We start from the raw sequence: 115,343 nt of genomic DNA, 5'->3' as shown, positions 1-115,343 counted from the left end.
TGCCCCAGCGGAGCCCCGAGTCGGGTCCGAAGAACGGTGCGCCGACCGATTGGGGGAGGCGGGCGTCGCGGGTGGTGGCGGGCTGGAGAAGGCGGATCCCGTCGACCTCGCCGATGGTCGCGGCGTAGAGGCGGGCGATGTCGTGGGCGGTGCCGACGATGTTCGCGGCGGGGTTCTCGAAGCCGAGGAGGTCGGGGGTGTTCGCGGAGGCGAAGAGGTTGAGGCCGTCGATGGCTCCGTTCATCCCCATGACGCGCGCCAGCATGTCCAGGTCCGGGGTTTTCCACGGCGGTGCGGCAGTGTCGGGGAGGGGCTGCTCCTGCAGCGCGAAGTCCGGGTCGGTGTCGGGGTCGGTCCCGAAGGTGAGTCCGAGGCCGAGGGGGCCGGCGATGTGCTGGTGGAGCCAGTCCGCGGGGCGCAGTCCGGTGGTGCGGCGGAGGACTTCGCCGGCGAGCCAGCCGAAGGTGAGCGCGTGGTACGAGTGTGCGGTCCCAGGCTCCCAGAGCGGGTTCTGCCGGGCGAGGGCTTCGGTGACCGGGTGCCACGCGCGCAGGTCCTCCACGGTGAGGGGTTCGTCGGGGGCGATGAGTCCGGCGCGGTGAGCGAGGAGCTGCCGGACGGTCAGTGCGCTCTTGCCGCGGTCGGCGAACTCCGGCCAGTAGGTGGCGACGGGTTCATCGAGGGTGAGATGGCCGGCTTCGACGGCCATGAGCAGGCAGATGGTGGTGACGCCTTTGCTGACGGAGAAGAGGATGCTGCGGGTGTCGGCGGTCCAGGGTCCGTGGCGGAAGGCGCCGGCGTGGAGGTCGACGACGGGGACGCCGTGGAGGTAGACGGTGCAGGCGGCGCCGGTGTCGCCGCGTTCGGTGAAGTTCTGCGTGAACGCGTCGGCGACGCGCTGGAATCCGGGTTCGACGTGTCCGTGGATGGGGGGGGCGGGAGTGCTCATGGGTGGTGTGGAGGCCTTCTGGGTGGAGGTGGTCAGGACGCCGAGGATGCGGTGGCGGCGGTGATGTCGATGCTCTCGGTCTCGTGGTGGAACTCGTTGATGAGGCGTCCGCTGCGCACCCCCCACCAGCCGACGGCGATCCCGGCGGCGGCGAGGACGGAGAGGGCGATCAGGAAGCCGTTGATCGAGTTCGCGAGAAGGACCGGGACGGGGGCCAGGAGCAGTGCGGGCACTATGCGGGCGATGGCGAAGATGACGCCTTGGCCGGTGGAGCGGAGCATGGTCGGGAACGCTTCGTTCACCCAGACGCGGAAGATGGGCTCTCCGCAGAAGACGGTGCCCATGCCGGAGACGAGCACCGTGGTGACGAGCGTGGCCAGGTTCATCCCGAGGATGACGGGAATGAGGTACGCCGCGACGTAGAGGATTCCCCCGAGGATGAAGAAGGTGAGGCGGAAGCGGGTGTCGACCACTCGCATGAAGATGACCTGCACGATGATCGCGAGCGGCACGAGGAACAGCACGAACACGGAGAATTCGGACACGGGCGTGCCGGTGAAGTTCGCTCCGATGTAGGCCGCGTAGGAGCCGAAGAGCGTGATCGGGATGCTCACCATCGTGAAGAAGCCGACGAGGATCAGGAACGGGAAGCGCAGCGGGGGCGTGATCAGATCCCGCAGCTTCGACCGGTCAGCGCGCACGGTGTGCACGCCCTGCGTCTGTTCCAGGCGGGCAGCGCGCCAGCTGGTGGACTCGGGGATGGTGAGCCGCAGCGCGAGCACGATGACCGCGACGACGGCGATGAGGCCGAAGATGGCCTGCGCGGCGAAGATCCCGGTCCCGCCGGTGAGGGTGGCGACGAGGACGACGGCGCCGATGCCGACTCCGGCGAGGAGGTTGGACATCACGAGGATCTTGCCGCGGTTCTGATCTGTCGCCGCTTCGGCGATGGTCGCGAGGGAGACGGGGATATCGGCGCCGATCGCTACGCCGAGGACACCCAGCCCCAGCAGCAGCAGAGGGAACGCGGTCGCCACGATCGGGACCGATGCGCCGAGGGCGATGAAGATCATCGTGACCACGAACACCCGCCGTCGCCCGAAGCGGTCGCCGAGGCGACCGCCGATCAGAGCTCCGACCGCCACCCCGAAGGTGAGGGCGCTGGTGAGCACGCCGATCTGCCCGGGGGTGAGTCCGATCGTCTGCTGGAGGATCACCAGCGCGAAACCGACACCGTTCAGGGCTGCGCCATCGACGAAGGACGCCATGCCGGCCACGGTCCCCACCCACCAGGCGTTCACCGTGCGAGGGGGCGCCGGAATCGCTTCTGTCATGACCTTCTCCTTCGAAGACGTCGAGGCCGGACCTCGTCGCGGGTGCCGGCGAATCCGGCTGCGGCTGACAGTAGATCAATATCGTCCACTCTGGCAAGTATTCGTGGTGGAAAGTATTCGATCTGGCAAAAGTTCGTGCGAGGATGAGATGCGGGGCGCGGTTCGCGCGGATCGAAGGAGAGCCGATGACGGTGGAGGCGACGGAGCAGCCGGCGTCGGTGAAGCGGCGCGGGCGCTATGCGAACGGTCGGCAGCGACGAGACGACTTCATCGATCGCGCGTTCGAGATCTTCGCGACGCACGGCTTCCAACGCCTGTCGTTGCGGAAGATCGCGGAGGAGCTCGGGGTCAGCCACGCCGCCCTCAGCTACCACTTCCCCTCGAAGGAGGACCTGCTGCAGGCCGTCTTCGACCGTCAGGCGGAGCGGGATCGGCCCCTGCTGGAGCAGTCGCTCTCCGAGCAGGGCTTGCTGGCGGCACTCCCGGAGCTCGTGCGACAGAACGAGGATTTCCCGGGACTGGTTCAACTCGACGCCACCATGCAGGCGGAAGCGATTCGCAAGGACCACCCGGGGCACGAGTTCACCCATCGCCGGATCGATCTCTTCAATGCCGACGTTCGCCGGGAGCTCGAGCGCGAGCAGGAGAAGGGTCGTCTGCGCGCAGACCTGGACCTCGACCTCACTGCGCGTCAACTCACGGCGATGGCGCGAGGGCTCCAGATGCAGTGGCTCTACGACCCCACCGTCGACGTCGCCGCGCACCTCGGCGCGTTCCTGGCGTTCCTACGAGCCTGAGCACACGACCGCCGCGAGGGCGGCGCGACCTGCGCTCAGCCCGAAGAACGGCTGCTTCGCCTGACCGCGTCGACGGCGCCTGCGAGGGCATCGTGAATGAGTGCCAGAGTCTCCTCGTTCTCGCGGTGTGATCCGAAGAGCAGCTCCACCCGCACGACGATCCCCGCCAGGATGCCCAGGGTGATCTGCACCCCCGGGTGATCCAGCGGAACGTCGAGGTCCTCCGCGATCGCGTCCGCCGCGATCGCGAGCAGGGGAGGGGAGTCCTCCGGCCCGGACCCCTGCAGCACGGGGTTGCGCTCGAGCATCGCGGCTCTCAGCCGCCACTCCTCCTCGGGAACGAAGGCCGGTTCCTCGCGGAGCCACTGAACGACACGATCGACGACCGACGCGCCCTCGTCTCGGGAGCGCAACGCGAGGATCAGGCGATCAGCCGCCGCGGACGAGGACGCCGTGGCGATGTGCAGCTTCGTCGGGAAGTACGCCGACACGGAGCGGGTCGACACCTCCGCCTCCTCGGCGATCTGCGCCACCGTCGTCGCGTCGTAGCCCTGCTCGGCGAACAGCCGCATACCGGCGAGGAGAACAGCACGGTACCGGCGCTCCTTCGAGCGCTCTCGAAGCGAAGTTGCAGCCATCCGGCAACCTTACCGCCTCTGCAGTTCTGCACTGCAACGTATAGTTGCAGTAAACCGCAACTTTGGAGGACTCGTGATCGACCCCACTCCCACCCGCATCGAACGCCCCCGATGGACCCGCTGGGCGCTGCTCGTCGTCGGCCTCTACGTGCTCCTCGTCGCCTGGATCGAGCCGTTCTTCGTGCGCTACCCACCGGCGGGATCCTTCCTGCTCGTGGGCCTGCTCGCCGCAGTTGTGGCCTGGCGCCGCCCGCACGGCAGCAAGGCCGCGTGGGTGACGATCCTCTCGGCGATCATCAGCGCCGGCGCGCAGATCGTGTGGCTCGTGACCGCCTGGTACCCCGCATGGGCGCTGGCCCTGGGGTTCGCGCTGGTGGTCGCCTTCTCCTGCTTCGCCGGTTTCGGGAAGCTGAGCAGAACGCGCCGCCGCGCCCTCGCGCAGGAGCGTGAGGCTCCGCCGGCTCGATCCCTCCTCAGCATCCTGCAGAGCGTCGTGAGCAGCGTCCTCGTCGTCCTCGCCGCGGCGACCTCCGCTGTCGTCCTCCTGGTCGCCGCTGCCCCCGCCGCGGTGGCCATCCCGATCCAAGCCGCCGCCGGTCAGACACCGTCGTTCCAGCCCCGAGGAACCGAAGGAGCTGTCAGCGTGACCGCGAACGGAGACGGACTCACGAGCGACGTCCGATACGGCGATGAGTACCCCAGCAGCTATCTCGACGTCTACATCGCCGATGACGACGCATCCGTCACCCGCCCCACCTACATCTACATCCACGGCGGCGGATGGATCGGCGGGACCAAATCCGACGGCGACCCGAACGCACCCGGTGGCGGGTTCGCCGTCACCACAGACCCCGTCCTCGACGGCGGATTCAACTTCGTCAGCCTCGACTACGGCCTCGCCCCGACCGTCGAGTACCCCACGCAGGTGAAGCAGATCTCGCAGGCAGTCGCCTTCCTCCAGCAGAACGCCCAGCAGTACGGCCTCGACATGTCCGACGTCGTCATCGCAGGAGGGAGCGCCGGCGGACAGCTCGCCGGCCAATTCGCCAACATCCAGACCAACCCGACCTACGCCGCTCAGATCGGAGTGCAACCGGTCATCGGCGACGCTCTGCGAGCAGTAGTGCTCGACAGTCCTGCGCTCGAGCTGGAGAAGACAGGCGAAACGCAGACCCCGCAACCGGTGAAGGACCTCATCTTCGGGCTGTCTGCGCGCAGCTACGTCGGCACCTCTACGGCCCTGAACGAGGAAGCGTCCATCACCAACCACGTCACCGCAGACTTCCCTGCCACCTTCATCGCAGACGGCAACACCGGCACGTTCCCGGATCAGGCCGAGAACCTGCACGAGCGCCTTGACCAGCTCGGAGTGACGAACGCCGTCGACGTCCCGCCTGCGAGCTCGGCGATCCTGGGCCACGGCTATATGGCGATGCCAGGCACCTGGACCGACACCTACAACGAGAAGAAGCTCGCGTTCCTGTCAGCACTCGGCCTCTGACCACCCAACCTGCACCGCCGTCCGCCGTCCGTGCCGTTGCGGGAAGCGCGGTCCGATGACCAGTGGCGTCCCGTAAGGGGATCGTTCACCGGGACGCATTTGGAGGGCGATCCGATCGGTGTTCTCGCGGCGGTAGATGTCGCGGTTCTACCGCGGATTTCCGCTGTGGAGTTGCCTGCTCCGTGGCGGCTTTCGGTGATTGCTACCTGTCGTCAAGTGCCGCCGATTAGTCGTACCCATTCGCTGGAATTTGCTCAGGCGACACCGCGCTTCGGCCGCGGGTGAAGTTGCAGTGCTGGAGAGCGTCGAGGTGCCCGCCGCAGTCATCGCCGCACGGACACCCCGACCTCTCGTCAGGCCCGTGCGGCTCGCCGGCGTCCGATCAGGAGTGCGGCACCGGCAGCGAGCAGGACGCCGGCGCCGAGGAGCGGTGCGGACGCATCCGCTCCGGTCTGGGCGAGGCGCGCGCCGGGCGTCGTCGCGGCCGGGTGGGCCGTCGGGGTGGTGGCTGCAGGCATGGGTGGCACGACGAAATAGGCGGGGTTCCCGTCGACGTAGTGGACGTAGAAGGAGTGCTCGAGGTCGGGCTCGCCCTCGGCGCGGGCGATGTACTCGGCGAAGACGAAGTAGCTGCCGGCGGGTACAGCGAGCGGGATGTCTCCTCCGTCGACGAACTCGGCGAGGTCGTACCAGCGCGAGATCGGCGGCGTGTAGTCGCTGTCGCCGTCGAGCGTCGCGGTCGCGACCACTCGGATCTCTCCGGAGACGACGCAGTCGCGGAGGGTCAGGGGCTCGAGGTGCACGACCAGGCCGTCGGGCGCGGCTTCGGTCGTCCCGATCGGCTCGCTCGTGGTAGCGCTGGGGCTGAGCCCGATGAGATTTCTATCAGTCCACAGGTGGCGAGGACAGCGGCCGAGGGCGACCAAGCGTCTCCATTGTGTAACGGGGTCATGCTGTGCCGGGTGAGCCTCTTTGGCAGCGACGAACGCGCGCCAGGTACCGGGTGGAGCGCTCTTCTCCACATCTCGAAAAAAAGTAGCTTTTTGAGACGCACCATCCGGCGGTCGCACCACGCTTGTAAGTTGCGGAGTTTTATTGCCGTTTTATTGCGGAGGTATATGACCGCGAATTGGTGTTCCATGGGTGTTGAGGATAGGCAGCGCGACGGAGATCATCAGCCCCTGAGTTGCGGCGTTGGCGAGCTGGGCTGTTCCTCCGGCAGCTGCGGCTGCAGCGGCCACGATCGCGAGGCCTAGTCCGCTGCCGTGCCCGGTTGTTCGCGAATGGTCTTCCTGGGAGAAGCGGTCGAATGCCTGGGGTAGGAACTCCGGTGACATCCCAGGTCCGGTGTCGACGACGGTGGTGACGAAGTGGTCTACTTCGACCGTCAGGGTGACGGTGATCCTGCCATCGCCGTCCAGTGCGTCGAGCGCATTGGCCAGGAGGTTGTCGAGTACTCGGCCGTAAAGAAGTGGCGCCATCGAGACCCGGCCGTTGGGCGCGGCAGGCTCGGGCACAGTGAGCTCGATCTCGACCGGGTCGCCGGCTACGGAGAGGCGTGCGCGGTCGAGGGCTTCTCCAGCTTCGTCGACGAGTTCACCCACCGTGGCCGGCGTCGGATTTCGGCCGCTGTCCAAGCGGGAGAGTTCGAGAAGGCTGTCGACAAGTTGGTTGAGACGTACGGCGGCGCGCTCGGCTTCGAGGAGGTCGGTGTCGAGTCGGGTGCGGTCTCCGGTGCGGAGGAGTTCGAGCTGGGCTTGGAGGACGGCCAGCGGTGTGCGGAGCTCGTGGCTGGCGTCGGAGACCATCTGGCGTTCGCGGGCGGCGGATGCGCGCAGCTTCGTGATCAGCGCATTCAGGGTCGCGGCCAGGTCGGCGATCTCGTCGTTCGCCGGCCCTACGGGGAGCGGCGTGTCCGAGTCGGTGGCGACGATGGTGTCGGCGCTTCGGCGGAGCTGGGTGACGGGGCGGAGGGCTGCCCCAGTAAGAGCCCAGGAGACGATCCCGAAAAGGAGGGTCAGCGCGCCCAGGCCGATGACGAGGCCTGCGGTGAGGTCGGTGAGCACCTGCTTCGATGCGTTTTCATTGCGTGCGGAGATGATGGTCCACTCTCCGATGGGGGAGGTGACCTTCTCGATGGCGACCACGAAGTTGGTGCTGTCTACGGTGAGGTACTGGGGCCCTGACTGCTCACGGTCGATCGAGTCGAGCTGGGCGACGATGGTGGCGGGCAACGTGGAGGTGCGGGTGGCGCCGGTGGGGTCGATGACGGCGATGAGCTGTCCTTCGCCGGGGTTGTCGACGGGGTCGTCGGGTTCTTGCTGGATGGCGGTCTCGAAGGGGGTGGCGTCGCTGGTGAGCACGTCGTAGGTGGCGTTCTGGAGGATGGTGTCGACCTGCTGGCGCACGACGATGGCGACGCCGGTGAAGAACAGGGCTGCGATCAGCAGGGTGCCGATTGTGATGCGCGCTCGGATCGACAGTCGCGCGAGCGCTTGCATCATGGTCGTTCCAGGCGGAAGCCGACTCCGCGGACGGTGCGAAGCGTGACTCCGGTGTGAACGGGGTCGAGTTTCCGGCGGAGGTAGCTGATGTATTGATCGACGATGTTCGGGTCGGTGTGCTGCACGGTTCCCCAGATCTCAAGCAGGATCTGCTCCCGCGGGAGAGTCGTGTCGAGGTTCTGGGCCAGTAGCCGAAGCAGTGCGAACTCCTTCGGGCTGAGCGGTACCGGATCGCCACTGGCTGTGATCGTGTGGTCGTGGCTGTCGATGAGCAACTCTGCGATCTCGAGTCGGGGGCTGGTGGTGAGGTTTTCGCGTCGGCGGAGGGCGCGGAGTCGTGCCGCGAGTTCGGTGAAGGCGAAGGGTTTGACGAGGTAGTCGTCGGCTCCGGAGTCCAGGCCCTTGACCCGGTCGTCGACGTCGTCTCGGGCGGTGAGCATCAGGATGATCAGGGTCGGGTGCGCGTCTCTGAGCCGGCGGCAGAGTTCGAACCCCGACATCCCGGGAAGCATCACGTCAAGCACGGCCACCGCGAAGTCGGTCCCCTGCGACTCGGTCAGAGCAGAGGTGCCGTCTTCGAGCCAGGTCGCGTCGTAACCCTCGTCCGCTAGGCCCCGCACCAGGAGGGGGCCTAGCTGGGTGTCGTCCTCGACGACCAGCACACGTACGGGTCGATCCGAGACAGCGGTCATGGTGGCCATTCTTCCTGCTCGGCCCGGCTCAGCGGGGTGTCTGAAGGTCTTCTCATGGTCGACGCCCTCGGATCGCAGGAGTCGCCTGGCCGCGCTACGTAGGGTCGGAGCCTGGTGGTCTCGTGGAGGGAGTGGGATGCGCATTCTGGTTGTCGAGGACGATCGGCGGATCGCAGACATCATCCGCCGCGCCCTGACCGAATCGGGGTACCCGGTCGATCTGAGGGCGGATGCCGTGGAGGCGCTGTTCGCATTCGAGACCGACGTGTACGACCTCGTGCTCCTGGATCTCATGCTGCCGGGCATGGTGGGCGGGGGCGTGGAACTGTGCCGGCGGATCCGCAGCGTCAACACCGATGTGCCGGTGCTCATGGTCACCGCGATGGACTCGACCCGGTCCCGGGTGCGAGGACTGGATGCGGGAGCGGACGACTACCTGGTGAAGCCGTTCCACCTCGACGAGCTCCTCGCCCGGGTGCGGGCGCTGCTGCGGCGGGCACCGAAAGCGATCGCGCCCGTGTTCGCTGTGCGGGACGTCACTCTCGATACCGGGCTGCGGCGGGCTTACCGCTCGGGTCGGGAGTTCCCGCTCACCGCGAAGGAATTCGCGGTGCTGGAGTATCTGATGCGAAACGCCGGAACCGTGGTCTCCACCTCTGATCTGCTCGACCACGCGTGGGACACCAACAGCGATCGAGGCAGCAACGTGGTGCAGACCTATATCCGCTACCTCCGCCGGAAACTCACCGCGCAGGGCACGTCCGAGACCGAGTTCATCGAGACCCGTCGAGGCGCCGGCTATCTCGTGCGGACACATCTGTGATGTTCCGCCGGGCCATCCTCCGGCTCAGCGTGTTCTTCTCCGTCGTGCAGCTGACCGTCTTCGGGGCGTTCGCGGTCGCCATCTACCTCTTCGTCACCACCGTGTTTGACTACGACCCACCCGAGGGCGACACCGCCATCGCCGTCGACGCGGCCGAGGTCGCGTTCTCCGGGCTGCGCACAGGGCTCCAGGTCAGCTTCGCGATCCTCGTGGTGCTCGTGCCTGCCGTCAGCTATGTTATGGCCCGCCGCACGCTCGCGCCGGTGCGGCTGGCGTACGAGGCGCAGGAGAGGTTCGTCGATGACGCCTCGCACGAGTTCCGCACCCCGCTCAGCGTGATTTCCGGCGAGCTGGAGCTGGCGCTGCTCACACCCCGCTCCAGCACCGAGTACGTCACCGCCATCCGGCGGAGCCTCGACACCGTCGAGCAGATGGGACGCCTCACCAGCGACCTGCTGCTTCTCGGCCGGGCCGGCGACCGACGCATCGAAGACACCTTCAGCCTGGTCAGGGTGAAGGAGATCGTTCTCGGCGCGATCCCTGCCCGCGACCGGGACCGGTCCCGGCCGACTCTGACGCTCGACTTCGACGGCGACCCGATCGTCCGAGGCTCGCGCGAGCTGCTCACCCGCGCGGTCGGGAACCTCGTCGAGAACGCCTCTAAGTTCACCCCGGAATCCGGTGTCGTCCGGGTGCGCGTGACCGAGCGTGCAGGTCTGGCGATCATCGAGGTCGCCGACGACGGTCCCGGATTCCCGCCCGGCACCCAGTCCCGCGCGTTCGTCCGGTTCTGGCGAGCGGACTCCGTGCAGTCCATCCCCGGCCACGGACTGGGCCTGCCACTGGTGAGACAGATCGTCACCGCTCATGGAGGCCGTGTGGCGATCGACTCCGAGACTCGGCGCGGCACTCTCGCCACGATCGAGCTTCCGAAGCTGGACGCGCGCTGATGCCTCTCACGCTCATCTCATCGACACGTTCGTACCGTCAGACCATGCACGAATTCCGTGTGCTCGACGAAGGAGAGAAGTCATGAACAAGCGAACCACGTGGACGCTCGGATCGATCGGAGCCGCCGTCCTCCTCATCGGTGGGGGCCTGGCCGTCTCCATCCCCGCCCAGGCCTCCAACACCACGCCCGACCCGACGATCAGCCAGACCGGTGTGGAGGACGGAACCAACGACGGCGAGACCGCCGACGACACGGGCACGGACACCGGCATCGAGGACGGGACCAACGACGGCGAGATCGCCGATGCCGCCACCGAGACCGAAGACCCCACTGAGGCGAACGACCCCAACGAGGTCGAGGACAGCACCGGTGTGGAGGACGGCACCAACGACGGCGAGACCGCCGACGACACCACCAGCACCACGAAGTAGTCCCCGGGGGCGGACGGGCGCCGCGCCGAGGAGCCCGTCCGTCTGAGAGTTCTTTCAGGAACGCGGCCCCCGCATCCGGCCTCTTCTCGCACCCGCGGTGCCTAGTCTGCGAGCACCAGCCATCCACTTCGAAAGGGCGCGCGTGCTGATCCAATCCGGGGGTATTCTCGATCCGACCGCACTGCTGGAGGGCTCAGGTCCCTGGGTGCTGCCGGTGATCATGGGCATCATCTTCATCGAGACGGGCTTGCTGTTCCCCTTCCTTCCGGGTGATTCGCTGATCTTCACCGCGGCGCTGCTCACCGGGTCGCTGGGGCTCCCTCTGCCGCTGCTCGTCGCGGGCGTCGCCGTGGCCGCGATCGTGGGCGACACGGTCGGGTACGCGATCGGCCGCCGCTTCGGCCGGCGGCTGTTCAAGCCGGACGCGCGCATCCTGAAAGCCCGCTACCTCGAGAAAGCGGATGCGTTCTTCGCGAAGTACGGGGCGCACTCGCTGGTGCTCGCCCGGTTCGTGCCGGTCGTCCGCACCTTCGTGCCGCCGGTGGTGGGCATGTCGAGCATGCCCTACCGCCGCTTCCTGCTTTGGAACGGCATCGGCGGACTGGCCTGGGCGCTGCTTTTGGCCGTGGCCGGCTTCTTCCTCGGGAAGATCCCGGTCGTCGCCGACAACGTCGAACTCATCGCTGTCGGGATCGTCGTGGTGTCGGTCATCCCGATCGCCATCGCCGTCGTGCGGGAGCGTCGCGCTGACAAGCGCGAACGGGAAGGCGATGTCGCCGCCTGTGCCGACCGTGGGTGAGCGCGTGAAGCGCATGGACCTGAGCCGCAGCAAGGTGCCGGAGATCACCGTGCTGTTCTGGGTGACGAAGGTGCTCACCACCGGGATGGGGGAGACGACCTCCGATTTCGTCGTGACGAGCATCGAACCCGTCATCGGGGTCGCCGTCGCGTTCGTGCTGCTCGTCGGGGCGCTGGTGCTGCAGTTCCGTACCCGGCGGTATGTGCCGTGGGTCTACTGGCTCGCCGTGGTGCTTGTGAGCGTGTTCGGCACGATGGCCGCGGACGTGGTGCACGTGCAGTTCGGGGTGCCCTACGAGGTCTCGACCGCCGGCTTCGCGATCGCCCTCGCCGTGGTGTTCCTCCTCTGGTACCGCACCGAGGGCACCCTGTCGATCCACGCGATCGACACGCCCCGCCGGGAAGCGTTCTACTGGGCGGCCGTGCTGACCACCTTCGCGCTCGGCACCGCCGCCGGCGACTGGGCCGCCCACGTGCTCGGGCTCGGCTACCTCGGATCGGGGCTGCTGTTCCTCGTGGCGATCTGCATCCCCGCCGTCGCCTACGCCTTCTTCCGCGTCAATCCGATCGTTGCGTTCTGGGTGGCGTACATCCTGACCCGGCCGCTCGGGGCGTCTTTCGCGGACTGGCTTGGCGTCGGCCCCGACCGCGGAGGCATCGGCGTCGGCACCGGCACGGTCAGCCTCGTTCTCGCCGCCGCGATCGCCGTCTGCGTCGCCGTGCTCAGCCGACAGCCGTTCCGATCCGGCGTGGAGAGCCCGATCGTGTGAGAAGTCTCAGACGGTGAGGGCGCCGTTCGCAGGATGCCCGGAACCCCGGTTGGGAACGTCAGAGCATGAGCGCACACGCCACCACACCCACGACTCGGCAGCTTCTGAGCAAAGTCCCCGAGATCACCATCTGGTTCTGGATCATCAAGATCCTCTGCACCACCGTCGGAGAGAGCTTCGCCGACTACATCAACATGGCCCTCGGCGTGGGCCTGGTAGCCACCGCGATCATCTTCACCGTCGTCACCGTCATCGTCCTCGCCGTCCAACTGCGTCTCACCCGCTACCGGCCCGCGGCGTACTGGCTCACCGTCGTGGTGCTCAGCATCACCGGAACCCTCTACACCGACATCCTCACCGACCAGGCCGGCGTGCCACTCGCGGTCAGCTCGGCCGTCTTCGCCGCCGCTCTCGCGGTGGTGTTCGCGATCTGGTTCGCCCGCGAACGCACCCTCTCGATCCACAGCATCGTCACCCGCCCCCGCGAAGCGTTCTACTGGGTCGCCGTGCTCGTCACCTTCGCTCTCGGCACCGCCCTCGGCGACTGGACCCTCGAACTCACCGGCTGGGGCCCCGGCCTGTCCATCCTGCTTCCCCTGGTGCTCATCGGCATCGTCACCGCCCTCTGGCGCTACGGCGCCAACCCCGTGCTCACCTTCTGGATCGCCTACATCCTCACCCGCCCCCTCGGCGCGAACATCGGCGACTGGCTCGGCCTCACCCCCGCCGAAGGCGGCATCGGCCTCGGCACCTTCACCACCAGCCTGATCTTCCTAGCCGCCATCCTCGCCACCGTGATCTACCTCACCGTCAGCAAAACCGACATCGTGGAACGCGACCGAAACGCACCGGAACCCGCGACGACACCCCGACGCCGACGGGCGACGCTCGGCATCCTGGCCATCGTCGCGATCGCCACCGTCGCACTGCTGACCTACACGAACAGCCAGCCCCACGCGAGCGCACTGGCCGACGAGGGCCCCGGCCCCAGCTGCAGCGACACCTCCACGCTCACCCAGGACCAAGCCGCGAGCAATGCTGCCGCGCACTTCTCGGTCACCGCCATGAACGACTTCCGCACCATCACGACCGACATCCTCACCTCGGTGCAGAGCGGGGATCGGGCCGGCGCCAGCAAACGGGCCACCGAGCTCGAGACTGCCTGGGACAACAACCAGGATGCTCTCAACGCGGCAGACTGCGGCACTTGGACCTACATCGACCAGAAGATCGATCCCGTCCTTTCCTCCGTCCGCTCCAGTACTCCCGACCCGGCCACCGAGCAGAGGGCGCTGCAGACCCTGCTGACCACGCTCGGGGCTTGATCACAATCGAACGTTCACGAGACAGCCACAGGCGGAACGGCGCTCTCTCGAACGCACCTCCCGCAGACTCGGCTGTCCGAAGACATCGATCTCATCGCCCTGGGTGAGCGGCGACACGTCGCGCAACAGATCGAGGGCATTCTCTCGCGGCGACTGGGGCGCCTGTTCGGCGCCGTGCAGTTCACTCCGCGGCTCACTGAGTCGCGACATCCTCATGCTTCCGTTCTGCAGGTGGGGGAGACGCGAATCCAAGTGCAGTTGGTTTCGGCGGTCGGCTATCCTGCCTGCCGACCGAGGTGGTGTCCATCGAGCAGCGTTACGGAGATGCTCCGCCGGCGCGCCTTCGCGTTCTCACGGCCGCGTCGTTCGTGGCGTCGAAGCTGGCAGCGTGGAGTGATCGCGGTGCCGCTCGCGATCTCTACGACCTCTGGGCCCTCGCCGAAGCGTCGAAGATCACGGGCGAGGCGCTCGACATCTTCCGACGGCTCGGCCCCCTCACCAGTGCGTCGAAGGTCAGCTTCGTGGATGTGCCAACGCACACGGAGTGGACTCGCGCTCTGGGGCATCAGTGCCTCGTGCGGGTCACGCCGGACGTGGCCGTTGCTGTCGTCGAGGCGGCGTTGGAATCCGCCGCCGGGGGAGCCGAGGCGCCCACGCGCGAGACCTGAGCGGTCAGGCGCCGGCGGCTCGGCCCATCTGCTGCTGCACCTCGCGGTGCAGGTCGACCAGGCTGCTCGCCTGGCCGCGGTCGTGGCGGCGTGCCCACTCGTCGAGGGTCGTGCGCATCTCGAGGCCGGCGAGGCCGAGCGCGGCGCGCACGTCGAGGTCGGGGCGTTCGAGGCGCTCGGCGATCTCGGGGATGAAGCGGTCGGATGACGTGGCCTCGCGGCGCACGGCCGCACCCAGCAGCGCGGGCTCGTGGCCGATGAGCCGACGCACGCGGAGGAACCTCTCGCGCGCCTGAGGATCGGCATCCAGACCGCGCAGCTCGCGTGCGAAGACGGCACGCAGCGCCGTCGTGAGTGCGGCGATGTCGTCGCCCGGCGCGCCGACGCCGGCGAGCGCCTCGGCGAAGCGGCCGTCGTCGATGAAGACGGCGTCTTCTTTCGTGCCGGCCAGGCGGAAGAACGTGCGGGGCGAGACGCCCGCGCGCGCGGCGATCTCGTCGACCGTGGTGCCGGTGACGCCCTTCTGCTCGAACAGGTCGAGGGCGGCCGCGCAGATCTCGACCGCCGTCTCGCGGCGGCGTCGGTCGCGCAGACCTCCACCCGCGGGGGCTGACAGGGGGCTCATGTCCGATACAGTAGTCGATGTCTTATTGGCAGTAACTGCCAAGTTGTCTCTTCCTGCTCAGATTGGTCCTCCATGGTCTCCACCGGAACCGTCCCCACCGCCCCGCCCGGCGCCGGCGTCAAGCCCGCCGTGCGCCCCGGCGCCGTCATCGCGCTGCTCGTCGTCGCCGCCTTCGTCGTCATCCTGAACGAGACGATCATGGGCGTCGCCCTTCCCGAGCTCATGCGCGAGCTCGACATCACCGCCGCCTCCGCGCAGTGGCTGACCACGGCCTTCCTGCTGACGATGGCCGTCGTCATCCCCACGACCGGGTTCCTCATCCAGCGCTTCCCGCTTCGCACCCTGTTCTTCACCGCGATGGGGCTGTTCACCCTCGGCACCGTGATCGCCGCGATCGCCCCCGGTTTCGGCGTGCTGCTGCTGGGCCGCGTCGTCCAGGCGTCGGGAACCGCGATCATGATCCCGCTGCTGTTCACCACCGTTCTGAACGTCGTTCCCGCCCACCGTCGCGGACGCATGATGGGACTCATCTCGATCGTGATCTCGGTGGCCCCGGCCGTCGGTCCCACCGTCTCGGGTCTGATCCTGTCGGTCTTCCCGTGGCGGGCGATGTTCATCGTCATGATCCCGATCGCGCTGGTCGCGATCACCCTCGGCGCCCGGTGGGTGCAGAACCTCACCGACACGCGCCGCGTGACCCTCGACGTGCTCTCGGTCGTGCTGTCGGCCCTGGCTTTCGGCGGCATCATCTTCGGCCTGTCGAGCATCGGCGAAGCGGCGAGCGGTCACGAGATCGTCCCCGTCTGGATGCCGTTGGTCCTGGGCGCCGTCGCCCTCGTGGCGTTCATCGTGCGTCAGCTGCGCCTCGGCGCGACCGACCGTGTGCTGCTGAACCTCGGCGTCTTCCGGCACTCGACCTTTAGCGTCGCCGTGGTGCTGGTGGTCGTGGCGATGACGACGCTGTTCGGCGTGCTCATCCTGCTGCCGCTGTACCTGCAGAACGTGCTGGGCCTCGGGACCCTGCCCACCGGCCTCATGCTGCTGCCGGGCGGTCTGCTGATGGGGCTCATGGCCCCGCTCGTCGGCAACCTGTTCGACCGGTTCGGCGCGCGCCCGCTCGTACTGCCGGGCGCGATCGTGGCCAGCGTCGCGCTCTGGGGCTTCGCGACCCTGTCGACCTCGACCCCCGTCGGCTTCGTCATCGCCGTGCACTGCCTGCTGAGCCTGGGTCTGGCGTTCATGTTCACGCCGCTCATGACCGCGGCGCTCGGATCGCTCCCGCGCCGGCTCTACCCGCACGGCTCCGCGATCGTGTCGACCGTGCAGCAGCTCGCCGGCGCGGCGGGCACCGCGGTGTTCGTCACGCTCATGACCGTGGGTGCGGCGTCGGCCGTGGCCGACCGGGGCGCATCGGCCGTGGATGCCACGGCATCCGGCATCCACACCGCGTTCTTCGTCGCTGCGTGCCTGTCGCTGGCGGTCATCGTGCTGGCGGCGTTCGTGCGGACGCCGGCCCAGGTCGACGACGCCGAGGCGATGCCGGCGCACTGACGTCTGCACGCCGCTCCCGCGCGGGCCGTCCGACGGTGCGCGCGGGAGCGGCGTTTCGTCGTGCTCGGGCGGCGCGCCGACGCCCCCGTTACGGCACCCCCGTCGACGCCCGCGCCACCAGCTCGGGCGCGAACACCGTCTGCCGCGTCGGGCGGTCGGGGTCGTCGGCCTCGTCGAGCAGGATGCGCATCGCGGTGCCGCCGATGAGGGCGCTGGGCTGACGGACCGAGGTGAGGGGCACCGCCGCGGCGGCGGCGAACGGGATGTCGTCGAACCCCACCACGGCGATCTCGTCGGGGACGAGCATGCGGCCGTCGACGACGAGTCCCTGCAGGAGTCCCAGGGCGAGCAGGTCGTTCGCGGCGAACACCGCATCGGGTCGGTCCGGTCTGTCGCGGGCGAGCAGGCGTCGACCGGCGGCGACGCCCTCGTCGACGGTGAGCGCGTGCGTGGGAACGACTTCGAGACTCGCGCGATGCACGCTGTTCTCGACGGCGCTGCGGGCGCCGGCCAGGCGGTCGGTCACCTGCCGGATGTCGAAGGATCCGCCGACGAACGCGAGGTGGCGGCGCCCGGTCGCGAGCAGGTGCTCGGCCGCGAGTCGGCCCCCGGCGACGCTGTCGACCGACACTGACGAGAAACGCGCGTCGCCCGAGAACCGGTCGATGAGCACCGAGGGGATGCCGCGCGAGCGCAGCCGGGTGAGTCGGGCGGTGACGTCGCCGAACGGGGCGATGAGCAACCCCCGCACCATCTGCTGTTCGAAGAGGTCGATGTACAGCGTCTCGCGCGCGGCGTCTTCGTCGCTGTTGCCGTGCAGGAGCGCCAGGCCGCGCGCGGTGGCCTCGTTCTCGGCGCCGCCGACGACGTCGGCGAAGAAGGGATTGCGCCCGTCGAGGGCGACGAAGCCGACGGTGGTGCTGACGCCCGCGCGCAGTTGCCGGGCGGCGTCGTTGCGCACGTACCCGAGCTCTTCGATGGCGTGGTTCACCCGCTGGATCGAGGCGGCCGAGACGGCGTCGGGTCTGTTGAGCACGTTCGAGACGGTGCCCACCGAGACGCCCGCGAGGGTGGCGACGTCGCGGATGCTGATCGACACGGCGCCTCCTCACGTCACGATCCGGTCTCGGCGCGATCCCGACTTGACCGCGTCGTCGGGCTCACCCTACAGTGACTGGCATCCAATCTGAAACGATTCAGATTGTGCCGGGCAACCGGCTCCACCCTCGATGAGGAGGCCGCATGGCTGACGCGATGGACGCGACACCCGCCACGCCCCACCACGCCCTCGAGCTCCGGCGCGTGATGAAATCGTTCGGCCCCGTGGTTGCTCTGCGGTCGGGGAGCCTCACGCTCGACCGCGGATCGATCCACGCCCTGATCGGTGAGAACGGCGCGGGCAAGTCCACGCTCGTGAAGATCATCGCGGGGCTGTACCGCCGCGACGACGGCGACTTCCTTCTCGACGGCGAGAGCGTCGACTTCGCCAGCACGGCGCAGTCCAAGGCCGCCGGCATCGCCGTGATCTACCAGGAGCCCACGCTCTTCCCCGACCTGTCGGTCACCGAGAACATCTTCATGGGACGCCAGCCCACCGGGCGTCTGGGGCGCATCGACCGGGGGAAGATGCGCGACGAGGCGACCCGCATCTTCGCGCGTCTCGGTGTCTCGCTCGATCCCGACCGGGTGACCGAGGGGCTCTCGATCGCCGACCAGCAGATCATCGAGATCGCCAAGGCCATCTCGCTCGACGCCCGCGTGCTGATCATGGACGAGCCCACCGCCGCCCTCAGCGGCGTCGAGGTCGAGCGACTGTTCGCGGTCGCCCGCAGCCTCCGCGACGAGGGGCGCGCGCTGCTGTTCATCTCGCACCGCTTCGACGAGGTCTTCGCCCTGTGCGACACCGTCACCGTCATGCGCGACGGCGCGTACGTGCACACGACGTCGTTGGTCGACACCACGGTCGACGACCTCGTGCGCCAGATGGTGGGACGCGACGTCACCGAGCTGTTCCCCAAGCTGCCGTCCACCCCGGGCGAGGTCGTGCTCGAGGTCGAGGGGCTGACGCGCCGCGGAGTGTTCCGCGACGTGTCGTTCTCGCTGCGCGCCGGTGAGATCGTCGGTCTCGCGGGACTCGTCGGTGCGGGCCGCAGCGAGGTCGCCCGTGCGATCTTCGGCGTCGACACCTACGAATCGGGCACCGTGCGGCTGAGCGGTGCAGCGCTGCCGAAGGGAAGCGTCCGCCTCGCCACCGCGCGAGGCCTCGCCCTCGTCCCCGAGGATCGCCGCAAGCAGGGCCTCGTGCTCGACGAGGGGGTCTCGCGCAACATCACCCTCGCGATCCGGACGAAGCTCTCGCGGTGGGGTCTGCTGCGCACCACCGACGAGAACCGTGCCGCCCGCGAGTGGGCGAGCCGGCTCGAGGTGAAGACCGCCGCTCTGGATGCCACCGCGGGAACGCTCAGCGGAGGCAACCAGCAGAAGGTCGTCATCGGCAAGTGGCTCGCCACCCGGCCGCGCGTGCTCATCGTCGACGAGCCGACCCGCGGCATCGACGTGGGCACCAAGTCGGAGGTGCACAGGTTGCTCTCCGAACTCGCCCAGCAGGGGCTCGCGATCCTCATGATCTCCAGCGAGCTGCCCGAGGTCCTCGGAATGGCCGACCGCGTGCTCGTCATGCGCGAGGGGCGGCTGACGGGCGAGTTCTCGCGAGCGGATGCCACCCCCGAAACCATCATGTTCGCCGCGACCGCCGATGTGGAGGCCACCTCGTGAGCACCGCCACCCCCATCCGTCCGGGCACGAGCCCCGCGGCACGACTCGTCTCGCACGTCGCCACGGCGCGCGAGAGCGGCATCGTGCTCGCGCTCGTGCTGATCGTCGTCGTCGCGACGGTGAACAACCCCACCTTCCTCTTCTCTCCCGACGGCTTCCGCGACCTGCTGCTGACCCCCTCGCTGCTGCTGCTCGTGGCCGTCGGCCAGGCGATCGTCATCATCACGCGCAACGTCGACCTCTCGGTCGGCTCCGTCGTGGGTATCACCGCGTACCTCACCGGCCGGCTCTTCATCGACGTGCCGGGACTCCCGCTCGTGGTGGTGTTCCTCGCGGGCATCGTGGTCGGCGGCATCCTCGGATTCGTCAACGGGGCGCTGGTCGCCTACGCCAAGGTCCCCGCCCTGGTCATCACGCTCGGCACGATGTACATCTACCGCGGCCTCAACGTCGCCTGGGCGGGAAGCAACCGCGTCAACGCCGGCGACCTGCCCGCGGACTTCCGGGGACTCGGGACCGGGCAGATCCTCGGCATCCCGCTGCTGACGATCCTCGCCGTGATCGTGCTGATCGCCGCCGCCTGGTACCTGCGCAACCTGCGCAGCGGTCGCGAGCTCTACGCCCTCGGGTCCGACCCGGCGGCCGCCCACCTCTACGGACTCAAGGTCAACCGTCGCATCATCGGCGCCTTCGTCACGAGCGGTGCCCTGGCGGGCCTCGCGGGTGTGCTGTACGCCGCGCGCTACGGCACCGTCGCCTCGAACGCCGGCTTCGGCTGGGAACTGCAGGCCATCGGCGCGGCCGTGATCGGCGGCGTCGCCATCTCGGGCGGCGTGGGAACGGTCTGGGGCGCCGCGATCGGCGCCTACCTGCTGCTCACGATCAACCGCGCGCTGCCGATCCTCGGCATCGACGACTTCTGGCAGCGGGCCGTCGTAGGTGCGCTCATCCTCGGCGCCATCGTGCTCGACCGTGTGCTCGCGGTCCGCCAGTCCCGCACGCTCACCGCACAGAGGGAGACGGGTCGATGACCTCCACCACCGTCGACGACCGCGCGCGCACCTACCGCGCGCACGCCCGCCCGTTCTGGCGTCGGGCCCTACTCACCCGCGAGGCTGCCATCATCGGCATCCTGCTGCTGGTCATCGTCGTGTCGATCGCGACCGTGCGCAACTTCGACAGCCCACTGACGGTCACGTATCTGCTGCGCGACATCGCCCCGATCCTGCTCATCGCCCTGCCGATGACGCTCATCATCATCACCGAAGAGATCGACCTGTCGGTCGCGAGCATCGTCGGACTCTCGAGCGTCACGGTGGGGGTGCTCACCCAGGCCGGCTGGCCGTTCGAGATCGCCGCCCTCGCCGCGATCGTGGTGGGCCTCGTCGCCGGGGCGATCAACGGCTTCCTCGTCACCGTCGTGGGGCTCCCCTCGCTCGCGGTGACGATCGGAACCCTGGCCCTGTTCCGCGGCATCGCGGTGGGGCTGCTGGGCACCGAGGCCGTCACCGAGTTCCCCGAGACGTGGACCGACCTCGCCAAGGCCAACATCCCGGGCACGCCGCTGCCGCTGATCATGGTGCCCTTCGCGGTGCTCGCCATCGTGTTCGCGGTGCTGCTGCACCTCACCCCGTTCGGTCGCTCGCTGTACGCGATCGGCCTGAACAAGGAAGCGGCGCAGTTCTCGGGCATCGACGTCGCCCGCACCAAGTTCCTGCTGTTCGTCCTGAGCGGCGCGGTGTCGGGCTTCGCCGGGGTGTACTTCACCCTGCTCTACAGCAACGCCCGCGGCGAGAACGCCATGGGAATGGAGCTGCAGATCATCGCGGCGGTGCTGCTGGGCGGCGTGTCGATCTTCGGCGGTCGCGGAGCCCTGCACGGCGTGATCGCGGGCGTGCTGCTCATCGGCACCCTGGGCAGCGCCCTGCGCCTGGCCGGAGTCACCAGCGACATCATCAACGTCATCACCGGAGCCCTCCTCGTGCTCTCGGTGGTGTCCGCCAGTTTTCTCGCCTGGCTGCAATCTCGACGCGCAACCGCGCTCGGCAAGAGGAAGGGGTCACGCTCGACCGCTCCGGCGTCGACCGCCTGACCCGCACACCACCCGCGCCACACATCTGCACAACGGAAGGAAACAACGATGTTCGCATTCACTCGCAAGACCCGCGTCGGCACCGCTGCCGCCGCCCTCGCCCTGGCGGTCACCCTCGTCGCCACCGGCTGCTCCGGCGGCAGCGGCGGAGGATCCACCGGCGGAGGGGATGGCGGAAACCTGGCCATCACCTTCTTGCCGAAGAACCTCGGCAACCCGTACTTCGAGACCTCGAACAAGGGCGGCGAAGAAGCCATCGGCGAGTTCGGCGGCACCTTCGAACAGGTCGGCCCCAGCGAGGCGACCCCGACCTCGCAGGTGCAGTACATCCAGACCGCGGCCCAGCAGGGCGTGGGGGGCCTGGTCATCTCGGCCAACGACCCCTCGGCGATCTGCGACGCGCTCGACGAGGCCCGCAGCGCCGGCGTGAAGGTCGTCACCTTCGACTCCGACACCGACGCCGAGTGCCGCGACCTCTTCATCAACCAGGCCACGGCCGAGGGCATCGCCAAGGTGCAGGTCGACCTGATCGCCGAGCAGATCGGTGACTCCGGTCAGGTGGCCGTGCTTTCGGCGGCCGCGAACGCCACGAACCAGAACGCCTGGATCGAGCTGATGAAGACCGACCTCGCCGCCAACCACCCGAACATCGAGCTCGTCGACGTCGTCTACGGCGACGACGACGACCAGACCTCGTTCGACCGCACCGCAGCGCTGCTCCAGACCTACCCGAACCTCAAGGGCATCGTCTCGCCGACCACCGTGGGCATCGCCGCGGCCGGCCGGTACCTGTCGACCTCGGAGTACAAGGGCAAGGTTGCGCTCACCGGCCTCGGCACTCCCAACCAGCTGCGCGAGTACGTGCAGGACGGCACCATCACCGCGTTCGCGCTGTGGAACCCCGCCGACCTCGGCTACCTCTCGGCGTTCGCGACGAAGGCGCTGATCGACGGGCAGATCACCGGCGCCGAGGGCGACACGTTCGAAGCCGGCAAGCTCGGCGAGTTCACCGTCGGCGCCGACGCGACGGTGCTGTTGGGCGACCCGTACGTGTTCGATTCGGCGAACATCGCGGACTTCGACTTCTGATCCGAAGCCCCGCACCGGCCCCGGCCGCCCTCGCGGCGGTCGGGGCCTCGGTCGTTCGCGGCGTGGCGCGCGTGGCACCGGGGGAGACGAGCGCGGCGCCCGTCGCACCGGGGATCGGCGGGCACGAGCCCGCCTCTGGCGCTCAGCGGCCCACGAATCCCATGTGCTGCGCGTTGTAGCGGTCGCCGTGCACGCCGATGCGACGGGCCAGGCCGTCGAGGTCGGCCCTGTCGTCCGCCGAGAGGGCGATCTCGCTCGAGCGGGCATTCTCGTGGATCCGCTCGGTGCGCCGCGTTCCGGGGATGGGGGCGATGTGCGCCCCCTGGGCGAGCAGCCACGCGAGGGCGATCTGCCCGGGCGTGCACTCCTTCCGCGCGGCGAGCTCGCGCACGTGCGCGACGAGCGCCTGGTTCGCGGCGAGGTTGTCGGCGTCGAAGCGGGGGACGCGCGTACGGATGTCGCCGTCGCTGAACGTCGTCGAGGTGTCGACGGTGCCCGTGAGGAAGCCCTTGCCCAGCGGGCTGAAGGGCACGAACCCGATGCCGAGCTCGGCGAGGGTGGGGAGGATCTCGGCCTCGGGGTCTCGCGTCCACAGCGAGTACTCGCTCTGCAGCGCCGTCACCGGGAACGTCTCGTGGGCGGCGCGGACGGTGGCCGCCGAGGCTTCGGACAAGCCGAAATGGCGGACCTTGCCGGCGGCGACGAGTTCTCCGACCGTTCCCGCGACGTCTTCGATCGGGACGTCGGGGTCGACGCGGTGCTGGTAGAAGAGGTCGATCACGTCGGTGCGCAGGCGGGTGAGCGAGGCGTCCGCCACCCGTCGGATCTGCTCGGGGCGGCTGTCGAGCCCGGCCATCGCCCCCTCGCGGATGTCCCACCCGAACTTGGTGGCGATGACGACCTGATCGCGGATCGGCTCCAGTGCCTCGCCGACCAGCTCTTCGTTGTCGTAGGGGCCGTAGACCTCCGCCGTGTCGAAGAAGGTGACGCCCGCATCGAGAGCCGACCGGAGCACCGCGATCATCTCGTCGCGGTCGCCGGGGTTCGGGCCGTACGACTGCGACATCCCCATGCAGCCGAGCCCGACCGCCGAGACCTCGAGGCCCTGTCCCAGAGTCCGTGTGTGCATGCTGTCACTCCTCCCGCGCCGCCGCGGCGGCATCGTGTGCGAGTCCACCCCGGGACTCGGCGTCGGTCGTCGACGGACAGGCGGCGCTCAGCCGCATCCGCCCGGAACTGCTCGACTCCGGTACGGCGACGCGGACCCCGCGCCCGTCGGCCCTGTCGTCCGTGCGGTCGACGCTACGCCCGAACCCGACGGGCAGGGACGCTCCGTCAGTACACCCCTCACCGGCGATTCCCTCGCCCGCGGCACCGCGAAGGGGCGGGCGCGCGTCGAGGCATCGAGGGCCCGGCGGCCGAGAAGGCCCCGGCCTCCGGCGACTAACCGCTCGACGCCCGCACGATCAGCTCGGGGCGGAACCTCACCTGGCGCTCGGCGGGGTCGAGCTCGCCGTCGAGCTGACGCAGCAGCAGGTCGACGGCCGTGGAACCCAGGGCCTCGGCGGGCTGACGCACCGAGGTGAGCGGCACGACGGTGGCGGCGGCGAAGTCGATGTCGTCGTAGCCGACGAGCGCGATGTCGTCGGGCACGCGGATGTCGCCGAGCATCGTGAGGGCCTGCAGCACGCCGACGGCGAGCAGGTCGTTGGCGGCGAAGACGGCGTCGGGGCGGTCGGCGCGCTCGCGCACGCGTTCGCCCGCGGCGCGGCCGGCGAGCACGGTCATGGCATCGGCCTCGATCACCTCGAGCTCGGCGCCGTCGACCTCGGCGACCGCGCGGCGGGCTCCGGCGAGGCGATCGGCGACCTGGCGCGTGGTCAGGGGGCCGGCGACGAAGGCGATCCGGCGGCGTCCCCGTGCGAGCAGATGCGCGACGGCCAGGTGGCCGCCCTCGACGTCGTCGACCGAGACCGCGCAGACGTCGGCGCCGTGCATCTGCTCGTCGACGAGCACGACGGGGATGCCGGCGGCCGCCAGGCGTTCGACGACGTCGCCGTCGACGTCGGCGGGGGTGAGCAGCACCCCGGCCACCCGTTGCTCTCGGAACTGGTCGAGGTAGAGACGCTCGTGGTCGGGGTCGGCGCCGCTGGAGCCGAGCAGCACGACGTAGCCGTCGTCGGCGGCGCGGGCTTCGGCGCCGCGGGCGACGGCGGCGAAGAAGGGGTTGCCGGCGTCGAGCACGATGAGCGCGATGCTGCGGCTGCGACCGGCGCGCAGCTGGCGGGCGGCGTCGTTGCGCACGTACCCGAGGGCGTCGATGGCCGCGCGCACGCGCTCGGCGGCGGCGGCCGACACCGTGGCCCGACCGTTGAGGACGTTCGACACGGTGCCCACCGAGACCCCCGCGCGCGCCGCGACGTCCGTGATCTTGACCGCCATGATCCGACGACGATATCGCACGCGCACACCCGCTGTGCTATCGTGCGATGAAACGATTCATTCTCGAGGAAGAGAACCCGCCCCATGTCCGCACAGACCACGCGCGTCTGCTTCGAACTCCGCGTCCGGCCCGAGCTGATCGACGAGTACGTCGCACGGCACACGCCCGTGCCGACCGAGATGCTCGACGAGATCGCCGCGGCCGGGCGACGCAACTACTCGCTGTTCCTCGGCGCGCACGGGCGGCTCATCGGCTACTACGAGACCGACGACGACGCGGCCGCCCAGGCGTACCTGGCCGCCTCGCCGATCGCGGCCGCGTGGGAGGCCGAGATGGCCCCGTTCTTCCTCGGCCTCGAGGGTCGTCCCGACCAGGCCGCCACCGCCCTCACCGAGGTCTTCCACCTCGCCGACCAGCTCGCATACGCGGGAAGGAACCCGTCATGACCACTCTCGGCCCCGAGATCCTCTCCGCCCTCGAACAGCAGGCGATCGAGCTGCCCTCCTGGGCGTTCGGCAACTCCGGCACCCGCTTCCGCGTGTTCCCGACGCCGGGCACCCCGCGCGACGCGTTCGAGAAGATCGCCGATGCCGCCGAGGTCCACCGCCTCACCGCCCTCGCGCCGAGTGTGGCCCTGCACATCCCGTGGGACCTGGTCGACGACTTCGGGGCGCTGCGCCGCCACGCCGACGACCTGGGCGTGCGCCTCGGCACGATCAACTCGAACACCTTCCAGGACGAGGACTACAAGTTCGGCGCCCTCACGCACCACGACGACGCCATCCGTCGGAAGGCCATCGACCACCACCTCGCGTGCATCGACGTGATGGATGCCACGGGCTCGCGCGATCTGAAGATCTGGCTCGCCGAGGGCTCCAACTACCCCGGGCAGAACGACATGCGCGGTCGCCAGGACCGCCTGCAGGACTCGCTGCAGCAGATTTACGCCCGCCTCGGCGACGACCAGCGCCTGGTGCTGGAGTACAAGTTCTTCGAGCCGTCGTTCTACCACACCGACGTCCCCGACTGGGGAACGTCGTACGCGCAGGTGGCGTCGCTCGGAGACAAGGCGATGGTCTGCCTCGACACCGGGCATCACGCGCCCGGCACCAACATCGAGTTCATCGTCATGCAGCTGCTGCGCCTCGGAAAGCTCGGCTCGTTCGACTTCAACTCGCGCTTCTACGCCGACGACGACCTCATCGTCGGATCGGCCGACCCGTTCCAGCTGTTCCGCATCCTCACCGAGGTCGTCCGCGGCGGGGGCCTGAACAACCCCGACGTGGCGTTCATGCTCGACCAGTGCCACAACATCGAGGACAAGATCCCCGGCCAGATCCGCTCGGTGCTCAACGTGCAGGAGATGACGGCGCGCGCGCTGCTCGTCGACCGTGACGCTCTGGCCGCCGCGCAGCAGGCGAACGACGTGCTCGGCGCCAACGCCGTGCTCATGGACGCGTTCTACACCGACGTGCGCCCGGCGCTCGCCGAGTGGCGGGAATCGCGCGGCCTCCCCGCCGACCCCATGGGGGCCTTCGCCGCCTCGGGCCACCTCGCCCGCCTCGCCGACGAGCGTGCGGGCGGCACCCAGGCCGGCTGGGGCGCCTGACCCCGCCCCGCGGGGGCGACGCCCGCCTCGCCCCGGCGCTTCTTCTCGCGCGGCCCGTCGTGCCGCCGTCCACCCCTTCGAATCCCGTGAGGACCGTCATGACCCGCTCCACCGCCGCCGACCTCGTCGCCCGCAGCAACCGCCTCGGCTCCGACCCGAAGGTCACCAACTACGCCGGCGGCAACACCTCCGCCAAGGGCACCGACATCGACCCCGTCACGGGTGAGCCGGTGGAGCTGCTGTGGGTCAAGGGCTCGGGGGGCGACCTCGGCACCCTGACCGAGAAGGGGTTGGCCGTGCTGCGGCTCGACCGCATGCGCGCGCTCGTCGAGGTGTACCCCGGCGTCGAGCGCGAAGACGAGATGGTCGCCGCCTTCGACTACTGCCTGCACGGCAAGGGCGGGGCCGCGCCCTCGATCGACACCGCCATGCACGGACTCGTGGATGCCGCGCACGTCGACCACCTGCACCCCGACGCCGGCATCGCGATCGCCACCGCCGCCGACGGCGAGGAACTGACCACGCGGATCTTCGGCGACGCGGTCGTGTGGGTGCCGTGGCGTCGCCCGGGCTTCCAGCTCGGACTCGACATCGCGGCCATCAAGGCGAAGAACCCGCAGGCGATCGGCACGATCCTCGGCGGGCACGGCATCACGGCCTGGGGCGACACGTCGGAGGAGGCCGAGCGCAACAGCCTCTGGATCATCGACACCGCCCAGGCCTACATCGACCAGCACGGGGTCGCCGAGCCGTTCGGCGGCGTGCGCGACGGCTTCTCGGCGCTCCCCGAGGCCGAACGACGCGCGAAGGCGGCGGCCCTGGCTCCGACCATCCGCGGTCTGGCCTCGACCGACAAGCCGATGGTCGGCCACTTCACCGATGCCGACGTCGTGCTCGAGTTCCTGGCATCCGAGAAGGCTCCCGCCCTGGCCGCGCTCGGCACGAGCTGCCCCGACCACTTCCTGCGCACCAAGGTCAAGCCGCTGATCCTCGACGTGCCCGCCGACGCCTCCGTCGAGGACTCGATCGCGCGTCTGCGCGAGCTGCACGCCGCCTATCGCGCCGACTACCAGGCGTACTACGACGCCCACGCCGACGCCGACAGCCCCGCGATCCGCGGCGCCGACCCGCTCATCGTGCTCGTGCCGGGCGTGGGCATGTTCTCGTACGGCGCGAACAAGCAGACCGCGCGGGTGGCGGGCGAGTTCTACGTCAACGCCATCAACGTCATGCGCGGGGCCGAGGCCCTCTCGACGTACGCGCCGATCTCGGATGCCGAGAAGTTCCGCATCGAGTACTGGGCGCTGGAAGAGGCCAAGCTGCTGCGCGCACCCAAGCCCAAGACCCACCAGGGTCGCGTCGCGTTCGTCACGGGTGCGGCATCCGGGATCGGCAAGGCCATCGCGACCCGTCTGGCGGCCGAGGGTGCGTGCGTCGTCGTCGCCGACCTCGACCTCGAGAAGGCGCGAGCGGTCGCCGCGGAGCTCGGATCGAGCGACGTCGCCATCGGCGTGGCGGCGAACGTGGCGGATGCCGAGGGCGTGCAGGCCGCGATCGACGCCACCGTGCTGGCCTTCGGCGGTGTCGACCTCGTCGTCAACAACGCCGGGCTGTCGCTGTCGAAGCCGCTGCTGGAGACCACCGAGAAGGACTGGGATCTGCAGCACGACATCATGGCGAAGGGCTCGTTCCTCGTGTCGAAGGCGGCGGCGAGAGCCCTGATCGCTCAGGGGATGGGCGGCGACGTCATCTACATCTCGTCGAAGAACTCCGTGTTCGCCGGCCCCAACAACATCGCCTACTCGGCCACGAAGGCCGACCAGGCGCACCAGGTGCGCCTGCTCGCGGTCGAGCTCGGCGAGTACGGCGTGCGCGTCAACGGCATCAACCCCGACGGCGTCGTGCGCGGCTCCGGCATCTTCGCCGCGGGCTGGGGCGCCAACCGCGCCGCGACCTACGGCGTCGACGAGAAGGACCTCGGGCAGTTCTACGCCAACCGCACGATCCTCAAGCGCGAGGTCGTCCCCGAGAACGTCGCCGACGCGGTGTACGTGCTCACCGGTCCCGAGCTCACCCGCACGACCGGACTGCACGTTCCGGTCGACTCCGGCGTCGCCGCGGCGTTCCTGCGATGAGTCGTACCCGCGCGGTCGCGGCCGTCGACCTCGGCGCCACCAGTGGCCGCGTGATGATCGGCCGCGTCGGCGAGGGCACTCTCGCACTCGAGCAGGTCGCCCGCTTCGCCAACGGTCCGGTGCCGCGCGCCGACGGCTGGCACTGGGACATCGATGCGCTCTGGGAGCACGTGCGCGCGGGGCTCGCCGAGGCGCTGCGCCGCGAACCCGCGATCGAGAGCATCGGCATCGATTCGTGGGCGGTCGACTACGGGCTGCTCCGCGACGGCGAACTGCTCGCCGAGCCGTTCCACTACCGCGACGAGCGCACGGCGCGCGGCGTCGACGTCGTGCACGCCACGATGCCGTTCGACGAGCTGTACCGCCGCGCCGGCCTGCAGTTCCTGCCGTTCAACACCGTGTACCAGTACGCCGCCGACGCGCGTCTCGCCGAGGCCGAGACGAGCCTGCTCGTCCCCGACCTGCTCGCCCACCGGCTGACCGGGCACGCCGTCGCCGAGCGCACGAACGCCTCGACCACGGGACTGCTCGACGTGCACACGGGGGAGTGGGACACCGCGCTCGCCGAGGCTCTCGGCATCCCGGTGCGCGTGCTGCCGCCGCTCGTCGATCCGGGCGACACGATCGGCACGACCTCCGACGCCCTGGGCGCGCGGCCCGTGATCGCCGTCGGGTCGCACGACACGGCCTCGGCCATCGTGGCGGTGCCGCTGTCGAGCCCGAACGCGGCCTACATCTCGTGCGGCACGTGGGGCCTGGTGGGCCTGGAGCTCGACGCCCCGATCGTGACGGATGCCGCCCGCGCGGCGAACTTCACCAACGAGGGCGGGGTCGACGGGCGCGTGCGGTTCCTGCACAACGTCACCGGACTCTGGCTGCTGAGCGAGACGGTGCGCGCGTGGTCGGAGGCCGACGGTGCCCCCGTCGATCTGCCGTCGCTGCTGGAGGCCGCGTCGGCGGCGCCGGAGCCCCCGCACCTGTTCGACGCGAACGACCCGTCGTTGGCCGCCCCCGGCGACATGCCGACGCGCATCGCGGCTCTGCTCGGCGGCGAGGTCCCGGGCCTCGAGGGGCGTCCGGCCTTCGCGCGGGCGATCGTCGAGAGCATCGCCGAGGCCTTCGCGGCGGCCCTGCGCACCGCGGGAGAGCTCGCCGATCGGCGCATCGACGTCGTGCACCTGGTCGGGGGCGGGGCCATGAACGCCCTGCTCTGCCAGGCCACGGCCGACCGCTCGGGACGCGTCGTGCTGGCGGGGCCGGTCGAGGCGACCGCCCTCGGCAACGTGCTCGTGCAGGCCCGCGCGCTCGGTGTCTTCGGCCGTGGCGCCTCGCTCGAAGACCTGCGTGCGCGGGTGGCCGAGGCGTTCCCGCCGCGGCGTTTCGATCCGCGTTCCTGACCCCCCTCCCGGCGACGTCCGGTTGGCCCTAGTATGTGGTCAGACCACACGAAGGAGAGCATTCCCATGGTTCAGCGTCAGCTGCCGAAGGTCGGCGAGCTCCTCGAGCTCATGCAGTTCAAGAAGCCCGAGCTCGATGCGCGCAAACGGCGTCTCGACGCGGCGCTGACGATCGACGACCTGCGCTCGATCGCCAAGCGGCGCACGCCCAAGGCGGCCTTCGACTACACCGACGGGGCGGCCGAGGGCGAGCTCTCGCTCGACCGCGCGCGGCGCGCCTTCGAAGACGTGGAGTTCCACCCCGACATCCTGCGCCCGGCCGCGCACGTCGACACCTCGTGCCAGATCCTCGGCGGCCCGTCGGCTCTGCCGTTCGGCATCGCCCCCACCGGCTTCACGCGTCTCATGCAGACCGAGGGCGAGACGGCCGGTGCGTCCGCGGCGGCGGCGGCCGGCATCCCCTTCACCCTGTCGACGCTCGGCACGACCTCGATCGAGGGTGTCAAAGCGGCCAACCCCGTCGGGCGCAACTGGTTCCAGCTGTACGTCATGAAGGACCGCGCCATCTCGTACGGCCTCGTCGAGCGGGCCGCTGCGGCGGGCTTCGACACGCTGCAGTTCACCGTCGACACCCCGATCGCCGGCGCCCGCCTGCGCGACAAGCGCAACGGGTTCTCGATCCCCCCGCAGCTGACGGTGGGCACGATCGTCAACGCCATTCCGCGGCCGTGGTGGTGGGTCGACTTCCTCACCACGCCCAAGCTCGAGTTCGCCTCGCTCAGCACCACCGGCGGCACCGTCGGCGAGCTGCTGAACGCGGCCATGGACCCGACCATCAGCTACGACGACCTCGACATCATCCGCGCCATGTGGCCGGGCAAGCTCGTGGTCAAGGGCGTGCAGAACGTCACCGACGCCGCCCGCCTGGTCGACCTGGGCGTCGACGGCATCGTGCTGTCGAACCACGGTGGACGCCAGCTCGACCGCGCGCCCATCCCCTTCCGCCTGCTGCCGCAGGTGGTGCGCGAGGTGGGCAAGGACGCCACGGTCATGGTCGACACCGGCATCATGAACGGCGCCGACATCGTGGCATCCATCGCCCTGGGCGCGAAGTTCACGCTCATCGGGCGCGCCTACCTGTACGGACTCATGGCCGGGGGGCGCCAGGGCGTCGATCGCACGATCGAGATCCTGCGCAGCGAGATCGAGCGCACGATGACGCTGCTCGGCGTCTCGTCGCTCGACGAGCTCGAGCCGCGCCACGTCACGCAGCTCACGCGCCTGGTGCCCGTCGCCGGTCAGGGGAGCGACGCGCGGGTGTGATCCGCGGGTGCGACCCGCGGGCCCGGGTCAGCGAGCGGGCGCCAACAGGCCGCCCAGCGCACCGAGCACGTCGGCCAGGGGCATCGACGGCTCGAGCAGCCACTGCACCTGCAGGCCGTCGGAGGCGGCGATGAGCAGGGCGGCGACCTGGTCAGGGTCGAGGTCGGCGCGCACGAGCCCCTCGGCCTGTTCGCTGCGGAGGCGCGCGGCGAGCTCTCCGCGCAGGCGCGCGAAGCGCTCGGTGAAGTAGGCGCGGGCCGTCGCGCTGTCGTCCTTCAGCGAGGCGGCGACGAGCGTGGTGTACAGCTCGACGAGGCCGGGCACCGAGGTGTTGTGGGCGGCGGCGTCGGTCAGCGATGACAGCGCGGTGGCGTCGGGTGCCGGGGGAGTCTGCCGGTTGGCGTGGTCGTACACGGCGACGAGCAGTTGCTCGCGCGAGTCGAAGTAGTGCAGCAGGGCCGCGTGCGAGACGCCCAGGGCGCGCGCGATGCTGCGCAGCGACGCCCCCTCGGCGCCGCGTTCGGCGAAGACGCCGATGGCGCGGTCGAGGATCTCCTGCCGCCGTGCGACACCCTTCGAGTACGCGCCGGAGCGGCCGAGGCGATCGTCGGCGGCGTGGGCGGCGCCGTCGCCCGCCGGGTCGACCGGGTCGCCGACGTCGGGGGTCTCGTCTTCGCGCCGCATCCCGTCAGTGTAGACCGCTCAAAAGTGACCACTGGATGGTTTAATGGTAGCGTTCCCACCGGCGTCGGACACCCGCGCCGTTCGACGACGAACAAGGAAGGCCCGATGTCGCTCCCCACCTCTTCCGTCCAGCTCTACACGCTGGTCGACGAATTCCGTGCCGATCCGGCTCGCTCGCTCGATCGCCTCGCCGCGATCGGCCTGCGCCACGTCGAGGCCTTCGACTTCGTGAGCCGCCCCGCCGAGATCCGCGCGGCTCTGGATGCCAGCGGGCTCACCGCCCCGACCGGGCACGCGCCCCTGCTGTCGACCGAGCTGTGGACTCCCCACGGTTCCATCCCCACGCCCGAGCCCGAGGCCGTGCTGGCGGCGGCGGCGACCCTGGGGCTGAGCACCGTGATCGACCCCTTCGTCGAGCCCGCGCGCTGGGCGACCGTCGACGGCGTCGCCGAGATCGCCGATCGTCTCAACGCCGTCGCCGATCTGGCGGCCGGCTACGGACTCACCGTGGGGTACCACAACCACGCGCAGGAGTTCCTCATCGACATCGACGGCGCGAGCGCGCTCGAGTACGTCGTGGCGCACACCGACGAGCGCATCGCCGTGGAGCTCGATCTGTTCTGGGCGCTCACCGGCGGCCAGGACGTGCCCGCCCTCGTGCAGCGTCTCGGTTCGCGTCTGCTCGCCGTGCACGTCAAGGACGGCTTCGTCCCGGCCGAGAACCCCTTCGCCCCCGACGTCGACCGTGCCGTCACCCGTCACCTCGACCAGCGCCGCCCGGGCGAGGGCGAGGTTCCGCTCGTCGAGGCGATGCGGGCGACGGATGCCGTGCGGTGGGCCGTCATCGAGTACGACCAGTCGCCCGGCGACGTGTTCGACGACATCGCCGCCAGCCACGCGTTCCTGCTCGAGAACGGCCTCGCGGTATGAGCGGGCCCGTGGGGGTCGGCATCATCGGAGCCGGCGTCATCAGCGACACCTACCTGAGCAACCTCACGGCGTTCCCCGACGTCGAGGTGCTCATCGTCGCCGACCTGGACCCGGAACGCGCGCGGTCGCGCGCCGAGCAGTACGGCGTGCCCGCGTGGGGCACGGCCGACGACGTGCTCGCCCACCCCGACGTGCAGCTCGTCGTGAACCTCACCGTCCCGGCCGTGCACGTCGAGGTCTCGTCCGCCGCGATCGCCGCGGGCAAGCACGTGTGGACCGAGAAGCCGCTGGGGCTCGACCGCGAGAGCACCGCGCAGCTGCTCCGCGATGCCGAGGCTGCGGGGCTGCGCATCGGCTCCGCCCCCGACACCCTCCTGGGCCCGGGGTTCCAGTCGGCCAAGCGCGCCATCCTCGAGGGGGCGATCGGAGAACCCCTGTTCGCTCAGGCGTCGTTCCAGACGCAGGGGCCCGACCTCTGGCATCCGGGGCCGCAGTTCCTCTTCGCGCGCGGCGCGGGACCGCTGCTCGACATGGGGCCGTACTACGTCAGCGCGCTGGTCAGCCTGCTGGGACCGGTCGACCGGGTGGCCGCGGTCGGCACGCGCCCGCGGCGGCAGCGCCGCATCCACACCGGGCCCGCCGCCGGCGACGTGTTCGACGTCGAGGTCGCCACCACCGTGCAGCTCATCGCCGCGTTCGAGGGCGGTCAGCAGGCGCAGGGGCAGTTCAGCTTCGACTCGGCGCTCGAGCGCGCGGGCGTGCTCGAGATCCACGGCACCGAGGGCACGCTGGTGCTGCCCGACCCGAACCACTTCGAGGGCGAGATCGCCCGCATCGAACCGCTCGGGGTGCTGCTCGACGACGACCGGCCGGAGCAGCCGCGGATCGCGGTGCCGCAGGAGGGCGTCGTCGTCGGGCGCGGGCTCGGGGTGCTCGACATGGTGCGGGCCATCGCCGAAGAGCGCCCCCACGTGGCGACCGGCGAGCTCGGACACCACGTCCTCGACGTGCTGCTCTCGGCCGAGGAATCGGTGGCGGGAGCGGGCTTCGTGCCGGTGCGGAGCTCGCTGAGCGGGCCCGTGCCGGCGGTTCCGCGCGACTTCGACCCGTTCGCCCGCACCCTCTGAGTCGCACCCCGGCCGCCTCCGGGCGGCCGGGGCGCTCGGCGGCAGAACGGCCACCCGGATCCGAACGGGCCGCCGTGACCGGCACCGGGCCGACGAGTCCGCCCGGGTGGTCTCAGGCCGTGTCGGTTTTCCCTGCTTCGTGGACCGGCGCGCCTTTCGGATGCCGGCGAGAGCCGCCGGCGCCGAGCGCGAGCGTCGACGCCAGGCCCAGGGTGAGGAAGCCCGCGGCAGTGAACGCCGCCGCCCGGGTGCCGTCGCTGAAGGCGGCGCGCGCGTCGGCGGCGGCGCCCTGGGTCTGGGGCGACTGGGCGAGACCGGCGATCGCGGCGCCGGCGCTGTCGACCACCTGCGACACGACCTGATCGCGCTGATCGGCGGGGACTCCCCGCTGATCGAGTGACGAGGCGAGAACCCCGGCCGTCGTCGAGAACAGCACCGTGCCGAGGATCGCGACGCCCAGAGCGGCACCCAACTGCCGCGAGGTCGACTGCGTGCCCGACGCCTGTCCGCTGGCTGCGGGCGGGACCTCGGCGAGGACGACCCCGGTGAGCTGGGCGGTGGCCAGGCCGACCCCGAGTCCGTAGACGAACAGCAGCGGGATGAGCGGTCCCCACGTGGCATCCGGACCGATCGTCAGGGCGACGCCGGCGACGCCGACGATCTCGGCCAGCAGGCCGGCGCGCACGACCCAGACCGGGGCGACCCGGCCGCTGAGCGCTCCGGCGACACCGCTCGCGACGAACGAGCCCACGGCCAGCGACAGCAGCAGCAGGCCGGTCTGCAGGGCGTCGAAGCCCACGACGAACTGCAGCCAGAGCGGGAGCGCCAGGATGATGCCGAACTCGCCCAGCGAGACCACGGCGGCGGCGATGTTGCCGTTGCGGAACGACGAGATGCGGAAGAGGGCGAACGCGAGCAGCGTGGATCGTCCCTGCCGCTGCCGGTGCAGGCCCCAGGCGATGAAGGCGGCGAGGGCGGCGAGCGCGAGGGCGAAGGCGAGGGGAACGGGCGACAGGGCGAACGGCCAGGTCCACCCGCCGACCTGCGGAACGGCGTCGACCGTCCACCAGCCGTAGGTGCGCCCCTCGATCAGGCCGAAGACCAGGGGAGCCATGGTCAGCACCGACAGCAGGGCACCGACGCCGTCGATGCGCTCGGCGCGATCGCTGCGCGATTCGGCGACGGTGAGCAGCACGCCGATGACGATGATCACCCCGAGCGGGATGTTGATGCCGAACGCCCACCGCCACGAGAACGCGGTGGTCAGCCAGCCGCCGAGCAGGGGGCCGACGGCCGCCATTCCCCCGATGGTCGAGCCCCACACGGCGAAGGCGATGCCGCGCTCCCGCCCGCGGAAGGTGGCGTTGATGAGCGACAGGGTGGTGGGCAGGATCATCGCCCCGCCGATCCCCTGCACGAGGCGCGCGGCGATGAGCAGCTCGCCCGTGGGGGCGAACGAGGCGGCGATCGAGGCCGCGGCGAAGACGACGACGCCGACGAGCATCAGTCGGCGTCGCCCGAACCGGTCGGCGAGGCTGCCGAACACGAGCAGGAGCGAGGCGAACACCAAGGTGTAGGCCTCTTGCACCCACTGCACCTCGGTCGACGAGATCCCCAGGTCCTCGACGATCGAGGGCACCGCGACGTTGACGATCGTCGAGTCGACGATGATCAGCGAGACGGCGATGCTGATGAAGACGAGCCCCGCCCAGCGGCGCCCGGTGCGGTTCCCGGCGGTGTCCATGCGACGAGTATATCGCTAGCTTTTCTAGCTATCTAGCCCGTTTCTTGCGCACGACCCATCGCGCCGGGTGCCGCCCGGTGCCGTGGCCCCGGTGTTGTCACCCCGCGGCATGACTCGGCCGTCGTAACCCAGCCGCCGTGACTCAGCCGCCGTGGCGCGGGCGCGACGTCAGGCGCGGCGTGCGATCCGCCGGCGGAAGCGGCAGCGGCGTCGTGCCGGCCACCTCGTCGCTGAAGTCCTCGGGCTCGGGCGTGATGGTGTGCAGGGGCTGCGTCTCATCCAGCGTGAGGCGGAAGCGCTTGGTTTCGTGCCGGTGCACGCGCCCCGAGGCGAGCGTCCAGACGACGCCGATGCCGCACGCGATCAGCGCGACGGCGGCGGCCAGGGCGATGGCCACGCGCGGGCCGTACTCGCTCGCGATCGCACCGACGATCGGGGCGCCCACCGGCGTGCCGCCGAGCAGGATCGCCATGTACAGCGCCAGCACGCGTCCGCGCAGCGCCGGATCGGTGGTCGTCTGCACGTAGCCGTTGGCCGTGGTCAGGGTGGTCACGACGGCGAAGCCGGTGAACACGAGCGTGGCGGCGTACGCGCCGTAGCTGGGGGCGAAGACCGAGAGGGTGGATGCCACGGCGAAGCCGCCGGCGCCCAGGATCACCACGCGCATCCGCGCGCGCTCGCGGCGGGCGGCCAGCAGGGCTCCGGCGAGGGAGCCGATGGCCACGAACGAGCTCAGCAACCCGAAGCCGTCGGCCCCGCGACCGAACTCCAGCGCCATGGTCGAGGCGAAGATCGGGAAGTTCATGCCGAACGCACCGAGCAGGAAGACCATCACGAACGTGACGATCAGGTCGGGGCGGCGCGCGACGTAGCGGAAGCCGTCGGCCAGACGCGCGGGTCCGCCACGACGGTGGTGCACCACGAGCTCATGGGGGCGCATGAGCAGCAGCGCGGCGATCATCGCGAGGAACGTCACCGCGTTGACGAGGAACACCCATCCCGTGCCGACGACGACGATCATCACGCCGGCCACCGCGGGGCCGATGAGGCGGGCGGTGTTGAACGACGCGGCGTTGAGGGCCACCGCGTTCGAGGCGTTCTCCTGCGCGACGAGGTCGGACACGAACGCCTGGCGCGCGGGGTTGTCGAAGGCGGTGACGACGCCGAGCGCCAGGGCGAAGCCGTACATCATCGGCAGGGTCATCAGGCCCGTGAGCAGCAGTGTCCCCAGCGCGAGGGCGAGCAGCAGCAGCGACGCCTGCGTGCACATGATGAGCTTGCGGCGGTCGAACCGGTCGGCCACCCAGCCGGTCACGCCCACCAGCAGCAGGGGCGGGGCGAACTGGAGCGCCATGGTGACGCCCATCGCGGCGGCGTCGTTGTCGGTCAGCTGCGTGAGCACGACCCAGTTCTGCGCCGTCGCCTGCATCCACGCGCCGACGTTGGAGACGAGGGCGCCGAAGAACCAGACGCGGTAGTTGAAGATCGACAGGGACCGGAACATCGACGTGCTCATCTCTCGGCCACCTTTCTCATGATCTCCGCGGCCTGGGCCAGCGTGTGACGGTCGTCGGGCGAGAGTCCCGCCAGGGCTTCCTCCAGCCAGGCGTCTCGGCGGCGTACGGTCTCGTCGACGACGGTGCGTCCGTCGTCGGTGAGGTCGATCGTGACCTTGCGCCGGTCGACCTCATCGGGGGTGCGGGTCACGTACCCGGCCTCTTCGAGCAGGGACACCGTGCGATTCATCGACGGGGCGGTGACGCGCTCGCGGTCGGCGAGTTGGCCGAGGGTGTGCGCGCCGTGCACGGTGAGGGCGGCGAGCACGGCGAACTGCCCGTCGCTCATGGTGTCGACGGCCCGCTGTGCCCGCAGGCGCCGGGCGAGCCGGAACGTCGCCATGCGCAGTTGCGATGCCGCGGCGCTGAGATCGTGCGAGGGCTCAGCGCCGCGGGCAGAAGTCAGGTCGTGAAGGGGGGATTCGTCGACGCTGTCATTCATATTCGTGATCGTTAGTCTAGCTCATTAGTCTTGCTAACGGTATGGCGGTCGTGTCACCCGGCCCGCCGGGAGCGTGTTCCGGCCCACCGATGGCGGGCGGACTCGGCCGGCCGGTCACCCTCAGCCCGCCCCTAGACTCACCCCATGCCGGAGTTCGTCGACGCGTACGGGATCACGATCGTCTACGACGTGCACGTCGCCGAGACGCCGCGGGCGATCGTGCAGCTGCTGCACGGCGTCGGAGAGCACGCCGGTCGGTACGGCGCCCTGATCGAGGCCCTCGTCGCCGACGGGTACACCGTCTACGCCGACGACCACCGCGGGCACGGGCGCACCGGACTGCGCCAGTGGGACGGCGATCACCGCAAGCTCGGCCGGCTGGGGCCCGGCGGTCTCGGCGCCGCCCGCGACGCGGTCTGGACGCTGAGCCAGCGCATCCGCGAAGAGAACCCCGACCTGCCCCTGGTGCTGCTCGGGCATTCGTGGGGGTCCTTCCTCGCGCAGATGCTGGTGGATCGGCATCCGGATGCCTACGACGCGGTCGTGCTGAGCGGCTCGGCCCTGCGGTGGCCGGGGGCGCTGAACGCCGGCGACCTCAACGCTCCGTGGAAGCATCAGCGCGGGTCGGGCATGGAGTGGCTCTCGAGCGACGAGCAGGTGGGGCGCGACTTCGTCGCCGACCCGCTGACCACCTCGAAGCCCCTGCTCGCGCTGTTCGGGCCGATCGAGGCCGCGAAGCTGTTCGGCCGCCCGCGTCGCGATCTCGGCGTCGACCTTCCGCTGCTGCTCCTGGTGGGTCGAGACGACACCGTCGGCGGCCCGCGGAGCGTGCACCTGCTGGCCGACGCCTACCGCAATCGATCGGGACTCACCGACATCACGACGCTGGTCTACCCGGGCGCGCGCCACGAGATCTTCGCCGAGATCGATCAGGCGCAGGTGCGCGCCGATCTGCTCGCCTGGCTCGACGCGCGCCTCCCCGCTCGAACCTGACCGGGCGCGCGTGATCGGATGCCGAGATCACGTGGCGTCGGCGAGATCACCCGTGGTGTCGTGGTGTCTCGACGACGGTGCGTGGTCTCGCGAGCGGGGAAGGGGCCCGGAAACGACGGTGGGGCCGGACGCCCCCCGCGCCCGGCCCCACGCCCCCCTGCTCCCGAATGCCCCCTCGGGTCTCAGCGCTGGCTGAACGCCGCGTCGAATGCCTCACCCGACGGTTCGTACGACGACAGCCGTCGTACGAATCCGAGCGCTTCGGGTGCGCCGACGAGCCGGTCCATGCCGGCGTCCTCCCACTCAACCGACAGCGGTCCGTCGTAGCCGATCGCGTTCAGCATGCGGAACGCGTCTTCCCACGGCACGTCGCCGTGACCGGTCGAGATGAAGTCCCACCCGCGCCGCGGATCGGCCCACGGCAGGTGCGACGACAGCCGGCCGTTCCGGCCGTTGGTCAGACGCTTCTTCGTGTCCTTGCAGTGCACGTGGATGATCTTGTCCTGGAAGTCCCACAGGAACGCCACCGGGTCGATGTCCTGCCACACCATGTGCGAGGGGTCCCAGTTCAGCCCGAACGCCTCGCGGTGGCCGATGGCCTCGAGCGCCCGCTTCGTCGTCCAGTAGTCGTAGGCGATCTCGGACGGATGCACCTCGTGGGCGAAGCGCACGCCCACCTCGTCGAACACGTCGAGGATGGGGTTCCACCGGTCGGCGAAGTCCCGGTACCCGGCCTCGACCATCTCCTCGGTGGCCGGCGGGAACATCGCGACGTACTTCCAGATGCTCGACCCGGTGAAGCCGGTGACGGTCTTCAGTCCCAGCTTGGATGCCAGGCGCGCGGTGTTCTTCAGCTCCTCGGCGGCGCGCTGACGCACGCCCTCGGGGTCGCCGTCGCCCCAGACGCGGTCCGACACGATGTCGCGGTGGCGCTGGTCGATGGGGTCGTCGCACACGACCTGGCCCTTGAGGTGGTTCGAGATCGTCCAGACCTTCAGGCCGTTGCGCTCGAGCACGTCGAGCTTGCCCTGCACGTAGGCGTCGTCGTCCCACCGCCACGGGTCGAGGTGGTCGCCCCAGCAGGCGATCTCGAGGCCGTCGTACCCCCACTCGCCGGCGAGGCGGGCCACCTCCTCGAAGGGCAGATCGGCCCACTGGCCGGTGAAGAGCGTGATCGGTCGCGTCATCGCGTCAGTCCTCTCGTCGATTCAGGATGCCGCGAACGCGCGGCTGTCGGAGGCGGGGGCGCTCGCCCGGTCCACGCCGGTCCAGACGCCGTCGGCGCCGGAGCTCTGCGCGACGGCGTCGAGCACCCGCTGCACGTGCAGGCCGTCGGCGAAGGAGGGGCGGGGATCGCGGCCGTCGGCGACGGCTTCGACGAAGTCCTTCGCCTGGTGCGTGAACCCGTGCTCGTACCCGAGCATGTGACCGGTCGGCCACCACGCCCCCATATAGGGGTGCTCGGGTTCGGTGACGAGGATGCGGCGGAAGCCCTGTTCGGAGGCCGGCAGGGTGGCGTCGTAGAACTGCAGCTCGTTGGGGCTCTCGAGGTCGAACGAGAGCGCGCCGTCGCTGCCCGAGATCTCGACGCGCAGGGCGTTCTTGCGGCCGAGGCGGAAGCGCGACGCCTCGAACGAGGCGAGGGCGCCGTTCTCGAGACGCCCGGTGAACAGGGCGAGGTCATCGACGGTGACGGGTCCGCGGTCCGCGCCCGCGGTGCCCGACAGTCCCGACGACGCGGCGAGCACCGGGCGCTCCGAGACGATCGTCTCGAGGACTCCCGCCACGCGGGTGAGGTGCTGACCGGTGATGTACTCGGTGAGGTCGACGGCATGGGCGCCGATGTCGCCCAGGGAGCCGGAGCCGGCCCGGTCCTTCTGCAGGCGCCAGGTGAGCGGCGCGTCGGCGTCGCTGAGCCAGTCCTGCAGGTACTCGGCGCGCACCTGGCGGATCTCGCCCAGGCGACCCGCGGCGACGAGGTCGCGCGCGAAGGTGGTGGCCGGCAGGCGTCGGTAGGTGAACCCCACCATCGAACGGATGCCGCGGGTGGCGGCGTCGTCGGCGGCCGCGGCCATGCGGCGGGCTTCGTCGACGGTGTTGGCGAGGGGCTTCTCGCACAGGACGTGCTTTCCGGCAGCCAGGGCGGCGAGGGCGATCTCGGCGTGGGAGTCGCCCGGGGTGACGATGTCGACGACGTCGATGTCGGGGCGTTCGACGATCTCGCGCCAGTCGGTGGAGCTCTCGTTCCAGCCCCAGGTGTCGGCGGCATCCCGGGTGCGTGCGGCGTCGCGACCGACGAGCACGCTCATCTCGGGGGCGAGGGGGAGGTCGAAGAAGCGGGGTGCCACGCGCCACCCTTGGGAGTGCGCGGCACCCATGAATCCGGCGCCGATCATGGCGATGCGGAGGGGCGAGGTCATGATCGCGGCCTTTCGATGGGGGAAGGGGAGGGGGGCGCCCGCGTCGGTCGCAGACGCCCCCGTGGTGGTTCGATCGATCAGGACTCGAACGACAGGTCGATGTACGAGTCCACGTTGTCCTTCGTCACCACCGGCGCGTCGAGCACGATGCGGTTGGGGACGCTCGGCGTGATCAGGTCGCCGGCGGTCTTGCCCTGCGCGATCAGGCGGGCCAGGGCGATGCCGTCGGCCGCCTGGGTCGAGGGGTAGATCACCGTCGCCTGCAGCGGGGTGTCCCCGGCCTGGATGGCCTCCATGGCGTTGCGGCTGCCCGCGCCGCCGACCATGAAGAACTCGTCGCGACCGGCCGCCGTGATGGCGGCGAGGACGCCGATGCCCTGGTCGTCGTCGTGGTTCCAGATGGCGTCGATCTTCGGGTTGGCCGACAGCAGCTGCGAGGTCGAGGCCTCGCCACCGGCCACCGTGAAGTCGGCCGCGACGCGCGGGCCGACGTCGAGACCGCAGTCCGCCAGGGCGTCCTTGAACCCGGCCGAGCGGTCCTGCGTGAGCGGCAGCGAGTCGATGCCGGCGATCTCGGCGACGACGGCGTCGCTCTGGCCGCTCAGCTGCTCGCAGATGTAGGTGCCGGCGCTGACGCCCATTCCGTAGTTGTCGCCGAGCACGGTCGAGCGGGCGGCGAAGGGGCTCGAGAACTCCCGGTCGACGTTGACGACCGGGATGCCGGCCTCCATCGCGCGGGTGGCGACCTCGGTGAGGGCGGCTCCGTCGCTCGGCAGCAGCACGATGGCATCCACCTTGTTGTTGATGAAGGTCTCGACCGCGGCGATCTGCGCGTTCACGTCGTTGGTGCCCTCGGCGACCTGCAGGTCGACGTCGGGGAAGCTCTCGGCGGCGGCGAGCGCACCGGAGTTGATGGCGCCGAGCCAGCCGTGGTCGGCGGCGGGGCCCGAGAAGCCGATGGTGACGGTGTCACCGCTGGCGGCGTTCTCTTCGGTGGTGGTGCCCTGGTCGACGACGTTCTGGTTGTCGCCGCTCGAACCGGTGCAGCCGGCCAGCAGCCCGATGGCCGCGACGAAGGCGGTTCCCGTCAGGATGAGGCGGGAGCGCGAAGTCAGCTGTGAGCGCATGTCTTTCCTCCTTGAATGTGATGCGGCAGGTGCCAATGCGGCCCCGATCCGAGGAGGAGTCCACTTTGACGGGGCTCACGCTAGCAGAATGGTTCTTCGAATAGTCAACTTTTGTTTGAGCCTCGTCAAAAGCGAAATGCGCGGGCCGAGCACCGCAATACCGGGGCCATACGGTTCATCAGCCCGGCGGATGTGCTGCCGTCGGCGCGGATCGAACGCCTCTCGCGTCCGGCGTGCGACCGTGTTATGTTCGCCGCGTGATCAAAGTTGACCATGAACAGTCATTACTCGTCGCCCGGGGCGTGACCAAGTCGTTCGGGGGCGTCCAGGCCCTGCGCGGCGTCGATCTCGACATCGTCCCCGGCGAGGTGCACTGCGTGCTGGGGCAGAACGGCGCCGGCAAGTCGACGCTGATCAAGACGCTCGCCGGCGTGCACCGTCCCGACGGGGGAGAACTCGTGTGGCGAGGCGAGACCGTCGAGATCGCCGACCCCGACGCGGCCATCGAGTTGGGCATCGCCACGATGTACCAGGAACTCGACGTCGTCGACGGGCTCACCATCGCCGAGAACGTCTTCCTCGGGCACGAGCTCTCGCGCGGCGGTTTCACCCATCGCTCCGAGGCCGCCCGGCGCACCACCGAACTGCTGAGGCGCCTGGGGCACGCGAACCTGTCGCCGCACACCGAGGTGGGAAGCCTCAGCGCCGCGAACAAGCAGATCGTGAGCATGGCGCGGGCGCTGTCGCACGACATCCGGCTCATCATCATGGACGAGCCCTCGGCCGTCCTCGACACCGAAGAGGTGAAGAACCTGTTCGCGGTCGTGCGCGAGCTCACCGCGGAGGGCATCGCCGTGGTCTACATCACGCACCGGCTCGAGGAGATCCGCGAGATCGGCGACCGCATCACGGTCCTGAAGGACGGACGCACCACGGCCGTGGGTCTCGCGGCCGCCGACACCCCCACCGCCGAACTCATCCGCCTGATGACGGGGCGCGACATCGCCAACGTCTTCCCCGAGCGGGCGCCCATCGAACCCGACGCCCCCGTCGTGCTGGACGTCCAGGGACTCGCTCTGGCCGGGGTCTTCTCCGACGTGTCGTTCTCGGTGCGCGCGGGCGAGGTCGTGGGTCTCGCCGGCCTCGTGGGCTCGGGGCGCTCCGAGATCCTCGAGACGGTCTACGGGGCGCGCAAGTCCTCGGCCGGACGCGTGGCCGTGCGCGATGCGGTGCTGCCCCGCGGATCGGTGCGCGCCGCGGTCGGTGCGGGCATGGGACTGTCCCCCGAGGAGCGCAAGAGCCAGGGGCTCGTGCTCGACGAGCCGATCTTCGTCAACATCGCGCTCGCTTCGATGAAGCGGTTCGCGAAGGGCGGGTTCCTCGACGACCGCTCCGCCCGCCGCGTGGCGCGCGAGCAGATCGACGCCTTCGAACTGCGTCCCGCCGACCCCGATCGCCCCGCCCGCACCCTGTCGGGCGGCAACCAGCAGAAGATCCTGCTCGCGCGGTGGCTCGTGCACGGCACGACCGTGCTGCTGCTCGACGAGCCCACCCGCGGTGTCGACGTCGGTGCCCGCGCCGAGATCTACACGCTCATCCGCGACCTCGCCGCCGCCGGCAACGCGGTCGTCATCGTCTCGAGCGAGATCGAGGAGGTGCTCGGCCTCGCCGACACCGTGCTCGTCGTCGCCGACGGTCGGATCCTCGACACCCTCCCCTCCCACCAGATCGACGAGCACGGCGTGCTCGACCTCGTCATGAAAGGATCCGCCGCGTGAGCGAGCCGACCACCCCGACCCGTGCGCGCACGGTCCCCGCCGAAGCGGGACTCTCCCCGTCGGCCACCTCGACCCCGGCCTGGCGGCGCGTCCTGTCCGGTTCCGCCGGGCGCAACATCGGACTCGTCATCGCGCTGCTGGTGATGTTCGTCGTCGGAGCGATCACCGCGCCGGGCACGTTCCTCACCGTCGACAACGTCTTCGTGATCCTGCGGCAGGCCTCGATCACCGGGGTGATCGCGGTGGCGATGACCCTCGTGATCATCGCCGGGGGCATCGACCTCTCGGTCGGCTCGGTCACCGGGCTGGCCTCGGTGGTCGGCACCCTCGCCGTCGTGCAGGACCTCGCCGACTCGATGCACTGGATCGTCTTCGTGCTCTTCGCGCTCGCGGTGGGTGCGGTGGCGGGCCTCATCAACGGCATCGTCATCGCCTACGGGAACGTGGTCGCCTTCATGGCCACCCTGGCCATGCTCGTCGGCGCCCGCGGGTTGGCCGAGATCCTCGCCGAGCGGCGCACCCTCGTGGTGCAGGACCGCGGGTTCATCACCTTCATGAACGCCGACATCCTCGGGGTGAACATGCTCATCTGGATCTTCGCGATCGTCGCCGTGCTCGGGTGGGTGCTGCTCAACCGCACGACGTTCGGGCGTCGCACCGTCGCCATCGGCGGCAACCGCGAGGCCGCGCGACTGGCCGGCATCGACGTGCGGCGTCACGTCATGTGGCTCTACGTGCTCGTCGGGCTCGCGTCGGGCATCGCGGGCGTCATGTTCCTGGGCCGGACGACCGCGGGCAGCTCGACCAACGGGCAGCTGCTCGAACTCGACGTCATCGCCGCGGTCGTGGTCGGCGGCACCCTGCTCGTGGGCGGTCGTGGAACGATCACCGGCACGGTGTTCGGGGTGCTGATCTTCGCGACGCTGACCAACGTCTTCATCCAGAACAACCTGTCGTCGTCGGTCCAGGCCGTCGCGAAAGGTGTCATCATCGTCGTCGCGGTCCTTCTGCAGCAGCGCTTCTCCCGCCCGCCGGGCCGGGGCTGAGGCGCGACTCCTGTCGACGGTGACTGCGCTTTCCGTGCAGTCGCCGTCGGCTCGCGGATCGTGTCGATAGCAAGTGATGGTGTACTGAGGGCGTGAAGCGGATGAGCACAGATGCGGTGCAGACGGCCAACGGTGCCGGTCAGCTCTTCCAGTTGCTGCGTGATGGGATCCCGCGCACCCGGGCCGAGTTGGCGAAGACCACGGGTCTCGCGCGATCCACCGTCGCCGTCCGCGTCGACGAGCTGATGCGCATGGGACTGATCACCCCCGTGGCCGATGCGGTGTCGACCGGCGGGCGCCCGCCGTCGCAGTTCGCGATCAACCCGGCCGCCAAGGTCGTCGTCGCCGCCGACCTCGGCGCCTCGCACGCGACCGTCGCGATCGTCGACCTCGCCGGCACCGTGCTCGCCGAGACGAGCGCGTCGCTCGACATCTCCCTCGGGCCCGAGCCCGTGCTGACGTGGCTCGTCGACGGAGCGCGCGAACTGCTCGCGTCGGTGGAGCGCACCGTCGACGACGTGGCCGCGATGGGCATCGGCGTTCCCGGGCCCGTCGAGCACTCGACCGGTCAGCCGGTGAACCCGCCGATCATGCCCGGATGGGACCACTTCGACATCCCCGCGTGGATCTTCGAGCACATGCCGGTTCCCGTGCTCGTCGACAACGACGTGAACATCATGGCGCTCGGCGAGCGCGGGCTCGCCTGGCCGGGGGTCGACCACCTCATGTTCGTCAAGATCGCCACCGGTATCGGCACCGGCATCATCTCCGACGGCCGCCTGCAGCGCGGCGCGCAGGGCATCGCCGGCGACATCGGGCACGTGCAGGTCGCGCGCGGCGCCGACATCCCGTGCCAGTGCGGCAATCGCGGATGCCTCGAGGCCCTGGCATCCGGTCCCGCCATCGCCCGCGCTCTGCGCGCGCAGGGCATCGAGGCGCACACGGGCTCCGACGTGGTCGACCTCGTTAAGCGCGGCAACATCGACGCGATCCAGGCGGTGCGCCAGGCCGGCCGCGACATCGGCGAGGTGCTCACGACCTGCGTCAGCCTGATGAACCCGTCGGTCATCGCCGTCGGCGGGTCGATGGCGCGCGTGGGCGAGCACCTCATCGCGGGGGTGCGCGAAGTGGTCTATTCGCGTTCGACGCCGCTGGCGACGGAGTACCTCTCGATCGTGCAGTCGGTCGCCGCCGAGCACGCCGGTGTGCGGGGGGCGAGCATGCTGGCCATCGAGCACGCGCTCTCGCCCGAGTCGTTCACCGCCGCGTTCCTTCCCGCCTGAGGCGGGCCCGACAGCGGACGACGGGTGCCGCCGAACTCATCGCGCGGCGTCTCAGCCCGCGGCGGCCGTCGCCCGTTCCGCCACCGTCCGCAGCGCCCGCAGCACGTGCCGTACCGCGGCATGGGCGAGGGCATCCGGGCGGGCGAGGACGTCGACGTGTCGCACGAGCTCGAGGTCGGCGAGGGGGCGCAGCACGAGCCCGTCGACGGCGAGGGGGAGCGCTGTCGTGCGGGGGAGCACCGCGATCGCCGCGCCCGTGCGCACCACCTCGGCCGTCACCGAGAACTCGTTGATGCGATGGGCGATGCGCAGCGGCCGACCGACGTGCGCCGCGAGGTGATCGAGCACCCCGGCGAGCGGGAACCCCGGGTGCACCGACACCCACGTCTCCTCGACCAGATCGACCGCGCGCAGGCGATCGCGCGCGGCGAGGGGATGCGCCTCGGGCAGCGCGATGTCGAGGGGCTCGGCGAGCAGCGCCGTGGCGATGACGCGGTCGCGCGGCCAGGGCGCATCGTGGGCGAGGCGGTGCGCGATGACGAGGTCGTGGTCGGCGGTGAGGCCCGGGAAGTCGCGGTGCGCGACGTCGGCGTCGGCGAGCTGCAGGGGCGGGGTGCCGTCGAGCTCGCGCAGCAGCGGACCGAACAGGGCCAGCCCCGCACTGTGGAAGGCCGAGACCCGCACCGGGCGATCCGCGGCGTCGAGGAACGCTCCGACCGCCTCGCGCGCGGCCGTGAGCGCCTCATCGACCCGGGTGCCCGCGGCGGCGAGGGCCTCGCCCGCGGGGGTGAGGGTGAGCACGCGCCCCCGGCGCACCGTCAGCGGCACCGGGGCGTGGGCCTGCAGGGTCGCGAGCTGCTGCGACACCGCCGAGGCCGAGATGTGCAGGGCGGCGGCGACCGCGGCCACGCTGCCCCGATCGCCGAGTTCGCGCAGCAGGCGCAGGTGAGCGGCATCCATAAGTCACAACTTAGGTGACGGTGAAGACACTGGCCGTTGTTCTTCCGAGTGGGCGCGACGACGCTGGAGACATGACCCGCCGCCCCGCCGAGATCGTCGTCGACGTGTTGCTGCTCGCCGTGGCGGCGGTGTGGGGGGCCAGCTTCCTCTCGGCCAAAGCGCTCACCGACGAGGTGGGCGTCGCCCCCGCCGTGGCGCTGCGCTTCGTCGTGGCCGCGGTGGCGCTGGGGGCGATCTGCCTCGCGCGGCGCGAGCGGATGCCGCGGGGTCGGGGCCTCGCCGTCGCCGCCCTGCTCGGCTGCTCGCAGGCGGCGGTCATCGGCCTCGAGACCGCGGGCGTGCACCTCACCTCGGCGACCAACGCGGGCGTGCTCATCAGCCTGGCCCTCGTCTTCACCCCCGTGCTCGAGAGCCTCGCGGCGAGATCGTGGCTGCCGCGGTCGTACTTCGTCGCGGCGGTGGCCGCGGTGGTGGGGGTGGCGCTGCTCGTATCGGGGGGAGGTCTGCGCGCCCCGACGATCGGCGACGCCCTCGTGATCGCGGCCGCCGTCGTGCGGGCGGTGCACGTCACCGCCAGCGCGCGCCTCACCCGCGGACGCTCCGACAGCTCCCTCGCCGTGGTGTTCGTGCAACTCGTCGTGTGCGCCGCGACCTCGTCGGCGGTGGCCGGCGCCGACCTGCCGCCGGCGGTCGGACGGCTCACGGCATCCGGATGGGCCCACGTGCTGTTCCTCGGCCTGATGTGCTCGGTGTTCGCCTTCGTCGTGCAGCTGTGGGCCGTGCGCCGCACCTCGGCGACGCGCGCGAGCATCCTCATGGGCACCGAGCCGGTGTGGGCGCTGGCGGTGGGGGTGGCGATCGGGGGAGAGGCGGTGGGGCTCCCCGGCCTCGCGGGCGCCGCGCTGGTGATCGCCGCGTCGTACGCGGGTCAGGCCATCGAGCGCCGACACCGCCGCGCGCTCGCCGAGCGGGAGCCCCGGGCGATGGACGGCCCCGTGCTCGTCGCGCCGCCGTCGCCGTAGGCTGAGAGCATGCACGGCGAGTACAAGGTCCCCGGCGGGAAGCTGGTCGTCGTCGACCTCGAGGAGCGCGAGGGCCGCATCCACGGCTTTCACCTCGCGGGCGACTTCTTCCTCGAGCCCGACGACGCCCTCGACGACATCGACGCGGCCGTCACCGGTCTGCCGGTGGAGTCCGACGTCCCCACGATCGCGGCGGCCATTCGCGCCGCGCTGCCCGAGGGGGCGCAGCTGCTCGGCTTCACCCCCGAGTCGGTCGCCACGGCCATCCGCCGCGCCCTCGTCACCGCCCCCGGCTGGGCCGACTTCGAGTGGGAGGTCGTGCACGACGCCCCCGTCTCGCCGCGCATGAACCTCGCCCTCGACGAGGTGCTCACCACCCGCGTCGGCGCGGGGCTGCGAAAGCCGACGCTGCGCCTCTGGGAGTGGAACGAGAGCGCCGTCGTCATCGGCTCGTTCCAGTCGCTGCGCAACGAGGTGGATCCCGCCGGAGCCGAGAAGCACGGCTTCGACGTCGTGCGTCGCATCTCGGGCGGCGGCGCGATGATGATGGCCGCGAACTCGATCGTGACCTACTCGCTGTACGTCCCGGCATCCCTCGTTTCGGGCATGACCTTCGCCGACTCGTACGCGTTCCTCGACGACTGGGTGCTGCAGGCGCTGCGCTCGCTGGGGATCGACGCGGTGTACCAGCCGCTCAACGACATCGCCGGCCCCCACGGCAAGATCGGCGGGGCCGCGCAGAAGCGCCTCGCCAACGGCGGGGTGCTGCACCACGCCACCCTCAGCTACGACATGGACGGCCAGGTGCTCACCGAGGTGCTGCGCATCGGCCGCGAGAAGCTCAGCGACAAGGGCACGGTCTCGGCCGCCAAGCGCGTCGACCCGCTGCGCAGCCAGACGGGTCTGCCGCGCGACGAGGTCATCGAGCGTTTCATCCAGACGTTCACGACCCTCTACGGCGCGACCCCCGGTCACATCACCGACGAGGAGTACGCCGAGGCCGAGGCGCTCGTGCAGTCGAAATTCGCCACCGACGCGTGGCTGCAGCGCGTCCCGTGAGCGCCCCGATCCCCACCGACGCTACCGAGCCGGGCGGCGTCGAGATCCACCACGCCGACAACCTGGCCGTCACCCCGGGCTACCCCGACGGCTCCTTCGCCCTGGTCTACCTCGACCCGCCCTTCAACACCGGGCGCACGCGGTCCAAAGCGGTCGAGTCGGCCACGCGCAAGGCCCCGGTCGACGAGACCCCGGATGCCGAGAAGCCCGAGGCGGCGGCATCGGTCGACGACCCGAACATGCTCGTGTTCCCCGAAGAGGAGCCGCCGCCGCCCCCCGTGGTGCAGCGCGGTTTCCACGGGCGCGAGTACGCGCGGTTGCGCGGTGACCTGCGCACCTACGACGACCGGTTCGACGACTACTGGGGCTTCCTCGAACCCCGGTTGGTGGAGGCCTGGCGCCTGCTGGCCGACGACGGCACGCTGTACCTGCACCTCGACTACCGCGAAGTGCACTACGCCAAGGTCATGTGCGACGCGCTGTTCGGGCGCGACAAGTTCCTCAACGAGTTGATCTGGGCCTACGACTACGGCGCGAAGACCAAGCGCCGCTGGCCCACGAAGCACGAGACGATCCTGGTCTACGTGAAGAACCCGCAGCGGTACTTCTTCGACTCCGACGCCGTCGATCGCGAGCCGTACATGGCCCCCGGGCTGGTGACGGCCGAGAAGGCCGCCCGCGGCAAGATGCCCACCGACGTCTGGTGGCACACGATCGTGCCGACGACGGGACGCGAGAAGACCGGTTACCCGACGCAGAAGCCCGAGGGGGTCCTTCGCCGCATGGTGCAGGCGTCGAGCCGCCCCGGCGACCGCGTGCTCGACATGTTCGCCGGCAGCGGCACCCTCGGCGCCGTCGCCGCCCCCCTCGGGCGCGACGCGGTGCTCATCGACGACAATGCCGACGCGGTGGCCGTGATGCGAAAGCGTCTGCCCCACGCCTCCGTGCGCGGCTGAGGCGCGAGGGCGCCGGCGGCGCCGCCCGTGGGGAGCGTTCTCGCCCTGATCGTCCTGAGCGGCTGCTCCGCGGAGCTCGCTGGGCGGAGAGCGGTGTTCAAGCTGCAGCGGGGCGCATTCTGTGCGTTGGGTCGTTCCGCGACCGCCCCGGTGCACATTTCGCGCCCCGGTCGCGCCGCGCCCCGGCGTCGCGGCACCCCGGCCGCACCGCGCTTCGGTGCAGCGGCATCCTGGCCCCACCGCACCCGGTCCGGCCGCGCTTCGGTTGTCGTTCGTGGTGGGGTGTGCGGGGGAAGCGGGGCGTGTTTCGTGCACTGGGGCGTGCGGTGACCGCCCCGGCGCACGTTTTGCGCCCCGATGTCTGGGAGCGAGACCTGCAGTCGTGGAATGTCGACCCGCCGGGGGCGGGGACGACGCGACCTTCTGCGTGCGGGAGGGTGCCAAGTTAGGCTTGCCTAATGACGCACGAATTTGACCCCGACACCCGTCGCGCCGTCCTCGCGCACATGAACGCCGACCACCTCGACGACAACGTGTTGATCGTCCGCGCGTTCGGCCCGCACCCGGTGGTCTCGACCGCGGTCATGACCGGATTCGACGGCGACGGCGGCGACTGGGCGGTCACCACCGTCGAGGGGGCGACGTCGTCGGTGCGGATTCCGTGGCCGGCGGGGTCGATCACCGAGCGCCGGGAGGTGCGCCGCGAGGTGGTGGCCCTGTACGACGCGGCCTGCGCGCGACTGGGTCTGACGCCACGCCCCCACTGATCGGAAAATGGAGGTTAGGTGAACCTAACTTCCTGCGTATGATGGCCCCATGAGCGACCTCATCTCCTTCTCCACGGCTCTTCGTGAGCGCTCGCGCAGCGCCCACTCCACGAGTGAGCACGCCGGGTTCATGAACGACCTGATGAGCGGTGCCGGCACGCGGGAGGACTACGTCGCCCTCGTCGTGCAGCACTGGTTCATCTACGAGGCGCTCGAGGAGGCCACCGATCGCATGCGCCGCGACCCCGTGGCATCCGTGTTCCTCAGTGACAAGCTCACGCGCCTCCCCGCCCTCGAGGCCGACCTCGCGTTCTTGCTGGGTCCGACGTGGCGCGAGAGCGTCTCGCCGCTGCCCACCACGCAGGCGTACGTCTCTCGCATCCGGCGCGTGGCGGCCACCTGGCCCGGCGGCTTCGTCGCGCACCACTACACGCGCTACCTCGGCGACCTGTCGGGGGGCCAGTTCATCGGTCGCCTCATGCAGCGTCGCTTCGGCTTCGACACCAACGGGATCGGGTTCTACCTCTTCGGCGACATCGCCGACCCGGAGGCCTTCAAGAGCGTCTACCGCGAGCAGCTCGACGCCGCCCCCTGGGACGACGACGAGAAGGAGCGCGTCATCGCCGAGGTGCTCGTCGCCTACCGCTTCAACACCGAGCTGTTCGTCGACCTGGCGCGGGCCAAGGCCGCTCAGATTGCCTGAGCGTCCGCGGCGGGGCGACCCGCGTCGCGGCGGCGCATCGACCGTCGCACGACCAGGGCGATCGCGACGGCCGCACCCGCGACGAGGGCGATCAGGCCGTACAGGCTCCACGGCACGGCCGGGATCGCGAAGTCGGTGACCACCTCGCTCACGGCTCCGGCCCCGAGCCCGACGCCCGCGGGGGCGATCGTCAGCGTGCCGGTGATCCAGCCGAGCGAAAAGGCCGGCATCTCGCGCTCTATGTCGATCGTGGAGGCGGGGATGATCTCGGTCACCTGCGTCGGCGGGGTCGTCGTCGACAGCACCCCGGCCAGGCCCGAGGTGGTGACCGTCTCGAGGCCCGTCAGTCGGGTGTTCCCGGTGTTCTCGAGCGAGTACCGCACGATCAGGCGGCCCGAATCGAAGGGGTTCCACGAGCCCTCGTAGCTCGCGGTCACGCCCGTCACCGCCGCGGCGGGGGTGAGCTCCCCGGCGACGCGCAGGTTGATGCGGGTGCCGAGGCGGCGGTCCACCGACAACGTGCTCGATGCGTCCTGGCTCGTCAGCGACGTGACGATCCCGGCGGCGTGGTCGCCGGGGCGTGCGTCGGCGGGCACGCTGATCGTGAACGCGACGTCGGCGGACTCGCCCGGTGCGAGCTGCAGGGCCGTCGGGGGCACGGCGACCCACGTGCCGGCGCCGAGCGAGGGCGCCCCGTCGACGAGCACGTCGATCTCGCCGCTCGGCGCGGTGAACGCGTCGGCCGCGTAGACGGCCAGGGGCAGCGGCTCGGTGCCGGTGTTGACGACGACCATGGTGTCGGTGACGACCGCGCCGGGCTCGACGTCGTACGAGAAGTTGGCGCGTCCGGTGCCGTTGGCGTTGTCGGCGGTCTGCACGCTCCACGCCACACCACCGTCGGCCGCCGCGGCGGGCAGCGGCAGGGTCGACAGGCCGAGGACGAGGATGCCGGCGAGGGCGAGGACGCGAAGGGAGGGCGAGGCGGTCACGGTGTCTTCCGGGTCGATGGGAAAGGGGGCCCCGGCCGAAGCCGGGACCCCCGGGGAGTGTCTTACTGCAGGGCGGTGATGGTGAGCTTGCTGGTGTAGTCGCCCGCGGGGGTGGTGCCCGGGATGACCAGCGAGAGGTCGGCGCCCACGGTCGCGCTGACGGCCGAGGTCGACGAGGCCAGCACGCGCGAGGTGCCCAGGCCCGTGCCGCCCAGTCGCGTCGAGGTCACCTCGGCGCCACCGGCGACGCTGCTGCCCGCGGAGACCACCTTGGGCTTCCACCCCAGCAGTCCGCCCGAGAACGACCCGCCCGACGACGACGCGAAGTCGCCGACCTGGCCCGAGATGCTCCAGGTGTAGGGCGACGAGCCCCCGGCGCGCGTGTCGGTCACGACGAGGTTGGTGAGCGATCCGAATGCCACGAAGTTCGCGCCGTCCTGCACGGCGGTGCCGAGGTTGGCGGGCGAGGTGCCCTCGAACGCCCAGCCGAACGAACCGGTGGGGCTCTCGACCCACGCCGGAACCTCGACGATGACGTCGGACGACGAGGCGAAGGTGACGGGGGTAGCGGTCTCGAAGGGCGCGTACACGGCGCCGCTGCCGGCGTAGGTGTAGATGCCGAACGTGCCCGCGGCGAGGTTCTGCGCCTCGGTGGTCGTCAGGGCCAGGTCGACCGAGAAGGTGCCGTCGGCGTTCAGCTCGACGGCGCCGCCGTTCACGCCGCCGATGGTCGCCATGCTCGCGGCGGGCACGGCCCACTTCTGGGCGATCACCGAGCGCGCCGACGAGGCGGCTCCGGCCGAGGGCTTCCACGTGTCGGCGAACTTGCCGAAGACGACGTACGTGCCGCTGAACTGCCCGGCGAGCGGCGGGCGCGTGCCGTTGGTGGCGGTGCCCGAGGGCAGGAACCCGCTCCCGCTGACGGTGACGGTCTCGCCCTGCGCGAGGCCGGAGGTCTTCGACACGGTGACCGTGGGGGTCGCGGCGACCGGGGCTGCGGTGTAGGCGACCGACAGGGCGCTGGCGGGCTTGCGCGCGTCGGCGGCGCCTCCCGAGGAGTACCAGTACGGTCCCTGGCCGGTCTTGCCCTGGAAGTCGACGAACGACTGCGGGAACGCACCGGCGTTCGCCCCACCGGTGACCTGGGCGACCGAGCCCTCGGGCACGGTGATCGTGCGGCCGAGGTAGTCGGGGGTGACGGTGAAGCCGGTGGGGGTCACGTCGACACCGGTGAGGGTGGCCACGACCACGTTCGTCGCCGGGGTCAGGGTCTCGAACTTGTCGGGGTCGTCCATCGAGGTGCCGTAGCCGCCGAGCGTGGCGGTGACGGTGCCGGTGCCGTCGGAGGCGACGGTGAGCTTCGGGTCGGTGATCCACGAACGGGTCATGCCCGAGTAGTAGGCCGACGTGAACGAGCCGGTCCACTGGATGACCGCCGTGTTGGCGTCGACGTCGACCGTGCCGGTTCCGCCGGTGATCTCGGCGACGTGTCCGGAGTTCAGGCCGTTGCCGGTCGTGATGGTCGTGCCGGCGGCATCCGTCCGCAGTCCCGCGAAGGTGGCGGCGGCGTAGCTTCCGTCGGACTGACGCTTCAGGATCGACGTGTTGCCGTCGCTCTGCTTCCAGTTCGACGAGGTCACGCGGTCGGCCGCCGAGGTGGCCGTCACGATCCCGGCCGAGAGCAGGTTCACCGTGCCGGGGGCGAAGGCGGCGGCGTTCGACTCGGCGTTGATGCCCCAGCGGAACACGGCGTCGTCGATGCTCGTCTCGGCGGCGTGCGCGGGGGCCGCGACGAGAGCGCCCCCCAGGGCGAGTGCGGTGGTGGCGAGGGTCGCTGCCGAGAGGCGTGCGAACCGGTGCCTGCGCGTGGAGGAGTCCACGGTCATTCCCTTCTCTGTCCCCGGTGCGGCCCGACGGCGTGCGTCGATGCACCCGAGGGTGGGTGCGAGAGGACAGGTTAGCCTTACCTAAGCAGAAGGCGCGCGGCGGGGCAATGTTAAGGATAGGCTCACCTTACTTGGAGGTCTTTTCATGACTCGTCGAACGACCCGCGCCCTCGCCACGCTCGCCCTGGCGATGGTGGTCACCCTCGCCGTGACGGCATGCGACGCCGCCGGATCGGCGCACGGCGGCGAGGTCGCCGCGACGCCGCCGCTGGCCGAGGTGACGCCGCTCGGCGACCCGCTCGCGTGGGAGGGCCCGTCGACCGCGGTCGCCGCCTCCGCCCCCATCGACCCCGTCACCGACGGTGCGCAGACGCTGCCGGCGACGGTCACCGACGCGCAGGGCACCACCGTCACCGTCACCGACGCCACGCGCATCCTCACGCTCGACATCTACGGCTCGCTCTCGCGCATCGTGTTCGAACTCGGCCTCGGCGATCACGTCGTCGCGCGCGACGTGTCCAGCGCCTTCCCCGAGGCGGCTCACCTGCCCGTGGTCACCGAGAACGGGCACGACCTCAACGCCGAGGCGATCCTCGACGCCGCCCCCACCGTCATCCTCACCGACTCGAGCCTCGGACCGTGGGACACGATCCTTCAGATGAGGGATGCCGGCATCCCCGTCGTCGTCGTGGACTCCCACCGCTCGCTGGACTCGATCGGCTCGCTCATCACGCAGGTGGGAACCGCGCTGGGCGTCCCCGAGCGCGCGGCGGCCCTCGCCGCCCGCAGCACCGCCGACGTCGAGGCGAAGATCGCCCAGATCGCGGCGGTGGCACCGGCCGACCCCGCCCGCAAGCTCCGGATGATGTTCCTCTACGTGCGCGGGCAGTCGGGCGTCTACTACCTCTTCGGCGAGGAGTCCGGCGCCGACAGCCTGATCGAGGCGCTCGGCGGCATCGACGTCGCCGGCGAGATCGGGTGGACGGGGATGCGGCCCATCACCGACGAGGCGCTCGTCGACGCCAATCCCGACCTGCTCATCATGATGACGAAGGGCCTCGAGTCGGTCGACGGCGTCGACGGGCTCGTCGAGCATCTGCCCGCCGTCGCGCAGACCGACGCCGGGCGCCACCGCCGCATCGTCGACATGTCCGACACCACCGTGCTGAGCTTCGGCCCCGCCGCCGCCGACGTACTCGATGCGCTCGCCGTGGCCGTGTACGCGCCGGAGGCCGCGGGGTGAGCGCGGGCGTCGTCCCGCGCGAGCGGGTGCGGGTCGCCGCGCCCGCGGCGCGATCCCGCCTGCGGATCCCCGCGGTCTTCGGCACGCTGTCCGCGGCGCTGGTGGTCCTCGTCGTCGTCTCGGCGGGTAGCGGTCAGCTCTCGATCCCACCCGACCAGGTGCTCGGCGCCTTCGCGCGTGCCTGGAACGACGGTGTGCGCGCGCTCGGGCTGGATGCGCTCGCGGTGACCCCGGGGGCGGCGATCGCGCACGTCAACGGCGAGGCGACGCTGTGGCTCATCCGCATGCCCCGCCTGATCATGGCCGTGCTCGTCGGGGCCACGCTCGCCGCCGCCGGTGTGGTCATGCAGGGCGTCTTCCGAAACCCCCTGGCGGAGCCCGGGGTCATCGGCATCTCGTCGGGAGCGGCGGTGGGGGCCTCGGCATCCATCGTCTTCGGCCTGACGTTTCTCGGGCCGCTCACCCTTCCGGTGCTCGCCTTCGCGGGCGGACTGGTCGCGATCGTCATCGTGTACGCCTCCGCCCGCGCCGACGGGCGCACCGAGGTCGTCACGCTCGTGCTCACCGGCATCGCCGTCAACGCCGTCGGGGGAGCCGCGATCGCCCTGTTCACCTACCTCGGGTCGACGCAGCAGCGGGAGCAGATCGTGTTCTGGCAGCTCGGGTCGCTGAACGGCACCCGCTGGGACGACCTGGCGATCGTCGCGCCGATCGCCGCGGTGGGGATCACCGCGTGCCTGTTCCTGGCGGGCAGCCTCGATCTGCTCGCCCTCGGTGAGCGGCAGGCCGAGCATCTCGGCGTGCGCGTCGAGCGACTGCGGGTCGTCGCCATCGTCGTGATCGCGCTGCTCACGTGCGCGGCCGTCGCCTTCTGCGGGATCATCGGCTTCGTCGGCCTCGTCGTGCCGCACCTCATGCGCATGGTGCTCGGCCCCGGGCACCGGCTGCTGCTCCCCGCCAGTGCGCTCGGCGGGTCGGTGCTGCTCGTGGCGGGCGACCTCGTCGCGCGCACCGCCGTACCGGGGTCCGAGCTGCCGATCGGCATGCTCACCGCCCTCATCGGCGGCCCCTTCTTCTTCTGGCTGCTGCGGCGCGCGCGTCGCCGATCGGGAGGATGGGGATGACGCCGGTGCTGCGCGCACGCGGAGTGTCGGTCGAGGTGGGCGGACGCCGGGTCCTCGACGGCGTCGACCTCGATCTCTCGGCGGGCGAGCTCCTCGCGCTGGTCGGACCGAACGGCGCGGGCAAATCGACGCTGCTGTCGGTGCTGGCGGGAGACCGGGCGCCGGTGGAGGGCTCCGTCGAGCTCGACGGAGCGACGCTCGACGCCTGGCCGGTCGCCGAGCGCGCGCGGCGACGGTCGGTGCTCACGCAGAGCAACGAGGTGTCGTTCCCCTTCGCCGTCCACGACGTGGTGCGGATGGGGCGGGCGCCCTGGCGTCGGCATCCCGCGGCGTCGCGGGACGACGCCGCGGTGGCTGCGGCGATGGCCGCCGGCGAGGTCGAGGCATTCGCCGAACGACCCGTCACCGCGCTCTCGGGCGGCGAGCGCGCCCGCACGGCCTTCGCCCGCTCCTTCGCCCAGGAGTGCGCGATCGCGCTGCTCGACGAGCCCACCGCGAGCCTCGACATTCGCCATCAGCACCGGGTGCTCGCGCGCACACGCGAGCGGGTGGATGCCGGGGGAGCCGCCGTCGTGGTGCTGCACGATCTGGGACTCGCCGCGGCCTACGCCGACCGCATCGCCCTGCTCGACGACGGTCGCGTCGTCGCCGCCGGGCCGCCGCGCGAGGTGCTCGATCCGGCCCTGCTCACGCGGGTGTACCGGCATCCGATCGACGTCATCGACGGACCTCGCGGCACGCTGCTGGTCGTCGTCGCCCCCTCCCTCGCCCCTCCCCCCGAGCCCGGAGAACGCATCGCATGAAGAACCTCACCCGCTCCTTCGTCGCCGTCGCGACCGCGCTGGTCGTGGCGGCGAGCGTCGTCGGCGTCACCGACGCCCCCGCGTGGGCCGCCGGATCCGTGTCGGTCACCGGCCCCTCCGGCTCGGCCTCGGTCGATGCGGACTACGCCACCGAGGTGACGGTGTCGGGGTCGGGCTTCCAGTCGATCCCGAACGGCTTCGGCGGCATCTACGTGCTCTTCGGCTGGGTCGACGACGCCGGCGGCGGGTCGTGGCGACCGAGCGCGGGCGGTGTCGTCGGCGAGGACTACCGATACGTTCCCGACGCGGAGTCCGCCGAGAACAACGGGTATCAGCGGTTCCTCGCCTTCCCCGGCAGCCAGACCGAGAGCTCCGCGAACGGCACGCTCGGCGCCGACGGGTCGTGGTCCATCGGCATGGTCATCCCGGGGGCGGTGTTCGAGAGTCAGGATCGCGAGGGGCGCGTCAGCGAGGTGGACTGCCGGCGTGTCACGTGCGGCATCATCACCATCGGAGCGCACGGCGTGAAGAACGCCAACAACGAGACCTTCACCCCACTGTCCTTCCAGGCGGCGGCCCCCGCCGGGTCGACCCCCGCGGAATCGGCGCCGGCCGGGTCGGCGCCGGTGGCGGCGGGAGCGGTGCGCGTCGGCGTCGAGGCGGGGAGCGTCGTCGCCGGCTCCTCGATCGTCTTCACGGGGCAGGGGTTCACCCCCGGGGAGCAGATCGTCGCCGCCCTCGACGGCGGGCTCACGGCGGTGGGGCCGTTGACCGCCGGAACGCAGGGCGAGGTGGCCGCCGCCCTCCCGGTTCCGCGCGACATCCGCGACGGGACCCATCTGATCACCCTGCGCGGGGCGGGCTCCGGGGGTGTCGCCGAGGCGGAGGTGAGCGTGACGGGGGGAACGAGCGCGCCCGTCGCCGAGACGACTCCGGTCGTTCCGACCTGGGCGATCGTGGTGCTGCTGGCGTGCATCGTGCTGTCGATGGCGCTGGTGGTCACGAGCGTCATCACGGCCCTCGTCCGGGCTCGCGCGCGCCGTCGGGTCCGCCGCGCGGCTCGGGTCGCGCCCGCGGGGGCGTCGGCCCCGCCCGCGGGCTCGGGGGCGCCCGCGGCGTCGCCGACCGAACCCCTGCCTCTCTCGGCGGGAGCACCCCGATGAGGTCGATGACGATGCTGCGGGCGGGGATCGCCGTCGCGGTGGCACTCGTGGCGGGCGTCCCCCTGTCGGCGGCGGCCGCGGGCCCGGGCGACGTGATCGTCACGGTGCCGGAGCCGACGGCATCGGGCGGGGGCGACGGCGCGATCTCGAACGCGCAACTGCGGTGGGGGCTGAACGCCGAGTCGGGCGGGGGAGCCTTCGCGGGGGGATGCAACTTCCTCAGCGCCGGACGCGCGGGCGACGCGGGAGGATCCCGAGTGTGGACGCGCGACGACGGGCTCTACCGCGCGCAGGAGGGGGCGGTGCGGGTCGAGAAGCCCACCGCCGACGGCGGGTTCGCCACCGCGTCGTGGGAGACGAAGTGCCTCGACCCGACGGGAGCCGCCGTGACGGTGTCGTCGACCTCGAGCACGACGGGCAATCAGATCGTCATCGAGGGCGGGACCGGACAGCGCCGCGACGGAGCGCTCGACATCCGGTGGTCGGGGTCGTTCACCGTGGCCTTCTACGGCGGCATGACGTACTGGAGTGTGACCGACCCCCGGCTCACGCTCGACGCCTCGGGCGCGGGCCGGTTGGTCGCGACGGCGAGCGGGTTCGGCACGTCGATGGACGATGTCACGGTGTGGAATCCGATCGCCGAGCAAGAGGTGGTGCTCGCCGACATCCGCTCCGCCGACGTGGGTGCCGACCGGGGCTTCTCGGTCACGCCCGAGTTCCGGGGAGTGGTGAGCGTCGGAGCCGGCCAGGTGGCCCGCTCGGGGATCAACGAGGCCTACTGGGGATCGTTCCCGCAGTCGTTCGTCGACTTCCACCGGCAGACGGGGCAGCAGGGGTACTGGCTCACCACCGGGGGAGTCCGGGATGCCGCGAAGCCGGCGTCGCCGGTCACGGTGAGCTACGACGCCACCGCGCCCGTCGCGGCTCCCCCCTCGAGCGGGGGCGCCGGAGGGGTCGCCGGGGCGGCGCCCGAGAACCCGCTGCGCCGCGCACCGGCGAGCATCCCCGCCGCCGCGTCCGCGGCTTCGTTCCTCGCGATGAACGCCCCGGTGACCACCCAGCCGCAGGCCGCCGGTCTCGTGCCGCCCGCGCGGGGTGGCCTGCCGCCCGTGGTCGCGCCGTTGCTGGGGGCCGCCGCGGCCCTGGGGATCGCGATCGTCGCCGTGCTGAGCATGATGGGCGGCCTCCCCTGGCAGCAGCGCCGGGTCGGGCTCTGAGCCTCCGGTCCGCGGGCTCCGGCCCGCGGCACCGCGGCGCCTCGCATCGGGGTGCGGCGGGACCCGGCCGGGGGGTGCGCGATGTCGGCGGCCGCGCCTAGGGTGAGCGCATGGAATTCGGCATCTTCGTTCCGCAGGGCTGGCGCTTCGATCTGGTGGGCATCGACCCCGCCGAGCACTGGCGGGTGATGAACTCGCTCGCGCAGAGCGCCGACGACGGGCCCTGGGCGTCGCTGTGGGTCTACGACCACTTCCACACCACCCCGGTGCCCAGCGCCGAGGCGACCCACGAGGCCTGGACGCTCATGGCCGCCTTCGCCGCGGCGACCGACCGCGTGCGCCTCGGTCAGATGTGCACGTGCATGGGCTACCGCAATCCCGCGTACCTCGCCAAGGTCGCCGCCACCGTCGACATCATCTCGGGAGGTCGCGCCGAGATGGGCATCGGCGGCGGCTGGTACGAGCACGAATGGCGCGCCTACGGCTACGGCTTCCCGCCCATCGCCGAGCGTCTCGGGCGCCTGCGCGAGGGCGTCGAGATCATGCACCAGGCGTGGACCACCGGTGAAGCCACCCTGTCGGGCAAGTACTACGAGGTCGACGGCGCGATCGTGCAGCCGCGTCCGCTGCAGCCGGGCGGCATTCCGCTGTGGATCGCCGGCGGTGGCGAGAAGGTCACGCTCAAGATCGCGGCGAAGTACGCTTCGTACACGAATTTCGGCGGCTCGCTCGACGAGTTCGACCACAAGTCCGAGGTCCTGCGCGGGCACTGCGAGGCGCTCGGTCGCGATGCCGGCGAGATCACCCGCTCGACCAACTTCAACACGATCGTCGCCGCGACCGAGGCCGAGGCGAACGACCGTCTCGCGGCGGTCGTCGCGCGGCTGCGCCCGCACGTGGGAGACGAGCGGGCCGATGCCATCGAGGCCGACTACCGCTCCTCCGACGGCTTCGGCACGCCCGAGCAGATCGTCGAGCGGTTGCGCGAACGCGCCGCCCACGGCCTCGGCTACGCGATCCACTACTTCCCCGAGGCGGCGTATGACACCTCGGGCATCTCGCTGTTCGAGCGCGCGGTCATCCCGCACCTCTGAGCCGACGGCAGGCCCCGGGAGGGTCGAGCGCGGCCCCGCATCGTCCCGAGTGACGCGTCGCGACCCCGCACCTGCGGGCGAGCGGAACGTCAGACCAGCGGAGCCACCTCGGCGTAGGCGTCGAGCTCGACGGGTGGGACGGCTGCCGGAGCGTCGAACACGCGCGCGCGTCGGGACGCGGCATCCCAGGCCGGCCACCCGGGATCGCCGTCGCGCACCAACGCGATCGCGGCACCGTGCAGCTGGGCGGCCAGGTCGGAGGGCGGTGCGATCCCGGCGATGGTCGTGACCCCGTCGGCGTCGAGGTGGTCGAACCAGAACGGGACGTCGAGGCAGTGGCAGGCGACCCCGAGCTTCGGCGACGGCGACCGCCAGGCGAAGCGGTACACCCACGTGGCCGCACCGCTCCGCGCTCGCGCGACACGGAGCACCGTCGCGCGGATCACCCGATCCGTCGCGTAGCCGCCGAGCACCGCCGCGGCCCCGCGCCGCCGTGTGCGCGCGAGATACGCTCGACGCCTCGAACGGCCGAGCCCCAGGACGGCCAGGGCGAACGGCACCGGGACGAGGCGCAGCACGCGACGGAACCTCGCGGTCAGCATCGTGAACTCGTCGTCGGTCGATCCGATCAGGAGCGGCACGTCGGCGGCCGCCCCGTCGGCGAGGGCGTCGAGCGGATGCCGCGGTACCAGGTCGCCGTCGATCACCGGGCCGATCGGCAGCCCGTCGTCGAGCAGCGCGGTGACCGAGGCCAGAACATGCCCGCGCTCCGGGGTGCCGGCCGCCTTCTGCAGGACGACGAGCCGCTCTTCCGGGAGTGACGCGAACCCCCGCCGATCGGCCGTGACGCCGCCGAGCGCGGCGACGCGGTCGGCGAAGCGCCGCGCCTGGTCGGCGTGCACCGCGCCGATGGCGGGCGAGAGGGCCAGGGCGGCGTGGAAGAGCCCGGATGCCGCGGGGCTCGTCATCAGCGCGAGGACCGACCCGCCGCCCGCCGACTGCCCCGCCACCGTCACGCGGGAGGGGTCGCCCCCGAACGCGCGGATCTCGTCGCGCACCCACTCGAGGGCGGCGATCTGATCGCACAGGCCCCGGTTCGCCGGAGCGCCCTCGATGAGTCCGTACCCGTCGAATCCGATGCGGTACGAGATCACGACCGTGACGACCCCGTCGCGCGCGAACGCGTCGCCGTCGTACCAGCGGCTGGCGGGAGAGCCCGAGGTGTAGCCCCCGCCGTGGATCCACACGAGCACGGGCAGGGCGGCATCCGAGGTCGCGTCGACCGGCGCGAAGACGTTGACGTTCAGCGTCGCGTCTCCGGGCACGCTCGGCTCGGGGATGAGGGTGATGCCCGCGTCGCCGCGCTGGGCGGTGGGGCCGTACGCCGTCGCGTCGCGTTCGCCCTCCCACGGCTCGACCGGGGTCGGCGCGGCGAAGCGCAGGGCCCCGACGGGCGCCTGGGCGAACGGGATGCCGAGGAACACGGCGGTGGGCCCGCGTCGGAACCCGCGCACCGCCCCTCTCGAGGTCACGGCGAGGGGAGCGGCATCCATCCCCTCATCCTGCCGCGTCGCGCCCGTCCCCCGCACGCGAGGTGTCCGAAGCCCCGTCCCACCACCGCAGCACGCGCAGCGCGAAGAACGTCAACCACCGCGACGGCTCGCCGGCGGGCACGTCGACGGGGAACCACTCCCGGCCCTCGGGCGGATACGCCTGGTGCCAGGTGCCGTCGGCGTCGCGCGAGGCCCTCACCCGATCGATCGCGTCGGAGAGACGCGGGTCGGGGGCGTCGCCGTCGTGCAGCGCCGCGGCGCGGAAGTGGTCGAGCGCGCGCAGCGCGCTGTAGCGGAAACGGAAGGGATAGCCCAGGTGATGCGCCCAGACGTGGCGCTCGCCGGTGGACAGGCGGTGGAGCAGATGCCGTTCGAGCAGGTACTCCTCGGCCGCCTTGCGCGCGGCGTGCAGCTCGGGCGTTCCGCCGGTGCGCCACTCGTCGTCGAGGATGCCGATGACGGAGTTGATCGTCGAGTGGAACGATGACCGGGTCGACCCCTCGACCCACTCGCAGTTCCACCCGCCGTCGGGCAGTCGGTGGGCGACGAACCAGGTCCGGATGCCGTCGACGTCGGCTCCCAGCCACGCTCCGCTCCCGAGCGTGAACGCGTTGATGCACGCATCGACCTCGCCGTGCCAGAAAGGACGGTCCTCGTACTCCCAGCGGGCGTTGCGCTCCAGGAGGCCGGCGGTGTCGGTGCGCAGGGCCGTGGCATCCACCCCCCATTCGCGCAGGCTCATGAGCGACCACGACGTGGCCGTCCACGGCTGCGGCTCCTGTCCGGTGAAGTCCGCCGGGAAGTGCGCGCCACCGGCCCAGAGCCCGTCGTCGCCCTGGGCGGCGAGCAGGCGCGCGCCGAACCCCTCGTGGGCGACGCGGGCGCGGGTGGCCCGCCATCGCTCCTCGGGTGCGTCGAGCAGATCGCGCTCGACCTTCCATCGCAGGCTCGGGTCGCTGTCGTCCAGCCAGGCGAGCACGTCGTCGTCGTCGGTCATGGTCCCTCCCGGTTGTCGGCAGGGTACGCCCGCGGCCCGTGGTGCGTACAGGCGCCGGCCGCGACCCGCAGCCCCGCCGCGGCAGGGTCGTCACGCGTCGCGGCGCGCGCCCTCCGACGGGGTCACCGTGAAGATGTTCGGAGCGCGGAACCCGGATGCCGCGAACGCGGCGCGCACGGCCTCGGTCGCCGCCGGGATGAGGTCGGTGGAGATCAGCGCGATCGCCGCTCCGCCGAAGCCTCCGCCGGTCATGCGGGCGCCCAGGGCGCCCGAGGCCAGCGCCGTCTCGACGGCCAGGTCGAGCTCGGGGACCGAGATCTCGAAGTCGTCGCGCATCGAGACGTGCGAGGCGGTGAGCAGGTCGCCGATGGCGGACGGCCCGTCGGCGTCGAGGGCGGCGACGGTGTCGAGCACGCGCTGGTTCTCGGTGACGATGTGCCGCACGCGGCGGAAGGTCACGTCATCCAGGATCTCTGCGGCGCGGGGCAGGTCGTCGACGGTGAGGTCGCGCAGTGCCGGCACGCCGAAAGCGGCGGCGCCCTTCTCGCATGAGGCGCGGCGTTCGCGATAGCCGCCCGAGGAGTGCGCGTGCTCGACCAGCGTGTCGACGACGAGGATCGACAACCCCGCCTCGGCGAACCCGAGCGCCACGGGGCGGGTCTCGAGCGTGCGGCAGTCGAGGAAGGTCGCCGCGTCCGCGACGCCCAGCATCGACGCCATCTGGTCCATGATCCCCGTCGGGGCGCCGACCGCGTCGTTCTCGGCCACGCGGCCGACCCGGGCGAGGGCGACCTTGTCGAGCCCGGCGCCCCACACGTCGTCGAGGGCGGAGGCCACGGCTCCCTCGATCGCGGCCGACGACGACAGCCCGGCGCCGACGGGGACCTCCGACGCCAGGGCGAGGTCGACGCCGCGGGTCACGGCATCCGGGGCCGCCCGCCGCAGCGCCCACGCGACGCCCAGCGGGTAGCCCGCCCAGTCGAGGCCGCCGGCGGCGATGCGCGCGTCGAGGTCGGCGAGCGACACCTCCACGGTGTCGTCGGAGAAGGTCGAACGCACGCGGATCAGGTCGTCGTCGCGCAGGGCCACGGCGGCGGCGGTGCGCTGGGCGATCGCGAAGGGGAAGACGAAGCCCTCGTTGTAGTCGGTGTGCTCGCCGATGAGGTTGGCGCGACCGGGGGCCGACCACACTCCCGCGAGGGGGCGATCGGTCAGCGTGGCGAGAAGGGTGCGGGCGTCGTCGACGGCGGTCATGCCGTCACCTCCGGAACGGTGTCGAGGGCGGCGCGCAGACGCTCGGCCTGCGACTCGGGGGTCACGTCGCCGATCCAGGCGCCCATGGCGGCCTCGGATCCGGCGAGGTACTTCAGCTTGTCGGCGGCGCGGCGGGGCGAGGTGATCTGCAGGTTGAGGCGTACGGCTCCGCGTCCGCGCCCGACCGGGGCCTGGTGCCACGCGGCGATGTAGGGCGTGGGGGTGTCGTACAGCGCATCGATGCCGCGCAGCAGCCGCAGGTAGAACGGGGCGAGCTCGTCGCGCTCGGCGTCGGTGGTCTCGGCCAGGTCGGCGACGTGGCGGTGCGGCAGCACGTGCACCTCGACGGGCCAGCGCGCCGCGAAGGGCACGAACGCCGTCCAGTGCTCGCCCCGCAGCACGACGCGCTCTCCCGCCGACTCGAACTCGAGGATGCGCGCGAACAGATCGTTCGAGCTCCGCGAGATCGTGTCGAGCAGGCGGTGAGTGCGCGGGGTGACGTACGGGTAGGCGTAGATCTGCCCGTGCGGGTGGGCGAGGGTGACCCCGATCTCCTGCCCGCGGTTCTCGAACGGGAACACCTGGCGGATGCCGGGCAGGGCCGACAACGCCGCCGTGCGGTCGGCCCACGCTTCGATCACGGTGCGGGCGCGGGTGCGCGAGAGCGAACCGAACGAGCCCTCGTGCGCGGGGCTGAAGCAGACGACCTCGCAGCGACCGACCGAGGTGCGCGTGCGGCCGAGTCCGAGGTGCTCGAGGTCGTCGTCGCCGCGCGGCGGGTCGACGGCGGCGGGAACGTCGCCGAGCGCGACGTCGAGCGCGGGACCGAACGACGGCGACTTGTTCTCGAATACCGCGACGTCGTAGAGCGACGGGATCTCCGACGGGTTCGTCGGCGTCTGCGGCGACAGCGGGTCGAGGTGCGCGGGGGGCAGGAACGCGCGGTTCTGGCGGTTGGATGCCACGGTGATCCAGTCGCCGGTCAGCACGTCCTGGCGCATGGTGGCGGTGGTCGGCCGCGAGTCGAGCGTGCGGGCGTCGACCGAGCGCTCGGCGCCGAGCGTGGTGCCGGGATCGTCGAAGTAGATGAGCTCGCGGCCGTCGGCGAGCAGCGTCGGGCGCTTGACGACTCCGGCGCCGAGACGCACCGCGGAGGGGGTGTGCATGTTCACGATAACACGCTACAACGCGGCCATGCTATCGTCAACATCGAGGGAGAATGATGCGCGTATCCATGGCCGACGTGGCCGTCCGGGCCGGGGTCTCGGCGCAGACGGTGTCGCGCGTGGCGAACGGCAGCCCCCGGGTCGATCCGGCCACCCGCGCCCGCGTCGAGAAGGCCATGGCCGATCTCGGCTACCGCATGCACCGCGCCGCCCGCGCCCTGCGCACCGGCCAGACCTCGACCATCGGCCTCGTCGTGTCGACCCTCGCCTCGGTCGGCAACTCCCGCATGCTGCAGGCGATCTCCGAGGCGGCCGCGGCCCGCGACTACGCCCTCGCCGTCGTGACGGTCAAAGAACGCGGCATCCGCGACGCCTTCGCCCGACTGCGCTCGCAGGGCGTCGACGGCGCCGTCGTGCTGAACGAGGCGACCGAGCTGGCGCGCGACGTCGAGCCCCCGGCCGATCTGCACCTCGTCGTCGTCGACTCCCCGCCCGACCCGCGCTTCTCGATCGTGCAGACCGACCACGCCGCCGGGGCCCGCGCCGCCACCATGCACCTGCTGTCGCTCGGCCACGACACCGTGCACCATCTGGCCGGCCCGGTGCGCTCCTTCGCCGCCGCCGAGCGTGAGCGCGGGTGGCGCGCGGCCCTCGTCGAGGTCGGCGCCACCGTGCCCGAACCGGTCCGCGGCGATTGGACCTCGGCCTCGGGCCACCGCGCCGCGCGCGCGCTCGTCGAGGCCTCCGCCGTCTTCGTCGCGAACGACCAGATGGCCCTCGGGGCGCTGCGGGCCTTCGCCGAGGCGGGACGGCGCGTGCCCGACGACGTCGCCGTGGTCGGTTTCGACGACATCGTGGATGCCGGCGAGTACCGGCCCCCGTTGAGCACCGTGCGTCAGGACTTCGACGCCCTCGGCGTGCGCGTCGTCGTCGCGCTGATCGCGGCGATCGAGGGCGGCGAGCCGGTGGCGGAGTCGGTGCCGACCTCGCTGGTGGTGCGCGAGAGCAGCGTCGCGGGCTGAGACCGTCGCGCCCGTCGCGCCCCGGCTGCCGGGCAGCGGCCGGGGCCGGGTCGCGTGTGGGGCCGGGTCGCGTGTGGGGCGCGATCGGTGCAGCGGGGCGGTCGCCGTGCGCCCCGCTGCGCGGAATGCGCCCCCAAATCCGCGGCGCCCGCGCGCCCCGCCCGCCCGCCCCGCCCGCCGCGCCTGCCGCGCAGCGGCTCGACCGGGGCCGCGTGTGGGGCGCGATCGGTGCAGCGGGGCGGTCACCGTGCGCCCCGGTGCACGGAATGCGCCCCAAACTCGCCGCGCCCGCCCGCCCGCCGCGCCTGCCCGCCGCGCCTGCCGCGCCCGCCCGCCCGCCCGCCCGCCGGGCGGGGGCGCTCAGGCGGCCGGGGCCGTCGCGGGCAGGTCGAGGGTGACGGTGGTGAACTCGCCGGGCACGCTGTCGATGTGCACCGTGCCGCCGTGGGCGAGGGCGATGGACCGCACGTTCGTGAGACCGAGCCCGAACCCCTGGATCTCGCGCGAGCGTGCGAGCGGGGTGCGGTAGAAGCGGTCGAACGCACGGCGCTGCTCGGCGCGCCCGATGCCGGGCCCGGTGTTGGTCACGGCGATACGCACCCGTCCCTCGCAGACCCCGTGGGCGACGGTGATGGGGCGGGAGGGGATGCCGAACTTCACGGCGTTCGTGAGCAGCTCGCGAATCGCGACCACGAGCTGGGCGCGGTCGGCATGGGCGTGCGAGGGGCCCGTCGAGGTCGTCTCGATCGTGTGCGCGTGCGTCTCGGCGAGCGAGGCGACGCCACGCACCGCCGCGGCCACGACATCGACCAGGTCGACGGAGGCGGGACGCAGGGTCTTCTCGCTCTCGCCCGCGGCGAACAGCTCGCCGACCCGCTGCGTCAGGTCGGCGGTGCGCCGCGTCGCGACGTCGACGTAGCGGCGCAGGGTGACCTGCTCGGGGTCGATCGCCTCATCGATGAGGTCGAGGAACCCGGTGATGCTCGTGAGCGGGGTGCGCAGCTCGTGCGAGACGGTGTGCAGGAACTCCTCGCGCACCTCGATCGCCTCGGCGAGCTCGGTGACGTCGTGGATCACAACGACCGTTCCGAGGATGCGCCCGTCGGGTCGCCGCAGTCGGCTCGACGAGACGAGCACGGCGGCCTGCGACCCGGCCGCTCCCCACCACTGCAGCTCGTCGACGACGGCCTCGCCCGACAGGGCGCGGGGGAGGACCTGCGCCCGAGGGGGGATCGGCGTCGCGCGATCGGCGGCGAGCACGTGGGGTCCCGCGAACGGGCGGGTGTCGAGGTCGAACCCGCCCAGCTCGGCGAAGCGGTGCGCGCGGGTATTGGCGACCTCGAGCCGATCGGTCGGTCCGTAGAACGCCACCCCCGCGCTGACGGTGTCGACGATGGCGCTGGCGACGGTCTCGGCATCCCGTGCCTCTTCGAGGGCGGCGGCCTGTGCGCGGTACGAATCGGCGAGGCGCCGGGAGTTGCGGCGGAGGTGCCGCGCGGCCACGAACACGATCACCGCGACGCCGACGATGAAGGTCGGCAGGGTCACGACGGTGGCCCATTCGACCGCGTTCGAGGGCCACGCCCCCACGTAGGCGAAGCGGAACGAGGTGATGAACCCGGCGCCGAACACGGCGACCGCCATGCCGTACCAGGGGAAGCCGTACGCGAGCCACAGCACGGGGAAGATCGCGAGGATCGTGACGCTGGGAAAGAGCGCGAGCAACTCGGCGCGCAGCAGGGCGACGGCGAGCAGGTCGAGACCCGCGACCGCCATCATCCACGCCAGGGGGAGTCGCTCCCACGGCACGACGAGCGCCGCCACGGTCGCGACGAGGGTGACGGCGAGGCCGGCGACGACGACCCCGGTGGTGGCGATCGAGGGGACCGCGAGCCCGGCGACGCCGACGAGGAACGCCACCCCGAGCGTGAAGGGGAGCTGAGCCCGGAGGAAGACGCGGAACCGCCCTCGCGGGCTGACTTCCATCTCGAACAACGGCACCGTCGCTTCCTCACTTCCGCTCGACGAGATCGGCCATCTCTGACCGTACTTCACCGGGAGCGCGGGGAAGTGACCCGTCGTGTCGACCGGTCCGTCGCGTCCCGCGCGAGCGGCCTACTCCTCGAGCGGCCCGAGCGACGGTGCCGCCACGAACCGTGCCACGGGCTCGAGCACCTGCTCGAGCTCGAGCACGACGATCTCGTTCGCACCGGCCCGGGTGACCGGGGCGGGCACGTACATCGTGTTCTGCGGGACGGTGCGCCAGTACCGGCCGAGGAAGAACCCGTTGACGAAGGCGTAGCCCTTGCCCCAGGCCGCGGTGTCGAGGAAGAGGTCGGCCGGAGCGTCGAGCGAGAAGGACCCGCGCAGGGCCGAGCGGCCCACGACGCCCGAGTCCGAGCCCGAGCGGGCGGCCGCGATGGCCGTCACCTCGATCGGGGTCGAGGTCCACCCGGTGAGCGGCTGCCCGTCGATCGTCACGTCGCCGATGAGCCCCTTCGCCTCGCCGAGACGATCGGCGTAGTTCACGCGCCCCTGGTCTTCGACGAGCACCGTGAGGTGCGCGCCCGCGGGGATCGCGAGGGCGCGCTCGTGCAGCGACCGCGACAGTCGCCCGACCGGCACGCCGTCGACCTCGACCCACGCGAGGTCGCGCACCTCGCCGAAGACGAGGATTCCCGCCGCGTCGTCGAACGCGGGCAGGTCGACGTCATAGCGCACCAGCGCGCCGAGGTGTCCGAGCTGCTCGAAGCTGGCGGGGGCGTCGGTGATCGCGGCCTCGGCGGCCGCCGGCAACCACTCGCCCTCGCCGGTCAGGGCGACCTCGAGCGCGGGGGCCGACGGACGCTCGGCGGGCACCTCGCCCTCGACGGGGGCGTACCGGGCGATGACCTCGCGGAAGGCGTGGAACTTCGCCGTCGGGTGGCCCGACTCGTCGATGGGTGCGTCGTAGTCGTAGGAGGTGACGATGGGGTCGAAGCGGCCCTTGTCGTTCGCGCCGTTGGTGGTGCCGAAGTTCGTCCCGCCGTGCACCATGTAGATGTTCACCGAGGCGCCGGCCGCCAGCAGCACGTCGAGGTCGTGGGCGGATGCCGCGGGGTCGGTGGTGTGGTGGATGCTGCCCCACCAGTCGAACCACCCGTCCCAGAACTCGCTGCACATGAGCGGGCCGGTGGGCTGGTGTTCGCGCAGCGTCGTCAGGCGTTCCTCGGAGCGCGAGCCGAACGAGCCGGTGAGGTGCAGCTCGGGCAGGCTCCCGGCCTCGAGCATCCAGGGCATCGGCTGATCGACGGTGGTCAGCGGCACGGTGATGCCGGCGTCCTTCGTCACCCGCACGAGCTCGCGCAGGTACTCCTTGTCGGAGCCGTACGCGCCGTACTCGTTCTCGATCTGCACGAGCACGACGTTGCCGCCGCGGTCGATCTGGCGGGGGGCGACGATCTCGTACACGCGGCGCAGGTACTGCGACACCGCCGCGACGAACTGCGGCTCCGACCGGCGGATGCCGATCCCCGGCGTCGAGGTGAGCCACACCGGCAGCCCGCCGTTGTGCCACTCGGCGCAGATATAGGGCCCGGGGCGCACGATGGCGTGCAGGCCTTCGGCGGCGATGAGGTCGAGGAAGCGTCCGAGGTCGTTGGCCCCGGTGGCATCCCACTCCCCCTGCACGGATTCGTGGGCGTTCCACGCCACGTAGGTCTCGATGGTGTTCAGGCCCATGGCCTTGGCCGTGCGGATGCGATCCGCCCAGTGCTCGGGGTGGATGCGGAAGTAGTGCAGCGTCCCCGAGATGACCTGGTGCGGTCGCCCGTCGAGCAGGAAGTCGGTCTCGCCGATGGTGAAGGTCGTCACGGTGTCTTTCGGGTGTCAGTCGACCAGCCGCGCGCGGATGCGCGCCCAGGCCAGGGCGGGGAGGGTCAGACGCAGGATGCCGTCGTCGCCGACGCTCACGGGGAGCTCGGCGGGGGCGACGGGTTCGGCGTCGGCGGAGTTGGTGGTGTGGCGGTCGCCGCCCGCGGGGATCGTGACGACGACCGCCTCGACGTCGGCGACGGCGCCCAGCTCGAGCGCGACCTCGGTGGGGGCGTCGAGGTCGCGGTGGGCGAGGAACGCCGACACGTGGTCGCCGTCGATCGTGGCGACCGCGTCGACGGCGTCGACGGTGCCGTGGCGGGCGGTGTCGATCGTGGCGCCCTCGACGAGGGGGACCACGACCCGGCCCGATGCCGCTTCGGCGGTGAGCTTGAAGGGGTGGAACGTGCTCTGGCGCCAGACCGCTCCGCCGTTGGGCTCGGTGCGGATGGGGCCGATGACGTTGACCAGCTGGGCGAGGTTGGCCATCGACACCCGCTCCGACCGGCGGATGAGGGTGATCAGCAGCGACCCCACGACGACGGCATCGGTCACGGTGTAGTCGTCTTCGATCAGACGGGGTGCGATCGGCCAGTCGCCGGTGAACACGCGCGGTTTGTCGACCTCGTTCCAGCGGGTCTGGTTCCACACGTTCCATTCGTCGACGCTGATGCCGATGGTGCCCCCGTCGGGGGTCGTGGCGCCGACCTCGTCGATGATGTCGGCGACGTCGCCGATGTAGCGGTCGAGAGCGGCGCCGCTGGCGAGGAAGCTCGCCGGGTCGGCCGGGTCTTCCTCGTAGTACGCGTGCACCGAGATGTGGTCGATGAGACCGGCGGTGTGGGTGAGCACGCCGCGCTCCCAGGCGCCGAACGTGGGCATCTCGTGGTTGGAGCTGCCGGCGGCCACCAGCTCGACGGTGGGGTCGATGAAGCGCATCATGCGGGCGGTCTCGGCGGCGAGGCGGCCGTACTCGTCGGCGGTCTTGTGGCCGATCTGCCAGGGGCCGTCCATCTCGTTGCCGAGGCACCACAGCCGGATGCCGAAGGGCTCGTCGCGGCCGTTCGCGCGGCGTCGTTCGCTGAGCGCGGTGCCGGCGGGGTGATTGGCGTATTCGAGCAGGTCGGCGGCCTCGGCCACTCCCCGCGTGCCCAGGTTCACCGCCTCCATCAGCTCGACGCCGGCCGCGTCGGCCCAGGTGGCGAATTCGTGCAGACCGACCTGGTTGGTCTCGGTGCTGTGCCACGCGGCATCCAGGCGCACCGGTCGGTCGGTGCGGGGGCCGACGCCGTCTTCCCACCGGTAGCCCGACACGAAGTTGCCGCCGGGGTAGCGCACGACGGTGGCGCCGAGCTCGCGCACCAGCTCGAGCACGTCGGCGCGGAAGCCGTCGGCGTCGGCGGTCGGATGCTCGGGGGAGTGGATGCCGTCGTACACGCAGCGGCCCATGTGCTCGACGAACGAGCCGAACAGGCGGCGGGGGACGACGGCTCCGACGGCGGTGCGGTCCACGACGATGCGGGTGGGGGTGCTCATGGGTTCTCCAGGCGGGGGAACGGGTGGGGCGGGCCGCATGCGAACGATGCGACCCGCCCCCGGGAACTGCTTACTTGTTGACCGAGAAGCCCTGGTCGTTGCCGTACTGCACGAGCTGGTCCTGCCAGGCGGTGAGGCCGGCGTTCAGGTCGCTCTTGTTGGCGTAGGCCTGGCCCACGGTGTCGCCGTAGATGCTGTTGGCGTACACCTGGAACGGCAGGTAGCTCCAGCCCTCGCGCACCTCGCTCGAGGCCTGCGTGAGCACCTGGTTGATCTGCTGCCCACCGAAGTACTCCGACTCCTTGTCGACGAAGGCGGGGTCGCTCAGCTGCGCGGTGGTCGAGGGGAATCCGCCCGACTCGGCGAAGATCTGCAGGCTCTCCTCGTCGTTGTTCAGCCACTTGAGGAAGCCGGCTGCCAGAGCGGGGTTCTTGCTCTGCTTCGTGACGGCCTGGCCACCGCCGCCGTTCTCCGACGTCACGGCCGTGCCGTCGTAGGTCGGGATCGGGGCCACGGCCCACTTGCCCGCGCCGTCGGCGACCGAGGACTCCAGCACACCCGGCATCCAGGCGCCGATCACGAGCGAGGCGATCGAGCCGTCACCGAGGCCCTTGAACCACTCGTCGCTCCAGCTGGGGGTGTCCGAGATGAGGCCGCCCTCGATGAGGCGGTTCCAGTTGTCGGCGAACTTCTTCGAGCCGTCGTCCTGCAGGTCGATCGCGACGTCGGTGCCGGCGTCGCCGGAGGTCGTGAAGGGAGTGCCCCCGGCCTGCCAGATCATGCTCGTGGTGAAGCCCGAGTCGCCGGTGTCGGCGGTGATGAACTTGGTGGGGTCGGCGGCGTTCAGCTTCTGCGCTGCGGCGTAGTACTCGTCCCAGGTGGTGGGCACGGCGATGCCGAACTGATCGAAGACCTCTTTGTTGTAGAACAGGGCCATGGGGCCCGAGTCCTGCGGGAGGCCGTAGATCTTGCCGTCGAAGTCGACGGAGCCCCAGGTACCGGTGCTGTAGTCGTCCTTCAGGTCGGCGAAGCCGTACGACGACAGGTCGACGAGCGAGTCCGAGAGCGCGAACTGGGGGAAGGCGTAGTACTCGATCTGCACGACGTCGGGGGCGCCCGAGCCGGCCTTGATCGCGTTCTGGAGCTTGGTGTACTCCTCGGTGTTGGTGCCCGCGTTGACGTAGTTCACCTTCACGTTGGGGTACTTGGCCTCGAAGGCGGCGACCTGCGCCTCGGCCGAGGGGGTCCACGACCAGTACGTGAGCTCGCCGCCGGCCTCGAGGGCCTTCTCGATGTCGTCGGCGGTGCCGGCGGCGGCGCCGCCACCGGCGTTGCCACCCGAGCAGGCGGTGAGCGCGCCCACCGTCAGGGCGGTGGCGGCGACGGCGAAGACGGCCCGCCGGGCGGTGCCAGAACGCATGAATGTCATCGGATTCCTCTACTTCTTTGTTGTGGATGTGGTGCGGGTGCAGACGCGGTGCCCCGAGAGGGGCACTCGCGTTCAGGGGGAGTCAGGGGGTCATTGCTTGACGCTGCCGGCGCTCAGGCCCGACTGCCAGAAGCGCTGCAGCAGCAGGAAGGCGGCCACGATCGGGATGATCGACAGCAGCGCTCCGGTGATCACGAGGTTGTAGATGGGCTGCGCGCCGACGCCGGTGGCCTGCGCGTTCCACTGGTTCAAGCCCACCGTGAGCGGGTACCACTGCGGGTCGCTCAGCATGATCAGGGGCAGGAAGTAGTTGTTCCACGTCGCCACCACCGCGAACAGCAGCACCGTGACGATGCCGGGGGTGAGCAGACGGATCGAGATCGTGAAGAACGTGCGGAACTCGCCCGCGCCGTCCATGCGGGCGGCCTCGAGCAGCTCGGTGGGGATGGCGTCGGTCGCGTAGACCCAGATGAGGTACAGGCCGAACGGGCTGATGAGCGAGGGGATGATGATCGCCCACGGGGTGTTCGTGATGCCCAGCTGGCTGAACAGCAGGAAGGTGGGCACCGCCAACGCCGTGCCGGGCACCGCGATCGCGCCGAGCACGACGGCGAACACGGCCTTGCGTCCGCGGAAGTTGTACTTCGCCAGGCCGTAGCCGGCGAGCGTGGCCAGCAGCGTCGCCCCACCGGCGCCGACCGCGACGTAGAGCAGCGTGTTGCCGAGCCACCGCAGGAAGATGCCGTCGCGGTAGGTGAGGGTCTGCGCGATGTTGTCGAAGAGCGCGAAGCTGTTACCGGGGCCGAGCCCGAAGGTCGTGAACAGATCGGGCTGGGTCTTGGTGGCGTTGATGACCAGCCACGCCAGCGGCACGAGCGTGTACAGCAGGTACAGGCCCATGACGATGCCCAGCACGATCGACTTCTTGCCCTGAGTGGGCGAGGTGCGGGCGAAGCGGCGGCGGCTGCCGCCGGCACGCGGGGTGGTCACCGAGACGGTGTCGGTGCGGGGTGCGGTCGCGGTGGTCATCGCGCCTCCTGACGTGAGCCGCGCAACTGCACGACGTAGGCGATGACGGCGGTGATGACGCCCATGATGATGGCGATCGTGGCCGCGTAGTTGTACTGCTGGCCGGCGAACGAGAGGTTGTAGGCGTACATGTTCGGCGTGAAGAACGTCGAGATCGTGTTCGGGGCCAGCGGCTTGAGGATGTTCGGTTCGTTGAAGAGCTGGAAGCTGCCGATGATCGAGAAGATCGTGGCGATGACCACGGCACCGCGGACCGCCGGGATCTTGATCGAGAAGATCGTGCGCCAGGCGCCCGCGCCGTCGATCGAGGCCGCCTCGTACAGCTCGCCCGGAATGGTCTTGAGTGACGAGTAGAAGATGAGCATGTTGTAGCCCACGAACTGCCAGGTCACGATGTTGCCGATCGACAGCAGCATCCATTCGGGGAGGAACGGCTGGACCACGTTCCCGCCGAGCAGATCGTTGAGGTTGCGGGTCAGGCCGAACTGGTCGCCGTAGATGTAGCCCCACATGAGCACGGCCACGACGGCGGGCACCGCGTAGGGCAGGAAGATCACCATGCGGTAGAAGCCGGCGGCGTGCAGGCGCGCACTGTCGATCGCGAGGGCGGCGGCCAGGGCCAGCAGGAGCATGATCGGCACCTGCACGACGAGGAAGATCGAGACCCGGCCCAGACCGTCCCAGAACTTCTCGTCGCCGAGAGCGGTGACGTAGTTCTCGAAGCCGACGAACGCGTTGCCGCCGACCAACTGGTCGCGGAACAGGCTGAGGTAGATCGAGTACGCCAGGGGCGCGAGGAACACGAGCGCGAACACCACGGCGAAGGGGGCGACGAACAGCCAGCCGCGGTCGTCGATTCGGGTGCGCCGTTTGCGCCGCGGGGTGCGCAGCGCGGGCGGGGGTGCCGCGGTGGTCGTCATCGTCCAGTGCCTCTTCGTTGATGCGCATTCGGGCCGGGCGGTCGGAATGTTGACGTAAACATAACTCGACCCCCGCTAAGGTGTCAACGTCAACATCCCGAGGGGGCAGGCATGAGCGAGACGACGACGGCGTCGACCGCGACACCGGCGCGAGAGCGCCGACGCGAGGTGTCGATGGCCGATGTGGCCGCCGCCGCCGGGGTGTCGGGCCAGACGGTCTCGCGCGTGGCCAACGGCCGCACCAACGTCGATCCCGACACGCGCCAGCGCGTCCTCGACGCCATGGCGTCGCTCGGCTACCGCCCCAACAGTGCGGCGCGAGCGCTGCGATCGGGCCGGTTCCGCAGCATCGGCGTGATCATGTTCTCGCTGAGCTCCTATGGCAACACGCGCACACTCGACGCGCTCGCGTCGATGGCCGCGGCATCCGGGTACTCCATCACCCTCATCACCGTGCACTCGGCCTCGCAGTCCGACGTGTCGGGGGCGTTCTCGCGTCTGCGCGAACACGCCGTCGACGGCGTGGTGATCCTGATCGAGACCCACCGCCTCGGCGAGAACGAGTTGTCGCTGCCCACCGGGCTGCCCGTGGTGGTGGTCGACTCGAGCGCCGACTACCCGTACGCGGTCGTCGACAACGACCAGGCGCAGGGCGCCCGTCTGGCCACCGAGCATCTGCTCGACCTCGGTCACGCGACCGTCTGGCACGTCTCGGGGCCGCCGGAGTCCTTCGCCGCCGAGCGTCGCCGTCACGCGTGGCACGCCGCCCTCGAGGACCGCGGATGCCACGTGCCCGCGGTGCAGATCGGTGACTGGACCGCCGACTCGGGGCATCGCATCGGCGCCGCCCTCGCGCACGACACCGCCGTCACGGCGGTGTTCGCCGCGAACGATCAGATGGCGCTCGGCGTGATCCGCGCCCTGCACGAGGCCGGCCGCGACGTGCCGGGCGACGTCAGTGTCGTCGGCTTCGACGACATGCCCGAGGCGGCTAACTTCTGGCCTCCGCTCACCACCGTGCGCCAGCGCTTCGAGCGCGTCGGCGAAGAGGCGATGAGCGCGTTGATCGCCGATATCGAGGGCAGCGGGGGAGAGCACGCCCGCACGCTCGTGCCGACGTCGCTCGTGGTGCGCGCGAGCTCGGGTCCGCGTTAGGGCTCGCTCCCCCCTGCCCCGCCTCGGGCTGCGTGCGGACCGCCCCCGCCGGTTGAACGGACCCCGTCCCACTCTGTGCGGACCGTGTCCCGATTCTGGCCGTCTGAGGCGGCTCTCGGCGGCCAAAAGTGGGACGAGGTTCGCCTCGCGGGCCGCAGCGCCAGGGGCGGCGGTGTCTGGAATAGCCGCATCGACCGTTGCGACCGACGGGGAAGCTCGCCTAGGCTCGGTGTTGACGTCAACATGTTGACGTCAACATCCCCCCACAGGCCGCATCGGAGCGGCCGGAACGGAACCGACGATGACGTCTCGTGTCCTGTCCTTCACCTGCGCCGCGGCCCTGGTCGCCGGCGCCCTGACCGTCGGGTCGGCCGCCGCGCCGCCCCCCGCGCGCGCGGCCGACGCCCCCGCGGCCGTGCGCATCACCCCGAATCCCGCGTCGGCCACCGAGGCCTTCGAGGGGTGGGGAACCAGCCTGGTGTGGTTCGCCAACGCCACCGGCAACTACCCCGCAGAAGTGCGGCAGAAGCTCTTCGACGCCGTCTTCGGCGACGAGGGGCTGAACCTCAACATCGCCCGCTACAACGTCGGCGGTGGCAACGCCTCCGACGTGCCGCCCTACCTGCGCCCGGGCGGTGCGGTGCCCGGCTTCTGGAACCCCGAGCTGCCCGCGACCGACGCCGAGGGCGAGATCACCTCGACCTACGCCGACCGCGACCGCTACCGACAGGCGTGGAACCCCGACGACCCGACCCACTACGACTTCTCGGCCGACTCGGCCCAGCGCTGGTGGCTCGACGCCCTGAAGGACAAGGTCACCCACTGGGAGGCCTTCAGCAACTCCCCTCCGTACTTCCTCACCGACAGCGGCTTCGTCTCGGGCGGGATCAACGACGCCACGAGCGAGCAGCTCGCCCCCGCCGACATGGATGCCTTCGCCGGGTACATGGTCACCGTCGTCGACGAGCTCGAGAGAGCCCACGGCATCCGCTTCGACACCATCGACCCCTTCAACGAGCCGAACACGAACTACTGGCAGACGCAGATCCCCGAGGGCGCGACCTGGCCCACGGGCGGTCGCCAGGAGGGCGCGCACATCGGCCCCGAGCGTCAGGACGAGATGATCGGCGCGCTCGCCGAGCGCCTCGCCGCCGGATCGACCACCACGGATGCCGTGATCTCGGCGATGGACGAGACCAACCCGGGCATCTTCGCCACCAACTGGAACACCTGGTCCGAGGCGTCGAAAGATGCCGTCGACCAGCTGAACGTGCACACCTACGGCACGGGCGGGCGACCCGTCGTCCGCGACATCGCCAAGGCCTCCGACAAGCCGCTGTGGATGAGCGAGGTCGAGGGCAACTGGACCGACACCGACCGCGGCTTCGTCACCGACGACATCGAGAACGGGCTCGGCATGGCCTCGCACATCGTGGGCGACCTGCGCGAGCTCGAGCCCGAGGCGTGGGTGTTCTGGCAGCCGGTCGAAGACCTCTACAACATGGAGAAGGTCGAGAAGCTCAACTGGGGCAGCGTCTTCATCGACTTCGACTGCAACGCCGAGGGCCTCTCGGAGCGTCGCATCGCGGACGGCGACGCCGACCCGAGCTGCCAGGTGCTCACGAACGAGAAATTCAACACCGTGCGCAACTTCACGCACTACATCCAGCCCGGCGACCGGCTCATGGCCACCGACGACACGAACTCGACCGCGGCCATCGACGCCGACGGACAGGGCGCGTCGATCGTCCACGTCAACGCCGACGACACCGACCAGGTCGTCGAACTCGACCTCCGCGGCTTCGGCGAGATCGCCGCGGGCGCGACGGTCACCCCGATCGTCACGACCCAGTCGACCGCTGACGAGCCCACCGTCAACGCGCTCCGCGCCGGTGACGCCGTGGCCGTGGACGCGGCATCCGGGATCGCGACCCTCACCGTGCCGGCGAAGTCGGTCGTCACGTTCGAGGTCGACGGCGTCTCGGGTGTGGCCGCCGACGCTCCGGCGTTCCGCGACCAAGACCGCGTGCAGCTCGTCGGCGTGCAGAGCGGACTCGCCCTGCAGGGCGGATCGGCCCTCACGATCGACGAGGATGCCGCGACCCCCGAGGCCGCGAGGGCGCAGGGTTGGACTGTGCGCACCGTCGACGGCGCCGGGACGAACCGCCACCGCTTCACCCTCGAGAACGGCGACGGGCTGTTCCTCGGTTCGCGCGACGGGGCGACCGCCCTCGTCGACACCGACCCCGCCATCGCGGCGGCCGACCCGGCGACGCAGTGGATGGGCTCGACCCTCGACGGCTCGACGTACTCGGTGCTCAACGTCGCGGCCGAGCGCGTGCTCGACGTGGGCGGCGAGAGCCGCGAGCCGGGCGCCGGCGTGGGGCTGTGGACCTCGAACGGCGCCGGCAACCAGACCTGGCGTCTCGTGAGCACCACCGCCGTCGCCAGCGACCCGGTCTCGGTGGCGACCCCGGTGGGCACGGCTCCCGTCCTGCCTGAGACCGTCACGGTCCGCTACGCCGGGGGAGTGGGGCGCACGGCCGCCGTCACCTGGAACACCGACGGGCTCGATTTCGGGTCTGCCGGCACCGTGACGGTGCCCGGAACGGCCACCGAGGTGTTCGGTGCCACCGTCGAGGCCCGCGCCGAGGTCGAGGTGGGGGCGTTCACCGCCACCCGTCCCCGCTCGGTGACGGTCGTCGCGGGCAGCGCCCCGGCCGCCGTGCAGGCGCAGGCCGACGACACGGTGCTCGCCGAGATCCGCCCCTCGGGCGAGGGATACCCCGTTCCGGTCGAATGGGCCTGGGGCGACCTCGACGACGGCGCCTTCGCCGAGCCCGGCACGGTGGACGTCGCCGGTGCGACCGACGACGGGCTCGACGCCCGTCTGACGGTCATCGTCACGGCCGCCGTCGACCGCAACGTCGCACCCGACAGCACCCCCTCGGCCACCTACACCGAGACCGGCTACGGGGTCGAGCGCACCATCAACGGCGACCCGTCCGACAAGGGCTGGTCGAACTGGCGATCGGATGCCAAGAACCCCCGCGACACGCTCGGCTACGCGCTCGCCGCCGACGAGACCCTGCGCGGGGTCACCGTGCAGTTCTATCGGGACGGCGGCCCGAGTTGGGCCGACACCGTGCGCGTCGACCACCGCATCGACGGCGGCGCATGGGTCGAGGGCGAGCCGGTCGCCGTGCCGGTGCCCGAGGCCGGTGCTCCGAGGGTCGAGGTGCCCGTCGAGGGTGCCCGCGCCGATGAGGTGCGGGTCGTGCTCGAGGCGCGCGAGAACGAGCACATGATCGTGTCGGAGGTCGAGATCCTCGCCGACGCCCCCGCGCCCGCCGGCCTCGCCGACCTGGCGCGCCTGACGGTGGGCGACGAGCCGGTGCCCGGCTTCGACCCCGCGGTCACGGAGTACTCCTCGACGGTCGAGGGCGACGCGCTGCCGTCGCTGTTCGCGCTCGCCGTCGACGAGGACGCGGTCGTCGAGATCACGCAGCCCCGGGATGCCGCGGGCGTCGGCACCGTGCGGGTCACCGCCCCCGACGGCACGGTGCGCACCACCACGGTCACCGTGACCCTGGCCGAGCCGGGCACCCCCGGTGAGCCGGGCACGCCGGGTGAGCCGGGGACACCGGGCGAGCCGGCAGAGCCCGGGGATCCCGGCGCTCCGGGTCAGCCGAGCGCTCCCGATCAGCCGGGCGGTGGCGACGCGGGTCAGGGGCAGAACCCCGACGGCGGGGATCTGGCATCCACCGGTCAGGACACCGCGGGGATGACGGCCCTGTCCGCCGCGGCGCTGCTGCTGGTCGCCCTCGGCGCGGGCGTGCGGGTGGCCCGCCGCCGGTCCTGGGCCTGAGTCCGGGTGCGTGAGGCGCCAGGAATCGTCGCTTCCGGAGTGTTCCGGGCCGATTTCTGGCGCCGCACGCGAACCCGCGGGAGCGCGAACCCGCGGGTCAGCGGGGTGCGGGCTCGGGGCGGTGGATGCCGCGCGGGCGGTAGCCCAGGGCGTCGGAGCACTCCAGGAGGTCGGCGAGGTACCAGACGATGGCGAGCCACATCTCGGTGCCCTGCATCCCCGGATCGTCGCCGTCGAGGCGGAAGGCCATCCCGGCTCCCGCTCGCCAGCCGCTCAGCGCGTGGCGCAGCAGGTCGGCGGCCAGGGTGCGCACCTCGTCGGTGCGGTATCCGCTCGCCCGTGTGAGCCACAGGGGATGGGCGATGTCGAGCACCGTGCACGCGTCTCGGCGCTCGGGCCGCATCCAGCGGTCGTTGCGCGCGTGACGCAGCACCGTGTCGACGACCGCTTCGGGGTGGGCGACGTCGACGCCGAACTGCGCCACGGTGCCGCGCGCGGCGCGGTAGAAGCCGTTGACCAGCAGGCGCAGGTCGCCGTCGGCGCCCGGTCGGCCCCACATTCCGGTGCGGGCGTCGGCGCGCAGCGACAGCCACCCGAACAGGGTCTCGGCGAACGCCGGGGGAACGGCATCCGCCCGGCGCAGACTCCAGTGCAGCGCGGTGCCGATCGCGTCGACGTGATGACCGGCGCGCCAGGGGTCGTCTCCCCACGGCAGGGCATCGAGGCGCGCGACGAGACCGGCGGCGTCGGCCGCGACGACGTCGGCCAGGGGGTGGGCGAAGCGCCCGCCCAGCAGGTCGAGGGCGTAGCCCCCGCTCAGCACGCCGTACGCCGCGTCGGGGTCGTCCCACAGCGACGCCGCGTCGGTCATCAGCCCGGTGTCGGCGCGTTGCTGCGCCCCGAGCACGTCGATCCAGTCGGCGCGGTCGGCACCCGCGGGAGGGCCGCCGTGCAGCAGGGCCGAGAGCTCGATCGCGTCGCAGGTCGCCCGCAGCGACGCGGGCGCGTCGGGGCGATCGCGGAACCCGCCGTCGACGGCTCCCCGCTCGAGCACCGACGACAGTTCGGCGCGTGCCACGTCGGCGAAGCGCGCGAGGTCGTCGCGGCGCGGATCGGCGACCGCGGTCGGAGCCACGCGCCACCGCAGCACTCGGGCCGGGTTGCCCCCGACGATCGCGCCGGCGGCGACGTCTTTGGTGACCACGGCTCCCGCCGCGAGCACGGCGTGATCGCCGACCGTCACGCCGTCGAGCACGATCACGTGCGATCCGATCCAGACGTCCGACCCGATCCGCACGCCGCGCGACGTCAGCGGCTGGCGGAAGACCTCGATGCCCGGTTCGAACGAGTGGTTGAAGCCGATGATCGACGTGTGCGCCCCCACGCGGACCGCGTCGCCCAGCTGCACGTCGCCGCGCACGACCGTGTACGGGTTGATCGAGCAGTCGGCGCCGATGCGGACCGAGCCGGTGAGGTAGGCGCCGAGCGCGACGTACGAGCGGTCGCCGATCGAGAAGGCGTCGGGATCGACTCCGGCGTGCTCCGAGACGAAGACGTCGGCTCCGATCCGCCAGTCGGGATGCGTGGCGCGTAGGGCCGCGAGGTGCGCCCGCTGTCGATCCCGGTCCTCGGGCGCGGCGTCGCCGTCGAAGGTCCACGGCGAGAAGTCGTACGACGACGGCGCGGTCATGACCGGGGGGCCGCCGTGGAGGCACGCACGTTCAGGCGCGGGCTGAGCTGCACGCGATGCACGGGGCGATCGGGCTCGGCGATGCGCCGGGCCAGCAGCTCGACCGCCGCCTCGCCGACGCTCGCGCGCGGCGGGCTGACGGCGGTGAGCGCCGGGGTGAAGAGCTGGGCGACCTCGTCGTCGTACGCGATGATCGACAGGTCGTCGGGCACCGAGATGCCGCGCGTCAGCGCCAGATCGACGAAGGCCATCGCCTCGGGGTCGGAGTGCACGAGCAGGGCCGTGACGCCGGTGGCCAGGGCCGAGTCCAGCGTGGCGTTGACCACGTCGGAGAAGTCGGGGCTCGTCCGGTCGGGCAGGGTCTGCTCGAAGTGGTCGGCGGGGGTGAGGGCGAGCTCCTCGCAGGCGGTCTGCCACCCGCCGGCGATCTTTCGCGAGGTGGGCGAGTGCCGCGAGAGGATCAGCCCCACCTTGCGGTGCCCGAGGGTGGCGAGGTGACGGGCGGCGAGCAGGGCGCCGAGCGCGTGGTCGGTCGTCACCGACTCCCTCGGGATGCCGCCCGCTCCCGGAACGGCATCGCGTTCGACCAGCACGCTCGGCACCGGGCAGTCGGAGAGCCAGCTCATGACGTCGGCGGCGTGCGCCGTGTCGGTGTTGGGTGCGACGACGAGTCCGCGCACGTCGCCGTTGGCGACGAGACGTTCCAGCACGGGCCGCTCGTCCTGCAGCTCGTACGAGGCGCCGCGCAGGAGCATCTTGTAGCCCAGGCGCCGACCGGCCGTCTCCATGCCCCGCACGACACCCGGCCAGTAGTAGGCGAGCGACGGAACGAGCACGGCGATCGATCCGGTCTGCGTCTCGTCGTCGCGGGTGGCGGGTGCCGGGGTATTCGTCCCGGCGACCGCGCCGCCGTGCACCCGGCGCAGCACCCCCTCTTTCTCGAGCTGGGCCAGGTCGCGCCGCAGCGTCACCGTGGCGACGCCCAGGTCGTCGGTGAGCTGCGAGATGCGCACGGCACCGTCGTTGTGCAGGGCGCTCAGGATGTGGGCGCGGCGCTCCGCGGCGAGCGGCTGGTGCGGGGTGGTGTCGGTCATCGAAGATCCTCGGTCGGTGTGTCCAGTTCTACCGTGAGCTGCGCGTGAGTGCGCGACGCCAGGGGAAGGGCGAGGCGGGTCAGCCGCTCGCCCCACACCTCGGTGAGCAGCGGATCGTCGAGCTCCCGCACCTCCGCCGTCGCCTCGATGTCGCTCGGCCAGCGCAGACGCACCGCACGAGCCCCCTCGATCGGGACGACGCGGGCGCCCCCGCGCTCGAGGGTCACCTCGCCCGCGACGAGCAGATGCACGCGCGTGTCGTCGGCGGTGGGAGCGTCGTCGGCGAAGCGCCAGGCGTCGTCGATCTCGATGCGTCCGCGGGTGCGGTCCAGCGCCGCGCGGCGCCGCCACGACGCGAGCCCCGCGTCGGGATAGGCGTCGGCCAGGTCGACGAGGAAGACGGCGAGGTCGTCGGTCGCCTCCGCGTGCGCGTCGCGGGCGACGGCATCGGCCCCCGCCGGCTGGGTGACGCCGCGCACGACGGGCACGTTGTGCCACGCGCTCTGCATCGTCCAGATGTCGTAGCGGTCGGGGCCGAACGTGGCGGCGGTGTAGGTCGGGCGCCCGGCGTCGACCAGGACGGGCACCCCGTCGACGGCGACGACGACGGCGCCCACGTCGTTGTGGTTGTGGTGCTCGCCGTTGTGCCCGCCCTTCGCGACCAGGGTCAGCCCGTCGCTCGATCCGGCGCGCTCACGGGCGAGGAACACCTGCGTCGAGGGCAGCCAGACGTCGCGGGGGAGCGGGGGCGGGGCGGGGGATGCCAATACCCAGGCGGGATCGGTCAGCCCGCGCAGCAGCCGGCCCAGGCCCTCGCGCTCGGTGGCGGCGGGGGTGCCCGGACGGCGGTGCGAGGCGGCGAGGTCTGCGGCCGCCGTGTCGCCGTGGCGCCGGGCGGCGCGGTGCAACGCGTGCCACGGCTGGTCGGCGGGGGGTCGGGCCTGCCCGTCGGCGTGGTTGACGAACCAGTCGCCGCCGAGGTGCGAGCGGTCGGGGAAGGCGACGGTTTCGCGCAGGGCCGTCACCGCGGTGGTGTCGACCGCGCCGTCGGTGGCGTGCGCGAGGACGTCGAGCGCCTCGAGGGCGCGCGCGGCCCCGTTCCACCAGTAGGCGTATCCCTCGTCGATGGCCCCGTCGGCGGGGAGGACGGCGACGTAGCGGTCGAGACCCTCGACGGCCAGGGCGACGATCCGGTCGCGCTCGACGGCCTCATCGGGCCGGTCGAGCAGGCGCAGGGCGGCGACGATGACGTTGCCGTGGATCCAGGGGTTCCAGTTGTGCACGTCGCCGTCGAGGCCGATCCAGTGCCAGTCGCGGCGCCGCTGGAACGGCGCGAACACGCGCGTGCGGGCTTCGTGGCGGATGCGCGCGCGGAGCCCGGGGGCGCGGGCGTCGAGCTGATCGCCGAGCAGGTGGTCGATCCAGGCGAGCTGCGCGACGACCTCACCCGCGCCGAGGTCGACGAAGGGATCGGTCACGGTGGCCAGCACCGAGCCGTGCACGCTCCGGGTCTCGTCGTGGGCGGGCCAGCACCACGAGCTCTGCTCGCACAGCAGCACGACGCCGTCGACGACCTCGTCGATCCACATCTCGTCGAGGGTGGAGGCGGCGGCGACCGCGGCGCGGCTGAGGCGGCGCTGCCTCTCGAAGGCCGCGTCCTCCCAGGCGGTGCGGTCGCCGTCGCGGTGCACCCGGGCCGCGTCGCTCGCCCGGGGCTGCGGCCAGGGCGTCGCGCGCTCGCCGCCGGCGCGGGCGACGAGGTCGTCGATGCCGATGCGATCGGCCGATCCCGCCCGCGGGTCCCACACGGCACGGTCGGATGCCGGGGGCACGGGCAGGGCCTGGGCGGGCGCTCGGAGCGTGATGCCCTCGACGAGCGTCGCGAGCGGCCCGCGGAAGGCGGCGGTGGGGAACGGCATCGGTCTCCTTCGAACGGGATGGTCCCGCTACAAACGATCATAAACGATCATGAAGATTCAGAAAAGATGTTGTGGTGTTGTTTTTTGATTGATACGCTCGCCAACGTTCATCACTCCCGTGTCGGTGAACGGACGGTCTTCGAAGGAGAACCCGTGGCGACTTCCGCCCTTCCCCGCCTCGCCGGCGGACAGCGCAGCGACTGGCTCGCCGTCGCCGATGCGCTGCTCACCGCCGCGCAGCGCCACGCGAGCCCCGGTCGCGGACGCATCGTCTTCCCCGGCGAAGAGGGCGGATACGGCGCCGCCGTCGACGGCCTCGAGGGGTTCGCCCGCGTCTTCCTCCTCGCCGGGTTCCGCATCGCCGGCGCGGGCGGGCAGGGTGTCGACGACCTCATCGCCTTCTTCACCGCCGGCGTGCGCACCGGCGTCGACCCCGAGGCCCCCGACCGCTGGGTGCGCATGGACGAGCACGCGCAGGCCAAGGTCGAGGCGGCATCGCTCGCCCTCGCCCTCGACCTCACGCGCGACTGGATCTGGGACTCCCTCGACGCGCGCACCCGCGAGCGGGTCATCGCCTACCTCGCCCCCGTCGTCGGAGACGAGACCTACCCGCAGACCAACTGGGTGTGGTTCCGCATCGTGGTCGAGACCTTCCTGCGCTCGGTCGGCGGCCCCTGGTCGGCGTCCGACATCGCCGCCGACCTGGCCCGGCACGACTCGTTCGCCCGCGCCCACGGGTGGATGTCCGACGGGGAAGAACGCGCGTACGACCACTATGTGGGGTGGGCGCTGCACGTGTACCCCGTGCTGTGGCCGCGCATGACCGGCGCCGAGGCCCTCGCGGGCGACCGCGCCGCGGCCGACGTGGCGCTCCTGGACCGCTTCCTCGTCGACGCCGTTCGGCTGGTCGGCGCCGACGGCTCGCCGCTGCTGCAGGGACGCAGCCTCATCTACCGGTTCGCCGCCGCCGCCCCCTTCTGGGCCGGTGTGATCGCCGAGGTCCCCTCGACCGGCGCGGGGCGTCTGCGCCACGCGGCCGGCACGATCGTCGACCACTTCGTGTCGCACGGGGCCCCCGGCGTCGACGGCGTGCTCACCCTGGGATGGCACGGCGAGTGGCGCGCCCTCGCCCAGTCGTACTCGGGTCCCGGCTCGCCGTACTGGGCCGTCAAGGGTCTGATGGGCATCGCCCTGCCCGCCGACCACCCGGTGTGGACGGCGCCCGACGAGCCCCTCCCCGTCGCCGAGGTCGATGACCTGCGGGCCGTGGCCGCCGCCGGCTGGATCGTCTCGGGAACGCGGGCCGACGGGATCGTGCGCGTGATCAACCACGGCACCGACAAGGCGCGCCCCGGGGCTCGCAGCGCCGACTCTCCGCTGTACGCCCGCATCGGCTACTCCACGGCCACCGCGCCGCTGCTCGACGAGCTCGCCTGGACCGATCCCCTCGAACAGGCCGTCGCCCTGGTCGACGCGTCGGGCCGCGCGACCCACCGCACGGCGCTCGTGCCCCTGGGGGCGCACGTGGTCGACGGGGTGGGAGTCGCGGCGTCGACGTCGGACGTGCACACGGTGGATGCCGTTCCCACGGCGCACCGTCACGGTGCCGGTCTCACGGGCTCCGTGAACCACGTCGGCCGGGTGACGGTGCGCTCGCTCGTGCGCGGCGCCTGGGAGGTGCGCATCGTCTCGGTCGACGACCTCGCCCCCGGCATCGACCTCGACACCCTGCGGGTGCGCGTCGGCGGGTGGCCGATCGCGGGCGCCGACCCCGCGCACTCCACCGACACGGGTGCCGCCGAGGTGCGTTCGCAGGGCCGGGTGTCCGGCATCCGGGCCCTCACCCCCGACGCCACCTCGCGCGTGATCGTGCGCCGCCACGCCAGCCCGCTCGGCGAGGTCGCCGTGGTGCCGGTGCTGACGTGGGACGCGCAGGTCGGCCGGCCCTTCGTCGCCCTCGTCTCGCTGAGCGGCGACACCACGGCCGACACCCGCGACGCCGCGTTCGAGATCGAGGGCGACGAGCCCGTCGCCGTCGTCACCTGGCCCGACGGCCGGTGCACGCGCACCCCTCTCACAGACTCCGGAGCCTCTCGATGGGCGCACCGGCATTCACGGGCCCGCACCGGAGCCCCGTACGCAATCGCAAAGGAGCAGCACGTATGAAGCGCAAGATCGTCGTCGCGACCGGGATGGGCATCGTCGCCGCCCTGTCGCTGACCGCCTGCAGTGGGGGATCCTCGGACGCCGCCGCCGAGGGTGGCCCCGTCACGCTGTCGATGTCGGGATGGAGCCTCAGCACCACACCGGAGTTCCAGGCCCTCGCCGACAAGTTCCACGAAGACAACCCCGACGTCACGATCGAGGTCAAGGAGTACGACTCCACCAACTACGACACCCTCATGACGGCCGACCTGGCCGCGGGCACCGGCCCCGACATCGTGACGCAGAAGAACCTCAAGACCTTCATCACGTACCAGGCCGGCGGTCAGCTCGCCGACGTCTCCGACGTGACGCTGCCCGACGGCATCGGCGGCGCCGACGCCTACGACGTCGACGGCTCCACCTGGGCCGTGCCGTACCGCCAGGACTCCTGGGTGCTCTTCTACAACAAGGACCTCTTCACGCAGGCCGGCGTCGCCGAGCCCGACGGGTCGTGGACCTGGGACGACTACGAGAAGGCCGCCGAAGAGCTGACCACCCAGCTCGGCGCCGCCGGCTCCGCCGCCCTCGGCACCTACCAGCACAACTGGCAGTCGACGGTGCAGGGCTTCGCCAACGCGCAGAGCCCCGACGTGAACATCCTCGACGGCGAGTTCGGCTACCTCGAGCCCTACTACGAGCGTTCGCTCGCCCTGCAGCAGGCGGGCGCGCAGGTGGAGTACAACACCGTCACCGCGAACAAGCTCACCTACCAGGCCGAGTTCGGCAAGCAGCAGGCGGCCATGATGCCCATGGGCACCTGGTACGCGGCCACGCTCATCGCCCAGCAGGCCAAGGGCGAGGCCGACGCCTTCTCGTGGGGCTTCGCGCCCATCCCGCAGTTCGACTCGTCGACGGCCGGTACCTCGAAGACGCCGGTGACCTTCGGCGACCCGACCGGGTTCGCGGTGAACAAGGCGGCGGATGCCACCAAGCTCGCCGCCGCGAAGAAGTTCCTCGCCTTCGCCGCCGGTGAAGAGGGCGCGCAGGTGCTCGCGGGCCTCGGCATCACGCCGGCCTTCACCAGCGACACCGTCGCCCAGACGTACTTCGCGGTGAAGGGCGCCCCCGCCGACGAGCTGTCGTCGTTCGCATGGTCGTCGCACGACACCAAGCCCGAGAACCCCACCTCGGCGAAGACCGCGGCCGTGCAGAACATCCTGCTCGATCTGCACACCGCCGTGATGTCGGGTTCGACGTCGATCGACGACGCCATCTCGACCGCCGAGAACCGCGTCAAGAGCGAGGTCGGCGTCGGCTGACGCGACCACCGGTGGCCGGCCCGGCGCCCACGTCCGGGCCGGCCACCCCTGAGATCCCCTCGAGATCTGGAGACACCATGGCGACCATCGCCGACACGCGCCCGCGGGCGCCGAAGACCGGGCGTCACGGCGAGCGACGCCGCTCGCGTCTGACGCTGCGCAGCACCCTCATCGGGTGGAGCTTCATCCTCCCCAACTTCCTCGGCTTCGCCGCCCTGACGCTCGTGCCCGTCGTGACGCTGTTCTACATGTCGATGACGAACTGGAACGTCTTCGGCTCGTCGGCGTTCGTGGGCCTGGCCAACTTCGAGCGGCTCCTGGGCGACGGCAGCTTCCGCATCGCCCTGTTCAACACGCTCTACTACGCGGCGCTGCACATCCCGCTGACGATGATCGTCGCGCTGGGACTCGCGCTGCTGCTGAACAACAAGCTGCGCGGGGTCGCGTTCTTCCGCACCGCGGCGTTCTTCCCCTACATCACCTCGATCGTCGCGATCGCCGTGGTGTGGAACCTGCTGTTCAGCCCCGAGTACGGCCCCATCAACGAGATCCTGCGCTTCTTCGGGCTGCAGAACCCGCCCGGATGGCTCACCTCGTCGGAGTGGGCCATGCCCGCCGTCGTCATCATCAGCACCTGGCGAGACATGGGGTACTACATGATCCTCTTCCTCGCGGGACTGCAGACCATCCCGCGCGAGCTGCAGGAGGCGGCCCGCGTCGACGGCGCCAACGTCTGGCAGCGCTTCGTGAACGTCACCCTCCCGTGCCTGCGGCCGACGACGTTCTTCGTCACCGTGATGCTCACCATCAACTCGTTCAAGATCTTCGACCTGATCCTCGTGATGACCCAGGGCGGGCCCGGGCAGTCCACGCTCGTGCTCTCGCAGTTCATCTACCAGAAGGGCTTCCAGGAGAACCAGTTCGGGTACGCCTCGGCGGCCTCGATCGTGCTCTTCCTGCTGTGCATCGTGGTGACCCTGGTGCAGTTCTTCCTCAACAAGAAGCGGGACGCCTGATGACCGACCTCCTCGTTCCCGACGCGACCCGCACGCTCGTGACGGCCGGCGCCAAGCCGCCGCGTCGCCGACCGGTCGCCGGCTCCGCGCGACCCGTCCGCCGGGTGGGGCGCATCGTCGGCTACGCCGTGATGATCCTCGCCGCGGCAGCGCTGCTCATGCCGTTCTTCTGGATGATCATGAGCTCGCTGAAGACGCCCAACGACGTGTTCAGCGCTCCCGTGAAGTGGTTCCCCGAGACGTGGGTGTGGAGCAACTACATCGACATCTGGACGCAGTCCGGCATGCTGACGTGGATCCGCAACACCCTCGTGCTGGCGGTCGTCGTGACCTTCCTGCAGGTGCTGACGGGCTCGTTCGCCGCCTACGGCTTCTCGCGCATGCGGTTCCCCGGACGCGACGTGCTGTTCCTCGTGTACATCGGCACGATCGCCGTGCCGTGGCAGTCGTACATGATCCCGCAGTTCATCCTGCTCTCCAACGCCAAGGTCTCGAACACCCTCTGGGCGATCATCCTCATCCAGGCGTTCGGCGCCTTCGGGGTGTTCCTCATGAAGCAGTACTACGACACCATCCCCGAAGACCTCTCCGAGGCCGCGCGTCTCGACGGCCTCAGCGAGTACGGCATCTGGGCGCGCATCATGGTGCCCCTGTCGGTCCCCGCCATCGCCAGCCTCACCATGCTGACCTTCGTCGGCACGTGGAACGACTACCTCGGGCCGCTGATCTACCTGCGCAGCCCCGACCTCTGGACCATCCAGCTCGGTCTGCAGAGCTTCGTCAGCACGCTGTACGACGCCAACTACGCCCTGCTGTTCGCGGGGCTGACGATGTCGGTCGTGCCGATCGCGATCGTGTTCCTCTTCGGGCAGAAGTACTTCGTCGAGGGCATCGCGACCAGCGGAATGAAGGGCTGAGCCATGCGCCGCGTCACTCACGACACCTACGCGAACATCTTCTCGACGGTCTACCTCGGGCTCATGGTCAACCTGCTGCTGCTGATCGGCTGCGCGCCCCTGGTGTTCCTGCTGCTCACCACCGACCCGGTGATGTCGTGGCCCCTGCTGGCGATCGCCGCTCCCCTCGCCGCGCCCGCCCTCGCCGGGGCTCTGACGGCCTTCCGCGCGCACGGCCTCGGCGACGGACGGGTGATCCGTACCTTCTGGGCGGGGTGGCGCGCCAGCGCCCCGAAGGCGCTGGTCATCGGCGCGCTCGTCGCGGTGGTGCTCGCGATTGTCGTGGTCGACGTGCGCGCCGTGTCGGCGGCATCCTGGGCCGTCGTGGTCGTCCCCCTCTGCGCGACGGTGGCGCTGCTCGCCCTCGCGACGACGCCGGTGGCGCTGACCGCCCTCGTCGAGGCCCCCGGTACGCCGCTGCGCGTGCTGCTCTCGACCGCCGCGGTGCTGGCGGTGCGCCGCTGGTACCTCAGCGCGGTGAGCCTGCTCGTGCTCGCGGGGCAGGCCGTGCTGTTCACCACATCGCCCGCGCTGGCCCTCGGTCTCACCGCCGCGCCCGCGCTGTACCTCGTCTGGGCCAACGCCCGCTTCGCCCTCCGCCCCGTGCTTCCGGCCGACGCCACCGTCGCCGTCTGATCAGAAGGATTTCCCGAATGACGACCTCCCCTCCCACCGCGCGGGTGGACACCGACCGCGCCATCGCGCAGGTGCTGGCCACGATCCGGGCCAACATCGCCGCGTTCGGCGCGCGCTACCCCGACGACACCACCCGGGACAACCGGTACGACCTGCGACCGGCCGTGCCCGGATTCGACGAGGGCGCCAACCGCGGGTGGACCACCAGCTTCTGGCCGGGCATGCAGTGGATCGCCTTCGACCTCACCGGCGACGCCGACTTCCGCGACGCGGCCCTCGCGCACGCCGCCGACTTCGGCCGCCGCGTCCGCGACGAGGAAGACCTCGACACGCACGACCTGGGGTTCCTGTACACGCTGTCGTGCGTGGCCCCGACGCGTCTGGTCGCCGACGACGAGCGCGCAGAAGACTCCCGCGCCGCCGCGCTCTCGGCGGCCGAGCACCTCATGTCGCGGTACCTGCCGTCGGCCGGCGTGATCCAGGCGTGGGGCAACCTCGCCGACCCCGCTCAGCGCGGACGCACGATCATCGACAGCCTCATGAACATGCCGCTGCTCACCTGGGCGGGCGAGCAGACCGGCGATCCCCGCTTCGGCGAGGTCGTCGCCCGGCACACCACCGAGCTGCGTCGACACATCCTGCGGCCCGACGGTTCGACCTTCCACACCTTCTACTGGGATGCCGCGACGGGCGAGCCCCTGCGCGGGGCGACCGAGCAGGGGGCGTTCGACGACTCGTGCTGGGCGCGCGGGCAGGCATGGGGCATCTACGGCTTCGCGCTGAACCACCGCGCGACCGGCGACGACTCGCTGCTGGCCGCATCGCGCACGTGCGCGGAGTACTTCCTCGCGCACCTCCCCGCCGACGACGTGCCCTACTGGGACCTCGTCTACAACGACGGCGCCGAGGCCCCCCGCGACAGCTCCGCGGGGGCGATCGCGGTGTGCGGTCTGTACGAGCTCGCCGCCGCCGATCCCGCGAACGCCGAACGGTGGCGCGCGGCGGCCGACCGCATCCTGACCTCGCTCATCGCCCGCTACACCCCGGCCGAGGCCGCCGATGCCGACACGGTGCTGCTGCACAGCGTCTACGACCTGCCCAAGAACGTGGGAGTCGACGAGGGCACCCTCTGGGGCGACTACTTCTACTTCGAGGCGCTCGCCCGCGCCGCCCGCCCTGACTGGCGGCCGGTGTGGTGAGGCTCGCGCGGGTCGCCGCCGACGGCGGCGAGCGTTCGGTCGCCGTGCTGTCGGCGAGCTCCGGCGACCGCCTGCTCGACCTCGGCCCCCGGCCGCTGCCCGAGCTGTTCGCCGAGCTCGACGGCATCCGGGATCTCGTCGCCACCGCGGATGCCGAGACCCTGCCGCCGCTCGACCCCTCGGCGCTGCGCGCGCCGGTGGTGCCGCGCTCGCTGCTGTGCCTCGGGTACAACTACCGCGGGCACGTGCCCGACGGGGTCGACCCCACCGCCGACGACCCGGCCACGCCCGACGTGTTCGTGAAGACGGCGAACACGCTGGGCGGTCCGGCCGATGCCGTCGTGATCCCCGCCGTGGCCGACGACGTCGACTACGAGGGAGAGATCGCCGTCGTCATCGGCCGACGGGCGCACGGGGTATCGCTCGACGACGCCCTGTCGTACGTCGCGGGCTACACCCTGCTCAATGACGTGTCCGACCGGTCGTGGCAGCGCCGGCAGAGCCAGTGGGCGCTGGGCAAGTGCTTCGACGGGTTCGCGCCGCTGGGTCCCTGGATGGTCACCGCCGACGAGATCGACCCGCAGGACCTCGTCGTCGAGGTCGTGCGCGACGGCCGGGTCACCGTGTCGCAGTCGACGGCGACGACGATCTTCTCGGTCGCCTTCGTCGTGCACTACCTCAGCCAGGTGCTGACCCTCGAGCCCGGCGACATCGTCTCGACCGGCACGCCGCAGAAGCTGGCCGCCGCGCAAGCCGCGCACCGACCGCTCGCCCCCGGCGACGCCGTGACCGTGCGCGTCGCGGGGATCGGCGAGCTGACCACCGTCTTCACCTCACCCTCGGGAGCACCCGCATGATCCTCGACACCTTCCGCCTCGACGGCCGCGTCGCCGTCGTCACCGGCTCGAGCCGCGGCCTCGGCCAGGGTGCGGCCCTCGCTCTCGCCGAGGCGGGCGCCGACCTCGTGCTCATCGACCGCGGCGACGCCGAGCACACCGCCGAACTCGCTCGCGGGCTCGGGCGGCGCGTGCACACCGTGCACCGCGACTTCGTCTCGGCCACCCGCGACGAGCTCGCCGCGGCGATCGACGAGGCGGCCGACGTCCTCGGCCGCGTCGACATCCTCGTCAACAACGCCGGCACCATCCGCCGCGCCCCCGCCGCCGAGCACGGCGCCGCCGACTGGGACGACGTGCTCGCGGTCAACCTCGACGCCGTGTTCCACCTCTCGCAGGCCGCCGGCCGTCGCATGATCGCGCAGGGCTGGGGGCGCATCGTCAACGTCGCCTCGATGCTGTCGTTCCAGGGCGGCATCCTCGTACCCGGCTACGCGGCCTCCAAGCACGCCGTCGCGGGACTCACCAAAGCGCTCGCCAACGAGTGGGCGGCCTCGGGGGTCACCGTCAACGCGATCGCCCCGGGCTACATGGCGACCGACAACACCGCCCCCATCCGCGCCGACGCCGACCGCGAGGCCTCGATCCTCGCGCGCATCCCCGCCGGACGCTGGGGGACCCCGGGCGACCTGCAGGGCGCGTTCGTGTTCCTCGCCTCCGACGCCGCCGCCTACGTCACCGGCACGGTGATCCCCGTCGACGGCGGCTGGCTCGTGCGCTGACGCCGCCCGCTCCGTCCCTCGCCCCACCCCACCCCGACCTCAGGAGAATCGCATGACCGCCTCCATCCCCCAGCGCTACGCGACCCACCCCGCGCAGATCCCCGGCATGGACACCGCCGACCTGCGCGAGCGTTTCCTCATCGACGACCTCTTCGTCGCCGGCGAGGTGCGGTTGACCTACACGCACCACGACCGCATCGTGCTGGGCGGTGCCGTGCCGGCGGGCGCTCCGCTGCCCCTCACCGGCTATCCCGAGATCCGCAGCGAGTACTTCCTCGAGCACCGCGAGGTGGGCATCGTCAACGTCGGCGGAGCCGGCACCGTCACCGCCGACGGCGAGGTGTACGAGCTCGTCACCGGCGCGTGCCTGTACCTGGGACGCGGCATCCGCGACGTCGTGTTCGCCGACGCGGGCACCGACGCCGACGGGGCGCAGTTCTATCTCTTCTCGGCGCCCGCGCACACGAGCTACCCCGCGGCGCTGGTGTCGCCCGGTGAGGGAACGGTGCGCGAGCTCGGCGACCAGGTCACGAGCAACCGCCGCACCCTGAACCAGTACATCCACGAGAACGGCGTGCAGAGCTGCCAGATCGTCATGGGCGTGACCCAGCTGCACCCGGGCTCGATGTGGAACACGATGCCGGCCCACACGCACGACCGGCGCACCGAGTGCTACCTCTACTTCGACGTGCCCGCCGACGCCCGCGTCGTGCACCTGATGGGCGAGCGCGAAGAGACCCGTCACCTCATCGTGGGCGACCGCCAGGCCGTCATCTCGCCGAGCTGGTCGCTGCACTCGGGGGTCGGCACGGCGGCGTACTCGTTCGTGTGGGCGATGGCGGGCGAGAACCAGGCCTTCGACGACATGGATGCCGCGCCCATCACCGACCTGCGCTGATGACGGGGGTGCTGCTCGCCGTCGGCGAGACGATGGCGATGCTCGCGCCCTCCGACGGGGGAGGGGTCGTCGATGCCGCGGCCTTCCTCGTCGACGCGGGCGGGGCGGAATCGAACGTCGCCGCCCACGCCGCCGCGCTCGGGATGACGGCGCGCTGGCACAGCCGTCTCGGCGCCGACGCCCTCGGCGATCGCGTGCTGCGGCAGGTCGCCGCTCGGGGCGTCGACGCGGCGTCGGTCGTCCGCGACCCCGACCGCCCCACCGGGCTGTACGTGAAGGACCCGGGCCGGGGCGTGCGGTACTACCGCCGCGGGTCGGCGGCCTCGGCCCTCGCCGAGGACGATGCCGACGACCTGGCCCTCGCCGGGGTCGACGTGCTGCACGTCTCGGGGATCACCGCCGCCCTGTCGTCGTCCGCCCGGGCGTTCCTCGTCGCGGCGATGGCGCGGGCGCGTGCGCTCGGGGTCACGGTGAGCTTCGACGTGAACCACCGCGCGGCGCTGTGGTCGGCGGCGGACGCGGGCCCCGTCCTCGCCGACCTCGCAACGGCCGCCGACGTCGTCTTCGTCGGCCGCGACGAGGCCGAGACGCTGTGGGCGACCCCGCGCGACAGCGACGTGCGGGCGCTTCTCGACGGCGTCGCGGAACTCGTCGTGAAAGACGGCGACGTCGGCGCCACGGCCTTCCACGGCGAGGCGCGCACGTTCGTCCGGGCGCTGCGGATCGAGGTGCTCGACGCGGTGGGGGCCGGAGACGCCTTCGCCGGCGGGTACCTCGCCGCCCGCTCCCGCGGGCTCGGGGTCGCCGACCGGCTCGCCGCGGGGCACGAACGCGCGGCGCTGACCCTGCGCACTCTCGGCGACTCCCTGCACGACACGGCCGCCCTGCCGGCATCCCCCCTTCGCCCTCTCGATCGGAGCGACCATGCTTCCCGCTGACGACACCACCGCCTTCTTCGACGCCCGGTTCGCCGGAGCCCCGCTCATGGCGATCCTGCGCGGCATGGGCCGCGAGCGGTCGCTCGCGGTGGCGGCCACCGCGTGGAACCTCGGCATCGACGCCGTCGAGGTGCCCCTGCAGACCCCCGCCGACGAAGAGGCGCTGCGGGCGGTGTGCGCCGCCGCGGGCGAGCGCGGGCTGCGCGTGTGCGCCGGCACGATCGTCGACCCGGCGCAGGTGCCCGTCGCCCAGGCCGCGGGCGCGGCGTACCTCGTCTCCCCGGGGCTCGACCCGGCGGTGGTGGCCGCGGCGCGGGCGCATGGCATCCCGATCCTGCCGGGGGTGGCGACGCCCAGCGAGGTGCAGCTCGCGGTGTCGTTGGGGCTTCGCTGGCTCAAGGCGTTCCCCGCCTCGTGGCTGGGTCCGGCGTGGTTCCGCGTCATCCGCGGGCCGTTCCCCGACGTGCGGTTCGTGGCCACCGGGGGACTCGACGCCGGCAACGCGGCCGAGTTCCTGGATGCCGGGGTGCGCGTCGCCGCGGTCGGATCAGCGCTCGAAGACCCCGCGCAGCTCCCGCGCCTCGCCACCCTGCTCACCCGCCCGTCCTAGCCCCCGCGCCCCCGGCGCGAGAGTCGTGGCACCTCGCGCACATCCGTGCAAGCCCGCGCCGACCTCGGCGTGCCCGGGGGAGGATGGATGCATCCGCATCGACCCCTCCTGAGGAGACCCATGCACGTCAACGCCTACGCGGCGTCGTCCGCGACTTCGCCCCTCGAGCCCACGACCATCGAGCGCCGCGACGTCGGCCCGAAGGACGTCCTGATCGACATCGCCTACGCCGGCATCTGCCACTCCGACATCCACACCATCCGCGGCGAGTGGGGCGACGTGCCCTACCCCCTGACGGTGGGCCACGAGATCGTCGGAACGGTCGCCGAGATCGGCTCCGAGGTCACCTCGCACAAGGTCGGCGACCGCGTCGGCGTCGGCTGCATGGTCAACTCGTGCCGCGAGTGCGACAACTGCCTCGCCGGCGAGGAGCAGTACTGCGAGAAGGGCAACATCGGCACCTACGCCGGTAAGGACGTCGACGGCTCGATCACGCAGGGCGGCTACAGCGAGAAGATCGTCGTCGACGAGCACTTCGTGCTGCGCGTCCCCGAGTCGATCCCCTACGACAAGGCCGCCCCGCTGCTGTGCGCCGGCATCACGACCTACTCGCCGCTGAACCACTGGAACGCCGGCCCCGGCAAGAAGGTCGCCATCGTCGGCCTCGGCGGTCTCGGTCACATGGCCGTCAAGATCGCCCACGCCATGGGCGCCGAGGTCACCGTGCTCTCGCAGACGCTGAGCAAGAAGGACGACGGCCTCAAGATGGGCGCCGACCACTACTACGCGACCCAGGACGAAGAGACCTTCACGACGCTGAAGAACACCTTCGACCTCATCGTCAACACCGTCAGCGCCCCGCTCGAGCTGAAGAAGTACCTCGGGCTGCTCACGCTCAACGGCACGATGGTCAACGTCGGCGCCCCGCCGGAGCCGCTGCCCATCCAGGTCTTCACCCTGTTCACGAACCGTCGCTCGTTCGCCGGCTCGTCGATCGGCGGCATCCGCGAGACCCAGGAGATGCTCGACTTCTGCGCCGAGAACGGCATCGCCCCCGAGGTCGAGGTCATCTCGGCCGACCAGATCAACGAGGCCTACGAGCGCGTGCTGAAGAGCGACGTGCGCTACCGCTTCGTCATCGACGCGGCGACCTTCGCGTCCTGATCCCGGCTTCCTGAGCCCGGCGATCCCCGGCTGCCGCGGCCCCGACGTTCTCCCGAGCGCCGGGGCTGCGGCATCCACGCCTCCTCGTGTTCACGCATAAACGCGATTCCTGCGCATAAACGCGCCGTCACCGTGTTTACGCGCACGAATAGCGTTTATGGATACCGCGGCGCTCCGCGCGCCGGAATCCACGGATGCCGCGACCCACGCGCGTTCCGGAACGTCGCCGCGCCCGGGCCCCACGGCGACCCCCGGCGCCCGGGCCCCACGGCGGCCCCCGGCGCCCGGGTCCCACGGCGGCCCCCGGCGCCCGGCCGAACGTCGCTGCGGCTCGTCGCCCCGTGTCGACCTGCGCATAAACGCGATTCGTGCGCATAAACGCGCCGTCACCGTGTTTACGCGCACGAATGGCGTTTATGGATGCCATGGCCGCGCTGCGCCGGCGCCGCCGCCGGCCGATCCGGTCCCCGCACGCGAAAGCGGCGCCGCCCCGAAGGGCGACGCCGCGTTTTCGCGCGTCAGGCGACGCCGCTTCCTCGCGCGTCAGGCCTGACCGAGAGCGGCGGACACGACCGCGCGGGCCTCTTCCTGCACCTCGCGCAGGTGGTCTTCGCCGCGCAGCGACTCCGCGTACAGCTTGTAGACGTCTTCGGTGCCCGAGGGGCGCGCGGCGAACCAGGCCGACTCGGTCTGCACCTTGAGGCCGCCGATCGCCGCGCCGTTGCCCGGAGCGTGCGAGAGCTTGGCGACGATCGGCTCGCCGGCCAGCTCGGTGGCGCTCACGGCATCGGGTGACAGCTTCGACAGCGTCGACTTCTGCGCGGGCGTCGCGGGAGCATCGACGCGCTGGTAGGCCGAGGCGCCGAACTCGGCCTCGAGCTCGGCGTACCGCTGCGACGGCGTCTTGCCGGTGACGGCGAGGATCTCGGCGGCGAGCAGGCACAGCAGGATGCCGTCTTTGTCGGTGGTCCAGACCGTGCCGTCTTTGCGCAGGAACGACGCCCCGGCCGACTCCTCCCCGCCGAAGGCGACGGAGCCGTCGAGCAGCCCCGGCACGAACCACTTGAAGCCCACGGGCACCTCGAGCAGCGTCTTGCCGAGCGATGCGGCGACCTTGTCGATGATCATCGACGACACGAGCGTTTTGCCGATCGCGGCGTCGGCGGGCCAGCCCGGACGGTGCGAGAACAGGTAGTCGATCGCGACGGCCAGGTAGTGGTTGGGGTTCATCAGTCCCGCGTCGGGCGTCACGATGCCGTGGCGGTCGGCATCGGCGTCGTTGCCCGTGAGGATGTCGTAGTCGGCGCGCGCGGCGACGAGCGAGGCCATGGCCGACGGCGACGAGGGATCCATGCGGATCTTCTCGTCCCAGTCGAGCGTCATGAACTTCCAGGTCGGGTCGACCTCGGGGTTCACGACGGTGAGGTCGAGGCCGTACACCTCGGCGATGAGCGCCCAGTACTCCACCGAGGCCCCGCCCAGCGGGTCGGCGCCCATGCGGACGCCCGCGCTCTTGATGGCGTCGATGTCGATGATGGATGCCAGGTCCCGCACGTACGCGTCGCGGAAGTCGTACTGGCCGAGGTTCTCGAGGTCGATGTCGGCGTGGCGAGTGCGCTGCACGCCCGACAGGCCCGCGGCGATCAGATCGTTCGCACGGTCGGCGATCCAGCCGGTGGCGTCGGTGTCGGCGGGGCCGCCGTGCGGCGGGTTGTACTTGAAGCCGCCGTCGCGCGGAGGGTTGTGCGACGGGGTCACGACGATGCCGTCGGCTCGGCCCGGGTCGTCGGCCGCGCGGCCCTTGTTGTAGGCGAGGATCGCGTGGCTGAGAGCCGGCGTCGGCACCCACGCGTCGCGGGAATCGACGCGCACGTCGACGCCGTTGGCGACGAGCACCTCGATGGCGCTGCGCTCGGCGGGCAGCGAGAGTCCGTGGGTGTCGCGGCCGAGGAACAGGGGCCCCGTGATGCCCTGAGCCGCGCGGTAGTCGACGATCGCCTGGGTGGTGGCGAGGATGTGGTCTTCGTTGAAGCTGGTGCTCAGCGACGAGCCCCGGTGACCACTGGTGCCGAAGGCGACGCGCTGCTCGGGCACCGCGGCATCTGGTTTGCGGTCGTAATACGCCGCGATCAGTTCGTCGATGTCGATGAGATCGGATGCCTCTGCGGGCTGCCCTGCGCGACTGCTCATGCGTCCAGTCTGCCCGCTGCATCCGACATGCGCACACGCCGTGACGCAATTCTGCGGGAATCCCTTGCTCGGTGCACCGCTTCCGATCGTGCGCACGACGCTCGCCGCCGGGCCCGTTCGACGGTGAGGGGGCGGTCGAATCGCGCCGCCACAGACCGACACCCCACTCGACACCCGTCGTCACTACACTCCGACCATGAGACGTATGTCGTGGGGGGCCCGCTTCGTCGGGATCGGACTTGTCGTGGCGGCGATCGTGGCGATCGTGAAGGGGAAACCGAGCGGAGTGACCGCACCGTCGGTCCCCCTTCCCGACAACCCGCTGTGGAAGGGGACGACGAAGCCTGCTCCCGTCCCCGAGCAGAACGTCGTCCTCAGCCTGCCGAAGGACATGTACCGGCACGCGGGGGCCCCGACCGAGTGGTGGTGGCACATCGGGACCCTCCGGGCGGGCGACCGCGTGTTCGGTTTCGACATCAACGCCGCGTCCTTCACCGGCCAGCACTTCGGCATGTCGCAGATCTCGCTGAGCGACGTGCAGGGCAACCGTCACTACGAGCGCACGCAGGTCTACGGTCCCACGCCGATCGGGGTGTTCGACGTGCACACCTGGGCCGAGGGCGACCCGTCGAAGCCGTGGTACGCGCGACTCGGTGATCCGACATGGCTCGTCGGCGGGTTCAGCGTCACGAACACCGGCTCCGGCTACACCGAGGCGCCCTCGGTCCACTTCGAGGGTGACGGCACCGGGGCCTCGGCCGTCGCGATCCTCGACGACGAGGGCGGAGTGACCCAGATCATCCTGCTCAAGCCCGGCTCGGGGTACACGACCACCCCGACCGTGACCCTCGTCGGCGGCGGTGGTTCGGGAGCCACCGCGGTGGCCGTGCGTCATTCCGTCGTCATGACGGCGCCCCAGGCCGACCCGACGCGCGACATCTCGGTCACGGCCGTCCTCCAGGACGCCAAGACGCTGGACGAGGTCGAGTTCGACCTCACGTTCTCGCAGCAGGGCCGACCGATGTTCGTCTTCGGAACGGGAGTGGAGCCCAGCGCGACGAGCCAGAGCCTGAAGAAGGACAACTACTACTTCTCGTTCACCCGGCTGAAGGCGACCGGCACCATCACCTTCGGGGGTGAGACCTTCGAGGTGACCGGCACCACCTGGATGGACCACGAGTACGGGTTCTTCGGTGGCAACTCGGCCGACACCCGCGTCCGGTGGCTCCTGCAGGACATCCAGCTCGAGAACGGGTACACGCTCTCGACCGCCGGCATGATCGGCGAGGGGTACAAGCCCGAGATCGGCGTCTCGGTCGACGCTTTCGCCACCATCCAGGACCCGAACGGTGAGATCTACTACGTCGCCAGCACGATGACCCCGGTCGGCGAGCTGTGGACGAGCCCCTCGACGGGCAACAGCTACGCGCAGCAGTTCCGGGTGCAGATCCCGTCGTTCGACTCCGACATGCTGATTTCGACGCGGCTTCAGGACCAGGAGTTCTCGGCGAGCGGCGCGCCCATCTACGAGGGAACCGCCGAACCGACGGGCACCTTCCTCGGCGAGAGCGTTGCGGGAGACGCCTGGATCGAGCAGGCCTTCTAGGCGCTCCGCGGGTCCGGCCCAGGCCGGGCCCACCCCGACTCGGGCCGCGACCGTTCATCGTCCCCGTGCACCGCCTTCAAAGGATGCCGCGTCGCCGGTGCCCGGGTGAGACATACTCGTGCCATGGGTGAAGGGGACGTCTCGCGCGTGGCGGTCGTCGATGACCACGAACTGGTCGCCCTCGCGATGCAGGGACTGCTCGCCGGGGCCGAGGGCCTACGTTTCGTCCGCCACGAACCGACCGTCTCGCGTCTCGTCTCACGCGCGTGCGACGTGGAGCTGGTTCTACTCGACCTGAGCCTTCGCGACGACTCCGCGCCGGGCGAGAACGTCGCGGCGATCCGCCGCTGGGGCGCTCACGTGCTCGTGCTCACCTCGGGGGAGGACCCCTTCCTCGTGCGCGCGGCCTCGCGCAGCGATGTGTGCGGCATCGTGCGCAAGTCCGCCCCGTCGCCGGCCCTCCTCGCGGCGATCGCCGCCGCCGCGCACGGCGAGCACGTCGCCACCACCGAGTGGGCGTCGGCGCTCGACACCGACCCGCTGCTCGACGCCGCGCCCCTGACGGAGCGGGAGCGCCAGGTGCTCGGTCTCTACGCGTCCGGCCTCGGCGCCCGCGACGTGGCGGCGCAGCTGTTCATCTCCGAGAACACCGTCAACGATCACCTGCGACGCATCCGCGCCGTCTACCAGCTGGTGGGTCGCCCGGCGGCGACCAAGGTCGAGCTCTACCAGCGCGGGGTGGAAGACGGCTACGTCCCCCGCCCCCGCCGTGGGTGACCTCGACGCGGGTTCGCTCGCCGCCCGCCGGGTGATCGCCGGGGCCTCCGGGTTCCTGGTGACGGCGGTGGCCGTGGTGACCGTCGCCTTCCTCGCGAGCGGCGAGCAAGACGGCCTCCCGCTCTGGTACCACGCGCTCGGGTGGTGGTCGGCGGCGCTGACGGTCGCGCTCGCGCTCGCGGCTCCCATCCTCCGCGAGCGCGCGCTGCGGGTGGGGGCCGGAGCGGCCGTGGTGTCGTACCTGGCCGTGGTGGCGCTGTTCCCGGTGGCCGCGGAGGCGGGGCACGTCGAGCGCATGCCCTGGCTGCTCACCGCCTCCAGTGCCGGGGTCGCCGCGGCCCTCGTCGCCGCAGGCCCGGGGCTGGGCTGGGTGACCGTGGTGCTGGCGGCGGTCGCCGGGGTCATCTATCGTCTGCGTTTCGGCGGGTTCGACCTCGACGGCGTCGTCAACGACGCCCATGCCGTGCTCACGGCGGCGGTGATCTGCGCCCTCGGGGGGTTCGTGCTCTCGGCCGGACGCGGTCTGGATGCCGCGGCTGCCGCGCGCCGGGAGGCCGGCGAGCGCGAGTCGGCGGAGCGCGGTCGGCTGGCCGCGCGCACCCGGACGGCAGCGCTCGTGCACGACGAGGTGTTGGCGACGCTTGCTCTGGCCGCCTCGACCGTGGCGGTCCCCCTCGATCGCCTCGCCGCCCAGGCCCGTCGTGCGGCGCTCATGATGACGCGTCTGGCGCACGAGGAATCCGAGGACTCCTGGCCACTGGAGGTCGCCCTCGCGCGGGAGGCGCGGCGTCACGATGCGCGCTTCACCGCGCGCGTGGACAGTCCGCTGCACGTGTCCGATCCCGTGCGTGAGGCGATCGTGGGGGCGTGTCGGCAGGCGCTCGCCAACGCCGTCCGGCACGCAGAGGAAGCTCCCCGTTCGGTGACCCTGACGGTGCGCTCCGCGATGATCGAGGTGGTCGTCGCCGATGAGGGTGCGGGCTTCGAGGTGTCCGACATCGCCGACGATCGACTCGGCATCCGACACAGCATCGTCGGGCGCATGGCGCGCGTGAGCGGTGGCGGCGCCGAGGTGCAGTCGGGTCACGGGACGGGCACCCGGGTGGTGCTGAGGTACCGGCCCGATCCCGGACCCGAGATGGATGCCGCCGCGAGCGGCCGTCCGCGCGGGCGCGCCGTCGCCTTGCTCGCCGCCGGCTTCGTCGCGCTGCAGGTTCTCTGCGCGGTCGCCGCCGCGCTCGCCGCCCCCGAGTCGTGGCCGCGGCAGGCGGCTCTGCTGGCGGTCGTGCTGCTCACGGCCTCGCTGGTGTGGAGCGCGCGGCGTGCGGCGCCGGCGTGGCCGCGCGCTGCCGCCATCACCGCCCTCGTCGTCGGGGGCACCGTCGTCGCGGTGTCGACCGCGCCGTTCTCTTACGGTCCGCTCTGGCCCGTGGTCGCCCTGGCCTTCTTCCTCGTCGTGCTGGCTCTGCGTGGACGCACGGGAACCGCGATGGCGGGAGCGGTGCTCATCGCGATCGTCGTCGCCGCGCGCGGCATCCTGGACGGCGCACTCGTCGGACAGACGGTGCAGCTGGCGGCCCGCCCCACGGTCATCGTGATCGTCGCCGTCGCCATGCTCCTTGTCGTGGCGCGGATGCGGCGGCGGATCGCGGCGCTGCACCGAGAGGCCGTGATCGCCGCCGAGAGCGAGAGCTGGTCACGGGCGGCGCGCGCCGAGCTGGGTCGGCGCACCGACGAGCTCGTGCGAACGGTGGTGCCGCTGATGGAGCGGATCGGTGCGGGGAGTCCCGCCTCCGCAGCCCAGCGCCGCGAGTACGCGGCCTGGGAGGGCCGCCTGCGCGACGAACTTCGCGCCGGTGGTCTGTCGAGGGAGCCGCTGCGCTCCGCGGTGGGAGCGGCGCGCGGACGCGGGGTCGACGTGGTGCTTCTCGACGACAGCGGGGAGTCCATCGACGAGGACGCGCTGGTCGCGGTCCTCGCGTGGATGGCGGCGGCCGTCGGCGAAGCCCGGCACGACGTGGTGGGCCGGCTTCACCCGCCCCACCGTGCCATGCAGGCCAGCATCGCCGTCGACGGGCGCGTGTCGCTGTTCGACGGTGCGCTCACGGCGCCTCCGCGGGCGCCTCGATGAGCTTCCACGGCGAGTAGTCGCGGTCGAGGACCGAACGGTCGGGACGCTGGCCGCGCGACCACCAGCGCGCCTCGTACCCGCTGCCGTCGTACAGCACGCGGTCGCCCTGGTTGTAGAGCGCGTCGACGTTCCAGTCGGGGTAGGTGCCCGCGGGCAGCTCGGGGAGGGCGAAGGGCACGTCGTCGGCCAGGACGGGGCCGACATACGTCCAGGCCGAGGCGGCGGCATCCAGGGTCGGGTCGTCGGGGACCGCCCCGTCTTCGTTCCACCACTTCGCGACGTACACCGAGCCGTGCCAGACGACGAAGACGCCGGCCGAGTAGAACGACTGCGACGACCACACCGGGAAGGGGCTCGTGTCCGCGTCGTCGGCGATCATCGGCCAGTCCTCCTGCGGAGCCGTTCGGCCCGCGGGGGTGCCGTCGCGATCCGCCCCGAGGATGCCGGCGAAGCTCTCGCCCGCCTGCTCCACCCCGCTGCACGACGTCGACACGACTCTCGGGCGGGGGTAGTTGCTGCCGCAGGTGCGGTCGCGGTTCAGCGACCACAGCGACATGCGGGCGACGCCCACCTCGGTGGTGAAAGCCTCGAGAGCCCGCGCGTCGTCGAGCGTGAACACCTCGTGCTCGATGTCGCTCTGACCGATCATCGGGGTGGCGCCCAGCAGCGCCCAGGCGCCGCCCGGGGGCAGGTCCCGCCCCGCGCCGCGCCAGACGTCGGCGACCTGCGCGGCCGTCTGCCGGAGGGCTCCGATGGCCAGGTCGGAGGTCGACACGCTGCGGTCGTCGGCGTTGAAGTCCATGGTCATGGCGTTCACGCCGGCCAGGGTCACCCCCGCGTTCAGCATCTCGGTGATCTGCGTCAGCCCCCGGTCGGTGAGACCGTCCGGAGCCACCGGGAGGGTGAGCCACACATCGAGCGGGCGCCCGGCTGCGGTGCGCTCCTGCTGCAGCTGGGCGACCGCGGCGTTGCGTCGCGCGGTCGCCGCCGCGTCGTCGAGGGCGTCGCCCTCGATGTCGAGATCCATCACGTCGGCCCCGTAACGATCCATCACCTCGCGGTACGCGTCGACCAGCGCCGAGACGGAGTCGCACGCCAGGGCGAGCTCGGAGTTCGCCGCACCCCCGAACGACACGGCCAGGGGGCGCCCCTCGCGGCGCACGCGCTCCACGCGACGGTCGAGCTGGAAGCGCTCCGCCGCGTCGTCCAGGCTGTACGCCTTCCCCCATGTCGGCGTGCAGTCGTCGTCGCCCGCCGCCACCACGAAGGCGAGCACCACGCCGCCCGGGCCCTCGGACATCGCGCTCCGCGCGAGCTGATCGCCCGAGTCGAGCGTCACGTCGTAATAGCCGGCGAACCACCGGTCGGCCGTCGGCGTGCCGTCCACGGGGGGCGGGAGCGTCGGCAGCACGGCCACGGCCGCGACACCGCCGCTGAGGGCCACCGCGACGACCGCGCTGACCACGAGCCGTGCGAACGACAGGCGCCGACCCGCGAAGCGCGACCGCGACCGAGCGATCACGGGGCTCACGAGGCGGCCCCCGCCAGCTCACGGGGACCGTCGTCTAGCACGGCGGTCCAGCGCTCGGCAGTGACCGAGGCGGCCGGCGTCTGTGCGGGAGGGGCGACCCAGATCCAGTCCATCCAGGCGAACCACAGATCGGACACGGCGTTTCGAACACCCACCAGCCGCAGCAGCGCCCAGACGATCGACAGGGTGGTGAAGGCGGCGAACACCGTCGTCCCCCACGCGTCGACGTACGCCGCGCGCACCCCGATCGCGGCGGCCGCGGCCGCGACCACGAGCGGGGCGGTCAGGTACAGCGCCGGGACGCGGGTGCGCGCGGCCACCTTCGGCGTCCGGGCGAAGCGCGCCTTGCGGCCGCTGAGCGCCTGCGCGACCGAGCCGATGCTGCCGGCCAGATTGACCGGCAGCAGCAGCAGATTGAGGCCGTAGATCGCCACGACGTCGCGGCGACGGTAGCCGAGCGCGTGCAGGTCGGATGCCATCTCGGCGAAGTACGGCACGGCGATGAGCAGCAGCAGCAGTGTCACCAGCTGACCGTTCATCGGGTACAGCGTCAGCACGGCGAACAGGCCCAGCGTCACCCAGGCCACGGAGCCGAGGTAGTTGGTGCGCAGCAGCCGCTCGGCGAGCGTCAGCGGGCGCCCCTCGCGGCGGCGCTGCTGGATGAGGGCGCGGAGTCTCGGCAGGATGAGCAGACCCCCGTCGGCCCACCGACGGCGCTGGATGACGAGGGTGCCGAAGTCGGGCGGGGTGGCGCTGTAGCTCAAGCGCTCGGGGTAGTTCACCAGGGACCAGCCGTGCGCGGCCAGATCGATCGAGGACTCCGTGTCCTCGATCGCGGTGCGATCCGAGATGAAGCGCATCACCGGGATGCCGTCGTCGACGCTCACCCGTCGGAGTTGCTGCACCGCCTCCCACCGCAGCACCGCGTTGGCCCCGACCCAGAACGTGGCGTCGAAGGCGGTCAGCCCCTGGTGCACGATGTGCTGCAGATCGGTGGTCGCACCGGCGAGGCGTTCCAGCCGAGTCGGCGCACCCCGGTAGGCGCTGTACGGCGTCTGCGCGACGGCGATCCGGGCGTTCTCGGGCTGCTCGAGCAGGTGCACGAGCTGCGCGCAGTAGCCCGGGAGCAGCATCGAGTCGGCGTCGAGGGTGAGCACGAAGTCGCACGCGGCGACCTCGAGATCGGCGGGTCCGTCGCCGGCATCCTCCAGCACGAGCTGACCCGCGATCACCGTCTCGCGGTAACGGCCGCCGATGAGTCCGAGGTAGGAGTTGAGGTTCATCGCCTTGTTCGCCGCGTGCGAGAGCGAGGCGTAGCGGCGCCTCTCGAACGTGCTCGCCTCGACGCGGAAGACGCGCACGAGACGCTCGAGCACCTGCAGCGCGCGTTCGCGCTCGAGTGGAGCGGCGCCGTTGTCGGCGGCCTCCCGCAGCGCCGCCGCCGTCGCATCGAGGTCGTCGGCGAGTCGTCGCAGCACCTCCTCGGCGAAGAAGACCTCGACGTGCGTGCGGGTGGGTGCGGCGTCGGCCTGCGCGCGCAGCCACTGGGCGCAGGCGGCGTGCTCGCGCATCGCGAGCTCGGTCACCTCGGCCGACGAGAGAGATCCCTCGCGGGCGCGGGCGGCGGCGGCATCCACCCGGGTGAAGACCGGCAGCAACGCGCTCGTCAGCTCGTCGGTGAGGGCGCGGCACCCCTCGAGATCGAGTCGCGCCGCCTCACCGACGGGATCGACGTCGTCGTCGAGCAGGAGCACGACGTTCAGCCGCGGGAACTCCTGCAGCGCGACCGACCACAGCCCCATGCGCACCAGCGCCGGATCCTCGGACCGCGACGGCAGGAGGGCCGTCAACCGCGGTTCGCGTCCGCAGAAGTGCTCGTCGAGGTCGATGCGCCGCACCCGACGGTGGGCGGCCAGGCGCGGAAGTGCACCCGAGCGGGCGAGGAGGTACATGCACGCCGACAGCGTCAGGAACGTCACCGAGACGAGGAACACCGTCGTCGTCACCAGCTGCTCGGCGTCGACGAGCGCGCCGCCGCGTGACAGCGCGACCACGACCGTGGCCAGGTAGAGCACCCACAGCACGATGCAGGCGACCAGCGCCAGGCGGGCACGGGCGATCCGAGCGGGCGAGGGCCGCGGATGGAGCACCGGCTGCGGACGACGATCGCAGTCGGTGCCGCCCTGCCGCCGGGGGATGCGGGGGTCGGTGGAGGTGTGGCGCATGACGGGTGTCTCTCTCCCTGGCATCCGGTGCGTCGGGTCGCACCGGACGGGCGCCAGCCGCGCGGGATGGACGCCGTACGGGCGACTCTGGCGCATTCGCGCGGCGCGAGCGGCGGGTTCGACCACCGGTATCGGGGGTTCTGCGGCGCTCGAGGGCCTCGACTGCCCGCCGGAGAGTCGAGCATCTAGGCTGAGTCCCCGTGAGCACTCCCGATCCGGCCCGACGCACCTACAGCTACCTGGGTCCCGCGGGAACCTTCACCGAAGCAGCCCTCGCCCAGGTGCCCGAGGCGCGCGACCAGATCTGGCGGCCGGTGCGTAATGTCGGCGAGGCGCTCGCCGACGTCGTCGAGGGACGCTCGGATGCCGCGATGATCGCCATCGAGAACTCCGTCGACGGGGGCGTGTCCACCGCGCAGGACGCCCTGGCCACCGTGCCGGGCCTGCGCATCGTCGGCGAGTACCTCGTGCCGGTGAACTTCGTGCTCGTGGGCAAGCCCGGAGCGACCCTCGCCGACGTCTCGCTCATCGCCGCCCACCCCGTCGCCTACGGGCAGTGTCTCGGCTGGCTCAGCGACAACGTCCCCGCCCACGCGCACCTGCCCGCCGAGAGCAACGTCGCCAGCGCCCTCGGCGTGCTCGACGGCACGAGCGGCGCCGACACGGCGATCGCCGCCCCCGGCATCGTCGCCCACCACGACCTCACGGTCCTCGCCGAGAACATCGGCGACAACCCCAACGCGGTGACCCGCTTCGTGCTCGTCAGTCGCACCGTCGCCCCGGCTCCGCCGACGGGCGCCGACAAGACGTCACTCATCGTCGAGCTCCCCGAAGACCACCCCGGCGCCCTGCTCGAGCTGCTCGAGCAGTTCGCCACCCGGGGCATCAACCTGAGCCTGTTGGCATCCCGTCCCATCGGCGACGCCCTCGGCCGCTATCGCTTCGTCATCGACGCCGACGGGCACGTGCTCGACGAGCGCATGGCCGACGCGCTGCTGGGCCTTCGCCGCTTCAGCCCGAAGGTCATCTTCCTCGGCTCGTACGCGCGCGCCGACCGCGCCATCGTGCGGTACCCGCAGCGCTACAGCGACGACGTGTTCGTCGAGGCGCGCGACTGGCTGCGCGGCCTGCTGAGCGGCGAGCCCGAGGCCTGACGCCCGCGGTACGCCACCCGCCGAGATCGCTGCCGCCCCGCCGCGACGTGTCGCCGCGCCGGAGCCCGCCCCGGGTCAGGCCGCGACGGTCGCCTTCTCGGCGATCAGCTCCAGGGTCTGCGCGCGACCCTCGACCGAGTCGAGCGCCTCGCTGTCGTAGGCGCCGGCGACGGGCGAGACCATGATCTCGTCGACCCCGTACTGCGCGGCGAAGGCCGCGAGCTGCCCCTGCACCTCGGTACCGGTGCCGACGAACCACTTCTGCCGGGTGGACGCCATGATCGACTCCGCCATCGCGTCGAAGGGATCGGCCTTGGCCTGCTCCACGGTCTCGAGCGGCACGAGCGGACGGTTGGTGCGCAGTCGCGCCATCATGCGCAGCTGCGGCAGCGCGCGCTCCTCGGCCTCTTCGGCGGTGGGGGCGGCGACGACGTTGGCGGTGACGAACGTGCGCGGGCCCTCGCCCGAGTCGTTGGGCCGGAACTGGTCGCGGTACAACCGCAGCGCGTGCTCGAGCCCTTCGCCCGAGAAGTGGTTCGCGAACACGTAGGGCAGGCCGAAGCTGGCGGCGAGCTGCGCGGAGTAGTCGCTGGAGCCCAGCAGCCACACCTGCGGCATCCCGGATGCCGCGGGTGTCGCCTTCACCTGATACTCGGTGCCCGAGGTGAATCGCACGGTGGCGCCCTCGGGGGAGGTGAGCGCGATGATGTCGGTCACGTGGTCGGGAAAGCGCGAGACGTCGCTCGTCGTGCCCGACCGGTTCAGCAACTGCGTGATGACGGGGTCGCTGCCGGGGGCGCGGCCGATGCCCAGGTCGATGCGTCCCGGGGCGAGGGCCTCGAGGGTGGCGAACTGCTCGGCGACGATGAGGGGGGAGTGGTTCGGCAGCATGACGCCCCCCGAGCCCACGCGGATGCGCGACGTGCGCGCCGCGGCGGCCGCGATCAGCACGGGCGGAGTGGTCGAGGCCACGGCGGGCATGTTGTGGTGCTCGGCGAACCAGTAGCGGGTGTACCCGAGGCGGTCGGCGCGCTCGACGAGGTCGAGGGCGGCGCTCACCGCCTGCGCGCTGGTCTGCCCGTGCCGCACGGGCACGAGGTCGAGAACAGAGAGGGAGGGGATCGCGTCGGTCACCTCGACGACAACCTCCGTGGGCCGCCCGCTATTCCGTCTCGAGAAGAGCCGCAACCCCCGTCCGTGATCCCGTTCATCGTGCCTAGCGTCCCGCTATGAGCGAATCGCACTCCGCGGGGACGCCGCTCGACGGCCCGCAGACGGATGACGTGCAGGACACCGACGCGCACACGATGGTGCGCGCTCAGATCGTCGTCGACGACGCGACCTTCTCCCTCGCACAGGGGCAGGATCTGGCGGATCTGCAGCAGCGCATCGAGAGCGCCGTCCACAGCGGAGGGCGATTCGAGAGCTTCGTCGTGGTGGGCAACCGCCGGATGAGCGTGCTCTGCACGGCCCATACGCGCGTTCTGTTCGCCGTCGAGACCGTGCAGTACGACCCCCGCGACACCGGTGATTCCGAAGACCCGTTCGGCGGCTTCTTCGACGTGTGAGCGGTGCTCAGCTTTCTCTCAGGAAGAAAGTCGTGACGAATCCGTCGCCCGCTGCGTCTCCTCTATGACATCGCGGGACAGACGGTCCCGGAGACGACGGAAGGAAGCGCTCATGGCTGACACCATCACCACCGCCACCCCCACCACTGCCAAGAAGGACGGCGGCTCCACGGTCATCGTCGACGCCGTCGTCGCCAAGGTCGCCGGTATCGCCGCGGCCCAGGTTCCGGGCGTCCACGCCCTCGGCGGTGGCGCGGCTCGCGTCATCGGCAACATCCGCCAGGCCGTCGGTGCCAAGGACCACGCGCAGGGCGTGAGCGTCGAGGTGGGCGAGACCGAGGTCGCCGCCGACATCTCGATCCAGGTGGACTACCCCGAGCAGCTCCAGCGCGTCGCGTCGAACGTGCGTGCCGCCGTCTCGCAGGCCATCACGGAGCTCGTCGGCATGAAGGTCGCCGAGATCAACGTGACCGTGGTCGACGTGTTCATCCCGGGCGAAGACGACGAGGAGCAGGTCGACGACACCCGCGTCAACTGACGATCGCTTTCGAAAGGGCGTCACCGAGAGGTGGCGCCCCTTTCGCGTGCCCGGATGCCGACACCCGGCGCATCGCGACGGTGCCGACGCCCGGGGACGGCCGGCCCGCCCGCGTCAGTGCCCGTGCCGGGTCTCGGCGTAGGCGTCGAGCGCGCGACGCCGGGTCTCGCCGAGGTCGACCATGGGCTCCGGCGGATTCTCACCGAGATACTCCGGCGCCCACTCGCGCACGTACTGGTCGTGCTTGTCGAACTTCTTGCGCTGCGTGTCGGGATTGAACACGCGGAAGTACGGTGCGGCGTCGGCGCCGGACCCCGCGACCCACTGCCAGTTGAACGGGTTGCTCGCGGCATCCGCGTCGACCAGGCAATCCCAGAACCACTGCTCGCCCTCACGCCAGTCGATCAGCAGGTTCTTGATGAGGAACGACGCCGTGACCATGCGCACGCGGTTGTGCATGACCCCGGTCCTCCACAGCTGGCGCATGCCCGCGTCGACGACGGCGACCCCGGTGCGACCCTGCTGCCAGGCCTCGAGGTGCGACCGGTCGAGCGGGGGCCACGGGAAGGCGTCGTACTCGCGACGCCAGTTCTTGGTCGCGATGTCGGGGGCGTAGAAGGTCACGTGCCAGGCGAACTCCCGCCACACGACCTCCGAGAGGAATCCGCTCGCGCTCTTCGCGTGTTCGCCCGATCCACGGTGCTGAACGGTGTCGTGCCACACCTGGTACGGGCTCAGCTCGCCCCAGCGCAGTCGCGGTGAGAGGTTCGACGTCGCCCCGCCCGCGAATTCGTCGCGGTACTGCGAGTACCCGCCGAGGTCGTCCTCGAGGAACTCCCTCAGTCGCGCCTTCGCCGCGGGCTCGCCCGGTTCCCACGTCTCGCGCAGGCCGCCGGCCCAGTCGGGCGTGGTCGGCAGCAGCGACCAGGCGCCGAGGTCGTCCCCGTCGACGCGCCCGTCGAAGCCGGGGACTTTGCGCGCCTCGGCCATCGGCGGGCGCGGGGCCGGCAGCTTCTGCACGGCGCGGGCGAAGGGCGTGTAGACGCCGTAGGGCTTGTCGGCCTGCGTGCGCACCGTCCACGGCTCGTAGAGGAGGTTCGCGGCGAACGACGCGACGGTGACCCCGCTATCGCGCAGGGCCTCTTTGATGCCCGCGTCGATCTCGCGCTCGACGCCGCCGTAGCGGCGGTTCCAGAACACCGCGCCGGCGCCCACCTCGTCGACGACGGCGGGGACCACCTGCGCCGCGCGGCCTCGGCGCAGCACGAGCTGCGAGCCGCGTTCCGCCAGGCGCTCACCGAGCGAGGTCAGCGACCCGTGCAGCCACCAGCGGGCGGCTCCGCCGATCTCGCGGACCCCGTCGGACTCCTCGTCAAACACGTAGAGCGCCACGATCGGTTCCTCGCGGTCGAGGGCCGCACGTAGCGCCGGGTTGTCGGTGAGCCGGAGGTCGTCGCGGAACCAGACGATCGAGGGCGTTGCCATTGTTCGACGCTATCCGCCACGGCATCCGTGCGTCCGGGCTTGACACTCGCCCGCCGCCGCCGCCGCCGCCGCCGCCGCCGCCGCCCGCCTCGGCCCGCCCGCGCCCGACGAAACCGCACACGTTTGTCGAGACCGCATCCGCCGGTCGCCGAACGCGTGCGTCCTCGGCGAACGGGTGCGTTCTCGACGAGGGGCCGCGCGCGCGGCGCGCGCGTCAGAGCGTCGAGACGTCGTGCCCCTTCGGCAGCGCCACGGAGAGGCCTCCGGCGATGATGCGCGTGTAGATGCGCGTCGCCTCGCCGAACTCGTCGCCGTCCAGTTCGATCGGCTGTGCGGGGGACGTCGCCAACTCGATGCCCGTGCCGCGCAGGTAGCGCACCGAGGTGTCCTTGCGGCGTTCGAGCACGCGGCGCCCCGCGCGGAACTTGCGCAGGACGGAGTTGTCCCACACAATGCTCCGCCAGACACCCAACCAGCCCAGCACGCCGCTCGGCTGGAGGACGGCCACGTCGAGTCGGCCGTCGGCGACGGAGGCGTCGGGGATCAGCGCCACGCCGCCCTGCAGGGCGCCGCAGTTCGCGAACAGCACGCTCTGCACCTTCGCCGAGTGCAGGCGGTGTCCGTTGAGCTGGTACATGACGCGGAAGGGCTTCGCCGAGACGAGCGACCGCGCCGCTCCGTCGACGTACGCGACCCAGCCGACCTGCTTCTTCAAGTCGTCGCGCGTGTTCTGAATCATTGCGGCGTCCAGGCCGATGCCGGCCATGACCGAGAACCCGTGCTCCTCGATCTCGCCATCGGCCCGGCGGATGCGGGCGAGTCCGGTGTCGATGGGGAGGATGTCGCCTTCGAACGTGGCGCGAATCATCGCGTCGGTGTCGCTCAGCGGAAGGTTCAGGTTGCGGGCGAGGAGGTTCCCCGTGCCGCTCGGCACGATCGTGAGGGGGACGCCCGAGGAGGTCAGCGCCTCGGCGACCGCGCGAACCGTGCCGTCGCCGCCGGCTACGACAACGGCATCCACTTTCTCTTCGAGGGCGGCGCGCGTCGAGTCGTCGCCGAGGTCGTCGACGGTCGTCTCGTAGAACAGAGGCTCGGCCCAGCCTGCCGCGGCGGCCATCTCGGCCACGCGCGCACGCAGCTGCTCAGGCTCGACCTTGGTGGGGTTGTAGATCAGCGCGGCGCGCTTCTTCGCGGTGGGCTCGGCGTCGATGGGTGCCTCGTCGCCGTCCGCCGAGACGCGCTGGGCCTCGCCGGAGCTCTCGTCCGAGGTGTCCGGCTGAACATCCTCGGGCTGGTGGATGACGTCGTCGGGCTCCGCGGCGTCCTTCGGGTCGGGAGCGTCCTTGTGAACGTGGTCGTCGACGTCGTCGACGTCGTCGCCGAGTCGCGCGGCGTGGAAGTCGTCGCTCGAACCTTCGGCCGCAGCGGCATCCGCCTTCACCTCGGCGGGGGCATCGGCGGGGACGGTCTCGGGGGACTCCGCGTCGTCACGCGGCTCGTCAGGGGCGGCCATGGGTCCACCCTAGGACCGCGGTGGGCCGCGACCCGGCTGCGGGACCGGGCTTGACGGGGGGATGCCGATGGCCCATGCGTCACGGGGCGTGCACGCGCCGTTCCGCGGCCGACCGCCTGCCGTTTACGGTCGAGGTCGGGGCGGATCCCCGGGGGATGCCGACCATAGGATGGACGCGTGATCGACCTGACTCTGCTGCGTGAAGATCCCGAGCTCGTGAAGCGCTCCCAGATCGCCCGCGGGGAGTCGCCGGATTCGGTGGACGACGCCCTCGCCGCCGACCGCGACCGCCGCGCCGCCATCAC

Annotated in this window: 97 protein-coding genes and 1 pseudogene (2 of these 98 only partly in view); 59 read left to right on the top strand and 39 right to left on the bottom strand. The window is 71.3% G+C overall.

The features are described 5' to 3' along the window. Positions 1-949 carry the 5' portion of a serine hydrolase domain-containing protein gene (locus IFU19_RS00745; protein WP_070409149.1) on the bottom strand. It extends 194 nt beyond the left edge of the window, so only the first 949 of its 1,143 coding nucleotides appear in the window; its start codon is at positions 947-949; the stop codon falls past the left edge of the window. Positions 950-981: 32 nt separating this feature from the next. Beyond that, positions 982-2,283 (bottom strand): MFS transporter, encoded by a 1,302-nt coding sequence (locus IFU19_RS00740; RefSeq protein ID WP_070409150.1) that lies wholly within the window; start codon positions 2,281-2,283, stop codon positions 982-984. Between the two features lie 185 nt (positions 2,284-2,468). Here IFU19_RS00740 and IFU19_RS00735 point away from each other — a divergent pair, with 185 nt between their 5' ends. Then, complete coding sequence (locus IFU19_RS00735; RefSeq protein WP_070409151.1) at positions 2,469-3,080, top strand: TetR/AcrR family transcriptional regulator; 612 nt, start codon at positions 2,469-2,471, stop codon at positions 3,078-3,080. A gap of 35 nt (positions 3,081-3,115) precedes the next feature. Here IFU19_RS00735 and IFU19_RS00730 read toward each other — a convergent pair whose 3' ends face one another. Then, the gene (locus IFU19_RS00730) at positions 3,116-3,718 is read right to left on the bottom strand and encodes a TetR/AcrR family transcriptional regulator (RefSeq protein ID WP_191915483.1); all 603 of its coding nucleotides are present in this window, start codon (positions 3,716-3,718) and stop codon (positions 3,116-3,118) included. A 73-nt stretch (positions 3,719-3,791) separates the two neighbouring features. Here IFU19_RS00730 and IFU19_RS00725 point away from each other — a divergent pair, with 73 nt between their 5' ends. Next, on the top strand, positions 3,792-5,219 hold the full coding sequence (locus tag IFU19_RS00725; RefSeq protein ID WP_192012659.1) for an alpha/beta hydrolase fold domain-containing protein: 1,428 nt from the start codon (positions 3,792-3,794) through the stop codon (positions 5,217-5,219). A gap of 353 nt (positions 5,220-5,572) precedes the next feature. Here the strand turns inward: IFU19_RS00725 and IFU19_RS00720 are convergent, their stop codons facing one another. The 3 genes from IFU19_RS00720 to IFU19_RS00710 all read right to left on the bottom strand — a co-directional run bounded on the left by IFU19_RS00720 (position 5,573) and on the right by IFU19_RS00710 (position 8,424). Further along, positions 5,573-6,145 carry an LPXTG cell wall anchor domain-containing protein gene (locus IFU19_RS00720; RefSeq protein ID WP_191915484.1) on the bottom strand — a complete coding sequence of 191 codons (573 nt, stop codon included), beginning with the start codon at positions 6,143-6,145 and terminating at the stop codon, positions 5,573-5,575. 177 nt (positions 6,146-6,322) lie between these two features. After that, on the bottom strand, positions 6,323-7,723 hold the full coding sequence (locus tag IFU19_RS00715) for a sensor histidine kinase (RefSeq protein WP_191915485.1): 1,401 nt from the start codon (positions 7,721-7,723) through the stop codon (positions 6,323-6,325). Next, a complete protein-coding gene (locus IFU19_RS00710; protein ID WP_244630594.1) occupies positions 7,720-8,424 on the bottom strand; it encodes a response regulator transcription factor in 705 nt (234 codons plus the stop codon). Before IFU19_RS00710 ends, IFU19_RS00715 begins: the two co-directional genes overlap by 4 nt. A gap of 127 nt (positions 8,425-8,551) precedes the next feature. On the opposite strand from IFU19_RS00710, the gene IFU19_RS00705 reads away from it, so the two are divergent. The 8 genes and pseudogenes from IFU19_RS00705 to IFU19_RS16765 all read left to right on the top strand — a co-directional run bounded on the left by IFU19_RS00705 (position 8,552) and on the right by IFU19_RS16765 (position 14,182). After that, positions 8,552-9,238: a response regulator transcription factor gene (locus tag IFU19_RS00705; RefSeq protein ID WP_191915486.1), complete on the top strand. Its 687-nt coding sequence runs from the start codon at positions 8,552-8,554 to the stop codon at positions 9,236-9,238. Beyond that, positions 9,238-10,188, top strand: a complete 951-nt coding sequence (locus IFU19_RS00700) for a sensor histidine kinase (RefSeq protein ID WP_191915487.1) — start codon at positions 9,238-9,240, stop codon at positions 10,186-10,188. The genes IFU19_RS00705 and IFU19_RS00700 overlap by 1 nt, the downstream gene beginning before the upstream one ends. Positions 10,189-10,270: 82 nt before the next feature. Beyond that, complete coding sequence (locus IFU19_RS00695; RefSeq protein ID WP_191915488.1) at positions 10,271-10,621, top strand: hypothetical protein; 351 nt, start codon at positions 10,271-10,273, stop codon at positions 10,619-10,621. Between the two features lie 142 nt (positions 10,622-10,763). After that, positions 10,764-11,420: a VTT domain-containing protein gene (locus tag IFU19_RS00690; RefSeq protein WP_342030248.1), complete on the top strand. Its 657-nt coding sequence runs from the start codon at positions 10,764-10,766 to the stop codon at positions 11,418-11,420. Positions 11,421-11,433: 13 nt separating this feature from the next. Continuing rightward, complete coding sequence (locus IFU19_RS00685) at positions 11,434-12,189, top strand: COG4705 family protein (protein WP_197978795.1); 756 nt, start codon at positions 11,434-11,436, stop codon at positions 12,187-12,189. A 65-nt stretch (positions 12,190-12,254) separates the two neighbouring features. Beyond that, positions 12,255-13,514: a COG4705 family protein gene (locus IFU19_RS00680; protein WP_191915490.1), complete on the top strand. Its 1,260-nt coding sequence runs from the start codon at positions 12,255-12,257 to the stop codon at positions 13,512-13,514. 72 nt (positions 13,515-13,586) lie between these two features. Next, positions 13,587-13,667 (top strand): annotated as a pseudogene (locus IFU19_RS17110) (hypothetical protein); the annotation flags it as partial. 143 nt (positions 13,668-13,810) lie between these two features. Further along, the gene (locus tag IFU19_RS16765) at positions 13,811-14,182 is read left to right on the top strand and encodes a nucleotidyl transferase AbiEii/AbiGii toxin family protein (RefSeq protein WP_191915491.1); all 372 of its coding nucleotides are present in this window, start codon (positions 13,811-13,813) and stop codon (positions 14,180-14,182) included. Positions 14,183-14,186: 4 nt separating this feature from the next. Here IFU19_RS16765 and IFU19_RS00665 read toward each other — a convergent pair whose 3' ends face one another. Beyond that, positions 14,187-14,807: a TetR/AcrR family transcriptional regulator gene (locus IFU19_RS00665; RefSeq protein WP_055832857.1), complete on the bottom strand. Its 621-nt coding sequence runs from the start codon at positions 14,805-14,807 to the stop codon at positions 14,187-14,189. Between the two features lie 72 nt (positions 14,808-14,879). On the opposite strand from IFU19_RS00665, the gene IFU19_RS00660 reads away from it, so the two are divergent. Further along, entirely contained in the window at positions 14,880-16,358 is a 1,479-nt protein-coding gene (locus tag IFU19_RS00660; protein ID WP_192012658.1) for an MDR family MFS transporter, read from the top strand. Between the two features lie 88 nt (positions 16,359-16,446). Here the strand turns inward: IFU19_RS00660 and IFU19_RS00655 are convergent, their stop codons facing one another. Next, positions 16,447-17,457: a substrate-binding domain-containing protein gene (locus IFU19_RS00655; RefSeq protein WP_191915493.1), complete on the bottom strand. Its 1,011-nt coding sequence runs from the start codon at positions 17,455-17,457 to the stop codon at positions 16,447-16,449. 143 nt (positions 17,458-17,600) lie between these two features. On the opposite strand from IFU19_RS00655, the gene IFU19_RS00650 reads away from it, so the two are divergent. The 4 genes from IFU19_RS00650 to rhaS are packed head-to-tail and all read left to right on the top strand — an operon-like array spanning position 17,601 to position 22,314. Then, entirely contained in the window at positions 17,601-19,133 is a 1,533-nt protein-coding gene (locus IFU19_RS00650; RefSeq protein WP_192012657.1) for a sugar ABC transporter ATP-binding protein, read from the top strand. Continuing rightward, entirely contained in the window at positions 19,130-20,164 is a 1,035-nt protein-coding gene (locus IFU19_RS00645; RefSeq protein WP_070409161.1) for an ABC transporter permease, read from the top strand. Before IFU19_RS00650 ends, IFU19_RS00645 begins: the two co-directional genes overlap by 4 nt. Then, a complete protein-coding gene (locus tag IFU19_RS00640) occupies positions 20,161-21,225 on the top strand; it encodes an ABC transporter permease (protein WP_055832861.1) in 1,065 nt (354 codons plus the stop codon). The genes IFU19_RS00645 and IFU19_RS00640 overlap by 4 nt, the downstream gene beginning before the upstream one ends. A 48-nt stretch (positions 21,226-21,273) precedes the next feature. Continuing rightward, complete coding sequence (rhaS, locus tag IFU19_RS00635) at positions 21,274-22,314, top strand: rhamnose ABC transporter substrate-binding protein (protein WP_055832862.1); 1,041 nt, start codon at positions 21,274-21,276, stop codon at positions 22,312-22,314. 142 nt (positions 22,315-22,456) lie between these two features. On the opposite strand, the gene IFU19_RS00630 is transcribed toward rhaS, so the two are convergent. Both IFU19_RS00630 and IFU19_RS00625 read right to left on the bottom strand, forming a co-directional pair. Continuing rightward, positions 22,457-23,443, bottom strand: a complete 987-nt coding sequence (locus IFU19_RS00630; protein WP_192012656.1) for an aldo/keto reductase — start codon at positions 23,441-23,443, stop codon at positions 22,457-22,459. Positions 23,444-23,757: 314 nt separating this feature from the next. After that, positions 23,758-24,756, bottom strand: coding sequence for a LacI family DNA-binding transcriptional regulator (locus tag IFU19_RS00625; protein ID WP_192012655.1), 999 nt, complete (start codon positions 24,754-24,756; stop codon positions 23,758-23,760). An 84-nt stretch (positions 24,757-24,840) separates the two neighbouring features. On the opposite strand from IFU19_RS00625, the gene IFU19_RS00620 reads away from it, so the two are divergent. The 5 genes from IFU19_RS00620 (at position 24,841) to IFU19_RS00600 (ending at position 31,221) form a co-directional block, all read left to right on the top strand. Then, entirely contained in the window at positions 24,841-25,203 is a 363-nt protein-coding gene (locus IFU19_RS00620; protein WP_192012654.1) for an L-rhamnose mutarotase, read from the top strand. Then, positions 25,200-26,366 (top strand): L-rhamnose isomerase, encoded by a 1,167-nt coding sequence (rhaI, locus tag IFU19_RS00615; protein ID WP_192012653.1) that lies wholly within the window; start codon positions 25,200-25,202, stop codon positions 26,364-26,366. The genes IFU19_RS00620 and rhaI overlap by 4 nt, the downstream gene beginning before the upstream one ends. A 98-nt stretch (positions 26,367-26,464) precedes the next feature. Beyond that, complete coding sequence (locus tag IFU19_RS00610; RefSeq protein ID WP_192012652.1) at positions 26,465-28,501, top strand: bifunctional aldolase/short-chain dehydrogenase; 2,037 nt, start codon at positions 26,465-26,467, stop codon at positions 28,499-28,501. Continuing rightward, entirely contained in the window at positions 28,498-29,898 is a 1,401-nt protein-coding gene (locus tag IFU19_RS00605) for a rhamnulokinase (RefSeq protein ID WP_192012651.1), read from the top strand. The genes IFU19_RS00610 and IFU19_RS00605 overlap by 4 nt, the downstream gene beginning before the upstream one ends. A 66-nt stretch (positions 29,899-29,964) precedes the next feature. Further along, on the top strand, positions 29,965-31,221 hold the full coding sequence (locus IFU19_RS00600; protein ID WP_055832869.1) for an alpha-hydroxy acid oxidase: 1,257 nt from the start codon (positions 29,965-29,967) through the stop codon (positions 31,219-31,221). A 27-nt stretch (positions 31,222-31,248) separates the two neighbouring features. Here the strand turns inward: IFU19_RS00600 and IFU19_RS00595 are convergent, their stop codons facing one another. Next, entirely contained in the window at positions 31,249-31,905 is a 657-nt protein-coding gene (locus IFU19_RS00595; protein ID WP_055832870.1) for a TetR/AcrR family transcriptional regulator, read from the bottom strand. 105 nt (positions 31,906-32,010) lie between these two features. On the opposite strand from IFU19_RS00595, the gene IFU19_RS00590 reads away from it, so the two are divergent. Together IFU19_RS00590 and IFU19_RS00585 are read left to right on the top strand one after the other, a co-directional pair. Further along, positions 32,011-32,835 carry a sugar phosphate isomerase/epimerase family protein gene (locus IFU19_RS00590; RefSeq protein WP_191915501.1) on the top strand — a complete coding sequence of 275 codons (825 nt, stop codon included), beginning with the start codon at positions 32,011-32,013 and terminating at the stop codon, positions 32,833-32,835. Further along, on the top strand, positions 32,832-33,962 hold the full coding sequence (locus tag IFU19_RS00585; protein WP_055832872.1) for a Gfo/Idh/MocA family protein: 1,131 nt from the start codon (positions 32,832-32,834) through the stop codon (positions 33,960-33,962). Before IFU19_RS00590 ends, IFU19_RS00585 begins: the two co-directional genes overlap by 4 nt. Before the next feature lie 112 nt (positions 33,963-34,074). Here the strand turns inward: IFU19_RS00585 and IFU19_RS00580 are convergent, their stop codons facing one another. From IFU19_RS00580 to IFU19_RS00570, 3 genes are all read right to left on the bottom strand, one after another. Beyond that, positions 34,075-35,706 carry a DHA2 family efflux MFS transporter permease subunit gene (locus IFU19_RS00580; RefSeq protein ID WP_192012650.1) on the bottom strand — a complete coding sequence of 544 codons (1,632 nt, stop codon included), beginning with the start codon at positions 35,704-35,706 and terminating at the stop codon, positions 34,075-34,077. A 142-nt stretch (positions 35,707-35,848) separates the two neighbouring features. Next, positions 35,849-37,222, bottom strand: a complete 1,374-nt coding sequence (locus tag IFU19_RS00575) for an MFS transporter (protein WP_070409171.1) — start codon at positions 37,220-37,222, stop codon at positions 35,849-35,851. Then, positions 37,219-37,704 (bottom strand): MarR family transcriptional regulator, encoded by a 486-nt coding sequence (locus IFU19_RS00570; protein ID WP_191925448.1) that lies wholly within the window; start codon positions 37,702-37,704, stop codon positions 37,219-37,221. The genes IFU19_RS00575 and IFU19_RS00570 overlap by 4 nt, the downstream gene beginning before the upstream one ends. A 144-nt stretch (positions 37,705-37,848) precedes the next feature. On the opposite strand from IFU19_RS00570, the gene IFU19_RS00565 reads away from it, so the two are divergent. Then, positions 37,849-38,697 carry an alpha/beta fold hydrolase gene (locus tag IFU19_RS00565; RefSeq protein WP_192012649.1) on the top strand — a complete coding sequence of 283 codons (849 nt, stop codon included), beginning with the start codon at positions 37,849-37,851 and terminating at the stop codon, positions 38,695-38,697. 182 nt (positions 38,698-38,879) lie between these two features. On the opposite strand, the gene IFU19_RS00560 is transcribed toward IFU19_RS00565, so the two are convergent. The 3 genes from IFU19_RS00560 to IFU19_RS00550 form a co-directional block, all read right to left on the bottom strand. Beyond that, a complete protein-coding gene (locus IFU19_RS00560; RefSeq protein ID WP_192012648.1) occupies positions 38,880-39,884 on the bottom strand; it encodes a sugar phosphate isomerase/epimerase family protein in 1,005 nt (334 codons plus the stop codon). 21 nt (positions 39,885-39,905) lie between these two features. After that, the gene (locus tag IFU19_RS00555) at positions 39,906-41,117 is read right to left on the bottom strand and encodes a Gfo/Idh/MocA family protein (RefSeq protein ID WP_249405296.1); all 1,212 of its coding nucleotides are present in this window, start codon (positions 41,115-41,117) and stop codon (positions 39,906-39,908) included. Positions 41,118-41,194: 77 nt separating this feature from the next. After that, positions 41,195-42,244 carry a substrate-binding domain-containing protein gene (locus IFU19_RS00550; protein ID WP_055832878.1) on the bottom strand — a complete coding sequence of 350 codons (1,050 nt, stop codon included), beginning with the start codon at positions 42,242-42,244 and terminating at the stop codon, positions 41,195-41,197. Between the two features lie 302 nt (positions 42,245-42,546). Here IFU19_RS00550 and IFU19_RS00545 point away from each other — a divergent pair, with 302 nt between their 5' ends. The 3 genes from IFU19_RS00545 to IFU19_RS00535 all read left to right on the top strand — a co-directional run bounded on the left by IFU19_RS00545 (position 42,547) and on the right by IFU19_RS00535 (position 46,351). Further along, positions 42,547-44,022: a sugar ABC transporter ATP-binding protein gene (locus tag IFU19_RS00545; protein ID WP_055832879.1), complete on the top strand. Its 1,476-nt coding sequence runs from the start codon at positions 42,547-42,549 to the stop codon at positions 44,020-44,022. Beyond that, a complete protein-coding gene (locus tag IFU19_RS00540; RefSeq protein ID WP_055832880.1) occupies positions 44,019-45,068 on the top strand; it encodes an ABC transporter permease in 1,050 nt (349 codons plus the stop codon). The genes IFU19_RS00545 and IFU19_RS00540 overlap by 4 nt, the downstream gene beginning before the upstream one ends. Positions 45,069-45,169: 101 nt before the next feature. After that, positions 45,170-46,351, top strand: a complete 1,182-nt coding sequence (locus IFU19_RS00535) for an ROK family transcriptional regulator (protein ID WP_070409175.1) — start codon at positions 45,170-45,172, stop codon at positions 46,349-46,351. A 51-nt stretch (positions 46,352-46,402) separates the two neighbouring features. Here the strand turns inward: IFU19_RS00535 and IFU19_RS00530 are convergent, their stop codons facing one another. Further along, a complete protein-coding gene (locus tag IFU19_RS00530) occupies positions 46,403-47,311 on the bottom strand; it encodes a LysR family transcriptional regulator (RefSeq protein ID WP_191915507.1) in 909 nt (302 codons plus the stop codon). Positions 47,312-47,382: 71 nt separating this feature from the next. Here IFU19_RS00530 and IFU19_RS00525 point away from each other — a divergent pair, with 71 nt between their 5' ends. The 5 genes from IFU19_RS00525 (at position 47,383) to IFU19_RS00505 (ending at position 51,818) form a co-directional block, all read left to right on the top strand. Next, on the top strand, positions 47,383-48,333 hold the full coding sequence (locus IFU19_RS00525) for a DMT family transporter (protein ID WP_192012647.1): 951 nt from the start codon (positions 47,383-47,385) through the stop codon (positions 48,331-48,333). Between the two features lie 9 nt (positions 48,334-48,342). Then, positions 48,343-49,392 carry a lipoate--protein ligase family protein gene (locus tag IFU19_RS00520; RefSeq protein WP_192012646.1) on the top strand — a complete coding sequence of 350 codons (1,050 nt, stop codon included), beginning with the start codon at positions 48,343-48,345 and terminating at the stop codon, positions 49,390-49,392. After that, positions 49,389-50,348: a DNA-methyltransferase gene (locus IFU19_RS00515; RefSeq protein WP_342343357.1), complete on the top strand. Its 960-nt coding sequence runs from the start codon at positions 49,389-49,391 to the stop codon at positions 50,346-50,348. The genes IFU19_RS00520 and IFU19_RS00515 overlap by 4 nt, the downstream gene beginning before the upstream one ends. Positions 50,349-50,806: 458 nt before the next feature. Further along, complete coding sequence (locus IFU19_RS00510) at positions 50,807-51,115, top strand: DUF2470 domain-containing protein (protein WP_055940832.1); 309 nt, start codon at positions 50,807-50,809, stop codon at positions 51,113-51,115. Positions 51,116-51,164: 49 nt separating this feature from the next. Further along, positions 51,165-51,818: a biliverdin-producing heme oxygenase gene (locus tag IFU19_RS00505; protein WP_192012645.1), complete on the top strand. Its 654-nt coding sequence runs from the start codon at positions 51,165-51,167 to the stop codon at positions 51,816-51,818. Here the strand turns inward: IFU19_RS00505 and IFU19_RS00500 are convergent. Together IFU19_RS00500 and IFU19_RS00495 are read right to left on the bottom strand one after the other, a co-directional pair. Next, a complete protein-coding gene (locus tag IFU19_RS00500; RefSeq protein ID WP_192012644.1) occupies positions 51,806-52,807 on the bottom strand; it encodes a WxL protein peptidoglycan domain-containing protein in 1,002 nt (333 codons plus the stop codon). The genes IFU19_RS00505 and IFU19_RS00500 overlap by 13 nt on opposite strands. Positions 52,808-52,869: 62 nt before the next feature. Beyond that, positions 52,870-54,693, bottom strand: a complete 1,824-nt coding sequence (locus tag IFU19_RS00495) for a hypothetical protein (RefSeq protein ID WP_192012643.1) — start codon at positions 54,691-54,693, stop codon at positions 52,870-52,872. A gap of 145 nt (positions 54,694-54,838) precedes the next feature. Between IFU19_RS00495 and IFU19_RS00490 the strand changes: the two genes are divergently transcribed. From IFU19_RS00490 to IFU19_RS00465, 6 genes are all read left to right on the top strand, one after another. After that, entirely contained in the window at positions 54,839-55,936 is a 1,098-nt protein-coding gene (locus tag IFU19_RS00490; RefSeq protein ID WP_192012642.1) for a heme/hemin ABC transporter substrate-binding protein, read from the top strand. Then, complete coding sequence (locus IFU19_RS00485; protein WP_441004763.1) at positions 55,933-57,060, top strand: FecCD family ABC transporter permease; 1,128 nt, start codon at positions 55,933-55,935, stop codon at positions 57,058-57,060. Before IFU19_RS00490 ends, IFU19_RS00485 begins: the two co-directional genes overlap by 4 nt. Beyond that, positions 57,057-57,863, top strand: a complete 807-nt coding sequence (locus IFU19_RS00480; protein ID WP_191915514.1) for a heme ABC transporter ATP-binding protein — start codon at positions 57,057-57,059, stop codon at positions 57,861-57,863. The genes IFU19_RS00485 and IFU19_RS00480 overlap by 4 nt, the downstream gene beginning before the upstream one ends. Beyond that, complete coding sequence (locus tag IFU19_RS00475) at positions 57,860-59,026, top strand: hypothetical protein (RefSeq protein WP_192012641.1); 1,167 nt, start codon at positions 57,860-57,862, stop codon at positions 59,024-59,026. Before IFU19_RS00480 ends, IFU19_RS00475 begins: the two co-directional genes overlap by 4 nt. A 5-nt stretch (positions 59,027-59,031) precedes the next feature. Continuing rightward, positions 59,032-60,243 carry a hypothetical protein gene (locus tag IFU19_RS00470; RefSeq protein ID WP_192012640.1) on the top strand — a complete coding sequence of 404 codons (1,212 nt, stop codon included), beginning with the start codon at positions 59,032-59,034 and terminating at the stop codon, positions 60,241-60,243. A 110-nt stretch (positions 60,244-60,353) separates the two neighbouring features. Further along, entirely contained in the window at positions 60,354-61,337 is a 984-nt protein-coding gene (locus IFU19_RS00465; protein WP_055832894.1) for an LLM class F420-dependent oxidoreductase, read from the top strand. Positions 61,338-61,426: 89 nt separating this feature from the next. Here the strand turns inward: IFU19_RS00465 and IFU19_RS00460 are convergent, their stop codons facing one another. The 4 genes from IFU19_RS00460 to galT all read right to left on the bottom strand — a co-directional run bounded on the left by IFU19_RS00460 (position 61,427) and on the right by galT (position 66,307). Beyond that, positions 61,427-62,890, bottom strand: a complete 1,464-nt coding sequence (locus tag IFU19_RS00460) for a carboxylesterase/lipase family protein (RefSeq protein WP_192012639.1) — start codon at positions 62,888-62,890, stop codon at positions 61,427-61,429. Between the two features lie 4 nt (positions 62,891-62,894). Beyond that, entirely contained in the window at positions 62,895-63,887 is a 993-nt protein-coding gene (locus tag IFU19_RS00455; protein WP_192012638.1) for a squalene cyclase, read from the bottom strand. Positions 63,888-63,977: 90 nt separating this feature from the next. Beyond that, entirely contained in the window at positions 63,978-65,141 is a 1,164-nt protein-coding gene (gene galK, locus IFU19_RS00450) for a galactokinase (RefSeq protein WP_192012637.1), read from the bottom strand. Then, on the bottom strand, positions 65,138-66,307 hold the full coding sequence (gene galT, locus IFU19_RS00445; protein WP_192012954.1) for a galactose-1-phosphate uridylyltransferase: 1,170 nt from the start codon (positions 66,305-66,307) through the stop codon (positions 65,138-65,140). The genes galK and galT overlap by 4 nt, the downstream gene beginning before the upstream one ends. Positions 66,308-66,363: 56 nt before the next feature. On the opposite strand from galT, the gene IFU19_RS00440 reads away from it, so the two are divergent. Then, positions 66,364-67,329, top strand: a complete 966-nt coding sequence (locus tag IFU19_RS00440) for a LacI family DNA-binding transcriptional regulator (protein WP_249405317.1) — start codon at positions 66,364-66,366, stop codon at positions 67,327-67,329. 360 nt (positions 67,330-67,689) lie between these two features. Here IFU19_RS00440 and IFU19_RS00435 read toward each other — a convergent pair whose 3' ends face one another. The 6 genes from IFU19_RS00435 to IFU19_RS00410 form a co-directional block, all read right to left on the bottom strand. After that, entirely contained in the window at positions 67,690-69,330 is a 1,641-nt protein-coding gene (locus IFU19_RS00435; protein ID WP_192012635.1) for an ATP-binding protein, read from the bottom strand. A 114-nt stretch (positions 69,331-69,444) separates the two neighbouring features. Continuing rightward, complete coding sequence (locus tag IFU19_RS00430; protein WP_192012634.1) at positions 69,445-71,181, bottom strand: beta-galactosidase; 1,737 nt, start codon at positions 71,179-71,181, stop codon at positions 69,445-69,447. Positions 71,182-71,196: 15 nt separating this feature from the next. Next, positions 71,197-72,717: an alpha-N-arabinofuranosidase gene (locus IFU19_RS00425; protein ID WP_192012633.1), complete on the bottom strand. Its 1,521-nt coding sequence runs from the start codon at positions 72,715-72,717 to the stop codon at positions 71,197-71,199. A gap of 70 nt (positions 72,718-72,787) precedes the next feature. Beyond that, positions 72,788-74,146 carry an ABC transporter substrate-binding protein gene (locus IFU19_RS00420; RefSeq protein ID WP_191925466.1) on the bottom strand — a complete coding sequence of 453 codons (1,359 nt, stop codon included), beginning with the start codon at positions 74,144-74,146 and terminating at the stop codon, positions 72,788-72,790. A gap of 90 nt (positions 74,147-74,236) precedes the next feature. After that, positions 74,237-75,175, bottom strand: a complete 939-nt coding sequence (locus IFU19_RS00415) for a carbohydrate ABC transporter permease (protein ID WP_441004762.1) — start codon at positions 75,173-75,175, stop codon at positions 74,237-74,239. Beyond that, the gene (locus IFU19_RS00410) at positions 75,172-76,095 is read right to left on the bottom strand and encodes a carbohydrate ABC transporter permease (RefSeq protein WP_192012632.1); all 924 of its coding nucleotides are present in this window, start codon (positions 76,093-76,095) and stop codon (positions 75,172-75,174) included. Before IFU19_RS00410 ends, IFU19_RS00415 begins: the two co-directional genes overlap by 4 nt. Positions 76,096-76,206: 111 nt before the next feature. Between IFU19_RS00410 and IFU19_RS00405 the strand changes: the two genes are divergently transcribed. Together IFU19_RS00405 and IFU19_RS00400 are read left to right on the top strand one after the other, a co-directional pair. Further along, a complete protein-coding gene (locus IFU19_RS00405) occupies positions 76,207-77,250 on the top strand; it encodes a LacI family DNA-binding transcriptional regulator (protein WP_192012631.1) in 1,044 nt (347 codons plus the stop codon). A 301-nt stretch (positions 77,251-77,551) separates the two neighbouring features. Beyond that, positions 77,552-81,118, top strand: a complete 3,567-nt coding sequence (locus IFU19_RS00400) for a glycoside hydrolase (RefSeq protein WP_192012630.1) — start codon at positions 77,552-77,554, stop codon at positions 81,116-81,118. Positions 81,119-81,215: 97 nt separating this feature from the next. On the opposite strand, the gene IFU19_RS16760 is transcribed toward IFU19_RS00400, so the two are convergent. From IFU19_RS16760 to IFU19_RS00385, 3 genes are read right to left on the bottom strand one after another with little or no spacing between them, the layout of a single operon-like run. Beyond that, positions 81,216-82,808: an acyltransferase gene (locus tag IFU19_RS16760; RefSeq protein ID WP_192012629.1), complete on the bottom strand. Its 1,593-nt coding sequence runs from the start codon at positions 82,806-82,808 to the stop codon at positions 81,216-81,218. Beyond that, entirely contained in the window at positions 82,805-83,902 is a 1,098-nt protein-coding gene (locus IFU19_RS00390) for a substrate-binding domain-containing protein (RefSeq protein WP_192012628.1), read from the bottom strand. Before IFU19_RS00390 ends, IFU19_RS16760 begins: the two co-directional genes overlap by 4 nt. Continuing rightward, positions 83,899-85,821 (bottom strand): heparinase II/III domain-containing protein, encoded by a 1,923-nt coding sequence (locus IFU19_RS00385; protein ID WP_192012627.1) that lies wholly within the window; start codon positions 85,819-85,821, stop codon positions 83,899-83,901. Before IFU19_RS00385 ends, IFU19_RS00390 begins: the two co-directional genes overlap by 4 nt. Positions 85,822-85,974: 153 nt before the next feature. Between IFU19_RS00385 and IFU19_RS00380 the strand changes: the two genes are divergently transcribed. The 12 genes from IFU19_RS00380 (at position 85,975) to IFU19_RS00325 (ending at position 98,320) form a co-directional block, all read left to right on the top strand. Then, positions 85,975-87,987, top strand: coding sequence for a DUF2264 domain-containing protein (locus tag IFU19_RS00380; RefSeq protein WP_342343356.1), 2,013 nt, complete (start codon positions 85,975-85,977; stop codon positions 87,985-87,987). Continuing rightward, positions 87,984-89,285, top strand: coding sequence for an ABC transporter substrate-binding protein (locus IFU19_RS00375; RefSeq protein WP_055832910.1), 1,302 nt, complete (start codon positions 87,984-87,986; stop codon positions 89,283-89,285). Before IFU19_RS00380 ends, IFU19_RS00375 begins: the two co-directional genes overlap by 4 nt. A gap of 77 nt (positions 89,286-89,362) precedes the next feature. Further along, positions 89,363-90,301, top strand: a complete 939-nt coding sequence (locus IFU19_RS00370; RefSeq protein ID WP_055832911.1) for a carbohydrate ABC transporter permease — start codon at positions 89,363-89,365, stop codon at positions 90,299-90,301. After that, complete coding sequence (locus IFU19_RS00365; protein WP_055832913.1) at positions 90,301-91,218, top strand: carbohydrate ABC transporter permease; 918 nt, start codon at positions 90,301-90,303, stop codon at positions 91,216-91,218. Before IFU19_RS00370 ends, IFU19_RS00365 begins: the two co-directional genes overlap by 1 nt. Before the next feature lie 3 nt (positions 91,219-91,221). Then, positions 91,222-91,893 (top strand): ferredoxin-NADPH reductase, encoded by a 672-nt coding sequence (locus IFU19_RS00360; RefSeq protein WP_192012625.1) that lies wholly within the window; start codon positions 91,222-91,224, stop codon positions 91,891-91,893. A gap of 17 nt (positions 91,894-91,910) precedes the next feature. After that, the gene (locus tag IFU19_RS00355; RefSeq protein ID WP_192012624.1) at positions 91,911-93,092 is read left to right on the top strand and encodes a glycoside hydrolase family 88 protein; all 1,182 of its coding nucleotides are present in this window, start codon (positions 91,911-91,913) and stop codon (positions 93,090-93,092) included. Next, the gene (locus tag IFU19_RS00350; protein WP_192012623.1) at positions 93,086-93,949 is read left to right on the top strand and encodes a fumarylacetoacetate hydrolase family protein; all 864 of its coding nucleotides are present in this window, start codon (positions 93,086-93,088) and stop codon (positions 93,947-93,949) included. The genes IFU19_RS00355 and IFU19_RS00350 overlap by 7 nt, the downstream gene beginning before the upstream one ends. Next, entirely contained in the window at positions 93,946-94,710 is a 765-nt protein-coding gene (gene kduD, locus IFU19_RS00345) for a 2-dehydro-3-deoxy-D-gluconate 5-dehydrogenase KduD (RefSeq protein WP_055832921.1), read from the top strand. The genes IFU19_RS00350 and kduD overlap by 4 nt, the downstream gene beginning before the upstream one ends. A gap of 52 nt (positions 94,711-94,762) precedes the next feature. Then, entirely contained in the window at positions 94,763-95,608 is an 846-nt protein-coding gene (gene kduI, locus IFU19_RS00340) for a 5-dehydro-4-deoxy-D-glucuronate isomerase (protein ID WP_055832924.1), read from the top strand. Continuing rightward, complete coding sequence (locus IFU19_RS00335) at positions 95,608-96,546, top strand: sugar kinase (protein WP_192012622.1); 939 nt, start codon at positions 95,608-95,610, stop codon at positions 96,544-96,546. The genes kduI and IFU19_RS00335 overlap by 1 nt, the downstream gene beginning before the upstream one ends. Continuing rightward, positions 96,533-97,156: a bifunctional 4-hydroxy-2-oxoglutarate aldolase/2-dehydro-3-deoxy-phosphogluconate aldolase gene (locus tag IFU19_RS00330; RefSeq protein ID WP_192012621.1), complete on the top strand. Its 624-nt coding sequence runs from the start codon at positions 96,533-96,535 to the stop codon at positions 97,154-97,156. Before IFU19_RS00335 ends, IFU19_RS00330 begins: the two co-directional genes overlap by 14 nt. 120 nt (positions 97,157-97,276) lie before the next feature. Then, complete coding sequence (locus tag IFU19_RS00325) at positions 97,277-98,320, top strand: NAD(P)-dependent alcohol dehydrogenase (RefSeq protein ID WP_192012620.1); 1,044 nt, start codon at positions 97,277-97,279, stop codon at positions 98,318-98,320. A 543-nt stretch (positions 98,321-98,863) separates the two neighbouring features. Here IFU19_RS00325 and pgm read toward each other — a convergent pair. Beyond that, positions 98,864-100,510 (bottom strand): phosphoglucomutase (alpha-D-glucose-1,6-bisphosphate-dependent), encoded by a 1,647-nt coding sequence (gene pgm, locus IFU19_RS00320; RefSeq protein WP_192012619.1) that lies wholly within the window; start codon positions 100,508-100,510, stop codon positions 98,864-98,866. Positions 100,511-100,706: 196 nt separating this feature from the next. On the opposite strand from pgm, the gene IFU19_RS00315 reads away from it, so the two are divergent. From IFU19_RS00315 to IFU19_RS00305, 3 genes are all read left to right on the top strand, one after another. After that, positions 100,707-102,116 (top strand): lipocalin-like domain-containing protein, encoded by a 1,410-nt coding sequence (locus tag IFU19_RS00315; protein ID WP_192012618.1) that lies wholly within the window; start codon positions 100,707-100,709, stop codon positions 102,114-102,116. Positions 102,117-102,239: 123 nt separating this feature from the next. Continuing rightward, a complete protein-coding gene (locus tag IFU19_RS00310) occupies positions 102,240-102,893 on the top strand; it encodes a response regulator transcription factor (RefSeq protein ID WP_192012617.1) in 654 nt (217 codons plus the stop codon). Next, complete coding sequence (locus tag IFU19_RS00305) at positions 102,886-105,024, top strand: sensor histidine kinase (protein ID WP_192012616.1); 2,139 nt, start codon at positions 102,886-102,888, stop codon at positions 105,022-105,024. The genes IFU19_RS00310 and IFU19_RS00305 overlap by 8 nt, the downstream gene beginning before the upstream one ends. On the opposite strand, the gene IFU19_RS00300 is transcribed toward IFU19_RS00305, so the two are convergent. Together IFU19_RS00300 and IFU19_RS00295 are read right to left on the bottom strand one after the other, a co-directional pair. Then, on the bottom strand, positions 104,996-106,555 hold the full coding sequence (locus IFU19_RS00300; protein WP_055940552.1) for a carbohydrate-binding protein: 1,560 nt from the start codon (positions 106,553-106,555) through the stop codon (positions 104,996-104,998). The genes IFU19_RS00305 and IFU19_RS00300 overlap by 29 nt on opposite strands. After that, positions 106,552-108,780 carry a glycosyltransferase family 2 protein gene (locus IFU19_RS00295; protein WP_192012615.1) on the bottom strand — a complete coding sequence of 743 codons (2,229 nt, stop codon included), beginning with the start codon at positions 108,778-108,780 and terminating at the stop codon, positions 106,552-106,554. Before IFU19_RS00295 ends, IFU19_RS00300 begins: the two co-directional genes overlap by 4 nt. Positions 108,781-108,980: 200 nt before the next feature. Between IFU19_RS00295 and pheA the strand changes: the two genes are divergently transcribed. After that, a complete protein-coding gene (pheA, locus tag IFU19_RS00290) occupies positions 108,981-109,934 on the top strand; it encodes a prephenate dehydratase (RefSeq protein ID WP_191925484.1) in 954 nt (317 codons plus the stop codon). Between the two features lie 75 nt (positions 109,935-110,009). On the opposite strand, the gene IFU19_RS00285 is transcribed toward pheA, so the two are convergent. Beyond that, positions 110,010-111,068, bottom strand: a complete 1,059-nt coding sequence (locus IFU19_RS00285) for an MsnO8 family LLM class oxidoreductase (protein ID WP_192012614.1) — start codon at positions 111,066-111,068, stop codon at positions 110,010-110,012. Between the two features lie 95 nt (positions 111,069-111,163). On the opposite strand from IFU19_RS00285, the gene IFU19_RS00280 reads away from it, so the two are divergent. Both IFU19_RS00280 and IFU19_RS00275 read left to right on the top strand, forming a co-directional pair. Beyond that, positions 111,164-111,502, top strand: coding sequence for a hypothetical protein (locus IFU19_RS00280; protein WP_235560627.1), 339 nt, complete (start codon positions 111,164-111,166; stop codon positions 111,500-111,502). Positions 111,503-111,614: 112 nt separating this feature from the next. Next, positions 111,615-112,040: an Asp23/Gls24 family envelope stress response protein gene (locus tag IFU19_RS00275; RefSeq protein ID WP_192012613.1), complete on the top strand. Its 426-nt coding sequence runs from the start codon at positions 111,615-111,617 to the stop codon at positions 112,038-112,040. Positions 112,041-112,154: 114 nt separating this feature from the next. On the opposite strand, the gene IFU19_RS00270 is transcribed toward IFU19_RS00275, so the two are convergent. Together IFU19_RS00270 and IFU19_RS00265 are read right to left on the bottom strand one after the other, a co-directional pair. After that, entirely contained in the window at positions 112,155-113,525 is a 1,371-nt protein-coding gene (locus tag IFU19_RS00270; protein ID WP_192012612.1) for a cryptochrome/photolyase family protein, read from the bottom strand. A 214-nt stretch (positions 113,526-113,739) separates the two neighbouring features. Continuing rightward, entirely contained in the window at positions 113,740-115,038 is a 1,299-nt protein-coding gene (locus IFU19_RS00265; RefSeq protein ID WP_192012611.1) for a diacylglycerol/lipid kinase family protein, read from the bottom strand. A gap of 177 nt (positions 115,039-115,215) precedes the next feature. Here IFU19_RS00265 and serS point away from each other — a divergent pair, with 177 nt between their 5' ends. After that, a protein-coding gene (gene serS / locus IFU19_RS00260; RefSeq protein WP_191915542.1) for a serine--tRNA ligase crosses the window boundary here: on the top strand, positions 115,216-115,343 show its 5' end (the start). The gene runs 1,141 nt beyond the window's last position; the window shows 128 of its 1,269 coding nt (coding positions 1-128); the start codon lies at positions 115,216-115,218; its stop codon lies off the right edge, out of view.

The sequence above is a fragment of the Microbacterium sp. CFBP 8794 genome (assembly GCF_014841235.1).
Taxonomy (GTDB): Bacteria; Actinomycetota; Actinomycetes; order Actinomycetales; family Microbacteriaceae; genus Microbacterium.
Note: the sequence above shows the minus strand (reverse complement) of the source record. Positions and strands in the feature narration are given on the sequence as shown.

Coding starts and splice junctions, on each gene's coding strand:
- IFU19_RS00560 (WP_192012648.1), bottom strand. CDS start 39,884: ATGACGCGACCGATCACGCTCTTCACCGGCCAGTGGGCCGATCTGCCC.
- IFU19_RS00575 (WP_070409171.1), bottom strand. CDS start 37,222: ATGAGCACGTCGATGTTCCGGTCCCTGTCGATCTTCAACTACCGCGTC.
- IFU19_RS00510 (WP_055940832.1), top strand. CDS start 50,807: ATGACGCACGAATTTGACCCCGACACCCGTCGCGCCGTCCTCGCGCAC.
- IFU19_RS00640 (WP_055832861.1), top strand. CDS start 20,161: ATGACCTCCACCACCGTCGACGACCGCGCGCGCACCTACCGCGCGCAC.
- IFU19_RS00580 (WP_192012650.1), bottom strand. CDS start 35,706: ATGGACACCGCCGGGAACCGCACCGGGCGCCGCTGGGCGGGGCTCGTC.
- IFU19_RS16760 (WP_192012629.1), bottom strand. CDS start 82,808: ATGACCGCGCCGTCGTCGTACGACTTCTCGCCGTGGACCTTCGACGGC.
- IFU19_RS00280 (WP_235560627.1), top strand. CDS start 111,164: ATGAGCGAATCGCACTCCGCGGGGACGCCGCTCGACGGCCCGCAGACG.
- IFU19_RS00590 (WP_191915501.1), top strand. CDS start 32,011: ATGTCGCTCCCCACCTCTTCCGTCCAGCTCTACACGCTGGTCGACGAA.
- rhaI (WP_192012653.1), top strand. CDS start 25,200: ATGACCACTCTCGGCCCCGAGATCCTCTCCGCCCTCGAACAGCAGGCG.
- IFU19_RS00460 (WP_192012639.1), bottom strand. CDS start 62,890: ATGGATGCCGCTCCCCTCGCCGTGACCTCGAGAGGGGCGGTGCGCGGG.
- galT (WP_192012954.1), bottom strand. CDS start 66,307: ATGCACACCCCCTCCGCGGTGCGTCTCGGCGCCGGAGTCGTCAAGCGC.
- IFU19_RS00705 (WP_191915486.1), top strand. CDS start 8,552: ATGCGCATTCTGGTTGTCGAGGACGATCGGCGGATCGCAGACATCATC.
- IFU19_RS00730 (WP_191915483.1), bottom strand. CDS start 3,718: ATGGCTGCAACTTCGCTTCGAGAGCGCTCGAAGGAGCGCCGGTACCGT.
- IFU19_RS00665 (WP_055832857.1), bottom strand. CDS start 14,807: ATGAGCCCCCTGTCAGCCCCCGCGGGTGGAGGTCTGCGCGACCGACGC.
- IFU19_RS00550 (WP_055832878.1), bottom strand. CDS start 42,244: ATGCGCTCACAGCTGACTTCGCGCTCCCGCCTCATCCTGACGGGAACC.
- galK (WP_192012637.1), bottom strand. CDS start 65,141: ATGACCGCCGTCGACGACGCCCGCACCCTTCTCGCCACGCTGACCGAT.
- IFU19_RS00695 (WP_191915488.1), top strand. CDS start 10,271: ATGAACAAGCGAACCACGTGGACGCTCGGATCGATCGGAGCCGCCGTC.
- IFU19_RS00425 (WP_192012633.1), bottom strand. CDS start 72,717: ATGAGCACCCCCACCCGCATCGTCGTGGACCGCACCGCCGTCGGAGCC.
- IFU19_RS00685 (WP_197978795.1), top strand. CDS start 11,434: ATGGACCTGAGCCGCAGCAAGGTGCCGGAGATCACCGTGCTGTTCTGG.
- IFU19_RS00505 (WP_192012645.1), top strand. CDS start 51,165: ATGAGCGACCTCATCTCCTTCTCCACGGCTCTTCGTGAGCGCTCGCGC.
- IFU19_RS00605 (WP_192012651.1), top strand. CDS start 28,498: ATGAGTCGTACCCGCGCGGTCGCGGCCGTCGACCTCGGCGCCACCAGT.
- IFU19_RS00555 (WP_249405296.1), bottom strand. CDS start 41,117: ATGACCTCGCCCCTCCGCATCGCCATGATCGGCGCCGGATTCATGGGT.
- IFU19_RS00700 (WP_191915487.1), top strand. CDS start 9,238: ATGTTCCGCCGGGCCATCCTCCGGCTCAGCGTGTTCTTCTCCGTCGTG.
- IFU19_RS00520 (WP_192012646.1), top strand. CDS start 48,343: ATGCACGGCGAGTACAAGGTCCCCGGCGGGAAGCTGGTCGTCGTCGAC.
- IFU19_RS00570 (WP_191925448.1), bottom strand. CDS start 37,704: ATGAATGACAGCGTCGACGAATCCCCCCTTCACGACCTGACTTCTGCC.
- IFU19_RS00265 (WP_192012611.1), bottom strand. CDS start 115,038: ATGGCCGCCCCTGACGAGCCGCGTGACGACGCGGAGTCCCCCGAGACC.
- IFU19_RS00465 (WP_055832894.1), top strand. CDS start 60,354: ATGGAATTCGGCATCTTCGTTCCGCAGGGCTGGCGCTTCGATCTGGTG.
- IFU19_RS00600 (WP_055832869.1), top strand. CDS start 29,965: ATGGTTCAGCGTCAGCTGCCGAAGGTCGGCGAGCTCCTCGAGCTCATG.
- rhaS (WP_055832862.1), top strand. CDS start 21,274: ATGTTCGCATTCACTCGCAAGACCCGCGTCGGCACCGCTGCCGCCGCC.
- IFU19_RS00525 (WP_192012647.1), top strand. CDS start 47,383: ATGACCCGCCGCCCCGCCGAGATCGTCGTCGACGTGTTGCTGCTCGCC.
- pgm (WP_192012619.1), bottom strand. CDS start 100,510: ATGAGCAGTCGCGCAGGGCAGCCCGCAGAGGCATCCGATCTCATCGAC.
- IFU19_RS00365 (WP_055832913.1), top strand. CDS start 90,301: ATGACCGACCTCCTCGTTCCCGACGCGACCCGCACGCTCGTGACGGCC.
- IFU19_RS00315 (WP_192012618.1), top strand. CDS start 100,707: ATGAGACGTATGTCGTGGGGGGCCCGCTTCGTCGGGATCGGACTTGTC.
- IFU19_RS00405 (WP_192012631.1), top strand. CDS start 76,207: ATGAGCGAGACGACGACGGCGTCGACCGCGACACCGGCGCGAGAGCGC.
- IFU19_RS00715 (WP_191915485.1), bottom strand. CDS start 7,723: ATGATGCAAGCGCTCGCGCGACTGTCGATCCGAGCGCGCATCACAATC.
- IFU19_RS00630 (WP_192012656.1), bottom strand. CDS start 23,443: ATGCACACACGGACTCTGGGACAGGGCCTCGAGGTCTCGGCGGTCGGG.
- kduI (WP_055832924.1), top strand. CDS start 94,763: ATGACCGCCTCCATCCCCCAGCGCTACGCGACCCACCCCGCGCAGATC.
- IFU19_RS00610 (WP_192012652.1), top strand. CDS start 26,465: ATGACCCGCTCCACCGCCGCCGACCTCGTCGCCCGCAGCAACCGCCTC.
- IFU19_RS00335 (WP_192012622.1), top strand. CDS start 95,608: ATGACGGGGGTGCTGCTCGCCGTCGGCGAGACGATGGCGATGCTCGCG.
- IFU19_RS00735 (WP_070409151.1), top strand. CDS start 2,469: ATGACGGTGGAGGCGACGGAGCAGCCGGCGTCGGTGAAGCGGCGCGGG.
- IFU19_RS00410 (WP_192012632.1), bottom strand. CDS start 76,095: ATGACGACCACCGCGGCACCCCCGCCCGCGCTGCGCACCCCGCGGCGC.
- IFU19_RS00620 (WP_192012654.1), top strand. CDS start 24,841: ATGTCCGCACAGACCACGCGCGTCTGCTTCGAACTCCGCGTCCGGCCC.
- IFU19_RS00360 (WP_192012625.1), top strand. CDS start 91,222: ATGCGCCGCGTCACTCACGACACCTACGCGAACATCTTCTCGACGGTC.
- IFU19_RS00470 (WP_192012640.1), top strand. CDS start 59,032: ATGACGATGCTGCGGGCGGGGATCGCCGTCGCGGTGGCACTCGTGGCG.
- IFU19_RS00385 (WP_192012627.1), bottom strand. CDS start 85,821: ATGCCGTTCCCCACCGCCGCCTTCCGCGGGCCGCTCGCGACGCTCGTC.
- IFU19_RS00455 (WP_192012638.1), bottom strand. CDS start 63,887: ATGACCGACGACGACGACGTGCTCGCCTGGCTGGACGACAGCGACCCG.
- IFU19_RS00680 (WP_191915490.1), top strand. CDS start 12,255: ATGAGCGCACACGCCACCACACCCACGACTCGGCAGCTTCTGAGCAAA.
- IFU19_RS00495 (WP_192012643.1), bottom strand. CDS start 54,693: ATGACCGTGGACTCCTCCACGCGCAGGCACCGGTTCGCACGCCTCTCG.
- IFU19_RS00400 (WP_192012630.1), top strand. CDS start 77,552: ATGACGTCTCGTGTCCTGTCCTTCACCTGCGCCGCGGCCCTGGTCGCC.
- IFU19_RS00420 (WP_191925466.1), bottom strand. CDS start 74,146: ATGACATTCATGCGTTCTGGCACCGCCCGGCGGGCCGTCTTCGCCGTC.
- IFU19_RS00530 (WP_191915507.1), bottom strand. CDS start 47,311: ATGGATGCCGCTCACCTGCGCCTGCTGCGCGAACTCGGCGATCGGGGC.
- IFU19_RS00585 (WP_055832872.1), top strand. CDS start 32,832: ATGAGCGGGCCCGTGGGGGTCGGCATCATCGGAGCCGGCGTCATCAGC.
- IFU19_RS00330 (WP_192012621.1), top strand. CDS start 96,533: ATGCTTCCCGCTGACGACACCACCGCCTTCTTCGACGCCCGGTTCGCC.
- IFU19_RS00710 (WP_244630594.1), bottom strand. CDS start 8,424: ATGGCCACCATGACCGCTGTCTCGGATCGACCCGTACGTGTGCTGGTC.
- IFU19_RS00650 (WP_192012657.1), top strand. CDS start 17,601: ATGGCTGACGCGATGGACGCGACACCCGCCACGCCCCACCACGCCCTC.
- IFU19_RS00325 (WP_192012620.1), top strand. CDS start 97,277: ATGCACGTCAACGCCTACGCGGCGTCGTCCGCGACTTCGCCCCTCGAG.
- IFU19_RS00270 (WP_192012612.1), bottom strand. CDS start 113,525: ATGGCAACGCCCTCGATCGTCTGGTTCCGCGACGACCTCCGGCTCACC.
- IFU19_RS00535 (WP_070409175.1), top strand. CDS start 45,170: ATGAGCACAGATGCGGTGCAGACGGCCAACGGTGCCGGTCAGCTCTTC.
- IFU19_RS00275 (WP_192012613.1), top strand. CDS start 111,615: ATGGCTGACACCATCACCACCGCCACCCCCACCACTGCCAAGAAGGAC.
- IFU19_RS00415 (WP_441004762.1), bottom strand. CDS start 75,175: ATGACCACCGCGACCGCACCCCGCACCGACACCGTCTCGGTGACCACC.
- IFU19_RS00440 (WP_249405317.1), top strand. CDS start 66,364: ATGCGCGTATCCATGGCCGACGTGGCCGTCCGGGCCGGGGTCTCGGCG.
- IFU19_RS00625 (WP_192012655.1), bottom strand. CDS start 24,756: ATGGCGGTCAAGATCACGGACGTCGCGGCGCGCGCGGGGGTCTCGGTG.
- IFU19_RS00565 (WP_192012649.1), top strand. CDS start 37,849: ATGCCGGAGTTCGTCGACGCGTACGGGATCACGATCGTCTACGACGTG.
- IFU19_RS00660 (WP_192012658.1), top strand. CDS start 14,880: ATGGTCTCCACCGGAACCGTCCCCACCGCCCCGCCCGGCGCCGGCGTC.
- kduD (WP_055832921.1), top strand. CDS start 93,946: ATGATCCTCGACACCTTCCGCCTCGACGGCCGCGTCGCCGTCGTCACC.
- IFU19_RS00740 (WP_070409150.1), bottom strand. CDS start 2,283: ATGACAGAAGCGATTCCGGCGCCCCCTCGCACGGTGAACGCCTGGTGG.
- IFU19_RS00295 (WP_192012615.1), bottom strand. CDS start 108,780: ATGCGCCACACCTCCACCGACCCCCGCATCCCCCGGCGGCAGGGCGGC.
- IFU19_RS00480 (WP_191915514.1), top strand. CDS start 57,057: ATGACGCCGGTGCTGCGCGCACGCGGAGTGTCGGTCGAGGTGGGCGGA.
- IFU19_RS00475 (WP_192012641.1), top strand. CDS start 57,860: ATGAAGAACCTCACCCGCTCCTTCGTCGCCGTCGCGACCGCGCTGGTC.
- IFU19_RS00390 (WP_192012628.1), bottom strand. CDS start 83,902: ATGACCGACACCACCCCGCACCAGCCGCTCGCCGCGGAGCGCCGCGCC.
- IFU19_RS00355 (WP_192012624.1), top strand. CDS start 91,911: ATGACGACCTCCCCTCCCACCGCGCGGGTGGACACCGACCGCGCCATC.
- IFU19_RS00370 (WP_055832911.1), top strand. CDS start 89,363: ATGGCGACCATCGCCGACACGCGCCCGCGGGCGCCGAAGACCGGGCGT.
- IFU19_RS00490 (WP_192012642.1), top strand. CDS start 54,839: ATGACTCGTCGAACGACCCGCGCCCTCGCCACGCTCGCCCTGGCGATG.
- IFU19_RS00375 (WP_055832910.1), top strand. CDS start 87,984: ATGAAGCGCAAGATCGTCGTCGCGACCGGGATGGGCATCGTCGCCGCC.
- IFU19_RS00595 (WP_055832870.1), bottom strand. CDS start 31,905: ATGCGGCGCGAAGACGAGACCCCCGACGTCGGCGACCCGGTCGACCCG.
- IFU19_RS00310 (WP_192012617.1), top strand. CDS start 102,240: ATGGGTGAAGGGGACGTCTCGCGCGTGGCGGTCGTCGATGACCACGAA.